The sequence below is a fragment of the Streptomyces sp. NBC_01216 genome (assembly GCF_035994945.1).
Lineage (GTDB): Bacteria > Actinomycetota > Actinomycetes > Streptomycetales > Streptomycetaceae > Streptomyces.
Genome location: NZ_CP108677.1, coordinates 2,633,243 through 2,744,376 on the forward strand (window position 1 = coordinate 2,633,243; position 111,134 = coordinate 2,744,376).

The 111,134-nt window shown below is 72.0% G+C and carries 111 protein-coding genes and 2 pseudogenes (2 of these 113 running past the window's edge); 50 read left to right on the forward strand and 63 right to left on the reverse strand.

Features of this window, described 5'->3' with window-relative positions; translation table 11 throughout:
- Together OG393_RS11190 and OG393_RS11195 are read right to left on the reverse strand one after the other, a co-directional pair.
- Positions 1 to 965, reverse strand: partial view of a L,D-transpeptidase gene (locus OG393_RS11190; RefSeq protein WP_327374511.1) — the 5' portion only. It extends 307 nt beyond the left edge of the window; 965 of the gene's 1,272 nt are visible here — the first part of the coding sequence; its start codon is at positions 963 to 965; its stop codon lies off the left edge, out of view.
- A gap of 238 nt (positions 966 to 1,203) precedes the next feature.
- The gene (locus OG393_RS11195; protein ID WP_327374513.1) at positions 1,204 to 1,545 is read right to left on the reverse strand and encodes a hypothetical protein; all 342 of its coding nucleotides are present in this window, start codon (positions 1,543 to 1,545) and stop codon (positions 1,204 to 1,206) included.
- Positions 1,546 to 1,652: 107 nt separating this feature from the next.
- Between OG393_RS11195 and OG393_RS11200 the strand changes: the two genes are divergently transcribed.
- A complete protein-coding gene (locus OG393_RS11200; protein ID WP_327374514.1) occupies positions 1,653 to 1,946 on the forward strand; it encodes a hypothetical protein in 294 nt (97 codons plus the stop codon).
- A 164-nt stretch (positions 1,947 to 2,110) separates the two neighbouring features.
- On the opposite strand, the gene hutH is transcribed toward OG393_RS11200, so the two are convergent.
- The 5 genes and pseudogenes from hutH to OG393_RS11225 form a co-directional block, all read right to left on the reverse strand.
- Positions 2,111 to 3,652 (reverse strand): histidine ammonia-lyase, encoded by a 1,542-nt coding sequence (gene hutH, locus OG393_RS11205; protein ID WP_327378389.1) that lies wholly within the window; start codon positions 3,650 to 3,652, stop codon positions 2,111 to 2,113.
- A gap of 85 nt (positions 3,653 to 3,737) precedes the next feature.
- Positions 3,738 to 3,875, reverse strand: a pseudogene (locus OG393_RS11210) (IS5/IS1182 family transposase); the annotation flags it as partial.
- A gap of 94 nt (positions 3,876 to 3,969) precedes the next feature.
- Positions 3,970 to 4,485 (reverse strand): DinB family protein, encoded by a 516-nt coding sequence (locus OG393_RS11215; protein WP_327374515.1) that lies wholly within the window; start codon positions 4,483 to 4,485, stop codon positions 3,970 to 3,972.
- 276 nt (positions 4,486 to 4,761) lie between these two features.
- Positions 4,762 to 4,953: a DUF397 domain-containing protein gene (locus OG393_RS11220; RefSeq protein ID WP_327374516.1), complete on the reverse strand. Its 192-nt coding sequence runs from the start codon at positions 4,951 to 4,953 to the stop codon at positions 4,762 to 4,764.
- Positions 4,946 to 5,767: a helix-turn-helix domain-containing protein gene (locus OG393_RS11225; RefSeq protein WP_327374517.1), complete on the reverse strand. Its 822-nt coding sequence runs from the start codon at positions 5,765 to 5,767 to the stop codon at positions 4,946 to 4,948. The genes OG393_RS11220 and OG393_RS11225 overlap by 8 nt, the downstream gene beginning before the upstream one ends.
- Positions 5,768 to 5,876: 109 nt before the next feature.
- Between OG393_RS11225 and OG393_RS11230 the strand changes: the two genes are divergently transcribed.
- Together OG393_RS11230 and OG393_RS11235 are read left to right on the forward strand one after the other, a co-directional pair.
- Positions 5,877 to 6,119 carry a hypothetical protein gene (locus OG393_RS11230; protein WP_327374518.1) on the forward strand — a complete coding sequence of 81 codons (243 nt, stop codon included), beginning with the start codon at positions 5,877 to 5,879 and terminating at the stop codon, positions 6,117 to 6,119.
- Positions 6,120 to 6,557: 438 nt separating this feature from the next.
- A complete protein-coding gene (locus tag OG393_RS11235) occupies positions 6,558 to 7,679 on the forward strand; it encodes a hypothetical protein (protein WP_327374519.1) in 1,122 nt (373 codons plus the stop codon).
- Positions 7,680 to 7,744: 65 nt separating this feature from the next.
- Here the strand turns inward: OG393_RS11235 and OG393_RS11240 are convergent, their stop codons facing one another.
- From OG393_RS11240 to OG393_RS11255, 4 genes are all read right to left on the reverse strand, one after another.
- Entirely contained in the window at positions 7,745 to 8,860 is a 1,116-nt protein-coding gene (locus tag OG393_RS11240; RefSeq protein WP_327374520.1) for a GGDEF domain-containing protein, read from the reverse strand.
- 174 nt (positions 8,861 to 9,034) lie between these two features.
- Positions 9,035 to 9,832, reverse strand: a complete 798-nt coding sequence (locus OG393_RS11245) for an enoyl-CoA hydratase/isomerase family protein (protein ID WP_327374521.1) — start codon at positions 9,830 to 9,832, stop codon at positions 9,035 to 9,037.
- Between the two features lie 135 nt (positions 9,833 to 9,967).
- Positions 9,968 to 11,107 (reverse strand): adenylate/guanylate cyclase domain-containing protein, encoded by a 1,140-nt coding sequence (locus tag OG393_RS11250; protein WP_327374522.1) that lies wholly within the window; start codon positions 11,105 to 11,107, stop codon positions 9,968 to 9,970.
- A 182-nt stretch (positions 11,108 to 11,289) separates the two neighbouring features.
- Entirely contained in the window at positions 11,290 to 12,141 is an 852-nt protein-coding gene (locus tag OG393_RS11255; protein WP_327374523.1) for a biotin--[acetyl-CoA-carboxylase] ligase, read from the reverse strand.
- A 134-nt stretch (positions 12,142 to 12,275) separates the two neighbouring features.
- On the opposite strand from OG393_RS11255, the gene OG393_RS11260 reads away from it, so the two are divergent.
- Together OG393_RS11260 and OG393_RS11265 are read left to right on the forward strand one after the other, a co-directional pair.
- The gene (locus OG393_RS11260) at positions 12,276 to 13,877 is read left to right on the forward strand and encodes an acyl-CoA carboxylase subunit beta (RefSeq protein ID WP_327374524.1); all 1,602 of its coding nucleotides are present in this window, start codon (positions 12,276 to 12,278) and stop codon (positions 13,875 to 13,877) included.
- 17 nt (positions 13,878 to 13,894) lie between these two features.
- Positions 13,895 to 14,107: an acyl-CoA carboxylase subunit epsilon gene (locus tag OG393_RS11265; protein WP_327374525.1), complete on the forward strand. Its 213-nt coding sequence runs from the start codon at positions 13,895 to 13,897 to the stop codon at positions 14,105 to 14,107.
- A gap of 379 nt (positions 14,108 to 14,486) precedes the next feature.
- On the opposite strand, the pseudogene OG393_RS11270 reads toward OG393_RS11265, so the two are convergent.
- A pseudogene (locus tag OG393_RS11270) lies at positions 14,487 to 14,764 on the reverse strand (MFS transporter); the annotation flags it as partial.
- Between the two features lie 14 nt (positions 14,765 to 14,778).
- Here OG393_RS11270 and OG393_RS11275 point away from each other — a divergent pair.
- From OG393_RS11275 to OG393_RS11285, 3 genes are all read left to right on the forward strand, one after another.
- On the forward strand, positions 14,779 to 15,414 hold the full coding sequence (locus OG393_RS11275) for a TetR/AcrR family transcriptional regulator (protein ID WP_327374526.1): 636 nt from the start codon (positions 14,779 to 14,781) through the stop codon (positions 15,412 to 15,414).
- A 127-nt stretch (positions 15,415 to 15,541) separates the two neighbouring features.
- Positions 15,542 to 15,670, forward strand: a complete 129-nt coding sequence (gene mmpB, locus OG393_RS11280; RefSeq protein WP_327374527.1) for a morphogenic membrane protein MmpB — start codon at positions 15,542 to 15,544, stop codon at positions 15,668 to 15,670.
- A gap of 45 nt (positions 15,671 to 15,715) precedes the next feature.
- Positions 15,716 to 16,321: a Maf family protein gene (locus OG393_RS11285; protein ID WP_327374528.1), complete on the forward strand. Its 606-nt coding sequence runs from the start codon at positions 15,716 to 15,718 to the stop codon at positions 16,319 to 16,321.
- Between the two features lie 57 nt (positions 16,322 to 16,378).
- Here OG393_RS11285 and OG393_RS11290 read toward each other — a convergent pair whose 3' ends face one another.
- On the reverse strand, positions 16,379 to 16,870 hold the full coding sequence (locus tag OG393_RS11290) for a hypothetical protein (RefSeq protein ID WP_327374529.1): 492 nt from the start codon (positions 16,868 to 16,870) through the stop codon (positions 16,379 to 16,381).
- A 361-nt stretch (positions 16,871 to 17,231) separates the two neighbouring features.
- Here OG393_RS11290 and OG393_RS11295 point away from each other — a divergent pair, with 361 nt between their 5' ends.
- Together OG393_RS11295 and OG393_RS11300 are read left to right on the forward strand one after the other, a co-directional pair.
- Positions 17,232 to 18,986, forward strand: coding sequence for an acetyl/propionyl/methylcrotonyl-CoA carboxylase subunit alpha (locus tag OG393_RS11295; protein ID WP_327374530.1), 1,755 nt, complete (start codon positions 17,232 to 17,234; stop codon positions 18,984 to 18,986).
- A 201-nt stretch (positions 18,987 to 19,187) separates the two neighbouring features.
- Positions 19,188 to 19,733, forward strand: coding sequence for a TetR/AcrR family transcriptional regulator (locus OG393_RS11300; protein ID WP_327374531.1), 546 nt, complete (start codon positions 19,188 to 19,190; stop codon positions 19,731 to 19,733).
- 159 nt (positions 19,734 to 19,892) lie between these two features.
- Here the strand turns inward: OG393_RS11300 and OG393_RS11305 are convergent, their stop codons facing one another.
- Complete coding sequence (locus OG393_RS11305; RefSeq protein WP_442817411.1) at positions 19,893 to 20,807, reverse strand: DeoR/GlpR family DNA-binding transcription regulator; 915 nt, start codon at positions 20,805 to 20,807, stop codon at positions 19,893 to 19,895.
- A 213-nt stretch (positions 20,808 to 21,020) separates the two neighbouring features.
- On the reverse strand, positions 21,021 to 22,487 hold the full coding sequence (locus tag OG393_RS11310; RefSeq protein WP_327374533.1) for an NAD(P)H-quinone dehydrogenase: 1,467 nt from the start codon (positions 22,485 to 22,487) through the stop codon (positions 21,021 to 21,023).
- A gap of 194 nt (positions 22,488 to 22,681) precedes the next feature.
- Between OG393_RS11310 and OG393_RS11315 the strand changes: the two genes are divergently transcribed.
- From OG393_RS11315 to OG393_RS11325, 3 genes are all read left to right on the forward strand, one after another.
- Entirely contained in the window at positions 22,682 to 23,119 is a 438-nt protein-coding gene (locus OG393_RS11315) for a gamma-glutamylcyclotransferase (protein WP_327374535.1), read from the forward strand.
- A gap of 221 nt (positions 23,120 to 23,340) precedes the next feature.
- Positions 23,341 to 24,144 (forward strand): purine-nucleoside phosphorylase, encoded by an 804-nt coding sequence (locus OG393_RS11320; RefSeq protein WP_327374536.1) that lies wholly within the window; start codon positions 23,341 to 23,343, stop codon positions 24,142 to 24,144.
- 179 nt (positions 24,145 to 24,323) lie between these two features.
- Positions 24,324 to 25,976, forward strand: a complete 1,653-nt coding sequence (locus OG393_RS11325) for a phospho-sugar mutase (RefSeq protein ID WP_327374537.1) — start codon at positions 24,324 to 24,326, stop codon at positions 25,974 to 25,976.
- Between the two features lie 171 nt (positions 25,977 to 26,147).
- Here the strand turns inward: OG393_RS11325 and OG393_RS11330 are convergent, their stop codons facing one another.
- Positions 26,148 to 26,783, reverse strand: a complete 636-nt coding sequence (locus OG393_RS11330) for a PH domain-containing protein (RefSeq protein WP_327374538.1) — start codon at positions 26,781 to 26,783, stop codon at positions 26,148 to 26,150.
- Positions 26,784 to 26,918: 135 nt separating this feature from the next.
- Between OG393_RS11330 and deoC the strand changes: the two genes are divergently transcribed.
- From deoC to OG393_RS11345, 3 genes are read left to right on the forward strand one after another with little or no spacing between them, the layout of a single operon-like run.
- Entirely contained in the window at positions 26,919 to 27,911 is a 993-nt protein-coding gene (deoC, locus tag OG393_RS11335; RefSeq protein ID WP_327374539.1) for a deoxyribose-phosphate aldolase, read from the forward strand.
- A gap of 5 nt (positions 27,912 to 27,916) precedes the next feature.
- Positions 27,917 to 29,353: an aldehyde dehydrogenase family protein gene (locus OG393_RS11340; protein WP_327374540.1), complete on the forward strand. Its 1,437-nt coding sequence runs from the start codon at positions 27,917 to 27,919 to the stop codon at positions 29,351 to 29,353.
- Positions 29,346 to 30,263 carry an aldehyde dehydrogenase family protein gene (locus OG393_RS11345; protein ID WP_327374541.1) on the forward strand — a complete coding sequence of 306 codons (918 nt, stop codon included), beginning with the start codon at positions 29,346 to 29,348 and terminating at the stop codon, positions 30,261 to 30,263. The genes OG393_RS11340 and OG393_RS11345 overlap by 8 nt, the downstream gene beginning before the upstream one ends.
- Before the next feature lie 155 nt (positions 30,264 to 30,418).
- Here OG393_RS11345 and OG393_RS11350 read toward each other — a convergent pair whose 3' ends face one another.
- Positions 30,419 to 30,817 (reverse strand): hypothetical protein, encoded by a 399-nt coding sequence (locus OG393_RS11350; RefSeq protein ID WP_327374542.1) that lies wholly within the window; start codon positions 30,815 to 30,817, stop codon positions 30,419 to 30,421.
- Between the two features lie 61 nt (positions 30,818 to 30,878).
- On the opposite strand from OG393_RS11350, the gene OG393_RS11355 reads away from it, so the two are divergent.
- Positions 30,879 to 31,574, forward strand: coding sequence for a uridine kinase (locus OG393_RS11355; RefSeq protein WP_327374543.1), 696 nt, complete (start codon positions 30,879 to 30,881; stop codon positions 31,572 to 31,574).
- Positions 31,575 to 31,774: 200 nt separating this feature from the next.
- On the opposite strand, the gene OG393_RS11360 is transcribed toward OG393_RS11355, so the two are convergent.
- Positions 31,775 to 32,509 carry a SigE family RNA polymerase sigma factor gene (locus OG393_RS11360; RefSeq protein ID WP_327374544.1) on the reverse strand — a complete coding sequence of 245 codons (735 nt, stop codon included), beginning with the start codon at positions 32,507 to 32,509 and terminating at the stop codon, positions 31,775 to 31,777.
- Positions 32,510 to 32,669: 160 nt separating this feature from the next.
- Here OG393_RS11360 and afsQ1 point away from each other — a divergent pair, with 160 nt between their 5' ends.
- The 5 genes from afsQ1 to OG393_RS11385 all read left to right on the forward strand — a co-directional run bounded on the left by afsQ1 (position 32,670) and on the right by OG393_RS11385 (position 36,569).
- The gene (afsQ1, locus tag OG393_RS11365; protein ID WP_327374545.1) at positions 32,670 to 33,347 is read left to right on the forward strand and encodes a two-component system response regulator AfsQ1; all 678 of its coding nucleotides are present in this window, start codon (positions 32,670 to 32,672) and stop codon (positions 33,345 to 33,347) included.
- Positions 33,344 to 34,828, forward strand: a complete 1,485-nt coding sequence (locus OG393_RS11370; protein ID WP_327374546.1) for a HAMP domain-containing sensor histidine kinase — start codon at positions 33,344 to 33,346, stop codon at positions 34,826 to 34,828. Before afsQ1 ends, OG393_RS11370 begins: the two co-directional genes overlap by 4 nt.
- 98 nt (positions 34,829 to 34,926) lie before the next feature.
- Entirely contained in the window at positions 34,927 to 35,562 is a 636-nt protein-coding gene (locus OG393_RS11375; RefSeq protein WP_327374547.1) for a hypothetical protein, read from the forward strand.
- Positions 35,563 to 35,727: 165 nt separating this feature from the next.
- The gene (locus OG393_RS11380; protein ID WP_327374548.1) at positions 35,728 to 36,276 is read left to right on the forward strand and encodes a VanZ family protein; all 549 of its coding nucleotides are present in this window, start codon (positions 35,728 to 35,730) and stop codon (positions 36,274 to 36,276) included.
- Between the two features lie 92 nt (positions 36,277 to 36,368).
- Positions 36,369 to 36,569, forward strand: coding sequence for a PspC domain-containing protein (locus OG393_RS11385; RefSeq protein WP_327374549.1), 201 nt, complete (start codon positions 36,369 to 36,371; stop codon positions 36,567 to 36,569).
- An 89-nt stretch (positions 36,570 to 36,658) separates the two neighbouring features.
- Here the strand turns inward: OG393_RS11385 and OG393_RS11390 are convergent, their stop codons facing one another.
- Positions 36,659 to 37,027 (reverse strand): hypothetical protein, encoded by a 369-nt coding sequence (locus tag OG393_RS11390; protein ID WP_327374550.1) that lies wholly within the window; start codon positions 37,025 to 37,027, stop codon positions 36,659 to 36,661.
- A gap of 164 nt (positions 37,028 to 37,191) precedes the next feature.
- Entirely contained in the window at positions 37,192 to 38,346 is a 1,155-nt protein-coding gene (locus OG393_RS11395; RefSeq protein WP_327374551.1) for an adenosine deaminase, read from the reverse strand.
- 128 nt (positions 38,347 to 38,474) lie between these two features.
- Between OG393_RS11395 and OG393_RS11400 the strand changes: the two genes are divergently transcribed.
- Entirely contained in the window at positions 38,475 to 39,260 is a 786-nt protein-coding gene (locus OG393_RS11400) for an alpha/beta hydrolase (RefSeq protein ID WP_327374552.1), read from the forward strand.
- A 54-nt stretch (positions 39,261 to 39,314) separates the two neighbouring features.
- Here OG393_RS11400 and OG393_RS11405 read toward each other — a convergent pair whose 3' ends face one another.
- Positions 39,315 to 40,268 (reverse strand): LysR family transcriptional regulator, encoded by a 954-nt coding sequence (locus OG393_RS11405; protein WP_327374553.1) that lies wholly within the window; start codon positions 40,266 to 40,268, stop codon positions 39,315 to 39,317.
- A 62-nt stretch (positions 40,269 to 40,330) separates the two neighbouring features.
- Here OG393_RS11405 and OG393_RS11410 point away from each other — a divergent pair, with 62 nt between their 5' ends.
- Both OG393_RS11410 and OG393_RS11415 read left to right on the forward strand, forming a co-directional pair.
- Positions 40,331 to 41,602: an MFS transporter gene (locus tag OG393_RS11410; RefSeq protein ID WP_327374554.1), complete on the forward strand. Its 1,272-nt coding sequence runs from the start codon at positions 40,331 to 40,333 to the stop codon at positions 41,600 to 41,602.
- Positions 41,603 to 41,795: 193 nt separating this feature from the next.
- The gene (locus OG393_RS11415) at positions 41,796 to 42,782 is read left to right on the forward strand and encodes a sigma-70 family RNA polymerase sigma factor (protein WP_327374555.1); all 987 of its coding nucleotides are present in this window, start codon (positions 41,796 to 41,798) and stop codon (positions 42,780 to 42,782) included.
- Here OG393_RS11415 and OG393_RS11420 read toward each other — a convergent pair whose 3' ends face one another.
- The 5 genes from OG393_RS11420 to OG393_RS11440 all read right to left on the reverse strand — a co-directional run bounded on the left by OG393_RS11420 (position 42,783) and on the right by OG393_RS11440 (position 46,098).
- Positions 42,783 to 43,067 (reverse strand): STAS domain-containing protein, encoded by a 285-nt coding sequence (locus OG393_RS11420; protein ID WP_327374556.1) that lies wholly within the window; start codon positions 43,065 to 43,067, stop codon positions 42,783 to 42,785.
- Between the two features lie 320 nt (positions 43,068 to 43,387).
- A complete protein-coding gene (locus OG393_RS11425; RefSeq protein WP_327374557.1) occupies positions 43,388 to 43,975 on the reverse strand; it encodes a class IV adenylate cyclase in 588 nt (195 codons plus the stop codon).
- A gap of 24 nt (positions 43,976 to 43,999) precedes the next feature.
- Positions 44,000 to 44,647, reverse strand: a complete 648-nt coding sequence (locus OG393_RS11430; RefSeq protein ID WP_327374558.1) for a class I SAM-dependent methyltransferase — start codon at positions 44,645 to 44,647, stop codon at positions 44,000 to 44,002.
- Positions 44,565 to 45,203, reverse strand: coding sequence for a hypothetical protein (locus OG393_RS11435; RefSeq protein WP_327374559.1), 639 nt, complete (start codon positions 45,201 to 45,203; stop codon positions 44,565 to 44,567). Before OG393_RS11435 ends, OG393_RS11430 begins: the two co-directional genes overlap by 83 nt.
- The gene (locus OG393_RS11440; RefSeq protein ID WP_327374560.1) at positions 45,196 to 46,098 is read right to left on the reverse strand and encodes a radical SAM protein; all 903 of its coding nucleotides are present in this window, start codon (positions 46,096 to 46,098) and stop codon (positions 45,196 to 45,198) included. The genes OG393_RS11435 and OG393_RS11440 overlap by 8 nt, the downstream gene beginning before the upstream one ends.
- A 425-nt stretch (positions 46,099 to 46,523) precedes the next feature.
- On the opposite strand from OG393_RS11440, the gene OG393_RS11450 reads away from it, so the two are divergent.
- Together OG393_RS11450 and OG393_RS11455 are read left to right on the forward strand one after the other, a co-directional pair.
- The gene (locus OG393_RS11450) at positions 46,524 to 47,300 is read left to right on the forward strand and encodes an XRE family transcriptional regulator (protein WP_327374561.1); all 777 of its coding nucleotides are present in this window, start codon (positions 46,524 to 46,526) and stop codon (positions 47,298 to 47,300) included.
- Positions 47,287 to 47,754, forward strand: a complete 468-nt coding sequence (locus OG393_RS11455; protein WP_327374562.1) for an NUDIX hydrolase — start codon at positions 47,287 to 47,289, stop codon at positions 47,752 to 47,754. The genes OG393_RS11450 and OG393_RS11455 overlap by 14 nt, the downstream gene beginning before the upstream one ends.
- Here the strand turns inward: OG393_RS11455 and OG393_RS11460 are convergent.
- The 12 genes from OG393_RS11460 to OG393_RS11515 form a co-directional block, all read right to left on the reverse strand.
- Complete coding sequence (locus OG393_RS11460; RefSeq protein WP_327374563.1) at positions 47,742 to 48,299, reverse strand: HD domain-containing protein; 558 nt, start codon at positions 48,297 to 48,299, stop codon at positions 47,742 to 47,744. The two genes, OG393_RS11455 and OG393_RS11460, sit on opposite strands and share 13 nt — an antisense overlap.
- 209 nt (positions 48,300 to 48,508) lie before the next feature.
- Positions 48,509 to 49,786 (reverse strand): thymidine phosphorylase, encoded by a 1,278-nt coding sequence (locus tag OG393_RS11465; protein WP_327374564.1) that lies wholly within the window; start codon positions 49,784 to 49,786, stop codon positions 48,509 to 48,511.
- Positions 49,787 to 49,868: 82 nt separating this feature from the next.
- The gene (locus OG393_RS11470; protein WP_327374565.1) at positions 49,869 to 50,285 is read right to left on the reverse strand and encodes a cytidine deaminase; all 417 of its coding nucleotides are present in this window, start codon (positions 50,283 to 50,285) and stop codon (positions 49,869 to 49,871) included.
- Positions 50,282 to 51,571, reverse strand: a complete 1,290-nt coding sequence (locus tag OG393_RS11475) for an ABC transporter permease (RefSeq protein ID WP_327374566.1) — start codon at positions 51,569 to 51,571, stop codon at positions 50,282 to 50,284. Before OG393_RS11475 ends, OG393_RS11470 begins: the two co-directional genes overlap by 4 nt.
- Complete coding sequence (locus OG393_RS11480; protein ID WP_327374567.1) at positions 51,568 to 52,680, reverse strand: ABC transporter permease; 1,113 nt, start codon at positions 52,678 to 52,680, stop codon at positions 51,568 to 51,570. The genes OG393_RS11475 and OG393_RS11480 overlap by 4 nt, the downstream gene beginning before the upstream one ends.
- Complete coding sequence (locus OG393_RS11485) at positions 52,677 to 54,269, reverse strand: ABC transporter ATP-binding protein (protein WP_327378390.1); 1,593 nt, start codon at positions 54,267 to 54,269, stop codon at positions 52,677 to 52,679. Before OG393_RS11485 ends, OG393_RS11480 begins: the two co-directional genes overlap by 4 nt.
- A 194-nt stretch (positions 54,270 to 54,463) precedes the next feature.
- Positions 54,464 to 55,504 (reverse strand): BMP family lipoprotein, encoded by a 1,041-nt coding sequence (locus tag OG393_RS11490; protein ID WP_327374568.1) that lies wholly within the window; start codon positions 55,502 to 55,504, stop codon positions 54,464 to 54,466.
- A 288-nt stretch (positions 55,505 to 55,792) separates the two neighbouring features.
- Positions 55,793 to 57,013 carry an amidohydrolase gene (locus OG393_RS11495; protein ID WP_327374569.1) on the reverse strand — a complete coding sequence of 407 codons (1,221 nt, stop codon included), beginning with the start codon at positions 57,011 to 57,013 and terminating at the stop codon, positions 55,793 to 55,795.
- 116 nt (positions 57,014 to 57,129) lie between these two features.
- Positions 57,130 to 58,356 carry a hypothetical protein gene (locus OG393_RS11500; RefSeq protein WP_327374570.1) on the reverse strand — a complete coding sequence of 409 codons (1,227 nt, stop codon included), beginning with the start codon at positions 58,354 to 58,356 and terminating at the stop codon, positions 57,130 to 57,132.
- Positions 58,353 to 59,246, reverse strand: coding sequence for an N-acetylneuraminate synthase family protein (locus tag OG393_RS11505; protein ID WP_327374571.1), 894 nt, complete (start codon positions 59,244 to 59,246; stop codon positions 58,353 to 58,355). The genes OG393_RS11500 and OG393_RS11505 overlap by 4 nt, the downstream gene beginning before the upstream one ends.
- Before the next feature lie 14 nt (positions 59,247 to 59,260).
- Positions 59,261 to 60,448 (reverse strand): acylneuraminate cytidylyltransferase, encoded by a 1,188-nt coding sequence (locus OG393_RS11510; protein ID WP_327374572.1) that lies wholly within the window; start codon positions 60,446 to 60,448, stop codon positions 59,261 to 59,263.
- Positions 60,448 to 61,749 carry a DUF6716 putative glycosyltransferase gene (locus OG393_RS11515; RefSeq protein ID WP_327374573.1) on the reverse strand — a complete coding sequence of 434 codons (1,302 nt, stop codon included), beginning with the start codon at positions 61,747 to 61,749 and terminating at the stop codon, positions 60,448 to 60,450. Before OG393_RS11515 ends, OG393_RS11510 begins: the two co-directional genes overlap by 1 nt.
- A 188-nt stretch (positions 61,750 to 61,937) precedes the next feature.
- On the opposite strand from OG393_RS11515, the gene OG393_RS11520 reads away from it, so the two are divergent.
- Together OG393_RS11520 and OG393_RS11525 are read left to right on the forward strand one after the other, a co-directional pair.
- Positions 61,938 to 62,954 (forward strand): glycosyltransferase family 2 protein, encoded by a 1,017-nt coding sequence (locus OG393_RS11520; protein ID WP_327374574.1) that lies wholly within the window; start codon positions 61,938 to 61,940, stop codon positions 62,952 to 62,954.
- Positions 62,951 to 64,402 carry a polysialyltransferase family glycosyltransferase gene (locus tag OG393_RS11525; RefSeq protein WP_327374575.1) on the forward strand — a complete coding sequence of 484 codons (1,452 nt, stop codon included), beginning with the start codon at positions 62,951 to 62,953 and terminating at the stop codon, positions 64,400 to 64,402. Before OG393_RS11520 ends, OG393_RS11525 begins: the two co-directional genes overlap by 4 nt.
- A 104-nt stretch (positions 64,403 to 64,506) precedes the next feature.
- Here the strand turns inward: OG393_RS11525 and OG393_RS11530 are convergent, their stop codons facing one another.
- The 3 genes from OG393_RS11530 to OG393_RS11540 all read right to left on the reverse strand — a co-directional run bounded on the left by OG393_RS11530 (position 64,507) and on the right by OG393_RS11540 (position 67,780).
- Positions 64,507 to 65,328: a MerR family transcriptional regulator gene (locus OG393_RS11530; RefSeq protein WP_327374576.1), complete on the reverse strand. Its 822-nt coding sequence runs from the start codon at positions 65,326 to 65,328 to the stop codon at positions 64,507 to 64,509.
- Between the two features lie 91 nt (positions 65,329 to 65,419).
- Positions 65,420 to 66,073 (reverse strand): leucine efflux protein LeuE, encoded by a 654-nt coding sequence (gene leuE / locus OG393_RS11535; RefSeq protein ID WP_327374577.1) that lies wholly within the window; start codon positions 66,071 to 66,073, stop codon positions 65,420 to 65,422.
- A 126-nt stretch (positions 66,074 to 66,199) separates the two neighbouring features.
- Positions 66,200 to 67,780 carry an acyl-CoA mutase large subunit family protein gene (locus OG393_RS11540; protein WP_327374578.1) on the reverse strand — a complete coding sequence of 527 codons (1,581 nt, stop codon included), beginning with the start codon at positions 67,778 to 67,780 and terminating at the stop codon, positions 66,200 to 66,202.
- 196 nt (positions 67,781 to 67,976) lie between these two features.
- On the opposite strand from OG393_RS11540, the gene OG393_RS11545 reads away from it, so the two are divergent.
- Positions 67,977 to 68,861, forward strand: coding sequence for a L,D-transpeptidase family protein (locus OG393_RS11545; RefSeq protein WP_327374579.1), 885 nt, complete (start codon positions 67,977 to 67,979; stop codon positions 68,859 to 68,861).
- Positions 68,862 to 69,185: 324 nt separating this feature from the next.
- On the opposite strand, the gene OG393_RS11550 is transcribed toward OG393_RS11545, so the two are convergent.
- Positions 69,186 to 70,157, reverse strand: coding sequence for a hypothetical protein (locus OG393_RS11550; protein ID WP_327374580.1), 972 nt, complete (start codon positions 70,155 to 70,157; stop codon positions 69,186 to 69,188).
- Positions 70,157 to 70,819 (reverse strand): RNA polymerase sigma factor, encoded by a 663-nt coding sequence (locus OG393_RS11555; protein WP_327378391.1) that lies wholly within the window; start codon positions 70,817 to 70,819, stop codon positions 70,157 to 70,159. The genes OG393_RS11550 and OG393_RS11555 overlap by 1 nt, the downstream gene beginning before the upstream one ends.
- 939 nt (positions 70,820 to 71,758) lie before the next feature.
- Between OG393_RS11555 and OG393_RS11560 the strand changes: the two genes are divergently transcribed.
- The gene (locus OG393_RS11560) at positions 71,759 to 72,502 is read left to right on the forward strand and encodes a Clp protease N-terminal domain-containing protein (RefSeq protein WP_327374581.1); all 744 of its coding nucleotides are present in this window, start codon (positions 71,759 to 71,761) and stop codon (positions 72,500 to 72,502) included.
- Positions 72,503 to 72,584: 82 nt separating this feature from the next.
- On the opposite strand, the gene OG393_RS11565 is transcribed toward OG393_RS11560, so the two are convergent.
- From OG393_RS11565 to OG393_RS11575, 3 genes are all read right to left on the reverse strand, one after another.
- Positions 72,585 to 73,160 carry a hypothetical protein gene (locus tag OG393_RS11565; protein ID WP_327374582.1) on the reverse strand — a complete coding sequence of 192 codons (576 nt, stop codon included), beginning with the start codon at positions 73,158 to 73,160 and terminating at the stop codon, positions 72,585 to 72,587.
- A 58-nt stretch (positions 73,161 to 73,218) separates the two neighbouring features.
- A complete protein-coding gene (locus tag OG393_RS11570) occupies positions 73,219 to 73,863 on the reverse strand; it encodes a DUF4328 domain-containing protein (RefSeq protein ID WP_327374583.1) in 645 nt (214 codons plus the stop codon).
- Positions 73,864 to 74,064: 201 nt separating this feature from the next.
- On the reverse strand, positions 74,065 to 75,696 hold the full coding sequence (locus OG393_RS11575; protein WP_327374584.1) for a beta-N-acetylhexosaminidase: 1,632 nt from the start codon (positions 75,694 to 75,696) through the stop codon (positions 74,065 to 74,067).
- Between the two features lie 223 nt (positions 75,697 to 75,919).
- Between OG393_RS11575 and OG393_RS11580 the strand changes: the two genes are divergently transcribed.
- The 6 genes from OG393_RS11580 (at position 75,920) to OG393_RS11605 (ending at position 80,720) form a co-directional block, all read left to right on the forward strand.
- A complete protein-coding gene (locus OG393_RS11580) occupies positions 75,920 to 76,447 on the forward strand; it encodes a 2-oxo-4-hydroxy-4-carboxy-5-ureidoimidazoline decarboxylase (RefSeq protein WP_327378392.1) in 528 nt (175 codons plus the stop codon).
- Positions 76,448 to 76,640: 193 nt separating this feature from the next.
- The gene (gene sdhC, locus OG393_RS11585; RefSeq protein ID WP_123954581.1) at positions 76,641 to 77,021 is read left to right on the forward strand and encodes a succinate dehydrogenase, cytochrome b556 subunit; all 381 of its coding nucleotides are present in this window, start codon (positions 76,641 to 76,643) and stop codon (positions 77,019 to 77,021) included.
- Between the two features lie 8 nt (positions 77,022 to 77,029).
- On the forward strand, positions 77,030 to 77,506 hold the full coding sequence (locus tag OG393_RS11590; RefSeq protein ID WP_327374585.1) for a succinate dehydrogenase hydrophobic membrane anchor subunit: 477 nt from the start codon (positions 77,030 to 77,032) through the stop codon (positions 77,504 to 77,506).
- A gap of 24 nt (positions 77,507 to 77,530) precedes the next feature.
- Positions 77,531 to 79,285, forward strand: a complete 1,755-nt coding sequence (sdhA, locus tag OG393_RS11595; RefSeq protein WP_327374586.1) for a succinate dehydrogenase flavoprotein subunit — start codon at positions 77,531 to 77,533, stop codon at positions 79,283 to 79,285.
- A complete protein-coding gene (locus OG393_RS11600) occupies positions 79,285 to 80,043 on the forward strand; it encodes a succinate dehydrogenase iron-sulfur subunit (RefSeq protein WP_327374587.1) in 759 nt (252 codons plus the stop codon). The genes sdhA and OG393_RS11600 overlap by 1 nt, the downstream gene beginning before the upstream one ends.
- 137 nt (positions 80,044 to 80,180) lie before the next feature.
- A complete protein-coding gene (locus OG393_RS11605) occupies positions 80,181 to 80,720 on the forward strand; it encodes a hypothetical protein (protein ID WP_327374588.1) in 540 nt (179 codons plus the stop codon).
- Between the two features lie 130 nt (positions 80,721 to 80,850).
- On the opposite strand, the gene OG393_RS11610 is transcribed toward OG393_RS11605, so the two are convergent.
- Both OG393_RS11610 and OG393_RS11615 read right to left on the reverse strand, forming a co-directional pair.
- Positions 80,851 to 81,390, reverse strand: coding sequence for a MarR family winged helix-turn-helix transcriptional regulator (locus tag OG393_RS11610; RefSeq protein WP_327374589.1), 540 nt, complete (start codon positions 81,388 to 81,390; stop codon positions 80,851 to 80,853).
- A gap of 127 nt (positions 81,391 to 81,517) precedes the next feature.
- Entirely contained in the window at positions 81,518 to 81,682 is a 165-nt protein-coding gene (locus OG393_RS11615) for a hypothetical protein (RefSeq protein ID WP_327374590.1), read from the reverse strand.
- 497 nt (positions 81,683 to 82,179) lie between these two features.
- Between OG393_RS11615 and OG393_RS11620 the strand changes: the two genes are divergently transcribed.
- The 3 genes from OG393_RS11620 to OG393_RS11630 all read left to right on the forward strand — a co-directional run bounded on the left by OG393_RS11620 (position 82,180) and on the right by OG393_RS11630 (position 84,015).
- Positions 82,180 to 82,629, forward strand: coding sequence for a hypothetical protein (locus OG393_RS11620; protein WP_327374591.1), 450 nt, complete (start codon positions 82,180 to 82,182; stop codon positions 82,627 to 82,629).
- Between the two features lie 7 nt (positions 82,630 to 82,636).
- A complete protein-coding gene (locus OG393_RS11625; RefSeq protein WP_327374592.1) occupies positions 82,637 to 83,086 on the forward strand; it encodes a thiol-disulfide oxidoreductase DCC family protein in 450 nt (149 codons plus the stop codon).
- Between the two features lie 122 nt (positions 83,087 to 83,208).
- Positions 83,209 to 84,015, forward strand: coding sequence for a TetR/AcrR family transcriptional regulator (locus tag OG393_RS11630; protein ID WP_327378393.1), 807 nt, complete (start codon positions 83,209 to 83,211; stop codon positions 84,013 to 84,015).
- 95 nt (positions 84,016 to 84,110) lie between these two features.
- Here the strand turns inward: OG393_RS11630 and OG393_RS11635 are convergent, their stop codons facing one another.
- Both OG393_RS11635 and OG393_RS11640 read right to left on the reverse strand, forming a co-directional pair.
- A complete protein-coding gene (locus tag OG393_RS11635) occupies positions 84,111 to 85,670 on the reverse strand; it encodes an ABC transporter substrate-binding protein (protein WP_327374593.1) in 1,560 nt (519 codons plus the stop codon).
- A gap of 193 nt (positions 85,671 to 85,863) precedes the next feature.
- Entirely contained in the window at positions 85,864 to 87,444 is a 1,581-nt protein-coding gene (locus OG393_RS11640) for a metallophosphoesterase (protein WP_327374594.1), read from the reverse strand.
- A gap of 284 nt (positions 87,445 to 87,728) precedes the next feature.
- On the opposite strand from OG393_RS11640, the gene OG393_RS11645 reads away from it, so the two are divergent.
- Together OG393_RS11645 and OG393_RS11650 are read left to right on the forward strand one after the other, a co-directional pair.
- A complete protein-coding gene (locus tag OG393_RS11645) occupies positions 87,729 to 87,974 on the forward strand; it encodes an SCO4848 family membrane protein (protein ID WP_327374595.1) in 246 nt (81 codons plus the stop codon).
- 541 nt (positions 87,975 to 88,515) lie between these two features.
- Positions 88,516 to 89,784 (forward strand): D-alanyl-D-alanine carboxypeptidase family protein, encoded by a 1,269-nt coding sequence (locus OG393_RS11650; protein ID WP_327374596.1) that lies wholly within the window; start codon positions 88,516 to 88,518, stop codon positions 89,782 to 89,784.
- On the opposite strand, the gene OG393_RS11655 is transcribed toward OG393_RS11650, so the two are convergent.
- Entirely contained in the window at positions 89,714 to 90,616 is a 903-nt protein-coding gene (locus tag OG393_RS11655; protein ID WP_327374597.1) for a YihY/virulence factor BrkB family protein, read from the reverse strand. The two genes, OG393_RS11650 and OG393_RS11655, sit on opposite strands and share 71 nt — an antisense overlap.
- A 280-nt stretch (positions 90,617 to 90,896) precedes the next feature.
- Positions 90,897 to 91,289: a PPOX class F420-dependent oxidoreductase gene (locus OG393_RS11660; RefSeq protein WP_327378394.1), complete on the reverse strand. Its 393-nt coding sequence runs from the start codon at positions 91,287 to 91,289 to the stop codon at positions 90,897 to 90,899.
- 304 nt (positions 91,290 to 91,593) lie between these two features.
- Here OG393_RS11660 and OG393_RS11665 point away from each other — a divergent pair, with 304 nt between their 5' ends.
- Positions 91,594 to 92,982: an FAD-binding oxidoreductase gene (locus OG393_RS11665; protein WP_327374598.1), complete on the forward strand. Its 1,389-nt coding sequence runs from the start codon at positions 91,594 to 91,596 to the stop codon at positions 92,980 to 92,982.
- Positions 92,983 to 93,004: 22 nt separating this feature from the next.
- Positions 93,005 to 93,760, forward strand: coding sequence for a decaprenylphospho-beta-D-erythro-pentofuranosid-2-ulose 2-reductase (locus tag OG393_RS11670; protein ID WP_327374599.1), 756 nt, complete (start codon positions 93,005 to 93,007; stop codon positions 93,758 to 93,760).
- A gap of 41 nt (positions 93,761 to 93,801) precedes the next feature.
- Here the strand turns inward: OG393_RS11670 and OG393_RS11675 are convergent, their stop codons facing one another.
- Both OG393_RS11675 and trpS read right to left on the reverse strand, forming a co-directional pair.
- The gene (locus tag OG393_RS11675; protein WP_327374600.1) at positions 93,802 to 94,392 is read right to left on the reverse strand and encodes a 2'-5' RNA ligase family protein; all 591 of its coding nucleotides are present in this window, start codon (positions 94,390 to 94,392) and stop codon (positions 93,802 to 93,804) included.
- A 115-nt stretch (positions 94,393 to 94,507) separates the two neighbouring features.
- Positions 94,508 to 95,521 carry a tryptophan--tRNA ligase gene (gene trpS / locus OG393_RS11680; RefSeq protein WP_327374601.1) on the reverse strand — a complete coding sequence of 338 codons (1,014 nt, stop codon included), beginning with the start codon at positions 95,519 to 95,521 and terminating at the stop codon, positions 94,508 to 94,510.
- 405 nt (positions 95,522 to 95,926) lie between these two features.
- Between trpS and rocD the strand changes: the two genes are divergently transcribed.
- On the forward strand, positions 95,927 to 97,132 hold the full coding sequence (rocD, locus tag OG393_RS11685) for an ornithine--oxo-acid transaminase (RefSeq protein WP_327374602.1): 1,206 nt from the start codon (positions 95,927 to 95,929) through the stop codon (positions 97,130 to 97,132).
- 209 nt (positions 97,133 to 97,341) lie between these two features.
- On the forward strand, positions 97,342 to 98,040 hold the full coding sequence (locus OG393_RS11690) for a polysaccharide deacetylase family protein (RefSeq protein WP_327374603.1): 699 nt from the start codon (positions 97,342 to 97,344) through the stop codon (positions 98,038 to 98,040).
- Positions 98,041 to 98,148: 108 nt separating this feature from the next.
- Here the strand turns inward: OG393_RS11690 and OG393_RS11695 are convergent, their stop codons facing one another.
- From OG393_RS11695 to pdxR, 3 genes are all read right to left on the reverse strand, one after another.
- Positions 98,149 to 99,333: a glutathionylspermidine synthase family protein gene (locus OG393_RS11695; RefSeq protein ID WP_327374604.1), complete on the reverse strand. Its 1,185-nt coding sequence runs from the start codon at positions 99,331 to 99,333 to the stop codon at positions 98,149 to 98,151.
- A gap of 9 nt (positions 99,334 to 99,342) precedes the next feature.
- Entirely contained in the window at positions 99,343 to 99,654 is a 312-nt protein-coding gene (locus OG393_RS11700) for a hypothetical protein (protein ID WP_327374605.1), read from the reverse strand.
- Positions 99,655 to 99,794: 140 nt separating this feature from the next.
- Entirely contained in the window at positions 99,795 to 101,201 is a 1,407-nt protein-coding gene (gene pdxR / locus OG393_RS11705) for a MocR-like pyridoxine biosynthesis transcription factor PdxR (RefSeq protein ID WP_327374606.1), read from the reverse strand.
- Between the two features lie 46 nt (positions 101,202 to 101,247).
- On the opposite strand from pdxR, the gene OG393_RS11710 reads away from it, so the two are divergent.
- Complete coding sequence (locus tag OG393_RS11710; protein WP_327374607.1) at positions 101,248 to 101,802, forward strand: carboxymuconolactone decarboxylase family protein; 555 nt, start codon at positions 101,248 to 101,250, stop codon at positions 101,800 to 101,802.
- Positions 101,799 to 102,521: an isocitrate lyase/PEP mutase family protein gene (locus OG393_RS11715; RefSeq protein ID WP_327374608.1), complete on the forward strand. Its 723-nt coding sequence runs from the start codon at positions 101,799 to 101,801 to the stop codon at positions 102,519 to 102,521. Before OG393_RS11710 ends, OG393_RS11715 begins: the two co-directional genes overlap by 4 nt.
- Positions 102,522 to 102,712: 191 nt before the next feature.
- On the opposite strand, the gene OG393_RS11720 is transcribed toward OG393_RS11715, so the two are convergent.
- From OG393_RS11720 to OG393_RS11730, 3 genes are all read right to left on the reverse strand, one after another.
- Positions 102,713 to 103,702, reverse strand: a complete 990-nt coding sequence (locus OG393_RS11720; protein ID WP_327374609.1) for a malate dehydrogenase — start codon at positions 103,700 to 103,702, stop codon at positions 102,713 to 102,715.
- 446 nt (positions 103,703 to 104,148) lie between these two features.
- A complete protein-coding gene (locus tag OG393_RS11725; protein WP_327374610.1) occupies positions 104,149 to 104,802 on the reverse strand; it encodes a DUF3017 domain-containing protein in 654 nt (217 codons plus the stop codon).
- Between the two features lie 2 nt (positions 104,803 to 104,804).
- The gene (locus tag OG393_RS11730) at positions 104,805 to 105,665 is read right to left on the reverse strand and encodes a bifunctional methylenetetrahydrofolate dehydrogenase/methenyltetrahydrofolate cyclohydrolase (protein WP_327374611.1); all 861 of its coding nucleotides are present in this window, start codon (positions 105,663 to 105,665) and stop codon (positions 104,805 to 104,807) included.
- A 247-nt stretch (positions 105,666 to 105,912) separates the two neighbouring features.
- Here OG393_RS11730 and OG393_RS11735 point away from each other — a divergent pair, with 247 nt between their 5' ends.
- Positions 105,913 to 106,500, forward strand: coding sequence for a proline-rich domain-containing protein (locus OG393_RS11735; protein WP_327374612.1), 588 nt, complete (start codon positions 105,913 to 105,915; stop codon positions 106,498 to 106,500).
- An 88-nt stretch (positions 106,501 to 106,588) separates the two neighbouring features.
- Here OG393_RS11735 and OG393_RS11740 read toward each other — a convergent pair whose 3' ends face one another.
- The 3 genes from OG393_RS11740 to purN all read right to left on the reverse strand — a co-directional run bounded on the left by OG393_RS11740 (position 106,589) and on the right by purN (position 110,395).
- Positions 106,589 to 108,055: a DUF2079 domain-containing protein gene (locus OG393_RS11740; protein WP_442817292.1), complete on the reverse strand. Its 1,467-nt coding sequence runs from the start codon at positions 108,053 to 108,055 to the stop codon at positions 106,589 to 106,591.
- Between the two features lie 169 nt (positions 108,056 to 108,224).
- Positions 108,225 to 109,787: a bifunctional phosphoribosylaminoimidazolecarboxamide formyltransferase/IMP cyclohydrolase gene (gene purH / locus OG393_RS11745; RefSeq protein ID WP_327374613.1), complete on the reverse strand. Its 1,563-nt coding sequence runs from the start codon at positions 109,785 to 109,787 to the stop codon at positions 108,225 to 108,227.
- A complete protein-coding gene (gene purN / locus OG393_RS11750) occupies positions 109,784 to 110,395 on the reverse strand; it encodes a phosphoribosylglycinamide formyltransferase (RefSeq protein ID WP_327374614.1) in 612 nt (203 codons plus the stop codon). The genes purH and purN overlap by 4 nt, the downstream gene beginning before the upstream one ends.
- Before the next feature lie 238 nt (positions 110,396 to 110,633).
- On the opposite strand from purN, the gene OG393_RS11755 reads away from it, so the two are divergent.
- On the forward strand, positions 110,634 to 111,134 hold the 5' portion of the coding sequence (locus OG393_RS11755) for a hypothetical protein (protein WP_327374615.1). 210 nt of this gene lie beyond the right edge of the window; only the first 501 of its 711 coding nucleotides appear in the window; its start codon is at positions 110,634 to 110,636; the stop codon falls past the right edge of the window.

A 111,134-nucleotide genomic window follows, 5' to 3' on the forward strand; every position in this document is an offset into this window, starting at 1 on the left:
CCCTTGCCGTCGTCGTCCGTGAAGCCGACGGTGGCGCCGTTCATCCGGGTCTCCTTGAACTTCTCGGAGATCACCATCTGACCGTTGTAGGTGGGGTTCTGCGGGGAGCCGGCCGAGATCGGGATGGTCTTGATCGTCTTGCCGTCCTGCTGGACCTTCATCGTCTTGGTGGCGACGTCGACGACGGAGACCTGGTTGCGGCCGATCTTGAAGCTGACGGTCTTCTGCTGCACTCCGAAGACGCCGTCGGCACCCTCGACGCCGTCGAGCTCCAGCTTCAGGGTGACGGTCGAGCCCTCGGTCCAGTACGACTCGGGACGGAAGTCGAGGCGCTGGGAGTTGAACCAGTGGCCCACGACCTCCTGGCCGCTGCTGGAGCTCACCTTGATGCCGCCCTGGACGGCCTTCCGGTCGGTGATCGGCTTGTTGAACTTGATCGAGACGGGCATGCCCACGCCGACGGTCGAGCCGTTCTCGGGGGTGAAGTTGCCGATGAAGCTGTTGGCCGCGGAGACGGTGGTGAAGGAGGAGTTCTCGTGCGCTTCGAGACCGCCGGCGTCCTGCGCCGTCGCGGCGATCTTGTAGACCGTGGCGCGGGCGAGGGGTGCGGTGGGGGCCCAGCTGAGCTTGTCGGCGGACAGTTCGCCCTCGACGCTCTTGCCGTCCTGGGAGGTCATGGTCACTTCGGTCAGGGTGCCGTCGGTGACGGAGACCTTGGTGTCCTTGTTGATGGACGCGTTGGTGGCGCCGTTCTCGGGCGAGATGGATATCTGGGCCTTGGAGGTCTTCTGCGCCGCGGCCTCGTCGACCTGAGCCTGTGACTGGGGCGACTGCGAGCTGTCGGCCGCGCCGTCCTTGTCGCCCCCACCGCAGGCCGAGAGCACCAATACGCCACCGAGCACCGCGGCCGCGGCGGCCAGGCTCTTGCGGCGGCGCTTGCTGTCCGTCATCACACGCTTCTCCATCGTCGCGGATCCCCTGCCAACTTCTCTACAAGAACATCTCGGCCTGTCCACCGGTTCCGTCACCGGCGGCTTTGTGGGCAACACCACTGATCCACACGCATACGCGGACCATCCGGTTCCCCCTCCTGCCCAGCGCCGCGGACGTCATGCCCGCGGCACCCCCCGGGCGTGGAAGAGCCCCGGGCAGGCGCACCTCGTACGACGTCTTCCGGGGCTCCCGGCGGGTGGTCTTCGCCCGCTAGGCCGGTGCCTCGTCGTCGGTGTCGGCCTCATCTTCCTCGTCGAGGTCCCACTCCCACGCATCGGGGTCGTAGTCGACCTCCTCGCTGCTCCAGGAAGCCTGGACGAGTTCGACCCCCGGCACGTCGTGGACGAGGTCGAAGGGCTCGACGAGGGCGGCGAGGGCCTCGGCGCTGTCCTCGTGGGCGACGGAACGGGCATGGACCCGTTCCTCCTCGGGCATGAACTCGTCGGCGTCGATCCGGGCGACGGCCGCCCTGGTCAGTTCCCGCGGGTCGTCGATCTCCAGCACGACCTCGACCCGAAGTCGCACAAAACGTGGTGTTCCGGTAGCGCTCATACGACGGAGCGTAGGCGTCGCGAGGTCTCGGCTTTCCTGCGACCCGCTGTGTTCACTAGCATCGCCCCCACACCCATTCCCGGTTGCCGCGAGGGGGATCGAATTCTGTGTCCGTCGCACGTCGCCCGCTGCTGACCGCCACCGCTGCCGGAACGCTGTTGTGCGCCCTGTGGTTCGTGCCGTCCGCGAAGGCCACCGATGAGCAGGCCCCGGCGGGCGGCCCGCGGACCTCGGTAGCGGAGGAAACCCGCCCCGTGGACGATCCCGCCCGCGGGGACCGGCTGGCGGAGACCGGCGCGGGCCTGGACACCACCCCGTATCTGCTCGGCGCGACGGGCTTCCTCGGTGTCGGTGCCGGATTCGTGGCACTGGCGATGAGACGGGGCGGCAGGGCTTCCTGAGGTCCGCGGCGCGTTCCGCGGCCGGCGGGGTTCCGCCGGACCGGAGCCGCGCCCGAGACGCGACGAACACGCCTGGTCCCACCGGATCGTTCCGTCCCACCCAGTCGTTCCATCCCGCCGCCCTGGGTCTCGGCCCAGGCCGGCGGGGCGGACGGACCGGCGGGTCAGGCGAGCGGGCCGGTGACCGGTTCGACGGCGGCGATCAGCCCGCCGGCGCGGACGAAGGCGTCGGCGGCCTCCAGGTCGGGGGCGAGGAAGCGGTCCGGACCAGGCCCCTCGACGCCGGCCTCGCGCAGGGCGGTGACGGCCGCCTGCGAGGCGGGGGCGGGGGTCAGACCGCGGCGCAGCTCGATGCCCCGGGTGGCGGCGTACAGCTCGACGGCGAGGATCCGGCTCAGGTTGCCGATCGCGGTGCGCAGTTTGCGGGCGGCGGACCAGCCCATCGAGACGTGGTCCTCCTGCATCGCGGAGGACGGGATCGAGTCGGCGGAGGCGGGCACCGCCAGCCGCTTCATCTCGCTGACCAGGGCGGCCTGGGTGTACTGGGCGATCATCAGGCCCGAGTCGACACCGGCGTCGTCGGCCAGGAACGGCGGCAGGCCGTGGGACCGGTTCTTGTCGAGGAGACGGTCGGTGCGGCGCTCGGCGATGGAGCCGAGGTCGGCGGCGGAGATCGCGAGGAAGTCCAGGACGTACGCGACGGGGGCGCCGTGGAAGTTGCCGTTGGAGCGGACCTGGCCGTCGGACAGCACTACCGGGTTGTCGACGGCGGCGGCCAGCTCCCGCTCGGCGACCAGGCGGGCGTGGGCCATGGTGTCGCGGCCGGCGCCGGCGACCTGCGGGGCGCAGCGGACCGAGTAGGCGTCCTGGACGCGCGGGGCCTCCTCCTCCTGGAAGTGGCCGGTGAGGCCGGAGCCCTTGAGTACGGCGAGCATGTTGGCGGCGGAGGCGCCCTGGCCCGGGTGGGGGCGGATGGCGTGCAGCTCCGGTTCCAGGACCTTCTCGGTGCCGAGGAGCGCTTCGAGGGAGAGGGCCGCGGTGATGTCGGCGGTCTTGTACAGGTTGTCGAGGTCGGCGAGGGCCATGATCAGCATGCCGAGCATGCCGTCGGTGCCGTTGAGGAGGGCCAGGCCCTCCTTCTCTCGCAGTTCGACGGGCTGGATACCGGCGGCGGCGAGCAGCTCGCCGGCGGGCTTCACCGTGCCGTCCGCGTCCTCCGCGTCGCCCTCGCCCATCAGGGCGAGAGCGCAGTGGGAGAGCGGGGCGAGGTCTCCGGAGCAGCCGAGGGAGCCGTACTCGTGCACCACGGGGGTGATGCCGGCGTTGAGGACGTCGGCCATCGTCTGGGCGACCTCGGGCCGGACGCCGGTGTGCCCGGAGGCGACGGTCTTCAGTCGCAGGAACATCAGGGCGCGGACGACCTCGCGCTCGACGCGCGGGCCCATGCCGGCGGCGTGCGAGCGGACGATGTTGCGCTGGAGCTGGGCGCGCAGCTCGGGGCTGATGTGGCGGGTGGCGAGGGCGCCGAACCCGGTCGAGACCCCGTAGACGGGCTCGGGCTTCGCGGCGAGGGCGTCGATGACGGCCCGCGCGTCGGCGAGCGCCTGCACGGCCTCGGGCGACAGCTCGACGCGGGCGCCGTGGCGGGCGACGTCGATGACGTCTTGGAAGGTGGTGCCGGACGTGCCCAGCACGACGGAGTGCATATCCATATTCAGCAGCCTACGGACTGAAGACCAACATGTCACTAGTCGTCTGCCGGGCGGGTCCTTACAGGGGTCGCACCCGAGCGCGACCGAGACTCCACGTCCGTCGGCGGACGACACGCGCCTGTTTCCCCTCGGGCAGGTCTCCTCCCTTTCGTCGGCGGTGGGGCATGACGAGTCCGGTGCCCGGGTAGCCGCCGTCGGCGCTCGCGAGTGTTCTCCCAGGCGGGTGTCGGCGTCGATGACGACCTGGCGCTTGGTCGTGAGGCGTGTCGGCCTGGCTCCTGAGACAAGGGGTGCGCTACGCGGGAGCCACGCTAGTAATAGCCCTTCGCGCCGTCGAGCAACTCCCGGACGATGTCCGCGTGCCCCGCGTGCCGCCCCGTCTCCTCGACGAGGTGGATCAGCATCCAGCGGAGGTTGGCGCTGCCGGAGTGGAAGTCGGGGTGCCGGCCGACGTCGTCGAGGGAGGCCGCGGCGACGATCTCGTTGCCGCGGGCGCACTGAGCCTCGTATTCCGCGAGGAGCTCGGTGAGGGGGCGGCCGTCGGTGTGCCAGTCGGCGTCCTCGCTCGACTCGTCGAACGCCGGGTTCTGCTTCTTGTCGCCGCCGAGGAACAGCACCTCCAGCCACATGTGCTCGGTCCAGCGCATATGGGAGATGAGGCCGGCCATCGTCATGGCCGGTGAGGTCGGAATGACCGAGCGGTGCGCGTCCTCGTCGCTCAGTCCCTCACATTTCCAGCGCAGGATCTGCCGCTGCAGTTCCAGCCAGCCGGTGAGCGCGGTGCGTTCGTCCGCTTGGAGCGGGGGGCGTACCAGTTTCGATGTCATGTCGGCGCACGCTACCCGGGGCGGCCTGGAGAGGGACACCTGGATTTGCGGGCTCCTCCGCGATTGACGATCTCCGTCACGGTCGGGGACATCGGGGGTCGTCATGCGAGTTGTCCGAATTGTAATGACTCATCAGGTCCGTGTGGTGATGGCGCATCTCCCGATGACCCGCTGAACCGCCCTCCAGGCGAATGGCGGTGCGGCTGTTGCCGAAGAGCACGGCGGGGGGCGGCTGCCAGGGCGTGACCGCCCGGCCCGAGGCCACCCGACAGGCGCTCAGACCGTGTGGGCGCTCGCGAACGCGGTGAACACGGTCCAGGCGGCGGGGGCGGCCGTCAGCTCGCCCCTGGCGTGGTCCTTGGTGTCGCGGACGTGGACGCGGGGGAGGTTGTCGGCGACTTCGACGCAGGCGTCGTTGTCGGCGCCGCTGTAGGTGCTCTTGTGCCAGTTCGGAGAGGTGTCAGTCATCGTGTTCCTTCGCGATAGCACGCATCAGCCGGAGGGACGCCCGGACGCCCAACGCACCCTGTTGCAGCAGATCATAGACACGCTGAAATCGCATCACCTCGGCCGGTTCCTCGGTGTAGTTGCCGGTGCTGAACCCCTCCGTGTACGCCCCACGAACACCCTGGGGAAGCGTGAGGAGAGCGACCGAACCAGGCACCGGCGTCCCTTTCATGGGGAGTAACTGGATGTTCACGTGCGGGCGTTCGCCCAGGTCCAGCAGGTGCTCGATCTGTGCGCGCATCACCTGACCGCCGCCGATGTCGCGGCGCAGGGCGGCCTCGTCGAGCACGACCACCATCCAGGGCGGGTCGGGCCGGGCGAGCACCGTCTGGCGCTCCATCCGCCTGCGTACGTAGTCGCCGATCTGCGCCGCGTCACCGGGGAGACCGGCCTCCATCACCGCGCGGGCGTAGTCGGCGGTCTGCAGCAGGCCGGGCACGACGAGCGAGAACTCGTGTATGGCGGTGGCCTCGAGCTGCCGGCGCAGGTACGTCTTCGCGTAGTCGCGCACGTTCTGCTCGGTCAGGATCCTCACCAGGCTCACCAGCGTGCCGGGCGGAAGCCGCAGGACGATCTCCAGCTTCTTCGCCAGGTCCCGGTCCGGGGGGTCCTCGCCCCGCTCGATCGCGGAGATCCGGCTTCCGCTGCTGAAGACCTGTGTCGCCAGGTGCGCCTGCGTCCACTCACGGCCGAGCGCCAGGCGTGCCTCGCGCACCACGTTTCCGAGGTACTGCTGGATGCCGTCCCCCGGGTCCAGTTCCTTCGCTCCTGGCATATGCCCCGTTCCTCACCTGCGCCTGGGAACCCAACTCCTGGTGAGCGTAGGGGCGTCCGCGTCATCGTTGAGTCGTCCCGGAGGAGAACCACCAGAAAGTGAGCCCTCCATGCGTACGCCCACGAACGCTCCCCCGTTCCGCCCGGTCTCCGAGTCCGAGGCCGCCCAGGTGTTCCGCGACCTCAAGGCCGCCATGGAGGTGGTCGGCCTCCCCTCCGACGGCCTCTACCGTGATGTCAGACGCGGCGCCGAGGGCGGTGCCGACATCCACGTGTACGGCCTCGGTGTCGTCACCCTGAGCGGTGCCAAGCGCCTCGCCGCCCTCCTCCACGCGGCCCGGCGGGAAGGGTGAGGTACCGGAAGGGCGATGTCGTGACGGACGCGACCCGGGCCCTCACGGGCGAAGTCCGCGAGGTGCGCGGAAACGTACTGACCCTGGTCCGTCCCCGTGGTCACGTATGGGAGGCGACGGCGGAGGAGTGCTGGACGGCGAGCCCTCAGGAGCGCGCGAGCATGACCCCGCGCGGGGCCGTGCGCCTCATCAGTACGTCGCCCATGCCTCCCCCTGCCTGAATCGCGGTCGCCGTGGCCGACCGCGTCTCCGAGGGTCGGACGGCTCGAAGTCCCGCCCGCGTGAGCCCGCCTGAGGGGGCATCACTCGTACGGGCGGTTCTTCACTCCGCGTATCGATACGGGCATATGCCATGCGGTACGTTCGCGCAAAACGGCCCCCGCGATGGTTCGCACCCATCAGCGAGGGCCTCGACCACCAGTGGAAAAGACGTCCACCGTGATCTACCGGCACTTTAGCGCGCCCGAGCGCGCCTTCAGTCAGCTCTCCCACGAGTTGATCCGGCATCCGCGCCTCGACTCCGACGCCGTACGCCTCCTGACCTGGCAGCTCTCCCTGCACCCGAACGCGAAGGAGCCCCTGTCCCGTACCGCCGAACGCGCCCGGATCGGGGCGACCGCCTTCACCCGCGCCAAGCGGCAGCTGAAGAGCGAGGGCTTCGTGCACGAGCGGCGGGTACAGGGGGCCGGTGGGCTCTGGGTGACCCAACAGCTCGTCTCCAGCGTGCCGTTGAGCTCCGGGGAAGCCGCCAAGATCCTCGGCGCGATGCCTCTGCGGACCAGCGCGGAAGGGGTGTCGTCGCAGGTGGCACCGAGTCACGGCCATCCGGCCGTCGGTGCGCCGAGTGCCCGGCGCGCCGACGGTCTTCCAAGGAAACACCGAGAGGAAGACACCTCCAACCCTCCGCCGGAGCCCGAGCCGGAGCCGACGCACGAACCGGAAGCCCAGGCGGAACCGGAACCGGAACCGGAACCCGGGCCCGCGAACGGGCCGGAGACGGAAACCGAAGCCGAAGCCGAGGCCGTGGAGGGGTCCGAGCCCGCCGACGACGTGCCCGACGAGGCCCGAGTGGTCGTCGCCGCCTTCCCGCTGCTCTCCCCCGCTCTGCGCCACATCCCCCCGGGCATGCGGGAGGAGCTGACCGAGCTCACCGCCGGCTGGCTGGCCGCGGGCCACAGCTCCGCCGACATCCACGCCCACGTCCGGCGCGGCCTCCCCGGCGCGGACACCCCCGTCCACCGGCCGGGCGGGCTGCTGCGCTATCTGCTCCGCGAGGTCCCAGCGGTACCGCCCGCACCACCCGCGCCACCCGCCGCGCCGACCCCGGCCCCCGCCGACGGGCCCCGCCTCTCCGCCCGCCTCGCCGGGACACGCGAGTGCGAGGGCGACCACGTCCAGCCGATGCTCTTCCGGCCACTCGGCGACGAGACGCGCTGCGCCGCCTGCGCCCCCACGCCCTCGACGGACATCCAGCCGGCCCTCGGACCAAGGGCGCCCTCCCCCTCCGGCCGCTCCGGCCGGCGGGCCTCGACTCGCCCCGACGCCCACCCCGGTGCGTGACGCCGGGGGCGCGGGCGGCGAAACGCGGGGCACGCGTGGCCGTCGGGCCACCCGTCACCCGCCGCCTACAGCGGCGGCGCGTCGCGGAAGCGGCGGCGGTCCCGGCCGCCGGGGGGCGCGTCCGCGAGGCGGAGGACCGAGCCGTCGCGTCCCGCCACCACCGGCTTCGCCGATTTCGCCGCCTTGGCCTGGTACTGCGCCGCGTCCGCGAGGCGGAAGAGGCGGCGCGCGGACTTCAGCGGGCCGATCGGGTCGCCCGTGGACGCCACCCCGCAGGCGACCCCCTCGCCGAGCTCCAGCTCCCCGGCCCGGACGCACAGCTCGTCGGCGGCGGCCACCACCTCGTCGGCCGTGGGGCCCACCGAGAGCAGGCAGAACTCGTCACCGCCGAGCCGCGCCGAGAGCGCTCCCGGCAGCATGGCGCCGCAGCGGGAGAGCACCGAGCCGAACCGTTCCAGCAACCGGTCGCCGACGGCGTGCCCATGGGTGTCGTTCACCCGCTTCAGACCGTTGAGGTCGCAGACGACCAGGCTCACCACGGAGCCGTCCGTCCGGTAGCGCTCGATGGCCTCGTCGAGCCGTGTGTCCACGGCGCGCCGGTTCGCGAGACCGGTGAGCGGGTCGGTGAAGGCCAGCTTGCGCACCTCTTCCAGGCGCTCCGCCTGGGCGATCCCGGCCGCCACGACGGCCGCGAGCACGGCCGCGAAGTCCGCGTCGTCACGGCCGAACACCCGGACGCCGGCCGGTCGGGCCACGTACAGCTCGCCCCAGGCACGCCCGTGCAGCACGATCGGCGCGACCACGCAACAGCCGCGGTCTCGTCTGCGCAGTCCGGTGACCCGTCCGGTGGAGACGCTGTCGCCCACCGTCTCCACCCAGGCGTCGGGCTCGCCGCCGCCGACCCAGCGTTCGTGCAGGAATTCCGTGATCTCGGGGAACTGGTGCACGGGGTAGGTCTCGGCGTCGGGGAACTCCTCCTCCCCCGCGGCCCGCTGTCCGGCGTTCACCAGTACCTTGAGCCGCCCGCGGTCACGTTCCCAGACCGACAGCGCGGCGAAGGTGCCGTCGAGCCCCCTGCAGGCGCCGAGCGCCGCCGCCCGCCAGAACTCGCGCGGGGTGTGCGCCGCCGCCATCGCCTGCGCCAGCGCCACCACGGCCCGAAGCCGCACGTCCTCTCCCATTCCTCCAGCTTAGGGAGGTTTGCTCCATTTTCACTGGCGGGGCATCACAGAATGTGACAATTAAGGACATATGGATGCATTTGGTAGCGGGCCTTCGCGTCGGAAGCGACCGGGAGTATCCTCCGCGCTCGTTTCGAGGCACGGACGGGGAGGCGCGGACGGGCCGGCGCGCCCTCACTCACCCGGCCACGCCGGCTTGCGCTTCTCGTTGAAGGCCGCCACGCCCTCCGCGCGGTCTCCCGAGAAGGCCACCGCCCGCCACGCCGCGTCCTCGACCTCCAGGCCGGCCCGCAGGTCGAGTCCGTGGCCGAGCCGCATCGCCCGCTTGGCCGCGCGCAGACCGACCGGCGAGTTAGCGGCGATACGCTCCGCGAGCTCCAGGGCCGCCGTGCGGGCGTCCTCCTCCAGCAGGTCCACCAGGCCCAGCGCGCGCGCCTCGGCCGCCTCGACCCGGCGTGCCGTGAAGACCAGCTCCGCCGCCCGCGCGGCGCCGACCCGACGCGGCAGCAGCTGGGTACCGCCGCCGCCGGGGATGACACCCACCGAGACCTCCGGCAGACCGACCACGGCCGTGGCGTCGGCGACGATCAGGTCACAGGCGAGCGCCAGCTCGAATCCGCCGCCCAGCGCGAAGCCGTGGACCGCGGCGATCGTGGGCATCGGCAGCTCCAGGACACCGGTGTAGCCGGCGCGCGAGGTGGGCCGCTGACGGAGCATGTCCGCGTCCGTGAAGGAGTTGCGCTCCTTGAGGTCGGCGCCGACACAGAAGGCCCGGTCGTTCGACGAGGTCAGCACGGTCACCCGGACCGAGGTGTCCTCCGCGAGCGCCGCGCAGGCGGCCGTGATGGAGCGGGCCATCTCCAGGGAGACCGCGTTCATCGCCTTGGGCCGGTCGAGGACGAACTCGGCGACGTGCCCCTGCCTGCGTACCGCGACGAACTCACCAAAGCGCTGTTCGGCCTGCTCGGTCATGACCGCTCCCTCCCGGTTAACGAGTGTTCACCGGGATCCTAGGCCCCCCGTCTGGATCTTGTCTGGCCCCCGCCCACCGGGCGGCACGGGCCGGGCCAGCACAGCACGGGCCAGGACAGCACGGGCCAGGACGGCTCAGGAGGGCCGACGGCCGAGCTGCCAGGGCTCCACGACGCCGAGGCCGCGCACCGGCCGCTGCCACATGGGCTGGAGCGCGAAACGGTAGGCGGGCGGCTCCTCGCCCTCCTTCTCGGCCCTGGCCGCCTCCTCGGCCGCGCGTGCCTCGGAGGCGGGCGCGTCGCCGGTCCGGACGAGTTCCTCGGCGAGCGCGCCGTCGACCAGCACGGCGTCCTTGGGCGCTATCGAGGTGAGCCTGCTCGCCAGGTTCACCGTCGTCCCGAAGACGTCGCCCATCCGGGTCGTCACAGTGCCGAAGGCGATGCCGACGCGCAGGGAGGGCATCGTCTCGTCGTGGCCGAGCGTCTCGATCAGCCGCAGGGCGATCTCGGCCGCCGTGCCCGCGTCGTCGGCGCAGTACAGCACCTCGTCGCCGAGGGTCTTGATCAGCCGTCCGCCGTGCGCGGCGACCAGGTCGGCGCAGGTGGTCTCGAATGCCTCGACGAGTTCGCCGAGCTCCTCCTCCTCCAGCCGGCGGGTCAGCCGGGTGAAGCCGACCAGGTCCGCGAACCCGACGGCGAGCCGCCGGTCGACCATCTCCTCGTCGTCGGCCGCCTGCACGACCCGGCCGGTGGCGGCGGCCAGCTGCCGGCGCCACACGTAGATCAGGAACTCCTCCAGTTCGGGCAGGAGCAACTCGACCAGGGGGTAGGTGACCTCGGTCCGGGTCATGCCGGGCTCGGGGGGCTCGGTCAGGCCCTCCAGGAAGGAGTCGATCTGCCATTCGGCCAGCCGGGCGGTGGTCTGACCGGTGGACCGGGCGACCTGCACGGCCATCGGCTCGCTCAGCAGCCCCGCCTCGACGAGACCGGCCAGCCGCCGCAGGGCGAGCACGTCGGCCTCGGTGAGGGCCTTGGCCTGACCGATGTCGGCGAATCCCATGGCCCGCCAGAAGCGGGAGGCGAGCTCCATCGAGACGCCGGCGGTGCGGGCCGCCTGGAAGGGGGTGTAGCGCCGGTCCGCGCCCAGAATCAGCTGTTCGAGGCGGATCGCCAGGGGGTCGTCGCTCGGCTCGGCCGTGTGGTCGACGACATGGTGAGGTGTGGGGTACGTGGCCGGCTCGGCCTCGCCGCCGTTGCCCGCGTCGTCGACGGTCACCGGCCGCCTCCTGCCCGTTCCCTGCCCACTGCCCTGCCGATCTGTCGCCTGGATCGCGCTCCACGATACGACAGGTGTGTGCTGGCTCACGCCCGAACCGTCCCGGGCCGTCGCGTCTTCGCGTCGGGGACACGTGTTCCCGGGATGGGAGCGCCCGTCCCCGACGGCCCTACGAACGCAGGCTACGACTCCGCGCGGACGTGCACGATGTCACCGGCGGAGACGGCTTCCGTGCCACCGCCCTCCGTGTCCACCACCAGACGGCCGTCGCCGTCGAGCGCGACAGCCACGCCCTCCAGCTTCCGTTCGCCGGGGAGCTCGGCCCGGACGCGGCGGCCCAGGGTCGCGCACCCCGCGGCGTAGGCGTCCTGAAGGCCGGAGGCGGCGGGGTCCCCGTCCGCCCGGACCCAGTCGCCGTACCACTTCTCCATGGACCGCAGGACGGCCCGCAGCAGCGGGTCGCGGTCCGTGGAGACCGCGTTCGCGAGCAGCAGGGAACCAGCCGCGGGCACCGGCAGCTCGTCCTCCCTCAGGGTGACGTTGATGCCGAGCCCGATGACGACACCGGTCTCGTCGGCCCGCTCGGCGAGAATCCCGCCGGCCTTGCGTTCCTCACCGCCGACGGAAACCAGCAGGTCGTTGGGCCATTTGAGGGACATGTCGACACCGGCGGCCTTCGCGAGCCCGGTCGCCGCGGCGACGCCGGCCAGCAGCGGCAGCCAGCCCCAGCGGTGCACCGGCACCGCCGGCCTGAGCAGGACGGAAACGAAGATCCCGGACCGGGCGGGCGCCACCCAGCTGCGGTCGAGCCGGCCACGCCCCGAGGTCTGTTCCTCGGCGACGAGCACCGCGCCCTCGGGCAGGTCACCGGCGCGGGAGGCGAGGTCCGAGTTGGTGGAGCCGGTCGTGGAGACCACCTCCAGCGAGGTCCACAGAGCGTCGGGAGTCACGAGCGCGCGGCGCAGCGCGCCGGCGTTGAGCGGGGGCCTGTCCAGGTCGGACCAGGGCCCTCCTGAGTCATGAGAGGACGTCATGCAAGTCAGCCTAGGTGTGGCAAAGACCGCAGTGCCGAACCGTATCGCCGTCGATACGCTACGGGTCAGTAGGCCAGCAGTAGCCCATTGGTAGTCAACGAACCCCCCGTGACCAGGCAGGGAGCCGCATCCCGATGTCCGAGTCGGTACAGCCACAGGAAATCGACATTCACACGACCGCGGGCAAGATCGCGGATCTTCAGCGCCGTATTGACGAGGCGACCCACGCCGGTTCCCAGCGCGCCGTGGAGAAGCAGCACGCGAAGGGCAAGCTGACCGCGCGCGAGCGGATCGCCCTGCTGCTCGACGAGGACTCGTTCGTCGAGCTGGACGAGCTGGCCCGGCACCGCTCCACCAGCTTCGGCCTGGAGCACAACCGTCCGTACGGCGACGGTGTCGTCACCGGCTACGGCACGGTCGACGGGCGGCCCGTCGCGGTCTTCTCGCAGGACTTCACGGTCTTCGGCGGCGCACTGGGCGAGACCTTCGGCCAGAAGATCATCAAGGTGATGGACTTCGCCCTGAAGACCGGATGCCCGGTCGTCGGCATCAACGACTCCGGCGGCGCCCGCATCCAGGAGGGTGTCAACGCGCTGGGCATGTACGGCGAGATCTTCCGCCGCAACACCCACGCCTCCGGCGTCATCCCGCAGATCTCGCTCGTCGTCGGTCCGTGCGCGGGCGGTGCGGTCTACTCCCCCGCGATCACCGACTTCACGGTGATGGTGGACCAGACCTCGCACATGTTCATCACCGGTCCTGACGTCATCAAGACGGTGACGGGCGAGGACGTCGGCTTCGAGGAGCTCGGCGGCGCGCGGACGCACAACACCACGTCGGGCGTCGCCCACCACATGTCGGGCGACGAGAAGGACGCGATCGAGTACGTCAAATCCCTCCTGTCCTACCTCCCTTCGAACAACCTGTCGGAGCCGCCGGCCTTCCCCGAGGTCGCCGGGACCGAGGTGACGGACGAGGACCGCGAGCTGGACATCCTGATCCCGGACTCCGCGAACCAGCCGTACGACATGCACCGGGTCATCGAGCACGTCGTCGACGACGGCGAGTTCCTGGAGACCCAGGCGCTGTTCGCGCCGAACATCCTGACCGGCTTCGGCCGGGTCGAGGGCTTCCCGGTCGGCGTCGTCGCCAACCAGCCGATGCAGTTCGCGGGGTGTCTGGACATCGACGCGAGCGAGAAGGCGGCCCGCTTCGTCCGTACCTGCGACGCCTTCAACATCCCCGTGCTGACCTTCGTGGACGTCCCCGGCTTCCTGCCGGGTGTCGACCAGGAGTACGGCGGCATCATCCGCCGCGGCGCGAAGCTGATCTACGCCTACGCCGAGGCGACCGTCCCGCTGATCACCGTCATCACGCGCAAGGCGTTCGGCGGCGCGTACGACGTCATGGGCTCCAAGCACCTCGGCGCGGACCTGAACCTGGCCTGGCCCACCGCGCAGATCGCGGTCATGGGCGCGCAGGGCGCGGTCAACATCCTGCACCGCAGGACGATCGAGGCGGTGAAGGACGCGGACGAGGCGGCGGCGGAGCGGGCGCGGCTGATCCAGGAGTACGAGGACACCCTGCTCAACCCGTACACGGCCGCCGAGCGCGGCTACATCGACGGCGTCGTCATGCCGTCGGACACCCGCCCGCAGATCGTGAAGGGACTGCGTCAGCTGCGTTCGAAGCGGGAAAACCTGCCTCCGAAGAAGCACGGCAACATTCCCCTCTAGACCTCAGGAGGGTCGTCATGATCAAGGTCGTACGAGGAAACCCGACACCCGAGGAGCTGGCCGCCGCCCTGGCGGTGGTCCAGGCCCGGGCCGCGGCGACGGCGGCGGCGTCCGCGGCCGGCAGCGGCCCGGAGGTGCCGGAAGGCTGGTCGGACCCGTCGCGGATCGCGCGCGGGGTGCGCCACCGGCCGGGACCGCGCTCATGGGTGCGGTCCTACTGGCCGGTGTAGCCGCGGGCCGGGACGGGCGGGCAGGGCGGGGCCCGGCCCCGAAGACGGACACGGACGACGCGAAGGCCGGGCCTCTTGTGCGGGAGGCCCGGCCTTCGCGTGTGCCGGCCCAGAGCCTGTCGGGTGGCCTTCGATCGACAGGCGGGCGCGGCCTGTTGCGTGCGACTCCCCGGCGCCGGGATGTCGCTGTAGCGGAGCTATCGGGGCATGCCGGCAAGGCCGGAAGCGTGCGTGCCCTGCCGTGACCGCCAGGCCGGAGGTCACTCGGCAGGCTCGGCGCGACGCAGGAGGACTCCGGCCGCCAGTGCGCCGACGAGCACGATCGCCGCGTTGACCCGCGCCGCGAGTGCGATGCCGTCGAGGACGCTCTCCCGCAGGACCGCGGGGGCGAGGCCCTGCGCGACCCGGGCGGCCATCAGCGTCCCGGGCCCGTGGGCGAGACCGCCCACCAGGCAGGAGGCCGAGCACGGCCGTCCCGCCGAGGAACATCCGGCGGCGGCCGACGAGGTCGGCGACGCTCCCGAGGAGGAGGGTGGATCCGGCGGCGGCGAGGGCGAAGGTGGCGATCCGCTGGAGGTCGGCGAGGGAGAAGCCGAGTCCTTCGCCGATGAAGGGCAGGGCGACGTTCAGGATCGAGAAGTCGACGGACCGTAGCAGACCCGGGAGCGCAAATGGAACAGGAGACCCGCTTGAGTGAGAGTCAGCCGGCCGTGCCCGGCACCGTGCGCCCCGGCGGCCGCACCGCGAAGGTACGGCGGGCCGTCCTCGAGGCCACCGAGGACGCCCTGGCCACCGCGGGCTTCCACGCGCTGAACATGGACCACATCGCCGCCGGCGCGGGGGTCGGCAAGACCACCGTCTACCGGCGCTGGGGGTCCCCCGTCGGGCTCGTCGCCGACCTGCTGCGCGACATGGCGGACCGGTCCCTGCCCGCCTCCGACACCGGCAGCCTGGCCGGGGACCTGCGGGCCAACGCCGCCCTGGTGCTCAGGATCCTGACCGACCGGAGGATGGGCGCCGTCCTCCGCGCGGTCATCGCCGCCGCCGCCTGCGACGAGGAGTGCGCCGAGGCGCTGAGCGGCTTCTACCGGGCACGGCTGGAGGAGTGGGCACCGGTCGTCCGGCGGGGCGCCGAGCGCGGTGAGATCGCCCCCGACACGGACGGCGCCGAACTGCTGCGAGCCGTCTCCGCACCGCTCTACTACCGTTTCATCATCACACGCGAGCCGCTGGGCCCGGCGGACGCGGAACGGGCGGTGGCGGCGGCGCTGACGGCGGCCGACGGCGGGGCGTTCACCGTCCGGTGACGGCCCGCGAGACCCGCCGGACGGACCGCGCGCGAGGAGGCCCGGCGACGAAATGGGCCCTTCGGCACGGCGCGCCTGAGTACGGGTACTCAGGCGCGCCCGCCCCCGCGCGCGCAGGATCGGGGGCATGCTCTGGTCCGACCCCGACGACGAGCCGCCGAAGGAACTGCGGGACATGCAGACGATGCTGCGCCGTGCCTCCGTCCTGCTGGCCCTGGCGATGCTGGTGGGCATGCTCGCGGCCGGCCTGCGCTGACGGCGTGCCCGCACCACGGGTCCGCACTGATCTACGCTGCCTCCCATGACTGCTGATCGCCGCCGTGTCGTGCTCGCCTCCGCCTCACCCGCCCGTCTCGGACTGCTGCGCCAGGCCGGACTCGCCCCCGAGGTCATCGTGAGCGGCGTCGACGAGGACAAGGTCCACGCCCCCACCCCGGCCGAGCTGGCCCTCTCCCTCGCCGAGGCGAAGGCCGCCCATGTGGCCGCCCGGCCCGAGGCGTTCGGCGCACTCGTCATCGGCTGCGACTCGGTCCTCGAACTCGACAAGCGGGCCCTCGGCAAGCCCGCGGACGCCGCGGAGGCCACCGCCCGCTGGCACGCGATGCGCGGCCGGGTGGGCATCCTCCAGACGGGTCACTGCGTGTACGACACGGCCGCCAAGCGCTACGAGTCCGCGACCGCCTCGACCGTCGTGCGCTTCGGCGAGCCCACCGACGCCGAGATCGCCGCCTACGTGGCCAGCGGCGAACCTCTGCACGTGGCGGGAGCCTTCACCCTGGACGGCCGCTCCGCGCCCTTCATCGAGGGCATCGACGGCGACCCCGGCAACGTCATCGGCCTGTCCCTGCCGCTGCTGCGCACCCTGCTCGGCAAACTGGGCGTCCCCATCACCGAACTCTGGGCGTGACGGCCCGCTCCGGGACCGCGGGCCCGCCCGGAAGCCCGCGGTCCTCGCCGCGGCCGCCTACGCCGGCGTGGGCGCCGCCCCGTGCTCCGGCCCCGGCTCAGGCGCGAGCTCCGGCCCCGGCTCAGGCGCGAGCTCCGGCCGGGCCCGCGGGGCCCCGGAGTCCTTCCCGTAGGCCACCAGCGTGAGCACGATCAGCCCCAGCACCAGCACCATGAACGCGAACGCGCCCCAGCCGACCAGACCCACCGTCACGGCCCCGAGCACGCCGTGCACGACCGCGCAGCCGACGAGCAGGATCCGGCCCGTGCGGCCGGGGCGCCGGTCCCGGACCCCGGCGAGCAGCGCGACCAGGCCGCACAGGCCGAGCAGGGCACCCGAGACGAGACCCAGCCCCCAGGTCCCGGCGACCATCGCGTCCGGGTCCATCCCGTCCAGCGACATCGACTGGACTTCCAGGAAGCGCGCCATGACCGCGTTGAGGGCGACGATGCCGGGTGCCTCCAGGAGGAGCACCACGCCCGTCACGAGTGCTATCGCTCTGCGGGCCACCTCGGCCACCCCCTGTTGACGGCTGTTACCTGCAGTACGGACGACAACGCGAAGGCTACTGACTGGTAAACGGTGCGACAAGAGTTCGGGCGGCCCTGCGGAGCGGCAAAGAATCATTGGGCCATTCGTAGGGACCCCACAAAGAAACCCGTTCGGCGACTGGCCGCAGGAACAGAGACCTGCGCCACACCTCGGAGCTACTGTGCCGTAAAGGAACCCTGCGTACCGTGGTGCGACAAGGGATTTCACGACCCGAGCAGGCTCGTATCACGCTCCGTGTGGGCAAGCTCACTACTGCGGACGGGTCGAAAGGCCGTGTCGGCAGTCCCTAAACTCAGCTTGTTTCAAGGAGGGAGCCATCGTGCGCAAGGTGCTCATCGCCAACCGTGGCGAAATCGCTGTCCGCGTAGCCCGGGCCTGCCGGGACGCCGGGATCGCCAGCGTAGCCGTCTACGCCGACCCGGACCGGGACGCTCTGCACGTCCGCGCGGCCGACGAGGCGTTCGCTCTGGGCGGTGACACCCCGGCCGCCAGCTATCTGGACATGGCCAAGGTGCTTCAGGCGGCGAAGGACGCCGGGGCGGACGCGATCCACCCCGGATACGGCTTCCTTTCCGAGAACGCCGAGTTCGCCCAGGCCGTGATCGACGCCGGACTGACCTGGATCGGCCCGCCGCCGCAGGCCATCCGTGACCTCGGCGACAAGGTGGCGGCCCGTCACATCGCCCAGCGCGCGGGCGCCCCGCTGGTCGCGGGCACGCCCGACCCGGTCTCCGGCGCGGACGAGGTCGTCGAGTTCGCCCGGGAGAACGGGCTGCCGATCGCGATCAAGGCCGCCTTCGGCGGTGGCGGTCGCGGACTGAAGGTCGCCCGCACCCTCGAAGAGGTGCCGGAGCTCTACGACTCCGCCGTCCGCGAGGCCGTCGCGGCCTTCGGCCGGGGCGAGTGCTTCGTCGAGCGCTACCTCGACAAGCCGCGTCACGTCGAGACACAGTGCCTCGCCGACTCGCACGGCAACGTGGTCGTCGTCTCCACCCGTGACTGCTCGCTCCAGCGCCGTCACCAGAAGCTCGTCGAGGAGGCCCCCGCGCCGTTCCTGACCGACGAGCAGAACGCCCAGCTGTACCGCGCCTCGAAGGCGATCCTGAAGGAGGCCGGCTACGTCGGCGCCGGCACGGTCGAGTTCCTGGTCGGCCTCGACGGCACGATCTCCTTCCTGGAGGTCAACACCCGTCTTCAGGTGGAGCACCCGGTCACCGAGGAAGTCACCGGCATCGACCTCGTCCGGGAGATGTTCCGGATCGCGGACGGCGAGGAGCTCGGCTACGACGACCCGGCCATCCGGGGCCACTCGTTCGAGTTCCGGATCAACGGCGAGGACCCGGGCCGTAACTTCCTGCCCGCCCCCGGCACCGTCACCACCTTCGCGGCACCGGCCGGCCCCGGCGTCCGGCTGGACGCGGGCGTCGAGTCCGGCTCGGTCATCGGCCCCGCCTGGGACTCCCTGCTGGCCAAGCTGATCGTCACCGGCGCCACCCGCGAGCAGGCGCTCCAGCGCGCCTCCCGCGCGCTGGCGGAGTTCACGGTGGAGGGCATGGCCACGGCCATCCCCTTCCACCGGGCCGTCGTCGTCGACCCCGACTTCACCGCGGACCCCTTCCGCGTCCACACCCGGTGGATCGAGACCGAGTTCGTCAACGAGATCAAGCCGTTCTCGCCCGGTGCCGCGGACGCGGAGGAGGACGAGGCGGGTCGCGAGACCATCGTCGTCGAGGTCGGCGGCAAGCGACTCGAGGTCTCGCTGCCGTCCTCGCTCGGCATGACCCTGGCCCGCACGGGTCTGGCCGCCGGTGCCAAGCCGAAGCGTCGGGCCGCGAAGAAGTCCGGCCCGACGGCCTCCGGCGACACTCTCGCCTCCCCGATGCAGGGCACCATCGTGAAGGTGGCCGTCGAGGAGGGCCAGGAGGTCAAGGAGGGCGACCTCATCGTGGTCCTGGAGGCCATGAAGATGGAGCAGCCCCTCAACGCGCACCGCGCCGGCACCGTCAAGGGCCTGACGGCCGAGGTCGGCGCGTCGGTCACCTCCGGCGCCCCGATCTGCGAGATCAAGGACTGATCCACACCCCGGCACCGCCCGGAGGGCCCGCAGGCGCATCCCGCGCCCGCGGGCCCTCCGCCGCTCGGGCCCCGGGAAGGGGTGACGGCCGCGCCGCCTCACGGGAGTCGCCCGTCTCACCCGCCCGGCCGCCACCGCACCGCCCGCCCGCACCGGACGTCCGGCCGGTAAAGGCCCTCCCGCGCCGAACCGAGGAGCCCCATGCGTGCCGACGCGCGCCGCAACCACGAGCGTCTGCTCACCGAGGCCCGCGCCGCCTTCGCGGAGCACGGCACCGACGCCTCCCTGGAGGACGTCGCCCGCCGCGCGGGGGTCGGGATCGGCACGCTCTACCGGCACTTCCCCACCCGGGAGGCGCTGCTCAGCGCCGTGTTCCAGGAGGCCCTCGCGGTCCTGCTCCAGCGCTCGCGGGATCTCGCCGAGGCCGTGGACCCCTGCCGGGCCCTGGCCGAGTGGCTGCGCGCCCTGATCTCCCACGCGGGCGCGTACCGGGGCCTCGCGCACGGCCTGATGTCGGCCTCGGGAAAGGGGAGTTCGGCGCTCTCTCAGTGCAGCGTGCCGTTGCGCGCGGCCGGCGAGAGGCTGCTCGCCCACGCCCAGGAAGCGGGCACCGTGCGGAAGGAGGTGTCGATCGGCGACCTGATGCAGCTGACCAACGCCATCGCGCTGGCCGCCGAACAGTGCCCGGAGGACGCGGAGCTGCCCGACCGACTGCTCGCCCTGACCCTGTGCGGGCTCACACCCTGAGAGCCTGTCGGGTGGCCTGTGACCGGGGCCCGCACCACCTTCGGAGGCGGCGTCCGGGTCCTCGGCGGGCAGCTCATCCCACCTCGACACGGGACCGGCACCTCGGCGGGTGCGGGGGAGCATCGGACCAGGCCCCGGCCCGGCACACGGACGCCGGGATCAGCGCCTGCGCATGTCGGCCACCCGGGCCGCGGCGCGCTCGGGTCCGAGCAGTTCGCTCGTCAGCGCCCCTGCCGTGCTGCGCAGTTGGGCGCCCGCGTGACGGGCCCGCTGGCCGGGCAGCGGAACATCACGTCGGGGCCGGCCGCCCGGGGGGATCGCGTCACCCGCCGCACCCGCGACCACGATCTGGACACCCTGGTCGGCCAGCGCCTGCAGCTCCGTGGCGGCCCGGTCGTCGTGCGCCAAGGGCTCGTCGGTGACCAGCCGCGTGATCACGTCCGTCGGCACCGTCTGGAACATGGTGTCGGTGCCGAGCTTGGTGTGGTCGGCCAGCACCACGACCTCGGCCGCCGCCTGGACCAGCGCACGGTCCACACTCGCCGAGAGCATGTTGGACGTGGAGAGCCCACGCTCGGCGGTCAGACCACTGCCGGAGAGGAAGGCACGGGAGACCCGGAGCCCCTGGAGGGACTGCTCGGCCCCGCTGCCGACGAGCGCGTAGTTCGAGCCACGCAGCGTGCCACCGGTCATGACGACCTCGACCCGGTTGGCATGGGCCAGGGCCTGGGCCACGAGCAGGGAGTTGGTGACGACGGTCAGACCGGGCACGCGGGCGAGCCGGCGGGCCAGCTCCTGCGTGGTCGTCCCGGCTCCCACGACGATGGCCTCGCCCTCCTCGACGAGACTCGCGGCGGTATCGGCGATGGCCGTCTTCTCCGCCGTGGCGAGGTGGGACTTCTGCGGGAAGCCGGAATCCCGGGTGAAACCGCCCGGCAGTACCGCACCGCCGTGCCGGCGGTCGAGGAGTCCTTCTGCCTCCAGCGCCCGCACGTCCCGCCGTACGGTCACTTCTGAGGTCTGGACGACGCGGGCGAGCTCGCGGAGCGACACGGCTCCGTTGGCGCGCACCATTTCAAGGATCAACTGACGACGTTCTGCAGCGAACACGAAACTGACAGTAACCTGAGCGGCCGATACTTTTCAGCACTATGCGCCGATTTACCGAAGATGCGCACCGACGGGACCTCCAACTGATATGAGAGGCCCCGTCGTCGGCCGGGCGGTGTGGTGGACTTGCCCGGGGGTGCCGGGGGTTGTCCCGATCGTTCGGGGAGAGCGGGCGGGCTAGCCCTCTCCGCCGGCCTTTCGGGTGTGCAACTGCCGTGCCACTTCCGCGATCGAGCCCGACAGGGAGGGGTACACGGTGAATGCCTTCGCGATCTGTTCCACTGTCAGATTGTTGTCGACCGCGATCGAGATCGGGTGGATCAGCTCGCTCGCCCGCGGCGCGACGACACAGCCGCCGACCACGATGCCGGTGCCCGGACGGCAGAAGATCTTGACGAAGCCGTCCCGGATGCCCTGCATCTTCGCGCGGGGGTTGCGCAGCAGCGGCAGCTTGACGACCCGGGCGTCGATCCGGCCGGCGTCGACGTCCGCCTGGGTGTAACCGACGGTCGCGATCTCCGGGTCGGTGAAGACGTTCGAGGAGACCGTCTTCAGGTTCAGCGGCGCCACCGCGTCGCCGAGGAAGTGGTACATCGCGATCCGCCCCTGCATGGCGGCGACCGAGGCGAGCGCGAAGACGCCGGTGACGTCGCCGGCCGCGTAGACGCCGGGGGCGGAGGTGCGGGAGACCTTGTCGGTCCAGATATGACCGGAATCCTTCAGCCGGACCCCGGCCTCCTCCAGGCCCATTCCGGCCGAATTCGGGATCGCGCCGACCGCCATCAGGCAGTGGGTGCCGGAGATGACCCGGCCGTCGGCCAACGTGACCTCGACCCGGTCCCCGACCCGTTTGGCGGACTCGGCACGGGAACGGGCCATGACGTTCATACCGCGCCGGCGGAAGACGTCCTCCAGCACGGCGGCGGCGTCCGGGTCCTCGCCGGGCAGCACGCGGTCGCGCGAGGAGACGAGGGTGACCCGGGAGCCCAGCGCCTGGTAGGCGCCGGCGAACTCGGCGCCCGTCACACCGGAACCGACCACGATCAGCTCCTGGGGGAGCTCCTTGAGGTCGTAGACCTGTGTCCAGTTCAGGATGCGCTCGCCGTCGGGCTGCGCGTCGGGCAGCTCGCGCGGGTGGCCGCCGGTGGCGATCAGCACGGCGTCGGCGGTGAGCGACTCCTCGGTGCCGTCCGCGGCGGTCACGACCACCTGGCGCGAGCCGTCCATCGCCTGCCGGCCGGAGAGCCGTCCCCGTCCCCGCAGCACCCGGGCGCCGGCCCGGGTGACGGAGGCGGTGATGTCGTGGGACTGGGCCAGCGCGAGGCGCTTCACCCGTCGGTTGACCTTGCCGAGGTCCACGCCGACCACGCGGGCGGCCTGCTCGACGTGCGGGGTGGGGGCGCCTCCGTCGAAGGCAGGGGGAGCGTCGCCGACGATGATGCCCAGCTCCTCGTACGAGGAGTCGAAGGTGGTCATCACCTCGGCCGTCGCGATGAGGGTCTTCGAGGGGACGCAGTCGGTCAGGACGGACGCGCCGCCGAGGCCGTCGCAGTCGACGACGGTCACCTCCGCGCCGAGTTGGGCGCCCACCAGGGCCGCCTCGTATCCGCCGGGTCCGCCGCCGATGATCACGATCCGGGTCACGTGGGTTACGCCTCGCGCTCTCGTTCTGCCGGGGGGTCCCCCGCTGGGCTGCAGTGCGTACGCCATTGTCCCGCACGCTTCAAGTGCGTACCCCATTGTCCCGCATGCCGCGGGCGTCCTCACGCGCGGGCCTCCATACCGCCCCCACCTCGGACTTCCGCGACCACCCCTCCCCCTCCCGTACCCTCGACCCCATGTCGCTCTACGCCGCGTACGCCGGCAACCTCGACGCGCGGCTCATGACCCGCCGCGCACCGCACTCCCCGCTGCGCGGTACCGGCTGGCTCAACGGCTGGCGGCTGACCTTCGGCGGCGAGCAGATGGGCTGGGAGGGGGCACTCGCCACGATCGTGGAGGCACCGCGTTCCCAGGTCTTCGTCGCGCTCTACGACATCGCCCCGATGGACGAGGACTCGATGGACCGCTGGGAGGGCGTCAGCCTCGACATCTACCGGCGGATGCGGGTGCGGGTACACACGCTGGACGGCGAGGAACCGGCCTGGGTGTACGTCCTCAACGCCTACGAGGGCGGGCTGCCCTCGGCCCGCTACCTGGGCGAGCTCGCGGACGCCGCGGAGTCGGCGGGCGCGCCGCACGACTACGTCATGGAACTGCGCAAACGCCCCTGCTGAGACGTCCGCCCGGGGCGCGGGTACCGGATGTGGCGGTACGTGATGTGGCGAAAGACATCGTGCCGCCCGCCACACTCTTCGTCGGAAACGACAAGACAACGATCGCATGTCCGTCAGCACCGTCATCTACGCGCGTAGGAATTCTCGGGCTACGCTTCTGCGCGTAGGAAATACGTCCGGGGCTCCCCCCTCGGACCCCCCTTCCCGAGGCGAGAGAGTCAGTGAACGCAACTGCCACCCCGTACGAGGCCGCCGAGGCCGCTGCCACGCGTCTTCGCGAGCTGACCGGCACCGAGAGCCACGACGTCGCACTGGTGATGGGCTCCGGCTGGGCCCCCGCCGTCGACGCCCTCGGTGCCCCGGAGGCCGAGTTCCCGGTCACCGAGCTCCCCGGATTCCCGCCGCCGGCCGTCGAGGGCCACGGCGGCAAGGTCCGCTCGTACAAGATCGGCGAGAAGCGGGTCCTGGTCTTCCTGGGCCGAACGCACTTCTACGAGGGCCGGGGCGTCGCCTCCGTCGCCCACGGCGTGCGCACCGCCGTCGCCGCCGGCTGCAAGACCGTCGTCCTGACCAACGGCTGCGGCGGCCTGCGCGAGGGCATGCGCCCCGGCCAGCCGGTGCTGATCAGCGACCACCTCAACCTGACGGGCGCCTCGCCGATCGTCGGCGCCAACTTCGTCGACCTCACGGACCTGTACTCGCCGCGTCTGCGCGCTCTGTGCAAGGAGGTCGACGAGACCCTCGAAGAGGGCGTCTACGTGCAGTTCCCCGGGCCGCACTACGAGACCCCGGCCGAGATCAACATGGTCCGCGTCATGGGTGGCGACCTGGTCGGCATGTCCACCGTCCTGGAGGCCATCGCGGCCCGTGAGGCGGGCGCGGAGGTCCTGGGCATCTCGCTGGTCACCAACCTCGCCGCGGGCCTGTCGGGCGAGCCGCTCAACCACGAGGAGGTCCTCCAGGCCGGCCGCGACTCCGCGGCCCGGATGGGCGAACTCCTCACCCGGGTGCTCGACCGCATCTGATTCTCCGGCGCCCGGCGCCGCGCGGGGCTCCTCCCTGCCCTCCCCTTCCCGTACCGGCCCGGCCGGCGCCCGAGACGCGGGGCACGGGCCGGAGCCCGGTTACGGGAAGGGGAGGGGCGGGAAGGACACTCTCCCGCCCCACCAGCCGCACCCGCCCGTATCCCCGAAAGGCATCCACCGTGACGCAGGACGACCTCATCGCCCGGGCCCAGGCCTGGCTCGCCGAGGACCCCGACAGCGAGACCCGCGACGAGCTCGCCAAGCTCATCGAGTCCGGCGACCGCGCCGGACTCGACGCCCGGTTCGCCGGGACCCTCCAGTTCGGCACGGCCGGTCTCCGCGGCGAGCTGGGCGCGGGCCCCCTGCGGATGAACCGCTCCGTGGTCATCCGGGCCGCCGCCGGGCTCGCCGCGTATCTCCGGGCGAAGGGCCAGGAGGGCGGGCTGGTCGTCATCGGCTACGACGCCCGCTACAAGTCGGCCGACTTCGCCCGCGACACCGCGGCCGTGATGACCGGTGCCGGACTGCGCGCGGCGCTGCTGCCGCGCCCGCTGCCCACGCCCGTCCTCGCCTTCGCCATAAGGCACCTGGGCGCCGTCGCCGGCGTCGAGGTGACCGCGAGCCACAACCCGCCGCGCGACAACGGCTACAAGGTCTACCTCGGCGACGGCTCGCAGATCGTGCCGCCGGCCGACGCGGAGATCGCCGCCGGGATCGCCGCCGTGCGCGCGCTGGCCGACGTGCCCCGTCCCGAGGAGGGCTGGGAGACGCTCGGCGACGAGGTCCTGGAGGCGTACCTGGCCCGGACCGACGCCGTACTGACCCCCGGCTCGCCCCGCACCGCCCGGACCGTCTACACGGCGATGCACGGCGTCGGCAGGGAGGTCCTGACGGCCGCCTTCGACCGGGCGGGTTTCCCTCCCCCGGCGCTCGTGGCCGAGCAGGCCGATCCCGACCCGGCCTTCCCGACGGTGGCGTTCCCCAATCCGGAGGAGCCGGGCGCCATGGACCTCGCCTTCGAGGCGGCCAGGGCCGTGGACCCGGACATCGTGATCGCCAACGACCCCGACGCCGACCGTTGCGCGGTCGCCGTACCCGACGCCTCCGTCGAGGGCGGCTGGCGGATGCTGCGCGGTGACGAGGTGGGCGCGCTGCTCGCCGCGCATCTGGTGCACAAGGGCGCGCGGGGCGTGTTCGCCGAGTCGATCGTCTCGTCCTCGCTGCTCGGCCGGATCGCCGAGGCCGCGGGCGTCGGCTACGAGGAGACCCTGACCGGCTTCAAGTGGATCGCCCGCGTGGAGGGGCTGCGGTACGGCTACGAGGAGGCGCTCGGCTACTGCGTCGACCCCGAGGGCGTCCGCGACAAGGACGGCATCACGGCGGCGCTGCTCATCGCCGAGCTGGCCTCGGTCCTCAAGGAGCAGGACCGTACGCTGACCGGCCTGCTCGACGACCTCGCGGTGGCCCACGGCCTGCACGCCACCGACCAGCTCTCCGTGCGGGTCGAGGACCTGGGCGTCATCCGGAACGCGATGAGCGCGCTGCGCGAGCGTCCGCCGGTCTCGCTGGCGGGGCTGACCGTCACGACGGCGGAGGACCTGGCGAAGGGCACGGAGACGCTGCCTCCGACCGACGGTCTGCGCTACTACCTGGAGGGCGAGTTCCGCGCCCGGGTCATCGTCCGGCCGAGCGGCACCGAGCCCAAGCTGAAGTGCTACCTGGAGGTCGTCGTCCCGGTGGCCGACGCGAGCGAGCTGACGCCGGCCCGTGCGACGGCCGCCGAGGTCCTCGCCGCGGTCAAGCGTGACCTGGCGGCGGCCGCGGGGCTCTGAGGGCCTGCAGGGTGGCCTCCGGCCGACAGGCGGGCGCGGCCCGGTCCACCGTTTCCCGGGAACGGTGAGGGGCCGTACGGGGACCCCGGCGTCCCCGTACGGCCCCTCACCCGTCCGGCGCGGCGGCGGGCCCGTGGGCGGTGCGGCGGGCTCCCGGCCCGGCCGCGGCCGTCAGCCCGTCGCCAGCAGGATCACCAGCAGCACCAGACCCGCCACCGCCGGAGCGATGACCTCGTAGGCCCAGCGGATCTGGGGTTCGCCCTGGGCGCCGGGGCGGGAGGCGCAGCGTTCGGCGAGTTCGCGGAGGTCGGCGATGGTCTGGTCGGCCGGTGCCCTGCGGGACTGATCGTCGCGGACGTCCGCCGTGACGGACGTGCGGCGGTGCGGGTCGTCCTGCGAGGCGCGCGCCTGGCGGCGGGCGGCCGCCTTCCGTCGGCGCAGCGAGACCGGGATCGACCACAGCTGGTACGTGACGCCCTCGCGGGTGACGACCTCGCTGGAGTAGCCGGCGCGGACGTCGGCGACCGCGGCCCAGGGCAGCGTGATGTTGCGGAAGGGGTTGCGGACGCGGAGCCGGTCCTCGTTCGCGTAGACCGCGGGCCGGACGGTGAAGGCCACGACGAGCGGCACGACGAGCAGCAGGCCCGCCAGGGCCACCCACGGGGTCCGGCCCTCGCCGCGGATCATCGCGTCGACGCAGAACCAGGTGGCGAGGCCGATCAGCAGGACACCTCCCGCGATCCCGAGAGGCGAACGGAAGACGCGGTCGGCGTAGGCCGGCTCGGCGGGCGGCTGGGGGCTCGTCATACGCCCGATTCTGCCTCACCGGCGCGGAGCCGCCCGGGGGCTCCGCGCCGGTGGTCCGGCGACGAGGGCGATCGGGTCGTAATCGAGCGGGGCTGTACAGGTCGCTACGCGCGTAGATATGCTCGACTGGTGACCATGCCCACCACTGCATCCGCAGCACCCTCCCCCGCGGCCTCCGGCGCGGGAGGTGCCCCCATTTTCGCCGACGTGACCACGTCCGAGAGTGCGCTGCGCCGCTTCCTCCACGGGCTGCCCGGCGTCGACGCCGTCGGCCTGGAGGCGCGCGCCGCGTCCCTCGGCACCCGCTCGATCAAGACCACGGCCAAGGCGTACGCCATCGACCTGGCCATCTCCATGATCGACCTGACGACGCTCGAAGGCGCGGACACCCCGGGCAAGGTCCGGGCGCTCGCCGCCAAGGCCGTCAACCCCGATCCGACCGACCGCACGACCCCGACGACCGCCGCCCTCTGTGTCTATCCCGACATGGTGGCGACCGCCAAGGCCGCCCTCGCGGGCTCCGGCGTCAAGGTCGCCTCCGTCGCCACCGCCTTCCCGGCGGGCCGCGCCGCGCTTCCCGTGAAGCTCGCGGACACGGCCGACGCCATCGCCGCCGGCGCGGACGAGATCGACATGGTCATCGACCGTGGCGCCTTCCTCGCCGGCCGCTACCTCGAGGTGTTCGACCAGATCACCGCGATCAAGGCGGAGTGCGGCGACCGTGCCCGGCTCAAGGTCATCTTCGAGACCGGCGAGCTGTCCACGTACGACAACATCCGCCGTGCCTCCTGGCTCGGCATGATGGCGGGCGCCGACTTCATCAAGACCTCGACCGGCAAGGTCGCGGTCAACGCCACCCCGGCCAACACGCTCCTGATGCTGGAGGCGGTCCGCGACTTCCGCGCGCAGACCGGCGTCCAGATCGGCGTGAAGCCGGCCGGCGGCATCCGCAACACCAAGGAAGCCATCAAGTTCCTGGTCCTGGTCAACGAGACCGTCGGCGAGGACTGGCTGGACAACCACTGGTTCCGCTTCGGTGCCTCCAGCCTGCTGAACGACCTGCTCATGCAGCGTCAGAAGCTGGCGACCGGCCGCTACTCCGGCCCCGATTACGTGACGGTGGACTGATCATCATGGCATCTGCATTCGAGTACGCGCCGGCTCCCGAGTCCCGGTCCGTCGTCGACATCGCTCCCTCCTACGGCCTGTTCATCGACGGCGAGTTCGTCGACGCGGCCGACGGCAAGGTCTTCAAGACCGTCTCCCCCTCCTCCGAGGAGGTCCTGGCCGAGGTCGCCCAGGCGGGCGCCGAGGACGTCGACCGCGCGGTGAAGGCGGCTCGCAGGGCCTTCGCCACGTGGTCGGCGCTGCCGGGTTCCGAGCGCGCCAAGTACCTCTTCCGCATCGCCCGGATCATCCAGGAGCGCAGCCGCGAACTGGCCGTCCTGGAGACCCTGGACAACGGCAAGCCGATCAAGGAGACCCGCGACGCGGACCTCCCGCTGGTCGCCGCGCACTTCTTCTACTACGCGGGCTGGGCCGACAAGCTCGGCCACGCGGGCTACGGCGCCGATCCCCGCCCGCTGGGCGTGGCCGGCCAGGTCATCCCATGGAACTTCCCCCTCCTCATGCTGGCGTGGAAGATCGCGCCGGCGCTGGCGACGGGCAACACGGTCGTGCTCAAGCCCGCCGAGACGACCCCGCTGTCCGCCCTGTTCTTCGCGGACATCTGCCGCCAGGCCGGACTTCCCCGGGGCGTCGTCAACATCCTTCCCGGATACGGGGAGGCCGGCGCCGCGCTGGTCGAGCACCCGGACGTGAACAAGGTCGCCTTCACCGGCTCGACCGCCGTCGGCAAGGCCATCGCCCGCTCGGTGGCCGGCACCGACAAGAAGGTGACCCTGGAGCTGGGCGGCAAGGGCGCCAACATCGTCTTCGACGACGCCCCCGTCGACCAGGCCGTCGAGGGCATCGTCAACGGCATCTTCTTCAACCAGGGCCAGGTCTGCTGCGCGGGCTCCCGTCTGCTGGTGCAGGAGTCGGTCCACGACGAGGTGCTCGACTCGCTCAAGAGGCGGCTGTCGACGCTGCGCCTGGGCGATCCGCTGGACAAGAACACCGACATCGGCGCCATCAACTCGGCCGAGCAGCTCGCCCGGATCACCGCGCTGGTGGAGAAGGGCGAGGCGGAGGGCGGCGAGCGCTGGTCCCCGTCCTGCGAGCTCCCCTCCGCCGGCTACTGGTTCGCGCCGACCCTCTTCACCCACGTCACCCAGGCGCACACCATCGCCCGTGACGAGATCTTCGGCCCGGTCCTGTCGGTGCTGACCTTCCGCACCCCGGACGAGGCCGTCGCCAAGGCCAACAACAGCCAGTACGGCCTGTCGGCCGGTATCTGGACGGAGAAGGGTTCCCGCATCCTCGCGGTCGCGTCCAGGCTCCGGGCCGGTGTCGTCTGGGCCAACACGTTCAACAAGTTCGACCCGACCTCGCCCTTCGGCGGCTACAAGGAGTCGGGCTTCGGCCGCGAAGGCGGCCGTCACGGTCTGGAGGCCTACCTCGATGTCTGACGGCAAGGGTTCGAACAGCGGTCCCACCGCGGCGCGTCTGAGCGTCTTCAAGACCTACAAGCTGTACGTCGGGGGCAAGTTCCCCCGTTCCGAGAGCGGCCGGGTGTACGAGGTGACCGACTCCAAGGGCGAGTGGCTGGCCAACGCGCCGCTCTCCTCCCGCAAGGACGCCCGTGACGCGGTCGTCGCCGCCCGCAAGGCATTCGGCGGCTGGTCCGGCGCGACCGCGTACAACCGCGGCCAGATCCTCTACCGCGTCGCCGAGATGCTGGAGGGCCGACGCGCCCAGTTCGTCGCCGAGGTGGCGGACGGGGAGGGCCTGTCGAAGTCCAAGGCGGGCGCCGTCGTCGACGCGGCGATCGACCGCTGGGTCTGGTACGCGGGCTGGACGGACAAGATCGGCCAGGTCGTCGGCGGGGCCAACCCGGTCGCCGGCCCCTACTTCAACCTCTCGGCGCCCGAACCGACCGGTGTGGTGACGGTCCTGGCCCCGCAGGACTCGTCCTTCCTCGGGCTCGTCTCGGTGATCGCCCCGGTGATCGCGACCGGCAACACCGCGGTCGTGATCGCCAGCGAGAAGGCACCACTGCCGGCGCTCTCCCTCGGCGAGGTGCTGGCCACCTCCGACCTGCCGGGCGGCGTCGTCAACATCCTGTCCGGCAGGGCGGCCGAGATGGGCCCGCACCTGGCGAGCCACCAGGACGTCAACGCGATCGACCTGACGGGCGCGGACGCCGAACTGGCGCGCGAGCTGGAGGTCGCCGCGGCCGACAACCTCAAGCGGGTCCTGCGCCCGCGTGCCGTCGACTTCGCCGCGGCGCCGGGAACGGACCGCATGACGGCCTTCCTGGAGACGAAGACGGTCTGGCACCCGACGGGATCGCTGGGCGCGAGCGGCTCCTCGTACTAGGGCTGGGCGTGTCGCGAAAGTAGCTCCGTCCGCCCGGAGATCCCCCCATGAGCGAGGGGCCCCGGGGTCACCCCGGGGCCCCTCGCTCATGGTGTGACGCGCGCGGCCCGGTTCCGGACCGCCACGCCTCTCGTCTCGTCCCGGCTCCGGATCGGTCAGCCCGGGAGAAGGCCCTGCGTCAGCGGGCCGGCGACGGGCAGGTCGGCCAGCGCGCCGCCCTGGGTGATCTGGTCCGTCACCAGGTTGGTGCCCACCGGCTTGAAGTCGGCGACCTGGGTGCCGAGGCCGTTCGCGAGCGGGTCGACGCCGGTGTTGGCCAGCGGGTCGAGCTGCAGCCGCGTCAGTGGGCCCAGGCCGTGTCCGGCCGCCCCGAGCAGCCCCTCGCCGGCCGCTGCGGCGTCGGTGCGGGTCAGCCCGTCCACCGGCAGCCGGGGGGCCGCCGCCTGGGCGCCCGCCGCCCCCGCGCCGAGCACGGCACCGGCCGCCGTGAGGGTCAGACCCGCCTTCAGCAGCGCGGTGCGGCGGGAAGTCCGGGATTCTGCGTGACGCGCCATGACGGTCCTTGTCGCTCGTACGTCGGGTGATCGGATGGGCACCGACAGTAGTGGAGGTGTGATGCTCGATACCAACGGCCTCCCTCGGGGGTCCCCTGCGCGGGGGAATGGTTCACACTGGTGTCCCGTGAGTTCCCAAGCGATCCCGACCCGTGTCGTCCTGCTCGCGGGCCCCTCCGGCTCCGGCAAGTCGTCCCTCGCCGCCACCACCGGCCTTCCGGTGCTGCGCCTCGACGACTTCTACAAGGAGGCCGACGACCCGACGCTGCCGCTGGTCCCGGGCAGTGCCGACATCGACTGGGACTCCCCCGGTTCCTGGGACGCGGACGTCGCCGTCGCGGCGATCGCGGAACTGTGCGCCACCGGACGGACCGACGTCCCCGTGTACGACATCGCCACCAGCGCGCGGGTGGGCCACGAGACGCTGGACATCGGGCAGCCGCCGCTGTTCCTCGCCGAGGGGATCTTCGCCGCCGAGATCGTGGCCCGCTGCCAGGCCCTCGGGCTGCTCGCCGACGCGCTGTGCCTGCGCGGCCGGGCTTCGACGACCTTCCGCCGCCGCCTGCTGCGCGACCTGCGGGAGGGCCGCAAGTCGGTTCCCTTCCTGCTCCGCCGCGGCTGGCGGCTGATGCGCGCCGAACGCGCGATCGTGTCCCGCCAGACCGCTCTGGGCGCCCACCCCTGCGCCCGTCAGGAGGCCCTGGGCCGTCTCGCCGCCGCGGCGGCCGACCGGCACCACGCCCCCGCGGGCCGGTAGCAGCCACCACCGGAGGGAACCCCGCCGGAAGGAGCCGCCCCCGCGGCGCGATACGTCACCGCCGACCGGCACGAGAGAACACGGAACGAGAGAACACGGAACGGCGGAACGCGGGCCGTACAAGCCCCCCCGGCTTGTCCGACCCGCGCCCTTTTCCCCGTACCCCCGTACGCCCCCCGTGTCCCCCGTGCCCCCTGCCCTCAGGCCACCAGCTCGCCGAAGGACTCCTCCTCGTCACGGCCGAAGCTCAGGACCTCGTCCTCGCGCAGCCGGCGCAGGGAGCGCCAGATGCTCGACTTCACCGTGCCGACACTGATGTCCAGGATCTCCGCGATCTCCGGGTCCGTACGGCCCTCGTAGTAACGCAGCACCAGCATCGTGCGCTGGAGCTCGGGCAGCCGGGCGAGGGCCTGCCACAGCACCGCGCGCAGTTCGGTGCCCCGCATCGCGTCCGTGTCGCCCGCCGTCTCCGGCAGCTCCTCCGTCGGGTACTCGTTGAGCTTCCGACGGCGCCAGGCGCTGATGTGCAGGTTCGTCATGGTGCGGCGCAGATAGCCGCCCACGGCCGCCTTGTCGCTGATCCTGTCCCAGGCGCGGTACGTCGAGAACAACGCGCTCTGGAGCAGGTCCTCCGCCTCGAAGCGGTCACCGGTGAGGTGGTAGGCGGTGGCGTACAGGGAGGCGCGACGTTCCTGCACGTAGGCGGTGAAGGCCGCTTCGGCGTTCCCCGTCTCCGGCGGTGTCCGCCGCTCCCCCGTGGCTTCCCCGTACCCCGTCCCCCCGTCGGCGACGGCCACCATGTACGGCGCCTTCCGCTGACGCCCGACGCCCCGGACGTGCCCCCGCACGTTCACCGCGCCGGACTTCTCGGTGCCTCGTACGTCGTGGAGACGCGTGACAACTGCGCTTGAGGTGGTGCTGTGCAGTGCGTTCATCTCGCGCCCCCCGTCGGTTGGAGTCTGCCTCGTTCGGTATGACCAGAAGCCTGCCCGGCCCACTTCATCGCGGTGTCCGTCGACTGTCACAGCCGTGTCACAGGGCGGGGTGCGACCGCACGGTCGAACTCCGGCGGTGGCATACGACAGAATGACGCCCGTGCCTTTCCTGCTGCTGATCGAGGACGACGACGCCATCCGCACGGCCCTCGAACTCTCCTTGTCACGCCAGGGCCACCGTGTGGCCACCGCGGCGACGGGCGAGGACGGCCTCACACTGCTCCGTGAGCAGCGGCCGGACCTGGTCGTGCTGGACGTGATGCTGCCCGGGATCGACGGCTTCGAGGTGTGCCGGCGCATCCGGCGCACCGACCAGCTGCCGATCATCCTGCTGACCGCGCGCAGCGACGACATCGACGTGGTCGTCGGCCTGGAGTCCGGCGCCGACGACTACGTGGTCAAGCCGGTCCAGGGGCGGGTGCTCGACGCCCGGATCCGGGCCGTACTGCGGCGCGGGGAGAGGGAGTCCACGGACTCGGCGACCTTCGGCTCGCTCGTCATCGACCGTTCGGCGATGACGGTGACGAAGAACGGCGAGGACCTCCAGCTCACCCCGACCGAGCTGCGGCTGCTCCTGGAGCTGAGCCGCCGGCCCGGACAGGCGCTGTCGCGCCAGCAGTTGCTGCGCCTGGTGTGGGAGCACGACTACCTGGGCGACTCGCGGTTGGTCGACGCCTGTGTGCAGCGGCTGCGCGCCAAGGTCGAGGACGTGCCGTCCTCGCCCACCCTCATCCGTACCGTGCGCGGTGTCGGCTACCGGCTGGACGTCCCTGCGTGAGGAAGGGGATCTTCGCGGGGCTGCGCTTCACCAGCCTGCGGCTGCGTCTGGTCGTGGTGTTCGCCCTGGTGGCGCTCACCGCGGCCGTGTCCGCCTCGGGCATCGCCTACTGGCTGAACCGTGAGGCGGTCCTGACCCGGACCCAGGACGGCGCGCTGAACGACTTCCGGCAGGAGATGCAGAACCGGGTGGCGACGCTGCCCCCGCATCCCACCCAGGACGATCTGCGGCGCGCCGCGGAGCAGATGGCGTCCGGCAGCGCCGGGTACAGCGTGCTGCTGCTCGGCGAGCGGGCGGCGGGCAAGCCGATCGTCGCGGCCTCCGACCCGGACACCTTCACGCTGGCCGACGTGCCGCGCGAGCTCCAGGTGGCCGTGGAGACCCGGCGGCCGGTGACGGACGCCAACGCGTACCCCTACCACCTGTTCTGGCAGCGCACGCAGCGGGGAAAGACGCCGTTCCTGGTCGGCGGGACGAAGATCGACGGCGGCGGTCCGACCGGCTACATGTTCAAGTCCCTGGACGCCGAGCGGCAGGACCTGAGCTCGCTCGCCTGGTCCCTGGGGATCGCGACCGCGCTCGCCCTGATCGGATCGGCGCTGCTCGCGCAGGCCGCCGCCACGACCGTGCTGCGGCCGGTGCACCGGCTGGGCGAGGCGGCGAAACGCCTCGGCGAGGGAAAGCTCGACACCCGGCTGAGGGTCTCGGGCACCGACGAACTGGCCGATCTGTCGCGGACGTTCAACAGCGCGGCGGAATCCCTGCAGAAGAGGGTCGCGGACATGAGCGCGCGGGAGGAGTCCAGCAGGCGGTTCGTCGCCGACATGTCGCACGAGCTGCGCACCCCGCTGACCGCGCTGACGGCCGTGACGGAGGTCCTGGAGGACGAGCAGGAGACGCTCGACCCGATGATCGCGCCCGCGGTGGCCCTGGTGGTCAGCGAGACCCGACGTCTCAACGACCTGGTGGAGAACCTGATGGAGGTGACCCGCTTCGACGCGGGCACCGCCCGGCTGGTCCTCGACGACGTCGACGTGGCCGACCAGGTCACGGCGTGCATCGACGCGCGGGCCTGGCTGGACGCGGTGGAGCTGGACGCGGAACGCGGGATCGTGGCCCGCCTCGACCCGCGCCGGCTCGACGTGATCCTGGCGAACCTGATCGGCAACGCGCTCAAGCACGGCGGTTCGCCGGTACGGGTGTCGATCCGCACCGAGGAGGACGAGTTGGTCATCGCGGTGCGGGATCACGGTCCGGGCATCCCGCAGGAGGTCCTGCCGCACGTCTTCGACCGCTTCTACAAGGCGAGCGCGTCCCGGCCGCGGTCGGAGGGCTCCGGTCTGGGTCTGTCGATCGCCGTGGAGAACGCGCTGATCCACGGCGGCTCGATCACCGCGGCCAACTCGCCGGACGGCGACGGCGCGGTGTTCGTGCTGCGGCTGCCGGACCAGAGCGAGCCGGGAGAGGGTGCGGAGAAGTGAGCCGGGTACGCCGGAAGGCGCTCCGGGGCGGATCGGGGCGCTCCGGGTTCGCGGGCGACTGGGGACGCGGCCGCCGGGCCGGGCGGTCGGGTGTGGCGGTGGCTGCCCTGGTGGGCGTCGCGCTCACCGCGGGCTGCGGGATCAGGACGACCTCGGTGCCCGTGGACGCGGGGGCGGCGCCGACCCGGGTGGCCTGCAGCGTCGAGGACGAGGCCGCGCGGCCGACGGGGGTGCCGCTCCGGGTCTTCCTGGTCTGCGGTTCACAGCTGGACGCGGTGGAGCGGCCGTCGACGCTGCCGGAGGAGAAGGCCGGCGGTGACCCGGTGCGGACGGCGTCGGCGCTGCTGGCGCAGTTGCAGAGCGAGCCCTCCGCGAGCGAGGCCGAGGCCGGTTTCTCCACCGCGGTGAAGGGGCCCCTGGTGGTCACCGGCGGGCACCGGGGCGACCCGGCGGGCACGCTGCGGCTCAGCAGGCAGCCGGAGGACCTGACGGCGACCGCGCTGTCGCAGATCGTCTGCACCTTCGCCGCGAGCGCGGTGGGCGGGGGCGGGACCGTCGTGCTGGGCGGTCCGGGCGCGTACCCGCCGCGTCGCTATCAGTGCACGGAGGAGTTGCGGGAGCGCCCGGACGGGGCGCCGCCGACGGTGTCCCCGTCCGCGGCGGCTTCCGGGACTCCCTCGCCGGCGGCTCCCGGGGAACCGTCCGGTGCGGCGGCCTCACAGCCTGTCGGGTGACCTTCGGCCGACAGGCTCTCAGGGGGCCGTCCGCTGCTGCGACAGCGTCCTCGGGCACGTCGTCGGGCTCGTGACGCGACCGTTCGGGTAAGCGGCGGAACCGATCCCCGCGCGGAGTGCGTCTTGGGGGTCGTGCAGCGTCAAGGTTCGGGCGGGAACTCCGCCGTGGTCGTCCGAGGGGCGGGGTTCGTCCTCCTCCTCGCACATCTGCTGCTCGTCGCCTGGGTCGCGCTGCGCCCGCTCGACGTGGCCTGGGTGACGGCGCCGAACGTCACCCCGCTGGCCGGCATCAAGGCGGATCTGGAGCTCGGTCCGGGCGAGGCGGCCCGGCGGATCGGCGAGGGACTGCTGCTGCTGGCTCCGCTGGGGGTGCTGCTGCCGATGGCCGACGGGCGGCTGCGGGTGTCGCCGTGGGCGTCGCTGGCCCGGACCGTCGCCGCCGGCGCGCTGGTGTCCCTGGGCGTCGAGCTGTTGCAGACCGCGGTGCCGGGGCAGGTCGTCGACGTGGACTCGCTGCTCCTGAACACGGCCGGCGTGGCACTGGCCCATCTGTGCGTGGTGCCCGCGGGGCGGGCGCGGCTGCGCCGCCGGGGGGACGCGAGGACCGGCCGGTCCTCCGCGGGGACCGGCCGGAGCCGGGGGTCTGGCCTCCTGCGGGACGACGGTTCTCAGGGTGCTACCCCGACGATTCCCAGGGTCGGGATCGCCCCGTAGACCGACGTTTTGTCCTCTGGTCTGCTGCGAGTATGGAGTCATCGGGAGCCCGACGGAGAGGCTGCCGAGGACACGCTTCGAAGGAGCCCATCATGGCCGCACTTGCCCGCCCTCGTGACGGACGCATGATCGGCGGGGTGTGCGCGGCGCTGGCCCGGCGCTTCGGCACCTCCGCCACCACCATGCGGGTCGTCTTCCTCGTCTCCTGCCTGCTGCCCGGCCCGCAGTTCCTGCTGTACCTGGCGCTGTGGCTGCTGCTGCCGGCGGAGAAGCCGGCACACCAGGCCTGGTAGGCCGCCCCCGCGCCCGGACGAGCGGCGCGGAGGAACGGCGAGGGGGCGCCCACCGGGTGGGCGCCCCCTCGGCCGTGGCGCGGGTACCGTCAGCCGCCCAGCGGAAGGCCGTTCAGCGGGAGGCCGCCGAGCAGGCCGCCGACCGGGGTGGAGCCCAGCGGGCCGGAGGCGGCGTCCAGAGGGAGGCTGCGGGTGGCCTGCCCGGCGGCGGCCGGGAGGGTCTTGACGCCCTGGTCGACGCTGCTGCCGACGGCCCCCTGGCCGGCGAGGAGGGACTCGGACGCGCCGTCGGGGAGCTCGGTGAGGCCGTCGCCCAGGGGAACGGTCTGGGTGACCAGGCCGAGCGCGTCGGGGGCGGCGGGCAGCGCCGGGGCGGCGGAGGCCGTACCGGCGGCGGTGGCGGCGAAAGCGGCACCGAGAGCGGCGACACCGAGCTTCTTGGCGGCAGACTGCTTCATCAGAAAAACATCCTTGGGGATCTCGGGGATTCAGCAGGGCGGGGACGCGGAGGAATGCGGAGCAGCTCCGCAGTCCGGCCGACGATTGACACTTCCGCAAACACCACGAAGCGGCCGGGGGTTACGCTCCCCGACCGCTTCGATTTCCCGCCAGTTCGCCGAGATCAGCCCGTGTGGCGCGAAGAGTCGCTGGTCACGGCAGCCTGCTGGAACAGCCATTCGGACTTCAGCTCGGCATAGCCGGGCTTGATCACATCGTTGATCATGGCCAGCCGTTCATCGAAAGGAATGAATGCCGATTTCATCGCATTGACGGTGAACCACGCCATGTCGTCGAGCGTGTAGTCGAACGCCTCGACCAGCAGCTCGAATTCCCGGCTCATACTGGTGCCGCTCATCAGGCGGTTGTCGGTGTTCACCGTGGCCCGGAAGTGCAGCTTGCGCAGCAGCCCGATCGGGTGCTCGGCGTAGGAGGTGGCGGCGCCGGTCTGGAGGTTGGAGGTGGGGCACATCTCCAACGGGACGCGCTTGTCCCTGACGTACGCGGCCAGCCGGCCCAGCTTCACCGTGCCGTCGTCCGCCACCTCGATGTCGTCGATGATGCGCACGCCGTGGCCGAGCCGGTCGGCACCGCACCACTGGAGCGCCTGCCAGATCGACGGAAGCCCGAACGCCTCGCCGGCGTGGATGGTGAAGTGGTTGTTCTCCCGCTTGAGGTACTCGAAGGCGTCGAGGTGACGGGTGGGCGGGAAACCGGCTTCGGCGCCCGCGATGTCGAAGCCGACGACTCCGGCGTCGCGGTAGGAGTTGGCGAGTTCGGCGATCTCCAGGGCACGGGCGGCGTGCCGCATGGCGGTCAGCAGGGCGCCCACCCGGATGCGGTGACCGTTGGCCCTGGCCTGACGCTCGCCTTCCCGGAAGCCCTCGTTGACGGCCTCGACGACCTCCTCCAGGGTGAGACCGCCCTCCAGGTGCTGCTCGGGGGCGTAGCGGATCTCGGCGTACACGACACCGTCCTCGGCGAGGTCCACCGCGCACTCGGCGGCGACCCGGACCAGCGCCTCGCGGGTCTGCATGACGGCGCAGGTGTGCGCGAAGGTCTCCAGATAGCGCTCCAGCGAGCCGGAGTCGGCGGCTTCGCGGAACCAGATGCCGAGCTTGTCGGGCTCGGTCTCGGGAAGGTTGCCGTAGCCCTGGGCGGCGGCGAGTTCGACGATCGTGCCGGGGCGCAGTCCGCCGTCGAGGTGGTCGTGCAGGAGCACCTTCGGAGCGCGGCGGATCTGGTCCGGGGTGGGGATGTTCGGGATCTGGCTCGTCATTTCGGCACTCTAGCCCCTACGCGCGTAGATCGCTCCCCCCGCGCCGACTCGTCGACGGACGATGTCGATATGTAACAGTGACCGCGCGTACGGATGGCGTACACCTCGCCTTCTGAGAATGTTCCGTCATGGCGCACTTCGCACTCGTGGGGACGGCCGGCCTCCGGAGAACCCGGACACCCCGGCTCGGACGGCCCGTCGGAGCCTCCCCGTCGGACTCCGCGGTGGGCGGGGTGGTCCTGCTCCTGCCGGACGGTGAGGTGGTGTCGGGGCGGGGCCCCTCGGCCCGCGCGCACGCGGCGGTGCTGCCGTTGGGACGCCGGCTGGTCCGGGCCGGGGCGGCGGACGGGCTGGTCGCCCACGTGGTGCACTACCGCGGGCGGGGCTGGAACGGCGCGGACGCGCAGCAGGCCGCGGACGCCTCGTGGGCGGTGGCGGAGGCGGTACGGCGCTACGGTGACGTGCCGGTCTGCCTGGCCGGACACGGGATGGGCGCCCGCGCGGCGCTGCGGGCGGCGGAAGAGCCGGCGGTCGACTCGGTCCTGGCGCTGGCGCCCTGGCTGCCGGAGGAGGACGTGGCGGCCGAACCGGAACCTGTACGTCAACTCGTCGGCCGCCGGGTGCTGTTCGTGCACGGCACCAACGACGCCCGCACCGATCCGGAGCTGTCCTACCGGCTGGCGGAACGGGCCAAGAAGTCCAACCGCGACGTGTGCCGCTTCGAGGTCCACTCGGACGGGCACGCGCTGCGCCAGTACCGCGACGAAGTCCAAGCCCTGGCAGCCGACTTCGTCCTCGGCTCGCTCTTCTCCCGCCCCTACGCCCGGCCGGTCGCCGATGCCCTGGCGGCGCCGCCTCCGCTCGGACTGCGGATGCCGCTGGCGGCGGGTTTCGGCGGCTCGCCACGCCGGTGACGGGCTTGCGGGGCCGGGAGTTCCGGCGCCTGTCGGGCGGGCACCGACCGGGGCTCAGTCGGGCAGCAGGCTGCCCCGCTTGCTCAGCAGGAACCGTTTGAAGGCGGCAACCGGGGCGGTGTCCGGGTGGCCGTCGAGCCAGGCGACGCCGATCTCGCGGACGGCACGCGGGGCCGTGACGGCGAGTTCCACGACGCCGGGGCGCGGGACGGCCGGCGGGGGCAGGAGGGCGACGCCGAGACCGGCCGCGACCAGCCCGCGCAAGGTCTCGGCCTCCTCGCCCTCGAAGGCGACGCGCGGGGTGAATCCGGCGTCGGCACAGAGGTCGTCGGCGATGCGGCGCAGCCCGTAGCCGGGTTCGAGCGTCACGAAGGTCTCCTCGGCGGCCTCCGCCAGCCGGACCCGCTTGCGTGTCGCGAGACGGTGGTCGTCCGGGACGACCAGGCGCAGCCGCTGCTCGTCGAGGCGCCGGGCGACCAGGTCGGGGGCGTCCGGGACGGGCGAGGTCAGGCAGAGGTCGAGGTCCCCGGCGCGCAGTCGTTCGATCATCGCCTCGCCGTAGTTCTGCACGAGTGTGAACCGGACCCGCGGGTGGTCGACGCGGAACGCCCGGATGAGCCCGGGGACCGTCTCCGAGCCCATGGTGTGGAGAAAACCGAAGGCGATCCGCCCGGCTGTCGGGTCCGCGTCGGTCCGCACCGAGTCCGCGGCCCGCTCCACCTCCGCGAGCGCCCGTTCCGCCGAGCGCAGGAAGGTCCGCCCGGCGGGGGTGAGCGACACGGTGCGTCCCCGGCGGGCGAAGAGGGCGACCCCCAGGTCGTGTTCGAGCCGGACCATCGCCCGCGAGAGCGTCGACTGCGGCACACCCATCTCGGCCGCGGCCCTGGTCACATGCTCGTGCCGGGCCACCGCCGCGAAGTACGCGAGCCGGGGCGCGAGCAGCAGTCCCATGTCTTCTTCGTTACTGTTCGGTGACAGACGACCCTGTGACCTGTACTCATGCACCATGGGAACGATTACAGCAGTTCCGTGCATTGGACGCATGAAAGAGGCCGCCTTAGGTTCGAGACATGCCTTCCGCCAGTACCAAGGCGGCCGTCACCCACTCGGCCGCCGACACCCGCCTCGCCCCCGGAGCCCCCGGTCACCGCCGCATGAGCTTCGCGCTCTTCGCCGCCGGCCTCGCCGCCTTCGCCCTCCTCTACTCCACCCAGGCCCTTCTCCCCTCGATCTCGGCGGAGTTCGGCGCCTCCGCCTCCGCGGCCTCGTGGACGGTCTCCGCGGCCACCGGTGCGCTCGCCCTGTTCGTCCTGCCGCTGAGCGCCTTCTCCGAGCGCTTCGGCCGGCGCGCGATGATGACCGTCTCGCTCACCGTCGCCGTCGCGGTCGGGCTGCTGGTTCCCTTCGCCCCGAACCTGGAGTGGCTGGTCGCCCTGCGCGCCGTCCAAGGCGCGGCACTGGCCGGACTGCCCGCCTCGGCGATGGCCTTCCTCGCCGAGGAGGTCCGGCCGAAGGCGCTGATCGCGGCGGTCGGCCTGTTCGTCGCGGGCAACTCCATCGGGGGCATGAGCGGCCGGATCGTGACCGGCTGGGCCGCCCAGGCGTGGGGCTGGCGCGCGGGGCTGCTCGCGGTCGGCGTCATGGCGGCCGTCTGCGCGGTGGCCTTCCGCCTCCTGATCCCCGCGGCCCGTCACTTCACACCCGGTTCGCTCGACCCCCGGGCCCTCGTCACGGCCGTCCGCACGCATCTCGCCGACCCGCTGCTGGTGCGCCTTTACGTGATCGGCGCGCTGTTCATGACGGTGTTCGGCGCGGTCTACACCGTCATCGGCTACCGGCTGGCGCAGGCCCCTTTCTCCTTGCCGCAGGGCGTGATCGGCTCGATCTTCCTGGTCTACCTCGTCGGCACCGTCTCCTCGGCCGCGGCGGGCCGGCTGGTCGGCCGGCTGGGCCGGCGCGGGGCCCTCTACCTGGCGGTCGGCACGACCGCGGCCGGGCTGTGCCTCTCCCTCGGGAACACCCTCGCGGCCGTGCTGTCCGGCCTGGTCCTGATCACGGCCGGCTTCTTCGCGGGGCACGCCGTCGCCTCCTCCTCGGTGAGCCGGACCGCCAGGACCGGCCGCGCGCAGGCTTCGGCGCTCTACCAGTCCGCGTACTACCTGGGCAGCAGCGCGGGCGGCACCCTCGGGGCGGTCGCCTTCCACGCGGGCGGCTGGGCCGGCACCGTCCTGATCGGCCTGGTCGCCGTCCTCGGCGTCGTCTCGGTCACGCTGTACGGCAGCCACAGCGCGCGGGTGGCCGCGCGGGCCGAGTCCGGCCGCCTGCGGGTCGGCGCCTGCTGACCGCCGCGAGGGACCCGTCCCTCGCCGCTCCGAAGGACGAGGCATCCCGGCAGAAGTCGGTGAGCATGCCGTACGCACCGTTCCTCGACGGCGGGCGTGCGCGAGCCGGGAACCTCGACCGGATTGTCGGTCCCCTGCGATAGCTTCCCCTCACCGGCGCCGAACGGGCGCCGGACGGCGAGTGGGTGGACGGATGAGTGACGTCGTGACGACCAGCGGCATCGAGGCGCCGGACTCCCGGCTGGAGCAGTACCGCACGGAGCTGACCGGGTACTGCTACCGCATGCTCGGCTCCTCCTTCGAGGCCGAGGACGCGGTGCAGGACACCATGGTGCGGGCCTGGCGTTCGATCGGCTCCTTCGAGGGACGCTCCTCGCTGCGCTCCTGGCTGTACCGCATCGCGACCAACGTCTGCCTGGACGCGCTGAACGCGGGCAACCGCCGGGCCCGTCCGATGGACCTGACGGCCGCGACCCCGGTAGCCCAGGCGCGGTTGAACACCCGGCCGGAGGTCACCTGGCTGGAGCCGGTACCGGACGGTCGGGTCCTGCCGTCCACAGCCGATCCGGCGGAGACTGCGGTGTCCCGCGAGACCGTACGGCTGGCGTTCGTCGCGGCGCTCCAGCACCTGCCGCCCAGGCAGCGTGCCGTGCTGATCCTGCGCGAGGTGCTGGCCTGGAAGGCGAGCGAGGTGGCCGAACTGCTCGGCTCCACCGTCGCCTCCGTCAACAGCGCGCTCCAGCGGGCGCGCGCGACCCTCGCCGAACACGAACCGACGGCCTCGGACACCGTGGACCCGCTCGACGCGAAGCAGAAGGAACTCCTCGAGCGCTATGTCGCCGCCTTCGAGGGCTACGACATGAAGGCGCTGACCGCGCTCCTGCACGAGGACGCGACGATGTCCATGCCGCCGTACGACCTGTGGCTGCGCGGTCACGACGACATCGTCGGCTGGATGCTCGGCGTCGGCGAGGTCTGCTCCGGCTCGAAGCTGCTTCCGACGGTGGCCAACGGCTCGCCGGCGTTCGCCCAGTACCACCCGGACCCCGACGGCGGGTACACGCCGTGGGCGCTGATCGTCCTGGAACTCTCGGACCGGAAGATCGGCGAGATGACCTTCTTCCTCGACACCGCCCGCTGGTTCCCGCTGTTCGGCATGCCCGAGCGACTGGAGGCGTGATCAGCGCAGCTTCTCCTCCAGACCGGCCAGGCCGAGGAGCAGCCGCAGCTCCGGTCCGACGCCCCGGAGGCGCAGCCGGTGCCCGAGGCGCCCCGCCGTGAGGGCCAGCCGGGCGAGCGCGTCGACGGCGGCCAGGTCCGCGCGGCGTAGACCGCCGACGTCGCAGACCACGTCGACGGGCCCGGCTCCGCCGCACCGGGCCCGCAGCTGGGCGCAGAGCCGGGCGGCGTCGTCCGGGGTGACGCGTCCGGGGAGGGTGAGAACGATCGGTCGGGAAGTGTCCACGACAGGGAGACCGGCACCACCCCCGGAACTCATCGGCGCCCGTCGGGGGGGGGCGGGCTCCGGCGGTCACGGCTGAAGCTGCTGGTGGAGCCACTGCTCTCGCAGTTCGCGGGGCTCGAGTCACCTGCTGCTGGGAACCACGCAAGGGTGCCGGCCTCGCGTGCCGTCGCCGGATCCGCCACGCGAGCCGCCACTCACCGCCCCGGAGGACGCGCGTCCTCCACTGTCCGCGGCGGGCCACGAGAGTCCGTCGCGGTCCTTCGGTCGCCGCCGGGGGGGCACCGTTCGGGGGTGAGCTCTGCGAGCACGCTTGTCCTGAGTCACCGGCCTCGGACCGGTTCGGAGGGAACCTCCTGCTTGTCGGAATCGGCGAAAAGGAGCGTGGGCTCGGCGAGGATGTCGCGGCCGGCCTCGCTCCTGTAGATCTCGTCGACGCTGCCGAAGCGGGCCTCGGTGTAGTCGAGGTCGAGCAGGGCGGCGGCCTGGCGGACGGATGCCTCGTCCGGGCCCTCGACCTCCACGAACGTGGGGAGGTCCGGCCAGGTGTCGAAGTCGAAGGCGACCTGGCCCAGGCGCCACTCCTCGCGGTAGTTCTCCTGGTAGCGGACCTCGGTGAGGCCGAGGCGGCGGAGGATGTCGGCCATGGCGTGGAGGTCGGTGACCTCGGTCTCGATCTCGGTGGTGCCGTCGATGGTCGTCGCGTCGGTGACCTGCTTGAGGGTGAGGGTGGAGCGGGTCCCCTCGTCCCGCAGCCGGAGCCACGCGCCACCGTCGAGGGCGTCGTTCTCGAAGATCTTGCGGGTGAGGAGGGTGCGGGGGAACGCCCGCGTGGCGCCCAGGGCGGTGAGCCTGTCCTGCAGGGCGGTGACGTCGACGTTCAGGAACGTGGCCTCGTACTCGTGCTTCATGGTCGTCTTCCTCGTCGGGGTCGATTACCTGGGAGTGTGGGCGGCGATGAGCAGGCCCATGCGGTGCGTGTGGTCGTGGGGTTGGCCGAGGTGCGGGCGCTCGACGAACTGGTTCGTGCGCAGCGTGAGCAGGACGTCCCAGCCGGGGGTGAAGTGGCGGGCGAGTCTCTCGGGCGAGGTGTAGTGCTCGATGAACTGGTGGCGTTCTTCGACGGGCATCATGAACTCGGCGCCGAACAAGCCCCCTTCACGAACGAGGGCCTGCATGCGGCGGAGGAAGTCGCCGAGGGGGCTGTGGTGGTTGGCACTGTAGTGCCAGGAGCAGCTCGTCCAGATGGCGTCGCAGTGGCCCTCGGGGATCTCGGCTGTGAGGAAGTCCTCGCCGATGACCTGGACCCGGTCGTGGAGTTCCTCGGCCTTGAGGCGGTCGATGAGGCCGGGGGCCTGGGCCTGGGTGTCACCCGGAAGGCTGACCTCGCCTCCGTGGAGAGCGAAGGGGTCGCGCTCGATGGCGATGACACGGTAACCGGCGGCGGCGAGGGGCAGGACGAACTTGCCGTCGCTCGCGCCGACGACCGCGACCGTGGCGTCAGGAGACGTGCGTTCCTTCAGGGCGGCGAGGAACTGGGGGAAGAACGTGAGGGTGTGCTCCCACAAGCTCCGCGTGCGCATGGTGACGTCCTTCCTGGGCGGTGGTGAGGATCGTCCGGACGATCTGCTCCGGGGCACGGCCGGTGGTGTCGATCCGACGCATCGGGAACCGGGCGTAGGCGGTCGAGATCCGGCCCGAGGCTTCCTCGCTCAGGGCATCCCATCGGGAGATGGGCTTGGTCCGTTGGGCGAGGCGCCGCTGCCGTTCGTCTTCCGTGCACAGCAGGTGGTACGTCGTGGGCTGAGGCAGGTCCGTCGGGAGGGTGACGCCGAGGCGGGTCCCGAAGGCGTGGTGGTTGGCGAGACACCGGGCGAAGTAGCTCTCTACGACGACCGGGGTGCCGGCGGCGAGGTGCTCTCGGATCTCCTCGGCGGCCGTGAACAGGGCCGCGAGGTAGAAGCACAGGCGGGCCTCGACGCTCTCCCCCAGATCCACCTGGCGCCGCAGCGGCTGGTAGGAGAGCGGCACTGTCGGGACCAGGGCGGCGCCCCTGGCCGCGGCGAGCAGTGGCGCGACGGTGGACTTCCCGCTTCCCCGTAAGCCTTCGAGTGCCTCGAAGAGCGGCCGGTCAGGCACGGGCGTACACCACGTCCGGGACGGCGAGGGTGAGTTCGTCGGTGGCGGAGGGCCGGTGGGCGATGTGGTTGGCGGTCTTCTCGTACCAGAAGGCGTGCGCGTCCTTGCCCACAGCCTTGCAGGACATAGTGAGCGCGCCGCGCGGGTCGGCCTCGATCCGTTCGATCTCGCGAAGGCCGCCGGCCGGCGCGCAGATCTCCGGAGCCCCGCCCTCGGCGAGGTCTTCGTCGAGGATGACCTCGATGGAGAGCCCGGCTGTCCGGAGGTCCTCGCGGAGACGGGTGTACGCGGTCGGGTCGCCGACCAGGAGCTCGGGGTGTCGGGCGGCGTTGCCGACCGGGCGGAGGCAGTGCAGCTTGAGCTGCCCGGCGCCGAACCGCTGCATGACCCGCGCCAGCGGCAGCACCTCGTCGATGTTCCGGGAGGTCACGGTCATCGTCGCGGCCGTCATGACGCCGAGCTCCCGAGCGAGGTTCAGCGTGCTGAGTGCGGCGTGGTAGCTGCCCTGCCTGCGGATGTCGTCGTTGGTGTCGGCGACACCCTCCAATGAAACCCGCAACATGTCCACGTAGGGAGCGATCTCGGTGAGGCGAGGCTCGATCCGGTAGCCGTTGGTGCAGATCTCCACCCGCATCCCTAGCTCCTGGCGGGTGTAGCGGACGACTTGTACGAGCTCTTTGTAGAGGAAGGGTTCGCCGCCGAGCAGGGTCACCGCCTCGGTCCCGTACTCCTCGCGTACGAGCCGGATGAGCCCTACCGCCTCCTCTGCGGTGAAGGTGTCGGCGTGCTTGAGGCGGTCGCCATGGAAGCAGTGCAGGCAGGAGAAGTTGCAGCGGAACAGCAGTTGCAAGTACAGCATCCGGATGCTGCGGATTCCGGTGACGTCGTGGATCACGCGGGCCTCCTGGGTCAGTCGACTGGCGGGGAGGATCCGATCGTGGCTGTGTGGGTGTGGACGGCGTCACCGCGTAGGCGGACGGTCAGAGGACGTCCTGGGACGTTTTCAGCGCGCGGCGATGCCCCGAAGCGGCCCGGCATGGGCCAGAACATCCCGGATCCGCCCTCACCCTGGCTCGGGAACATAGGGCCTCGCGAGCGTCTCCCGCATGATCAGGCGGTCCGTACATCCCTCCGTGCATGCGGGATCGGTCGGCGCCAAGCCGGCCGGCGCGGCGAACGAACGCCGCTGCGAAGTAAACCCCCTTGCTCACGTCTGCGTTGCCGATGAGCGCGTGGTCGATGTCCCACAGGACGCCGAGCTGCGCACCGCCGACGTGGCGTCCTTGCACTCCCCCTCGCGACTCGGCTTGTATTGCGTCCGTGAACGAGCGACTTCACTCCGTACTCGCCCAGCGCGGCATATCTCCCGAATCGCTCGCCGAAGCCTGCGAAGTGGACCCCAAGACCGTCGGTCGGTGGCTCGGCGGACGCGTGCCACACCCGCGGCACCGCTTCAGCGTTGCCCAGCACCTGCGTGTCGAGGAGACCTTCCTCTGGCCCCTACCGCTGTCACACAGCGGTCGGTCTGTCACCGGCTTGGGCAGCGGCGAGATCATCGGCACCCACCAGAACCGGGCCAGCGTCCCCCGAGACACATGGCTCGCCCTCCTCCACGGCGCCCAGCGGCAGATCGACGTCCTGATCCTCTCCGGCACCTTCTTCGCCCAGACCAACCCGCACGTCGCCGAGATGCTCGCCGAGCGCGCGGCCACCGGGGTACGCGTACGCCTCTGCTTCGGCGACCCGAGCGGCCGTGCAGCCGCCACCCGAGGCCACGAGGAGGGCATCGGCGACACCCTCGCCGCCAAGATCCGCGCCTCTCTCACCTACTACCGCCCGCTGCTGTCCGAAGCCGGATGCGAGGTGCGGCTCCACGACACCACGCTCTACAACTCCCTCTTCCGGTACGACGACGATCTGCTGGTCAACCCGCACGTCTGGGGCCGGCCGGCGAGCGCCAACCCCCTGTTCCACCTGCGGCGAGTGGATGCCACCGGTTGGTTCGACAACTACGCTCGGAGCTTCGACGCCGTCTGGGCCGGCGCACGACCCTGGACGCCCGATCACGAGGGGACCGCCGCACATGGGCAGGACTGAGTACTACAACGACCCCGACGCTCCCAAGGCCAACACCCTCATCCCGGCCAGCAACCTCCTGGTCGTCGACAACAGCGGCGCCATCCTGCTCCAGCGCCGCCGTGACACCGGTCAGTGGGCACTGCCGGGTGGCGCCCAGGACATCGGCGAGACGGCGGCCGAGTGCGCGGTGCGCGAATGCCTGGAGGAGACGGGGATCGTCGCCGAGATCACCGGCTTCCTCGGCGTCTACACCAACCCCCGGCACATCGTCGCCTACACCGACGGCGAGATCCGCCAGCAGTACGAGAACACCTACATCGGCCGCCCCGTCGGCGGCGAGCCCACGATCAACGACGAGGCCGACGGCGTGCGTTTCGTCCAGCCCGCCGATCTCGACCGGTACGACATCCACGCCAGTATGCGCCAGCAGATCGGCGACTACCTCGCCGGCACCTACCCCTACCTCGGCTGAGCGGACAGAGCCGCCTCCACCCGCCCCACGGCGGCGAAGATCTCCGGCGCCGCACGGTGGATGAACCGCCCGACCACGCCGCCGTCCCCGTAGCGGCCCAGGATCTCCGCGACCCGTTCCTCCGCGGTGGTCCGGCCGCCGTCGGGCGTGGTCGTCATGTCGCAATAGACCAGCGCATCGACCAGCAGCGGCTCCTCCAACAGCGGGAACTCCGCCGCCAGCTCCGCCCGCAGCCCGCGCTCCTCTGCCTCCAGAAGCGCGAACGAGTGGTTCGCAACGAGCCGCACCAGGCGCTCGTCCGCCCCATGCTCGTCCCGCAGGAACCGCGCCCCGTCCAACGGATGGAAGCCCGTCACGGCCAGCCTGGTCGCGTACCCGACATCGTGCAGAGTGGCGGCAGCAACGAGCAGGGAACTTTCGCCGAGGATCCGACCTGTCTCGGCCGCACGTTCGGCCACTCCCTGTGTATGCGCCCACCGCCGTGGAACAGCGCTGAGTTCCGCTTCCGCTACCTGCGTCGCCCATCCCACGCCCAGTTCGCCCATGCCGGGTACCTGCCCACAGGGACGGTTCCGACAACGCGCCCCGGACTCCCTACGGCGTCCTCGCCGATTCGAAGCCCCGCGAGGGCCATGAGCCCGCTCATCGATCCTCGTCACGGCCCGCGTTCCCGTCCCGGTCGGCGGAGTCCAGCGCTGGAAAGCGTGCGGGCGACGCCCGCCGGGCAGGCCGGCGTCACCCGCTGCGGTACCGGCTAGGCGATGCGGTCGAGCACGATCGGGTTCGCCGTGAACGCCGTGCCCGCGGGGGCCACGTCCCACGCGCCTTCCAGGGACTTCAGCGCGTAGTCGAACTTCTCCGGTGTGTCGGTGTGCAGGGTCAGCAGCGGCTGGCCCGCGGTCACCGTGTCGCCGGGCTTGGCGTGCAGCTCGACGCCCGCCCCCGCCTGCACCGGGTCCTCCTTGCGGGCGCGGCCCGCGCCGAGACGCCAGGCGGCGACGCCGACGCCGTAGGCGTCGAGGCGGGTGAGGACGCCGGAGGAGGAGGCCGTGACGACGTGCTGCTCGCGGGCGACCGGGAGGGTCGCGTCCGGGTCGCCGCCCTGGGCCGCGATCATGCGGCGCCACACGTCCATCGCCGAGCCGTCGGCCAGCGCCTTGGCCGGGTCGGCGTCCTTGATCCCGGCCGCGTCGAGCATCTCGCGCGCCAGCGCGACGGTCAGCTCGACGACGTCCGCCGGGCCGCCGCCGGCCAGGACCTCGACGGACTCGCGCACTTCGAGGGCGTTGCCGGCGGTGAGGCCGAGCGGGGTCGACATGTCGGTGAGGAGGGCGACGGTCCTGACACCGCTGTCGGTGCCGAGGCCGACCATCGTGGCAGCGAGCTCGCGCGCGTCCTCGATGCTCTTCATGAACGCGCCGGTGCCGACCTTGACGTCCAGGACCAGCGAACCGGTGCCCTCGGCGATCTTCTTCGACATGATCGAGGAGGCGATCAGCGGGATCGCCTCGACCGTGCCGGTGACGTCGCGCAGCGCGTAGAGCTTCTTGTCCGCCGGGGCGAGCCCGTCGCCCGCCGCGCAGATCACCGCTCCGGTGGTGTCCAGGACGTGCAGCATCTCCTCGTTGGAGAGCAGTGCCCGCCAGCCGGGGATCGACTCCAGCTTGTCGAGCGTGCCGCCGGTGTGGCCCAGGCCCCGGCCCGACAGCTGCGGCACGGCCGCGCCGCAGGCCGCGACCAGCGGGGCCAGCGGGAGGGTGATCTTGTCGCCGACGCCGCCGGTGGAGTGCTTGTCCGCGGTCGGCCGGGACAGCGAAGAGAAGTCCATCCGCTCTCCGGACGCGATCATCGCGGCGGTCCAGCGGGCGATCTCCCCACGGTTCATGCCGTTCAGCAGGATCGCCATGGCCAGGGCCGACATCTGCTCGTCGGCGACCTCTCCGCGGGTGTAGGCGTCGATGACCCAGTCGATCTGCTCGGGGCTCAGCTCACCCTTGTCCCGCTTGGTACGGATGACGGAGATGACGTCCATGTGTGGTGCCTCTTTCTACGCGCATAGAGGGGGAAAGGAGAAGCGGCCCTTCCCATCGTGCCGGAAGGGCCGCTCTCGGGTACTACCCGGCGAGGTGGTCCGGGCCGAATGCCTGCGGAAGCATCTCGGCCAGGGTCAGCCGGCCGGCCGGGGTCTCCAGGACGAGCGTGGGGCCGCCGAACTCGTACAGCAGCTGCCGGCAGCGCCCGCAGGGCACCAGCGGCTCGCCCTTGCCGTCCACGCACACGAAGTGCGTCAGCCGGCCGCCACCGGTCGCCTGGAGCTGCGAGACGAGCCCACACTCGGCGCACAGGCTGAGGCCGTAGGAGGCGTTCTCGACGTTGCAGCCGGTGACGGTCCGCCCGTCGTCGACCAGGGCGGCCACGCCGACCGGGAAGCCCGAGTACGGGGCGTACGCGCGGGACATCGCGTCCCGCGCCGCCTCGCGCAGGATGTCCCAGTCAGCCTCGGTGACCGGCTTGGCCTCGGGCTCGGTCACTTGCCCTCGCCCTTGCGGTAGCGCATGCCGTTCGCCTTGGGCATCCTCAGGCGCTGCGCGGAGAGCGACAGCACCAGCAGCGTGACCACGTACGGGGTGGCGCTGACGAACTCGACCGGGACCGTCTCCGTGCCCAGGTACCAGATCAGCACGCCGACGCCGATGACGGTGGCGATCTGCGAGGTGATCCAGCGCCGCTTGTACGCCTTCCAGGCCGCGATGACCACGAGGGCGACGAAGAGCAGCAGGAGCAGGGCGTGCACGGACTTGCCGCCGCTGCGCAGCTGGAGCGCGTCGGCGAAGCCGAAGAGGCCCGCGCCCATGGCGAGGCCGCCCGGCCGCCAGTTACCGAAGATCATCGCCGCGAGGCCGATGTAACCGCGGCCGCCCGTCTGGCCCTCGTTGTAGATGTGCGAGGTGACCAGGGACAGGAAGGCGCCGCCGAGACCGGCCAGACCGCCGGAGACGACCACCGCGATGTACTTGTACTTGTAGACGTTGACACCGAGCGACTCGGCGGCGACCGGGTTCTCGCCGCAGGAACGCAGCCGCAGGCCGAAGGCCGTCTTCCACAGGATGAAGAAGGTCCCGACGATGAGCAGCACCGCGATGATCGTCAGCACCGAGACGTTGGTGACCAGGCCGCCGAGGATGCCCGCCAGGTCCGAGACCAGGAACCAGTGGTGCTTTTCGATGTCGGAGAGCCAGTCGGACAGGCCCGGCACGGTGACCGTGGTGATGCTCTCGGCCGGCGGGGACTGCTTGGGGCTGCCGCCCTTGGCCGCCGCCTCGCCGCTGTTGAACCACAGCTTGGCGAAGTAGGTGGTGACACCGGCGGCCAGGATGTTGATCGCGATACCGGAGATGATGTGGTCGACGCCGAAGGTGACGGTGGCGACGGCGTGCAGCAGGCCGCCGAGCATGCCGCCCAGGATGCCGGCGAGGATGCCGAGCCAGGGGCTGGTCTGCCAGCCGGCCCAGGCACCGAAGAAGGTGCCGAGGATCATCATGCCCTCGAGGCCGATGTTGACCACACCCGCGCGCTCGGACCACAGGCCGCCGAGACCGGCGAGGCCGATGGGCACGGCGAGCGAGAGGGCGGCGCTGATCTGGCCGGCCGAGGTGAGGTCCTGGGCCCCGGTGATGGCCCGGGCCGCGGAGAGGGCCAGCAACCCGCCCGCGATGATCAGCAGGATCACGGGGAGGGAGAGCCGGGAGCGGCCCCCCTTGCCGCGGGACGCCTTGCGGGAGGCGGGCGGCGGGGTGGAAGTCGCCGTGGCGGTCACGCCGACACCTCCGTCTTGTCGTTGGAACGGGCCTGGGCCGCGAGCCTCTCGCCGACCTGTCGCTGCTGACGCTTGACGCCGTAGCGCCGGACGACCTCGTAGGCGATGACGACGCAGAGCACGATGACGCCCTGCATGACGCCGACGATCTCCCGGTCGTAGTCGTCGAACTCCAGCTGCTGCCCGCCGCGCTCCAGGAAGGCCCAGAGGATCGCGGCGAGTGCGATGCCGACCGGGTGGTTGCGGCCCAGCAGGGCGATGGCGATGCCGGTGAAGCCGATGCCGACCGGGAAGCCGCCGGAGAACTCGTAGGAGTCGTTGAGCAGCGTCGGCATGCCGATGAGGCCGGCCAGGGCGCCGGAGATCAGCATGGAGGTGACGACCATCTTCTTCACGTTCACGCCGCTGGCCGCGGCGGCCGTGTCGGACTGGCCGACGGTGCGCAGGTCGAAGCCGAAGCGGCTGCGCGACAGCGTGAACCAGTAGCCGACACCCACCAGGGCGGCGACGACGACGAAGCCGACGACCGGGGTCGGGGTGGTCGGGAACTCGAAGAAGTGGGAGGACTCCGGGATCGGGGTCGTCGACACCTTCGTGCCGGCCGCGTCCAGGTGGCCGAGACGGCCGGGCTGGAGCAGGTAGCCGATGATCGCGGTGGCGATGAAGTTCAGCATGATCGTGGAGACGACCTCGCTGACGCCCCGGGTGACCTTGAGGACACCGGCGATACCGGCCCACATCGCGCCGACGATCATCGCGGTGAGGATGATCAGCGGGATCTGGACGACACCGGGAAGCGTCAGCGCGCCACCGACGGCGGCGGCGAAGAAGGCCGCGAGCCGGTACTGGCCGTCCACACCGATGTTGAACAGGTTCATGCGGAAGCCGACGGCCACCGCGATACCCGCGAGGTAGTACGTCGTTCCCTTGTTGATGATGTAGACCTGGCTGTCCGACTTCAGACCGTAGTCGAACATGATGCCGAACGCGCTGAACGGCTCCTTGCCGGTGGCCGCCAGCACCAGGGCGGTGACCAGGAAGGCGGCGACGATCGCGAGCAGCGGCGCCGCGATGCCGAGGAGCAGTCGCTCCTTGTCGAACTTCTTCATCGGGCCTCGTCCTCCGGGCCGTGGGTGCCCTCAGGGCTCTGTTCGTGCTGAAGGTGGCCGGCGGCGGCGCCGGTCATGGCCGAGCCCAGCTCCTCCGGGGTGATGGCGGCCGGGTCGGCGTCGGCGACGAGCCTGCCGCGGTACATCACCCGCAGGGTGTCGGAGAGGCCGATCAGCTCGTCGAGGTCCGCGGAGATCAGCAGCACCGCGAGGCCCTCCCTGCGCGCCTCGCGGATCTGGTCCCAGATCTGCGCCTGCGCGCCGACGTCCACGCCGCGGGTGGGGTGCGCGGCGATCAGCAGCTTGGGGTCGTGGCTCATCTCGCGGCCGACGATCAGCTTCTGCTGGTTTCCGCCGGAGAGGGAGGCCGCGGTGACCTCGATGCCCGGGGTGCGGACGTCGTAGTCGCGGACGATCCGCTCGGTGTCCTTGCGCGCGGCCTTGATGTCGAGGAAGGGGCCCTTGGAGTTGGGCTTCTCGGTGACGTGACCGAGGATGCGGTTCTCCCAGAGGGGGGCGTTCAGCAGCAGGCCGTGCCGGTGGCGGTCCTCGGGGATGCAGCCGATGCCGTCCTCGCGGCGCTTACGGGTCGGCGCGGCGGAGATGTCGGCGCCGTCCAGGGTGAGGGCGCCGTGGTCGGGGTGGCGCATGCCCATGATCGTGTCGACGAGCTCGGACTGACCGTTGCCCTCGACGCCCGCGATGCCGAGCACCTCGCCCTTGCGGATGGTGAAGCCGATCCCGTCGAGGACCGTGCGGACGATGCCGTCGGGGTCGACCGCGCTCAGCGAGAGGTCCCGGACCTCCAGCATCGGGATGTCGGTGACGGTCGACTCGCGGGTCTCCGGGGAGGGCAGCTCGCTGCCGACCATCAGCTCGGCGAGCTGCTTGGTCGTCGTGTGCCGCGGGTCTGCGGTGCCGACCGTCGTGCCGCGCCGGATGACGGTGATCTCGTCGGCGACCGACAGGACCTCGCCCAGCTTGTGGGAGATGAAGATGACGGTCAGGCCCTCGGCCTTGAGCTCGCGCAGGTTGTCGAAGAGCGCGTCGACCTCCTGCGGGACGAGGACCGCGGTCGGCTCGTCGAGGATCAGGGTGCGGGCACCTCGGTAGAGGACCTTCAGGATCTCGACGCGCTGGCGGTCGGCCACGCCGAGGTCCTCCATGAGGACGTTCGGGCGGACGCCGAGATGGTAGGCGTCGGAGATCTCCTTGATCTTCGCGCGGGCCCTGTCCCCGATGCCGTAGAGCTTCTCGGAGCCGAGGACGACGTTCTCGAGGACGGTGAGGTTGTCCGCGAGCATGAAGTGCTGGTGCACCATGCCGACACCGCGGGCGATGGCGTCGCCCGGGTTGTGGAACACCACCCGCTCGCCGTCGACCGCGATGGTGCCCTCGTCCGGCTTCTGCATGCCGTAGAGGATCTTCATCAGGGTCGACTTGCCCGCGCCGTTCTCGCCCACGAGGGCGTGCACGGTGCCGCGGCGCACGGTGATGTCGATGTCGTGGTTGGCCACGACTCCCGGGAAACGCTTGGTGATGCCGCGGAGTTCTACGGCGTTGGGACTGCTGGAGCTGGAGGCTTTGATGACGCACTCTCCTAGGCAGGGAGCGTGAGGAGGCTGAGGCGGATCGCAGGCGTTGTCGGTGGCGAAAAATACCCTGTGGGCCCTTAGCTACGCGCGTAGCATTGGGAAAATCGTTCAACTGCCTGCGGATATACGTGTGAAAGGGGGCCCGGAGTGTCGGCCGAAGCCGCTCCCCGGGCCCCCTCCGACGTGCGTCAGAGGGTCGTGGCGACCTTGATCTGACCGTCGATGATCTTCTGCTTGGCCTCGTCGATCTTGGCCTGGATGTCGTCGAGGTGACCACCCGTGGCGGTCAGCGACACACCGTCCTCGGCGAGCGAGTAGGAGTGCGTGCCGGTCATCGGCTTGCCGTCCTGCACGGACTTGATCAGCTCGAAGACGCCGGTGTCGACGTTCTTGACGACCGAGGTCAGGATCGAGTCGGCGTACTTGGACAGGGCCGGGTCCTTGGCCTGGTCCGAGTCGACACCGATCGCCCAGGTGCCCGGCTTGGCGGCGACGGCCTCGATGGCGCCGGCGCCCGAACCGCCCGCGGCGGCGTAGATCACGTCGATGCCCTTGTCGAGCATGCCCTTGGCGGCGGCCTTGCCCTTGTCGGGCGCGCCGAAGCCGGACATGTCCGTACCGGTGGACAGGTACTGGATCTGCACCGAGGCGTTCGGGTTGGTGTCCTTGACGCCCTGCTGGAAGCCCGCGGCGAACTTCTTGATCAGCGGGAGGTCGACGCCACCGATGAAGCCGATCTTGCCGTCCTTGGACTTCAGGGCGGCGGCCACACCGGCGAGGTACGAGCCCTGCTCCTCGGTGAAGACGATCGAGTCGACGTTCTTCAGGTCGGAGACGGAGTCGACCAGGCCGAAGGTGGTCTTCGGGTACTTCGCCGCGACCTTGTCGATCGAGTCCTTGTAGGCGAAGCCGACACCGATGACCGGGTTGTAGCCACCCTCGGCGAGCGAGGCGAGACGCTGCTCGCGGTCGGCGGGGGTCTCACCGTTCTTGGCGGTGAGCTCCTTGGTCTGGACGTCGAGGTCGGCCTTGGCCTTGTCGAGGCCACGGGCCGCGGAGTCGTTGAAGGAGTTGTCGCCACGGCCGCCGACGTCGTAGGCCATACCGACCTTCAGCGTGCCTGAGTCGGAGCCAGTGTCCTCGGTGGACGACTCGCCACACGCGGTGGCGGTGAGAGCGAGGGCCGCGGTCGCGATGGACGCGGAAACGATCTTGGATACCCGGCGCAAGAGGAGGGTCCCTTCGAGACTGACCGAAAGCGCCTCTTCCGGCGCTGGTTTCGCGTGGATCGTAACGCGCGTAGATGTCAGTTAAAGACCCGTTCATGAGTCGTTATCGGATCGTCGCGAACGAGCCAGAGTCCAGCGCGGCACGATGTAGCGGAGCGTACACGCGCCACGCCTGTCCGGCCCGGAAACCGGGCCGGACAGTGTGGCCACCGCGCACGGGGTGAGGAGCGGCCGGACGTCTCGGCCTGGGAGACACGTCGCGGAGACCGCCCTCCCGGCCACCCCGCGTCAGCGTGTCGGCGCGGCGTCCAGCAGGGCCGCGGCGGTGAAGAACTCCACCCCGACCTCGATGGCGTGTTCGTCCACGTCGAAGTCGCCGCAGTGCAGGTCCCGGCGTGTCGTGTCGCCCGGCGCCCGGACGCCCAGACGGGCCATGGCGCCCGGCACGTGCTCCAGGTACCAGGAGAAGTCCTCCCCACCGAGGCTCTGCTCGGTGTCCTCGATCGCATACGGTCCGCGGCGCGCCGTCATCGCGTCCCGGAGCAGTTCGGTGACGACCGGGTCGTTGACGACCGGCGGGACGCCCCGGATGTAGTTCACCGTCGACTTGGCGTGGTGCAGGGCGGCGACCTCGTCGATGGCCGCGTGGACCAGGTCGGGCGCGTCACGCCAGGCCGGCAGCTCGAGGCAGCGGACGGTGCCGGACAGCTCGGCGCGCTGCGGGATCACGTTGCAGGCGTGGCCGGCCTCGATCCGGCCCCAGGTGACGGCCAGACCGGAACGGGCGTCCACCCGGCGGGCGAGCAGGGCGGGGACGTCGACGGCGACCCGCGCGGCGGCGGTGACCAGGTCCGTGGTCAGGTGAGGGCGGGCGGTGTGACCGCCGGGGCCGTCGAGCGTCACCTCGAGGCGGTCGCAGGCGGAGGTGATGGGGCCGGGGCGCAGCCCGATCCGGCCCGCGTCCACCTTCGGGTCGCAGTGCACGGCGATGATCCGGCCGACCCCGTCCAGAACACCGGAGCCGATGGCGTCGGCGGCGCCGCCGGGGAGCACCTCCTCCGCGGGCTGGAAGATCAGCCGCACGGCGTGGGGCAGGAGCCCCTGGCGGTCGAGCTCGGCCAGGACCAGACCGGCGCCGAGGACGGTGGTGGTGTGGACGTCGTGACCGCACGCGTGCGCGCGGTTGGGCACGGTGGACCGGTACGCGACGGTCTTGACGTCGGGAATGGGCAGTGCGTCGATGTCGGCGCGGATCGCCAGCATCGGGCGCAGGTCGTCCCAGGTGCCGATGTCACAGAGAAGTCCGGTGCCCGTCGCCAGTACCCTCGGCGCCAGCCCGGCCGCCTCCAGGCGGGCCTTGAGCGCTGCGGTGGTACGGAACTCCTGGTTGCCGAGCTCGGGGTGCATGTGCAAGTCCCTGCGGAACGTGACAAGTTCGGCACGCAGGGTTTCGGACAGCTTTCCGGGCAGGACGACGGAGCCGGGCTCGCGGGACTTCAACTGGTTCACCTTTTGAAGGGTAGGCCCCAAGAGAGATCAACTGCCCGTCGATCACGAAAACTTCAACCCGATAGGGGAAAGAAAGTCGACTCACGAGGCATGACGACCACTCCTTGTGGGTAACCTCACCCGAATTCGAACCGCTCCATCGCCGGGGCGGCACGGGCCGTGAGCCGGTCGACCTCGTGGGCCGCCGTGCCGGCGACGCCCGACAGGAAGCCCTGGGCGCGCTCCGAGACGTTTTCCAGCAGCCACTCCGGCGCGACCTCGCAGACCGCCACCTTCACCCCCGTCCCCGCGAGGGCGAGCGGCAGGGTGTGCACGACGGTGGACGGGAAGCTCACGACGGTACGGCCGATCGGCCCGCGCCGCGCGATGAGCTCCAGCGGCAGATCGGGCCGCACGATCTCCAGCCCGGTCTCGACCGCGATCCGGTGGAGTTTCGCCGGCCTCTCCCGGCGGTGCGCGAAGTAGCGGGTCGCACCGTGCGTGCGGGCCAGGTCGGCGACCGCCTGGATGTAACGGTCCGCGTCGACCACGCCCGTCTCGACCAGCGAGGTCCCCACCAGGTCGGCGCCTCGGGTGAGGCGGGGCGGACCGAAGCGGGCACGGGTCCAGGCGAAGGCGTGCGGGGTGACGGTGGTGCCGGGGGGCGCCTCGACGGGCAGCGAGGTGAAGATCTCGACCGTGCGGCCGCGGGTGGGAGCGAGCCTGCGCCGGGCGAGGGAGGAGACCGGGGCGAGGAGCAGGTCGCGGGGGCGGAGACTGCCGCGCCGGTGCCAGCGGACCAGTCGCTCGCCGCGCGTCAGCTGGGCGGCGAACTCCATCGTGGCCGTGCCGTCGTCGACGACCGTGAGGTGCCGGGGACCGAACAGTGTCAGCAGCAGCTGGACGTAGCGGGAGAACGGGTCACCGACGATGATCCGTTCCGCCGCCCGCAGCAGCGGGGCGAGGTCGCGCAGTGTCCGGGCGAGCGAACCGCGCCCCTCCCGTGCCTCCTGCCAGCGGACGCTGAAGCCGTCCTCCCGGGCCAGCTGCGCCATCCGCCGCAGCTGGCCGCGCGACATGGGGTCGGTCGGCGAGAGGACGACGACCGTGAGGTCGTGGGCGGCCGGCGCGGGGCCCGGTCCGGACTCCGGCGGCCGGTCCGCGGCCCCACCGGCCGGGGGACGGCCCCCCGGGACCGCCGCGCGCCCGCGCGGGGCGGCGCCGGACGGTCCCTGGGCGGTGGGGGCGGCACCGGTGCGGCCGGGATCGTCTCCGCCGGGCGCGCCGGTGACCTGGGCGTGCGCCCACTCCAGGACGTTCAGGAGCTGGACCGGGCTCTCGACGAACGCCAGCCGGCCGTTCATGCGGCGACGAGGCCCTGGACCCGGCGGAGCTTCTTCATCGGGCCGAGCTCGGAGTCGTAGACCTTCTTGACGCCGTCGCCGAGAGCGGCCTCGATGGTGCGGATGTCGCGGACCAGCCGCTGGAGGCCCTGCGGCTCGACCGAGGCGGCCTGGTCGGAACCCCACATCGCGCGGTCGAGGGTGATGTGACGCTCGACGAAGGTGGCGCCCAGCGCGACGGCGGCCAGCGTGGTCTGCAGGCCGGTCTCGTGGCCGGAGTAGCCGATCGGGACGTTCGGGTACTCCTCCATGAGGGTGCCGATCACCCGCAGGTTGAGCTCCTCGGCCTTCGCCGGGTAGGTCGAGGTGGCGTGGCAGAGCAGGATGTTGTCGCTGCCCAGCACCTCGACGGCGTGGCGGATCTGCTTCGGGGTGGACATGCCGGTCGACAGGATGACGGTGCGGCCGGTGGAACGCAGCGCGCGCAGCAGCTCGTCGTCGGTCAGCGAGGCCGAGGCGACCTTGTGCGCCGGCACGTCGAACTTCTCCAGGAAGGCCACGGCCTCGGTGTCCCACGGGGAGGCGAACCAGTCGATGCCGCGCTTGCGGCAGTGCTCGTCGATGGCGCGGTACTCGTCCTCGCCGAACTCCACGCGGTGGCGGTAGTCGATGTAGGTCATGCGGCCCCAGGGGGTGTCACGCTCGATGTCCCACTGGTCGCGGGGAGTGCAGATCTCCGGCGTGCGCTTCTGGAACTTCACGGCGTCGCAGCCGGCGTCGGCGGCCACGTCGATGAGCTCGAAGGCGTTGTTCAGGTCGCCGTTGTGGTTGATGCCGATCTCGCCGGTGACGTAGACGGCGTGGCCGGGGCCCGCGGTCTTGCTGCCGAGGGTCCGGAGGCGGGTGTTCATGTGCGTGCCGTTCCTTAGGTGTTGGGGGTGTGGAGCTCGGGTCCGAGGAGCCAGGCGGCGATCTCCCGGATGGCTCCGGAGCCGCCGGGAGTGACAGTGACCGCACGGGCGGCGGCCCGTACGGAGTCATGGGCGCTGCCCACCGCGACGGGCCAGCCGACGAGGTGGAAGCAGGGCAGGTCGTTGACGTCGTTGCCGGCGTAGAGCACCCGCTGGGGGTCGATCCCCTGCTCCTCGCACCACTGCTTGAGGGCGAGGTCCTTGCGGTCGACGCCGTGCAGGACGGGGATGCGGAGCTTGCGGGCGCGGGCGGCGACGACGGGGTTCTGCTCGGTGGAGAGGATCAGGAGGGGGATGCCGGCACGACGCAGGGCGGCGATGCCGAGGCCGTCGCCCCGGTGCACCGAGACGAACTCGCGCCCGTCGGCGTCGATGTGGACCCGGTCGTCGGTCTGGGTGCCGTCGAAGTCCAGGACGACCGCGTCGACGTCCTCGGCCCGGGGCGTGAGCGGGGTGTCCAGCAGCGGGGCGAGCGCGCGGGCGCGGGCGAGGTCGTGCGGGTCGTCGATCTCCAGCACTCGGGCGGGATCGGACACGACGAGCGCGGTGCGGCCGAAGAAGCGGTGCCGGTGGCCGCGGAAGCCCTCGGCGTCCATCGCGTAGACGGCGCCGGTCTCCAGGTACTCGGGTTCCCGGTCCTGCCGGCGCGGGCGGTGCGCCTTGTCGTGGTTGACGCCGGTGCCGCCGCTTTCGGTCCGGCGCCAGAGGAAGCCGTGGCTCGGGGCGACGGTGAGGGCGGTCTCCGCCGCGCCCGCGACGATCGGCTCGACGGCGCCGTTCACGTCGTCGGCGGTGAGGAAGGGGCTGGTGCACTGGACCAGGAGGACCACGTCGACCCGGCGGCCGTGGGTGGCCTCGAAGGCGTCCATGGCGTGCAGCACGGCGGACTCGCTGCTCGCCGTGTCCCCGGCGATCGCCGCCGGGCGGTGGACCGCCTCGGAGCCGACCGCCCGGCCGGCCGCCGCGATCTCCGCGTCGTCCGTGGAGACGACGACGTCGGTGACCAGCCGGGCGTCCCGGCAGGCGCGGACGGCGCGGGCCACGAGCGGCAGCCCCGCCACCGGGGCCAGGTTCTTGGCGGGGACGCCCTTGGAACCGCCCCTCGCGGGGATCACGGCGAGCACGGTGGTGGTGGACGTCATCAGAGTTCTCCCAGGCGGCGGATGACGGGCGCCACGCGCTGGACGCCGTGGCGGTACGCGCCTCGGGCCGCCTCGCGGACGATCCGGCGCAGTCCGCTGTCGCGGGGCTCGGGAGCGTCTGCGTCCAGGCGGTGGCGGGCGAGGATCCCGGGCAGGTAGCCGGGGGCCGTCTCCGCGGTGTAGTAGGGGGTGACCGGGGGCAGTTCCGGCCGGGCGAGCAGTTCGGCCACCCGCTTCCGGGCCGCGTCGAACGCGGTCTCGTACGAGGCTTCCGGGGAGGACGCGCCCCCGGCGGCGACGCCCTGACGGGCGAGCCAGTCCTCGTCCGGCCGCGGGAACTCGCCGGCGTCGAGCCGCTCGAAGGAGGTCAGCAGCCCCGAGCCGATGAAGTGGTGGTTGCCGAGCACCTCGCGCACGCCGAGGTCGGTGAGGACCGCGGTCGGGACGCGCCGGTGCAGGGCTTCGAGCGCAGCCGTCGACGAGACGGTGACCAGGAGGTCGGTACGGTCCAGGATCTCGCCCATATGCCCGTACACCAGGCGGAAGTTGGGCGGGGTGGCGAGATCGCGGACGAGCCGCTGGTAGGGCAGTTCCTCCAGGTGGGTGGTGTGCTCGCCGGGCCTGGAGCGGAGCTTGAGGAGGACCTCGCGGTCCGGGTGCAGCCGAGCGTGGCCGATGAGCCGGTGCAGCAGGTGGAGGCGTTCCGGGCGGGTCGCCGGCACCGAGGGCTGGGCGGCGAAGACCAGGGTGTCCCGGCCCGCCTCCCGGGCGTAGGGGGCGCCGCCGAGGAAGGGCAGGGCGGCTTCCACCACGCAGGAGGCGTCGGCGCCGACCCCCTCGTACACCGCGCGGAACCGTTCCGCGTCGTGGCGGGAGTTGGCGAGCACGACGTCCGCGCCGTGGCGCAGCAGCAGTCCGTCGGCGAGCTTCTCGTAGACCACGCCGACGTAGCCGGTGACGATCACCGGACGGCGTCCCGGGGAGAGTTCGGCCAGTCCCTGGAGGACGGCGCGCACGGTGCCGCCGACGAGGGCGAGGACGACGACGTCGTACCCCTCCCCGCGGGCCGCTCCGTCCCGCACCTCGCGGAGGAACTCGGCGCCCGTCACCTCGCGCGGCGGTGTGCTGGAGACCCCGGTCTCGGCGAGCTGACGCGCGGTGGGGGTGGCTCGGCCCCTCAGGACGAATCCGGTGGGTTCGGAGGCCACGATGCGGCGCGCGGTGAGCGCGCCCCATTTCCACCGGGTGTCGGAATCGGCGAGTACGGCGACGCGCACGGCCTGTTCGGTACTTGCTGGCACGTCCAGGACGCTAGAGAGGCATTCCGGTTCCCGGCCCAACTACTCCTCAACAAAGGGTGAACAGCGCTGTGCCACGTCCTGAAAAGGGCCGGGAACGGGGGGTGATTCAGCGGCCCGCCGCTTCGTGTTCACCGGGCATTCCCCGGCCGGCCAGAACGAATGCCGGGGCGGCGCATAACGTCGGCCGGGTGGTCAAGCTCTCCGTCGTCGTGCCGTTCTTCAACGTGCAGACATACGCCCCGGACACCCTCGCAAGCCTGCGTGCCAACGCCCGCGAGGACTTCGAGTTCCTACTCGTCGACGACTGCTCGACGGACGGGACCGCGGAGCTCCTCGACCGGGCGGCCCGTGAGATCCCGGGAGCCGTCCTGATCAGACACGCCCGCAACGAGGGCCTGGCCACCGCCCGCAACACCGGTCTGGACGCGGCACGTGGCCGTTACCTCGCCTTTCTCGACGGCGACGACTGGCTGGCACCCGGCTTCTACGGGCGACTCGTGTCCTCCATGGAGGAGCTGGGCTGCGACTTCCTGCGCACCGACCACGTCCGGTGCACGGGCCGGACGCGCACCATCCGCCGGTCCCCGGTCGGGCGGCGCGGTGAGGTGCTGCGGCCCCGGGACGCGATCCTGCCGGCCGACCGGACCACGTCGGTGGACTATCCGTACGCCTGGGCGGGGCTCTACCACCGGCGGCTGCTCGACCGCGGGCTGCTGCACTTCACGCCCGGCCTGCGGACGGCGGAGGACCGACCGTGGATCTGGCGACTGCACCGTGAGGCCGAGTCGTTCGCGGCGGTGAGCACACTGGGCCTCTTCTACCGTCGCGGGGTGTCCACCTCACTCACGCAGATCGGCGACGTGCGGCAGCTTGATTTCATCCGAGCATTCGACCAGGTGATCGAGGAAACCACGAACGATCCGGATTCCGAACGGCTTCTGCCCAAAGCCGTCCGCACCTATTGCGCGCTGATTTCTCATCACGTGGGAAATCCCGGTAGATTCGAACCGGAGGTGGCGGGACAATTGAGGGTGATGAGCGCGGCGGCACTGCGGCGCATGCCTCAGGACGTGCTCGGCGATGCGCTGGACTCGATGGACGCGGAGCGGGCGGTCGTCCTGCGCAGACTGCGGCGACGGCGCGGCCTGCCGGGCTCCGGGGCGCCGCGTCCTCTCGGCACCTCGGGTGCGGGGGCCGCCGCGTGAGGACCACCCAGATCTTCTACGCCTCCACGCTGTACGGCGTGACGACCCTGGCCGCCGCCCTGGACAGCGGCTGCTTCGCGCCGGCCGACCGACGGCTGCTGCTGGTCGCGAACAACGCGGCCGTCCCCGAGACGACTCCCTCGGCGGCCGAGATGCCGGGGTTCGCGGCGCTGCGCGACCGCTTCGACGCCGTCCTGTCCTGGAACGAGGTGATCTCGCCGCTGCACCCCGCCGGCTGGACGCCCCGGCCGGACGACCTGCCACTGCTTCAGCGGCACCTGCGGCGCCTGTGGGGGCTGGGCGACGACCGGATCGAACTGGCCGTGGAATCCGTGCACGTGACGCCCGCGCTGACGGTGGCCCGGCTGTTCCCCGACGCCGCCCTGGACGTGTACGCGGACGGGCTGATGAGCTACGGCCCCACCCGCGACAAGCTCGATCCGCTGGTGGGCGAGCGGGTCCGGCGTCTACTCCATCCGGACCTGGTGCCGGGACTGGCACCACTGCTGCTCGCCGAGTTCGGGGCGGAGCCGGTGGTGGTGCCGACGGAGGCGCTCACGAAGGTGCTCGCGGAGTCCGCGGCCGGTACCACGACGGACGACCGGGAGGACGGCGAGGGCCGAAAGGACCGGGACGACCGGGAGGACGGCGAGGCGGGGCGCGGGGCGGAGGGGGGACCGGTGCTGCTGCTCGGCCAGTACCTCGCGGCACTGTCGCTGCTCACCCCGGCCGAGGAGGAGGAGTTGCACCTGCGGATGGTCCGGGGCGCGGTCGCGCGCGGACACCGCAGGCTCGTCTTCAAGCCCCATCCGACCGCCCCGGACGCCTGGACCCGTTCGCTGGCAGGGGAGGCCGAGCGGCTCGGTGCCGCCCTGACCGTCGTCGAGCGGCCCGTGCTCGCCGAAGTGCTGTACCGGGAGCTGCGGCCGGCGCTGGTGGTGGGCTGCTTCTCGACGGCGCTGCTGACCGCCCGCTCCTTCTACGGGCTCCCGGTGGCCCGGGTCGGCACCCGCACGCTGCTGGAACGGCTGACGCCGTTCCGGAACAGCAACCGCGTACCGCTCGTCCTGGTCGACGCGCTCGTCCCCGACCTGGAGGAACCGGCGGTCCCGGACGGGAGAGGCCCGGGGCCGATGAGCCACGCGGAGACGGCGGACCTGGTCGCGGCGGTGGGCTTCGCGATGCAGCCCCGGATACGACCGGACCTGCGGGAGACGGCGGTGCGCCACCTCTCGGGTCCTTCGGCCGCGCGGACCCGCCCCTACCTCACGCTCCGCCGTCTCACCGTCCTGGGCCTGCCGGGCGGCCTGCCGGTCCCCCGGCACCCCCGGGTCCGCCGCATGGCCCGGCGGGCCCTGCGGCTGAAGCCGGTCCTGCGCCGGGTCGGCCGCGGAGTACGCAGTCCGCGGGCGGCGGTACGCCGGCTGAAGCGCGCGCTGCGCCGCTGAGCGTCGGCCCGGTGTCCCGCCCCCCTGTTCCGGGACACCGGGCCGGGCGCCCTCAGAACCTGCGGGGTGGCCTCTGGCCGGGCCGAAGGCCACCCGGCGGGCTCTCAGACGCGGGCGACGGGCTCCTGCAGCTCGGTCACCCACCGCGCGCGGTCCTCCGGACACTCCAGGTACAGCTCGCGGGGGTGACCCGTCGACCGGTAGCCGTTGGCGTCGATCCAGGTGGCCAGGGTCTGGACCGTCGGCAGCAGCGCGTCCATCGAGCCGTGGTGGACGACGGTCGCCGCCCGCTCCAGGCCGGGCAGCACGACGAAGTCGACGCCCTCCGCCTCGGCGCAGGCCGGGACGGTCATCCCGGCGTGCACCACGATCGAGCCGTCGCCCGCGCCCGCGTCCTCGTAGTACGCGATCCCCGGCCCGAAACCGGAGACCCCGGCGCGCCGCAGGAGGCCGCACAGCTCCTCGTACAGCGGCTGGATGACCGGGCTGATGTCCTTGGGTTCGAAACTCCCCGCCACGGCGCTCAGTTCGGCCAGGCGGACCGACGGAACCTTCTTGATCACGACGTCCTGAGTGGGCATGCGGCCCTCGCTCTCGATGGCTCGGAGCCGCGCGCCGACCTGGGCCAGCCGTCCCGCCGCCTCCGCCAGGGCCGATTCCAGTTCGGCCCGGCGCAGGCGCAGCATGCCGCGCAGTTCGGCCGCGTCCACCTGGTCGTCGAGGATCGACCCCACCTGTTCCAGGGTGAAGCCGAGCTCCTTGAGCGCGATGACGCGGTTGAGGCGGGCGAGCTGTCCCGCCTCGTAGAAGCGGTATCCGCTGTGCGGGTCGACCCGGGCCGGGCGCAGCAGTCCGATGGCGTCGTAGTGGCGCAGCATGCGGACCGACACCCGCCCGTGCCGGGCGAAGTCTCCGATGGTGAACATGACGACTCCTACGGAACGGCCTCACACGGTGTCAGGGTCAAGCCGGGCGGGCCCGTGCGTGTCCGGACCGCACCGGGCGTCCGGCACCGGGTCAGGCGCTGCTCAGGGAGAGCTTCGCGGCGAAGCCGAGGAAGAGGGCACCGGCCGCGGAGGTCGCCCCCGCCGACAGTCTCCGGCGTCGGCGGAAGGTGGTGGCGAGCCGGGTCCCGCCGAAGATCAGCGTCGTGAGGTAGAGGAAGCTGCCGAGCTGGAGCAGGGTGCCCAGGACCAGGAACGACAGCGCCGGATAGGCGTAGCCGGGGTCCACGAACTGCACGAAGAAGGAGATCAGGAAGAGGATGGCCTTCGGGTTGAGGAGGCTGATGACCAGCGCCCGGCGGTAGGGGCGCTCCCCCGCCTCCGCTGGTGCGTCCGACGGCTCGCTCGTCGGCGCCTCGCCCCGGCTGCGCCACACGCCCCACGCGGCCCGCAGCATGCCGATGGCCATCCAGGTCAGGTAGCCGGCTCCCGCGTACTTCACGATCATGAAGAGAAGCGGAGTGGTCTGAAGCAGCGAGGCCGCGCCGAGGGCGGCCAGCGTCATCAGGACCGCGTCACCGGTGAAGACACCGGCCGCCGCCCGGTAGCCGGTGCGGGTGCCCTTGCGGGCCGCGACGGACAGCACGTACAGCGAGTTCGGCCCCGGCAGGAGGATGATGAGGACGAGGCCCGCGAGATAGGTCGGAAGATCGGTGACACCCAGCATGGAGCGGAGTGTCGCACACCGGTGCGAGACTCCGCCCGGGGGATTCCACGGACCGGACGCCGGGCGGGCCGGACGGTCCCACGGCCCGTGGAAAGCGGGCCGCGGAACGCCGGCGCGGTGCTCGGATCAGAAGGCGTCGGTGGGGACGTAGGTGCCCCAGACCTCGCGGAGCGCGTCGCAGACCTCGCCGACGGTGGCGCGGGCCCGGAGCGCGGACTTCATCGGGTAGAGCACGTTGTCGGTGCCCTCGGCCGCCTTCTTCAGCTCCGCGAGGGCCGCGTCGACGGCCCGCTGGTCGCGGTCGGCCCGCAGCCTGGCGAGACGCTCGGCCTGCTGGGCCTCGATGGCCGGGTCGACACGCAGGGGTTCGTAGGGTTCTTCGACGTCGACGGTGTAGCGGTTGACGCCGACGACGACCCGCTCGCCGCTGTCGGTCTCCTGCGCGATCCGGTAGGCGGAACGCTCGATCTCGTTCTTCTGGAAGCCGCGCTCGATGGCGTGGACCGCGCCGCCCATGTCCTCGACCCTGGCCATCAGTTCCAGGGCCGCGGCCTCGACGTCGTCGGTCATCTTCTCGACGACGTAGGAACCGGCGAACGGGTCGACGGTGGCCGTCACGTCCGTCTCGTACGCGAGGACCTGCTGGGTCCGCAGGGCCAGCCGCGCGGACTTGTCCGTCGGAAGGGCGATGGCCTCGTCGAAGGAGTTGGTGTGCAGCGACTGCGTCCCGCCGAGGACGGCCGCCAGGCCCTGCACGGCGACCCGGACCAGGTTGACCTCGGGCTGCTGGGCGGTGAGCTGCACGCCGGCGGTCTGCGTGTGGAAACGGAGCATCAGCGACTTGGGGTTCTTCGCGCCGAACTCCTCCTTCATCACCCGCGCCCAGATCCGGCGGGCCGCCCGGAACTTGGCGACCTCCTCGAGGAGGGTGGTGCGGGCCACGAAGAAGAAGGACAGGCGCGGCGCGAAGTCGTCGACGTCCATTCCTGCGGCGACGGCGGTCCGCACGTACTCGATGCCGTCGGCGAGGGTGAACGCGATCTCCTGCGCGGGTGAGGCGCCGGCCTCCGCCATGTGGTAGCCGGAGATCGAGATGGTGTTCCACTTCGGGATCTCGGCCTTGCAGTACTTGAAGATGTCCGCGATCAGCCGCAGCGACGGCTGGGGCGGGAAGATGTACGTCCCGCGTGCGATGTACTCCTTGAGCACGTCGTTCTGGATGGTCCCGGTCAGCTTGTCCGCGGGGACGCCCTGCTCCTCGCCGACGAGCTGGTACAGCAGCAGGAGGAGCGAGGCGGGCGCGTTGATCGTCATCGACGTCGAGACCTTGTCCAGCGGGATCCCGTCGAACAGGACCCGCATGTCGTCGATCGAGTCGATGGCGACGCCGACCTTGCCGACCTCGCCCGAGGCGATCGGCGCGTCCGAGTCGTGGCCCATCTGCGTCGGCAGGTCGAAGGCGACCGACAGGCCCATCGTGCCGTTGGCGATGAGCTGCTTGTACCGGGCGTTGGACTCCACCGCGGTACCGAAGCCGGCGTACTGCCGCATCGTCCAGGGGCGTCCGGTGTACATCGACGGGTACACGCCGCGGGTGAAGGGGTACGCGCCCGGCTCGCCCAGCTTCCCGGCCGGCTCCCACCCGTCGAGCGCGTCCGGTCCGTAGACCGGCTCGATCGGCAGACCCGACTCCGACTCGCGCGCCATCTGCTGTGCCTCCCGATAGAACCTACTCAGCGGTACCGACCCTCGCGACGGACTGTAGCGGCGGCCGTGCGGCCGGTGGAGGGCCGCACGCTGGGACCTTCCTCACAGCATGCGCCGGACTTCGCGAGGGTGCGCAACCAAGTGCCCGCGGGAAGCATCCAACAGGTACACACGCACTTGTCCCGGGGGGAATCCGATGCAGCGTTCGTCCGTCATCCGCAGAGCACTCGTGGCCGTGGCCGCCCTGGCGGCCGTCACCGGGTGCACGGCGCAGGCCGCCGGTCCCCAGGGCGCGGCCGGCTCCTCGGCGCCGTCCACTCCGGTGTCCGCCGCGCCGGTCTCGTCGTCGGAGGCGCCCTCGCCGTCCGCGTCGTCGACGACCCCGGCGGCGGACGACAAGCCGTCCGCCGCGCCGACCACGGCCGCCCCCGCGTCCACGGCTCCCGCCGCCCGGGTCCTGATGAAGGACGGCGACGAGAGCGAGCGGGTACGCGAGCTGCAGGCGCGGCTGCGCCAGGTCGGGTACTTCGACCGGGCCCCCACCGGCTTCTACGGCTCGATCACGGGGGGCGCGGTGAAGGGCTTCCAGAAGAAGCGGGAGCTTCCGCAGACCGGTTCGGTGGACGAGACGACCTGGCGGCGGCTGCTCGCCATGACGCACCGGCCCACGGCGGACGAGCTGAAGCCGGCCACCACCAACAAGCTGGACAAGCCCGACGCGCGCTGCCTGACCGGGCGGGTGCTGTGCATCAGCAAGGAGAGCAGGACGCTCGCCTGGATGATCGACGGCAAGGTCGTGTCCTCGATGGACGTCCGCTTCGGCTCGGAGAACACCCCCACCCGCGAGGGCGTCTTCAAGGTCGACTTCAAGAGCCGGGACCACGTCTCGACGCTCTACCACACGTCGATGCCGTTCGCGATGTTCTTCAGCGGGGGCCAGGCCGTGCACTACTCGGCCGACTTCGCGGCCCGCGGCTACAACGGTGCCTCGCACGGCTGCGTCAACGTCCGGGACCGGGGCAGGATCGCCTCGCTCTTCGACCAGGTGAAGGTCGGCGACAAGGTCGTCGTCCACTGGTGAGACGCGCGGCGCGGCGCCGGAGAAGTGAGGGCGCGGGTGGGACCGGGGGAACGTGTCCCACCCGCGCCGTGCGCGGAGCCGTAGGTACGGGGGGAACCCCGGCTCACTCGCGCGGCCGATGACCAGTCGGCTCACTCAGTACTGCGCCAAGCGGCCGAAAAGTGTCACACCCGGTGGGACACGAGGCCGCCGGAAGGGGGAGCGCGGGACCGTGGCGGGGACATGCGGGGCGTGTCCCCGCGGGATCAGGTGCCGCGGGAGCCGGAACTGGGCGCCGGAACGGTCGGCCATGTCGCGGTATCGCGACCGGGGGCGAGGCGGTTGTCAGCCCTCGTCGCCGCGGCCGGAGCCACCCGAGGCCCGGTCGCCCGCGCCACCGGAGACGTCATCGCTCACGTCGTCCCCCGCGCCGCCCGAGCTACGCCCGGAGCCGCCCGCCGAGGCGCCCCGGGAGGCTCCGGGTCCGGTCGTGGCGCCCGCGAGGACACGGTCGCAGTAGCGCCGGACGGTCTCGCCGGTCCGCGCGGAGTCCGTCAGCCGACGTCGGTCTCTCTCGGAGAGGTGTCCGGCCTGGTAGTCCTGACACGCCTCGACGATCTTGGTGCGCAGTGCGACGGCGTCCCGGTCCGGGCCCTCGGCACTCGGCCCGGGTTCGGGAGTGCCGGCGGTGGGACCGCCGGTCACCTCGGGGGTCTGCGTGACGCCGGGGCTGACCGGCGGCACGGACGGGCCGGATGCGGGACTCTCCCCCTCGGAAGGCGCCGACGGAGTGACCGTGCCGGCACCCTCCCGCGGCGTAACGGAGACGGGCAGCCGGGGGCTCTCGGCGACCGTGACGGAGCCGGCGGGCGCGGGGGTCTCGTCGAAGGGCGTCGACAGCACGCCCGTACCCGCGGCGACCGCGACACCGCCGACCGCGACGGCGGCGACCGCGGCGGCCAGGCCGAAACGCAGCGAACGGCCCCAGCGCCGTGCGGCGGCCGGCGGCGCGATCCGTACTCCGGCCAGTTCGCCGTCGGCGGGCACCGGGAGCGGTGGCGTCGCGGTGGCTGCCTCGGGCCGGGACGCGGCGGCGCGCTCGGCCGCCGCCGCGCGGAAGGCGGCCAGGGCGGCCGACTCGCCGGGAAGTTCGCCTTCGGCGGCGGAGGCGAGGGCCGCGGGCCGGGCCGCGTCCAGGGCACGGGCGAGCCGTTCGACCCGGTCACGGGTGTGATCGTCGACGTCCTCGACCGGCAGGCCGCGGAGCAGCCGCTCCGCGGCCTCCTGGTCGAGCCACTGGTTGCGCTCGTCGGCCATCACATGTCCTTCTGCGTCCGCGCACGGGATTGCGTCACACCGCCGGAGGCCGGGGCCCCCGGCCTGCGACCGCGCTGCGGAGGCACACCGCCGAGCTGTCCGGCGGCGGTGTCGTCGTCACCCAGGAGTTCGGCGAGCCGCTTGAGTCCGCGGTGGGCCGCGGTCCGTATCGCGCCGGGACGTTTCCCGAGCGTGTCCGCCGCGCTCCTGGCGTCCAGGCCGACGACGACCCGGAGCACCACGGCCTCGGCCTGGTCCTGCGGAAGTTGCGCGATGAGATTCATGGTGTGGCCGGTGGCCAGGGCTTCCAGGGCCTCGTCCGCGGTGTCGGAGTCGGCGGGTTTGTCGGTGAGCTCGGTCTCGTCACCCGCCGCCGCGGGGCGTCTGCCCCGCATGCGGAGGTGGTCGAGCGCCCGGTTGCGGGCGATGCGCGCCGCCCAGCCGCGGAAGCGGTCCGCGTCCCCGCTGAAGCGGTCCAGGTCGCGGGCGATCTGCAGCCATGCCTCGGAGGCGACGTCCTCGACGTCCGCGTCACCGACGAGCGTCCGTATGTAGCCGAGCAACCGAGGATGCACGGCGCGGTACACAGTACGGAACGCGTCCTCGTCCCCGTTCTGCGCAGCGAGCACCGCGGCCGTCAGCTCCGCGTCGTCCCCGAGCACTCCCCACAACCTGTTCGTCATCGCGGCTGGTCACCACCGCCACGCCGCCCGGCGCGCAGCAGCACGCTACGTCCTTCCCCGTCGTTCCGTCCATGTGCGTCCGGTCCGTGTTCGTCCGGTCCATGTTCGTCCGGTCTTAGTACAACCTGCAACCTTCCCCGGTCTCGGGCGGTGTGACAGAAAACGCACGCGCGGCGCTGAGAGGAATACGGGACCGTGCTGCGGCCCCGGCGGACGGCGACCGGGGCCTCTCCTGTGGGGGGTGGCGGCCTCGGTCGTCTCCGCGGCGCCCGCTCGGGCTCGGGACGACGCGCGGGATCGCCGGCCGATGCGCCGCACGCGGCCGACCAGCCGTCCGCCATCCCGGGAAGCACCCCTCGAAGCACCCTCGGAAGCGACGGCCGCCTCCCCGTCCGGTCGGTACGGTCGGTCCGACCGGCTCCCGACCTCGCCGGACCAGCGCCGAGACGTCAGACGGTCCCGACCCGGCAGCCCCCCGTCCGGTCGCCCACGGCAGGGTCGCCCAGCGTGCGGTGCCGGTGGGGGCGTCGGAGTGCGGGGGCAGCGCCCGGTCGCACAGTCCGGCGGACGGGGGTCCAGGCGACACCGAGCCCGCCGTGACGTCGTGGGTGCGCACCAGGATCTCGACGATGCCCACGGCCGCGAAGCCCTCCGGGCCCGAGGCGCCGAAGCCGTGGTGGCGCGCCGGTCGGCCGGGGCCGTGCGGACCGGGGCGACGAACATGGCACCGCGCACCTCCCGCACCCGGAGCGGTCCGGCGGGGACCGGTGGAGCGGGTCGGCGTAGGTCACGTTCGCGGGGCCGCCCTCGCGTCGGCGCTCCCAGGAGAAGGCGTCGCCATGGTGATCATCACGACGAACCCACCCCGCTGTCAACCAATGATTGACACCCTCAGGGCGTCAACCTAGGGTTGCACCTATGACCCACCCCGTCGGCATGACCCAGCCCGTCCGCCTCGACGACCTGATCGAGGCGATCAAGAAGGTCCGCCCGGACGCGCTCGACCAGCTGTCGGACGCCGTCCTCGCGGCGGACCACCTCGGAGACGTGGCCGATCATCTGATCGGTCACTTCGTCGACCAGGCACGGCGCTCCGGCGCGTCCTGGACCGACATCGGCCGCAGCATGGGCGTCACCCGGCAGGCGGCGCAGAAGCGGTTCGTCCCGAAGGACACGGACGCCGCCAGGATGGACCCGAACGCGGGCTTCAGCCGGTTCACCCCCCGCGCCAGGAGCGTGGTCGTGGCCGCGCAGAACGAGGCACACGCGGCCCGCAACGCCGAGACCGTCCCCGGCCACCTGGTGCTCGGCCTGCTGGCCGAACCCGAAGGGCTCGGCGCGCACTGGATCGAGGGCAGGGGCGTGTCCCCGGAGCGGCTGCGGGAGGCCGTGACGCCCACCCTGCCGCCGGCCGTGGCGGAGCTGCCCGCGCTCACGCCCTACGACGCGGGCGCGAAGAAGGTCCTGGAGCTGACCTTCCGTGAGGCGCTGCGTCTGGGCCACCAGTACGTCGGCACCGAGCACATCCTGCTGGCGCTGCTGGAGTTCGAGGACGGCAAGGGCGTCCTGGCGGGCCTGGGCCTGGACAAGGCGCGGGCCGAGCGGGACATCGCGGAGGCCGTCGCCGCGATCGCGGCCGAGGAACCGGCACAGGAGTCCTGAGCGCCACGGCGGGCCGAGGGGACGGAGCCTGGCAAAGGCGTGCGGTCGCCGTCCGCCCCGTGCGGGCGGGGCCGGCTCTCCGTCAGGCCGTGCGCGCGCGGCGGGAGACCACCGCCCGGAGCACCCGACCGCCCTCGGTGGACAGTTCACGGGCCCGGCGCAGACCGGTCGGGCCGTGGGAGACCGATTCGAGGACGGTGTGCTGACGGCGCAGCTCGCCGGCCAGCAGCGGACCCGCGCCCGCCACGTCCCCGGCCCGGCAGCGGTCGACCAGCTCGGCCGCACCGCCCGCCCCGTCGTAGCGCCCGTGCAGGGCGAGCGCGGCCTGGGAGCAGGAGGAGGCCCACTGTCGCAGCGGCTCGGCGGCCCACTGCGCGGGCGCCTCGGCCAGCATCTCGCGCACGCCCTCCGCCGCCGTGCCGACGGCGGGGGCCTCCGCCAGCTCCGTCCGGGCCTTGGCGAGCGACTCGCACCAGGCGCCGTCGTCGCCGCGGGCCACCGCGGCCCACACGGGCCGCAGCGCCTCGGCACCCTCGGGTGCCAGCAGGGGCAGACACCTGTCCAGGCAGGCGAGTCCGGCCGCGGCCAGACTCCGTTCATCGGCCCGGTCGATCAGTTCCAGCACGCTTCGGCTCGTTGCCGAGGTTGCCGACGTCATGGACGCCTCCCGTTGCGGACGCAGTTCGTCTCTTACTGCGCCGCCTGGCGCGATTACGTCACTGCGAGGCCGAAATCATGCCAGTCGCCTTGGCGTGCTGCATAGAGGTGAGGCGGCGGACGAAGAGAATCGCCAGGACGGCGGCGGCGATATCGAGCAGATCGCTCGCGATGAGCCAGGAGAACCCGCTCAGGATCTCGTCGCGCGTCTCGGCGCCGGCGTAGATCCGCGAGGCGACCTGGCTCACCATGGTGGCGAGAACCCAGACCCCCCACCAGGCGTTCAGCGGCCGGAGCTCCCCCGCGCCGTCGGGGGCGAAGGGGTCCGGGCGGCTGGCACGCCAGATGTCGGCGGCGATCCCGCGCGGAATCCAGAGGTTGCCGACCGGGATGAACCATCCGCCGATGGCCCAGCCCGGACTCTTGGTCTGCAGGCCGCTCGCCCAGACCTCGGCGTTCTTGCGCAGCCGGTGGAACCAGACGATGAAGACGATCCCGGTCGCCACGAGCAGCACGGTCTGAAGCAAACCCGCCATCGCGATGCCCAGGACGCCCGGGGAACCGGGGTCCGAAAGACCCCCGTCCGGCCCGAGGAACCGGGTGCGCTCGGCGAAGGTCACCGCCACCGAGAAGACGTCGACCGCCATCACGAGGCCGAGCAGGGACACGACGGCGTACGACAGACCGTTCGGATTACGGAGCATGAAGAAAGGAACCCCCACGGGCGAACAGCACCCGTTTCCCGAGGTGCCGGGGCGGCGGCATGGCCACCCGAAGCGTGGAAGGTGCGCCATCGGAACTATGCACGTCCACCACAAAAACAGCAGGTGCGGGCGGTGCGCCCGCCCGAACCCCCGCGGGCCCCGGGGCGGGTGGCCCACGGCCGGAGGCCACCCGGCAGGCCCTCAGCGCACCCGATCCGCCAGCGCCCGGAACTGCTCCCACGTCAGCGCGGGCTTCCGCGAGTCCCAGAGCTTCTGCGCCGTCGCCGTCAGCGGCATCCGGATCCCGTCGGCCACCTGCGCCTGCGTCTGCGCCCCGGACAGGTCGCACCAGACGGCGAACCGGCCGCCCAGGATCTGCGCGTCGTACGCCTGCGACACCGCGGTGGTGCCGCGCAGCACCCGCGGCGTCCACTGCTCGTATATGCGGCGGCCGGTCGGGTACACGAAGTCGTTGGGCTGCCCGAGGACGTAGTAGAGGTATTCGTCGTTGAGGTTGACGACGTCACGGCCCTCGCGCAGGTACTCGACCGGTGGCCGGGCCCCGATCTCCTTGCCGGTCCAGTACTCGACCTCGATGTCCTTGTCGGCGGTGACGATCCCGCCCCGGAAGAAGCCGTCGTTCCACGCCTTCGCGGTCTTGCCCGCGCCACGGACCACCTCCGCCCGGTCGTCGAGCCAGCCCTCGGCCAGGTCCTGGACGCGTGCCTGCGGGCCGTACCGCTGCCGTGCCGCGGTGGCCAGCTGCGGATAGGAGGTCTCCGGGGAGCTGACGGTCAGCGCCTGGTACTCGTCCGCGCCGACGTGGAACCAGCCGCCGGGAAACAGGCCCGCGTACTCACGCAGGAGTTCGTCCACGAGCCGCGCAGAGGCGGGCTTGGAGATGTCGATCGCCCCCTGGCGCGGGACTCCCCGCGCGTTGAGCAACCGCAGCTCCGGGTGGGCGCGCAGGACGGCGCCGAGGTGCCCGGGCGAGTCGATCTCGGGCACGACGGTGATGTGCAGGGTCCTCGCGAGGGCGAGGATCCGGCGCACCTCCGCCTTGCTCAGGTGCTGCGCGGAGACGATCTCGGGGTGGGTGTCGGAGGCGATCCGGAAGCCCTGGTCGTCGGAGAAGTGCAGGCCGAACTGGTTGAGCTTGAGATCGGCCATCTCCCGGAGCCGTGCCTCGATCCAGTCGGCGGTGAAGAACTTGCGGGCGATGTCGAGGTTCAGTCCCCGCTGGGGCTTGGCGGGCGCGTCGGTGACGACACCCTCGGGCATCGCGCCGGAACCCCGCACGGACTGCTTGAGGGTGCGGGTGCCGTAGAAGACCCCGGCCTCGTCCGGCCCTGTGATCCGGACCCGGTCGTCGCGGGTGGTGAGGGTGTACGACTCGGCGGCGCCCGTGCCGCCGAGGGCGAGCTCGACGTCGCCGGGACCGGCGGCGACGGTTCCCCGGTAGCGGATCTTCAGCTCCTGCGCGAGCAGCCTGCCCTCGTCGGCGAGGGCTTCGCTGCCCCGGGCGACGACCACGCCCGCCGCGGGCACCGGGCGCCAGCCGGGGCCACGGGCCGGCTCGTGGGAGCGGACGGAGGGAACGGTGCGCGGGGCGGAGGAGAGCGGGTAGGTCCGGGTGGGGGTCGGCGTCGGGGAGGGCGGCGCCGAGGTGGCCGGAGCGGCGTCCCCGGAGGAGGCGGAGGGCGAGGCGGGTGCGGCGGAGGGGGCACCCGGACCGGACGACGAACCGTGGGAACAGGCCGCCACGCCGGCCAGTGCCGCCGCGACCACCATCAGGGCGGGGCCCCGGTGGGGCCCACGTATGGAGTACCGCATCACCCGAAATACTCCCTCATAGGCACGAACAGGTCCATTCGGATCACAGACAACCACGTCCATCAGATGTTCCGAAACTCTCCCTTCCGGGTGAAATTCGCGCATCCGTCGGACACTTCCGTCCGCTCATCGATAGCGTGGTGCCACACCCGCCCCACCCTTCACGGAGCCCACGCTGTCCCGCGACCTCCCCGCCCCGCCCCTGCCCACGGGCTCCCCCGCCATACCCGCCCAGAACGCCGGCCCCTCCCCTCTCACCGGTCTCACCGGTCTCACCCGTTTCAACGCGGCGGCGGCCGGTACGGCCGAGGCGATCCTGCTGGGCTGCTGCGGCAGCCGACGCTGGGCCGAACGGGTGGCGGCGCACCGCCCGTACCCGACGCTCGACGCCCTGCTCGCCGCGGCCGACGAGGCGAGCTACGACCTGCCCGTCGCCGACCTCGAAGAGGCACTGTCCAGCGAGTCCTCCACCGCCCCGCACCCCGACGCCCCGCAGGCCGCGCACACCGCGCTGCGGGCCGCCCACGCCGCGTACGAGAGCAGCTTCGGGCACGCGTTCGTGATCAGCCTGGACGGCGTGCGGCCTGACGAGCGGCTCGACCGGGTCCTCGCGGGCATCCGGTCACGACTCGGCAACGAGCCCGACGAGGAGCGCGCGACGTCCGCCGACGAACTGCGCCGACTGGTCCGCTCCCGACTGAGGGCGCGACTCACCCTCGCCACACCCGCACAAGCGTCCGGAATGCGGTGATTAAGTCGCACGCGATAGCCCGTCCGTGCCTCTTTGATCACACCTGAGGACCCCGCGCGAGCGAACCGACGAGTCGTCGCTACGATGACCAGGGCCGGTGGACCGTACCCGGCCGGGTCAGACCGACACTACTGTTCTTGACTGGGTAGAAGATGGCGGCCGACCCTCATCCCCGCTCCCGGAGGGTATTTCCGTGCCGGCTGGAACGCTGTACCGCGGCCGGGAAGGAATGTGGTCCTGGGTGGCTCATCGAGTCACCGGCGTCCTCATCTTCTTCTTCCTGTTCGTACACGTGCTGGACACCGCTCTCGTCCGCGTCTCCCCCGAGGCGTACGACGATGTCGTGGCGACGTACAAGACGCCGATCGTCGCACTCCTCGAGTACGGCCTCGTCGCAGCCATCCTCTTCCACGCGCTGAACGGCCTCCGGGTCATCGCCGTGGACTTCTGGTCCAAGGGCCCGCGCTACCAGAAGCAGATGCTCTGGACCGTCGTGGGCATCTGGGTCGTGCTGATGGCGGGTTCGCTGTACCCCGTCCTCGGCCACGCCGCACGTGAACTGTTCGGGAGCTGAGGCCAGACATGTCTGCTGACACCACTTCCGCGATCGGTCCCGTCGAGGGCGCGCCCCACTACGACGTGGACAACCCGGCCCCGTACATCGAGGCCCCTCGCAAGCGCACCGGCAAGACGCCGCGGGCGACCCGGGGCAACTTCGAGATGGCCGCGTGGCTCTTCATGCGCCTCTCGGGTGTCGTCCTGGTCGTCCTGGTCCTCGGCCACCTGCTGATCCAGCTCTTCCTCGACGGCGGCGTCTCCAAGATCGGCTTCGCCTTCGTGGCCGGCCGCTGGGCCTCCCCGTTCTGGCAGGTCTGGGACCTGCTGATGCTCTGGCTGGCCATGCTGCACGGCGCCAACGGCCTCCGCACGGTCATCAACGACTACGCGGAGCGTGCCAACACGCGCCTGTGGCTCAAGGGCCTGCTGTACACCGCCACGGTGTTCACCATCCTTCTGGGCACGCTGGTGATCTTCACCTTCGACCCGAACATCCGCTAGGCACGGGGCTGAGGTAACCACGCCATGAAGATCCACAAGTACGACACCGTCATCGTCGGCGCCGGCGGCGCCGGCATGCGCGCCGCCATCGAGGCGACGAAGCGCAGCCGCACCGCCGTGCTGACGAAGCTCTACCCCACCCGCTCCCACACGGGCGCCGCGCAGGGCGGCATGGCCGCCGCGCTGGCCAACGTGGAGGAGGACAACTGGGAATGGCACACCTTCGACACGGTCAAGGGCGGCGACTACCTGGTCGACCAGGACGCCGCCGAGATCCTGGCGAAGGAGGCCATCGACGCCGTCCTCGACCTGGAGAAGATGGGCCTGCCGTTCAACCGGACCCCGGACGGCACCATCGACCAGCGCCGCTTCGGCGGACACTCGCGCAACCACGGCGAGGCCCCGGTCCGCCGGTCCTGCTACGCCGCGGACCGCACCGGCCACATGATCCTCCAGACGCTGTACCAGAACTGCGTCAAGGAGGGCGTGGAGTTCTTCAACGAGTTCTACGTCCTGGACCAGCTGATCACCGAGGTCGACGGTGTGAAGCACTCCGCCGGTGTGGTGGCCTACGAGCTCGCCACCGGCGAGATCCACATCTTCCAGGCCAAGGCCGTGATCTACGCGTCCGGCGGCACCGGCAAGTTCTTCAAGGTGACCTCCAACGCGCACACCCTGACCGGTGACGGCCAGGCGGCCTGCTACCGCCGCGGTCTGCCGCTGGAGGACATGGAGTTCTTCCAGTTCCACCCGACGGGCATCTGGCGCATGGGCATCCTGCTGACGGAGGGCGCCCGTGGTGAGGGCGGCATCCTCCGCAACAAGGACGGCGAGCGCTTCATGGAGAAGTACGCGCCGGTCATGAAGGACCTCGCGTCCCGTGACGTCGTCTCCCGCTCCATCTACACGGAGATCCGCGAGGGCCGCGGCTGCGGCCCCGAGGGCGACCACGTCTACCTGGACCTGACGCACCTTCCGCCGGAGCAGCTCGACGCCAAGCTCCCGGACATCACCGAGTTCGCGCGCACCTACCTCGGCATCGAGCCCTACACGGACCCGATCCCGATCCAGCCCACCGCGCACTACGCCATGGGCGGCATCCCGACCAACGTCGAGGGTGAGGTCCTGTTGGACAACACCACCGTCGTGCCGGGCCTGTACGCGGCCGGCGAGGTCGCCTGTGTCTCCGTGCACGGCGCGAACCGCCTGGGCACGAATTCGCTGCTCGACATCAACGTCTTCGGACGCCGTTCGGGCATCGCGGCCGCCGAGTACTCCGTCAAGGCCGACTACGTCGAGCTGCCGGAGAACCCGGAGTCCCTCGTCATCTCCATGCTCGAGAAGCTCCGTGACTCCACGGGCAGCGAGCGGGTCGCCGACCTGCGCCGCGAGCTCCAGGAGACGATGGACGCCAACGTGATGGTGTTCCGCACCGAGCAGACGATCAAGACGGCCGTCGAGAAGATCGCCGAACTGCGCGAGCGCTACGAGAACGTGTCCATCCAGGACAAGGGCAAGCGCTTCAACACCGACCTCCTGGAGGCCATCGAGCTGGGCAACCTGCTCGAACTGGCCGAGGTCATGGCCGTCTCGGCCCTGGCGCGCAAGGAGTCCCGCGGCGGTCACTACCGCGAGGACTACCCGAACCGCGACGACGTCAACTTCATGCGTCACACCATGGCGTACCGCGAGGTCGGCGAGGACGGCTCCGAGACCGTCCGTCTCGACTACAAGCCGGTCGTCCAGACCCGCTACCAGCCGATGGAGCGTAAGTACTGATGGCTACCCCCGTACTGGACAAGGTGGAGGCGGAGTCCGCCGCCTCCCCGTACATCACGGTCACGATGCGGATCCGCCGCTTCAACCCCGAGGTGTCGGACGCTTCGGTCTGGGAGGACTTCCAGATCGAGATCGACCCGAAGGAGCGTGTGCTCGACGCCCTCCACAAGATCAAGTGGGACGTCGACGGCACGCTGACCTTCCGTCGCTCGTGCGCGCACGGCATCTGCGGCTCGGACGCGATGCGGATCAACGGCAAGAACAGGCTCGCCTGCAAGACGCTGATCAAGGACATCAACCCCGAGAAGCCGATCACGGTCGAGGCCATCAAGGGCCTGACGGTGCTCAAGGACCTCGTGGTCGACATGGAGCCCTTCTTCCAGGCGTACCGGGACGTCATGCCGTTCCTGGTCACCAACGGCAACGAGCCGACGCGCGAGCGCCACCAGACCGCCGAGGACCGCGAGCGGTTCGACGACACCACCAAGTGCATCCTGTGCGCCGCGTGCACGTCGTCCTGCCCGGTGTTCTGGAACGACGGCCAGTACTTCGGCCCGGCGGCGATCGTCAACGCCCACCGCTTCATCTTCGACTCGCGTGACGAGGCGGGCGAGCAGCGTCTGGAGATCCTGAACGACAAGGACGGCGTGTGGCGCTGCCGCACCACGTTCAACTGCACGGACGCCTGCCCGCGTGGCATCGAGGTCACGAAGGCGATCCAGGAGGTCAAGCGCGCCCTGATCACGCGTCGCTTCTGACCCGTCGACGCGGACCCGATCCGCGTCCGGTGCGCGCGAAGGCCCCGTATCCCCGAGGGATGCGGGGCCTTCCGCATGCGCCCGGCACATGTGCCAGGATCTGAGGCAGCGTTGGCGGCCCAGGAGAGCGGGGATTGATGAGCGAGCCGAACCCTTACGCGGGCGGGGAGTACCAGTGGGGGCCCGACCGGCCGTCTGGGACGCCCCCGTACGGCTACCCGCAGGCGGGTACGCCCGGCTACGGCTACCCGCAGGCGGGGTCGCAGCCCGGCTACCAGCCGACCCTGCCGGGTGTCCCGGTACCGCCGCAGCACTCTCCGGCGGGGCCGGCCGGAGCGCCGCGGCTGAGCCTCGGCGACATCACGGTCGTCGGGGACCAGATCCACACCCCGGCCGGCACGATGCCGCTCAAGGGCGCGGTGTGGAACGCCATGGACATGTCGCGGACCGAGGAGAAGATCCCGACGGTCGCGATCGTGCTGGCCATCGTGTTCGCCCTGCTGTGCCTGGTCGGCCTGCTGTTCCTCCTCATGAAGGAGAAGAAGACGACCGGCTTCATCCAGGTCACGGTGACCAGCGGTGGGCGGCACCACGCCACGATGATCCCCGCGACCGGACCGGAGACCATCCACTGGGTGATGGGGCAGCTCAACTTCGCCCGCTCGATGAGCGTCTGACGGGTTCACCCGCTCCGCGGCGGGCGCACCCGTCCCGCTCCCGGTCCCCGGCCGGGGGGCCGGCGCCGGAGCGGCTCACCCGACCCGCCGCGCGCGAACCCGCAGCCGCAGGTACGGCCGTGCGCCGGGGTCAGCCGTGCCAGGACCGGGGCCCGCCCGGGGCCTCCGCGACCAGCATGATCCTGCGGAGCATCTCGTTGAGCTCGGTCCGCTCGTCCTGGTCGAGGACGCCGAGCAGCCGGTACTCCTCGTGACCGAGGACGTCCATCGCTCCGAGCCAGGTCTCACGGCCGGCGGCGGTGAGTTCGACCAGGACGCGCCGACGGTCCGCCGGTGACCGGAGACGGCGGACGAAGCCGCGCTCCTCCAGGGCGTCGAGCCGGCCGGCGAGCGAGGCGGGCGCCAGGTCGAGATCCTCCGCGAGCACGGAAGGGGCGGCCCGGCCGCCCCGCCCGGCGAGCCGGTGGAGCGTGTCGAACTCGTGGCGCTCCAGGTCGAAGTCGACGAGCGACTGCTCGCGCACCCGGCGCAGATGGACCGAGAGCTTCTTCATCCGGGTGACCGCGCCCTCGACGACCGGGTCGAGTCCGGGCAGGACGGGCTGCCAGCGCGCCACGTGCTCGTCGGTCCAGTCGCGCCGCGCCGGCTCCGTCGGCTCGATCGGCTCCATGGCTCGATCGTACGTCCCCGACCCCCATCCCTCGCCTCCGAGACCGCCGCCCGCGGCGTCCGCGGCCGGGCCTCCTCCGCCGCCGAGTACGGCGGAGGCCCTGCCCCCGAACGGGTCCAGTGCCGCGTCAGGCAACCGCGTACGGCCAGCGTCCATCCGCTTGGCGGCGGGCGACCTCAGTCGTCGTGGTGGTCACCACGGACCCGTCCGACATGAGTCCGGTGACGGTGGCCTCGCAGGTCGTCACGGCGAGGTCGCCGAGCTGTCGGATGTCGCGCAGGTCCGGTGCCACGTGTGCGCCGGCTTCGACGTAGCCACGCGGACTCGCGGACTCGCGGACTCGCGGACTCGCGGACTCGCACGGAGTGTCTCCGGGTCGCAGACCACGGTGCCGGGTTGCGGAACGAGGATCGCACCGGGCTCACAGAACCCGACCAGAGCGTCCAGGTCGCCCGCCGCGAGGTGCTGGACGAACAGCTCTCCGAGGTGCTCCGGCGTGGCGGCCGCGGGAGTCCTGCCGGAGGTGACCGGCTGGTCGCCCCAGCCGTTGTTCGCGATGAGGTCGTGCCACTCGGGGACGGTTCCGGCCGGCAGACGGCGGCGCACCCGTGCCCCGGGGAAGCTGCGGGATCGTATCCGTGGTGGGCAGAGCGATGGCGTCCCAGACCACCCCCGAAGGCCGTCCACCGCCCCTTCCGCCTGCCCTCGGACACCAGACTTGAACATGTTCAATCCAAGGTCTACAGTCATACCCATCAGCTTTTGAACACGTTCAAGGGAGGGTGGGGCATGGACCTCACTGTCGTCGCGTACATCACCTATCTGCTGATCGCCGTGGCCCTGACCGTCTGGGTCGCGCGTACCCTCAGCCGCAACGGGAAGGTCTTCCTCGCGGACGTCCTGCAGGGGAACGAGAAGCTCGCCGACGCCGTGAACCACCTCCTGGTGGTCGGCTTCTACCTGGTCAACTTCGGCTTCGTGGCCCTCTATCTCAGCCAGGACGACGCCGTCGTGGACGCCCGCGCGCTCTTCGAGGCCCTCTCGGTGAAACTGGGCGTGGTCCTCCTCGTCCTCGGCGTGATGCACCTCGGCAACGTCTACGTCCTCAACAAGATCCGCCGCCGGGGCGTCATGGAGCGCGAGCAGACCCCGCCGGTGCCGCCGCAGGGCTGGACCACCCCCGGCAAGGGTCCCTGGACCCCGCCGGCGCCGGGCGCGGGCGCGCACGCCGGGGCGTGAGACGGTCGTGACGACACCGACCGGCGGCCCGAGGGTCCCCGTACGGAGCCTGACGGTGCTGTACGACGCCCAGTGCCCGCTCTGCGTCCACCTGCGGCACTGGCTGCTGCGCCAGCGCCCGCTCGTGCCGCTCCACCTCGTACCGGCCTGCTCCCAGGAGGCACGGCGCCGCTTCCCCGGCCTCGATCACGCCGCCACCCTGCGGGAGATCACCGTGATCGGGGACCGGGGACAGGTCTACCGCTCCACCTCCGCCTGGATCGTCTGCCTGTGGGCCCTGGCCGAACACCGGCCCCGCGCGCACTGGCTGGCCACCCCGGCGGGGCAGCCCTTCGCCCGGACCACGGTCCTGGCCGCCGCGCGGTGGCGGCAGGCGCTCCGGACGGACGGGCCGGACTGCGCGGACGGACGGTGCGAGGTGCCCGTCCCGCCCGGACGGCACAGGGAGGGGCATTAGGCTCGGGCACTGTGAAGGAAGAGCAACCCGCCGAGCCCGCCGTCGGCCACGACGCCCCCGCCGCGACCGGCTCGGCCAGGACCCCGGCCAAACAGCCCAAGAGCGAGCAGACCCGCACCCTCATCCTCGAGACCGCGCTCCGGCTCTTCAAGGAACGCGGCTACGACAAGACGACGATGCGTGCGATCGCCCAGGAGGCCGGGGTCTCGGTCGGGAACGCGTACTACTACTTCTCGTCCAAGGAACACCTCGTGCAGGGCTTCTACGACCGGATCGCCGAGGAACACCAGGCGGCCGTCGAAGGCATCCTGGGTAGCGGCGAGAAGGACCTCGCGGCCCGCATCCGCGGCGTGCTCCTCGGCTGGCTGGACATCGCCGAGCCGTACCACGAGTTCGCCTCCCAGTTCTTCAAGAACGCCGCCGATCCTGACAGTCCGCTCAGCCCCTTCTCACCCGAGTCCGAGGGTCCGCGCGAGGCGGCCATCGACGTGCACCGCCGGGTCATCGCCGGCGCCTCGGTGAAGATCGACCCCGAACTGGCCGAGCCACTGCCGCAGTTGCTGTGGCTCCAGCAGATGGGCCTGGTGTTGTTCTGGGTGTACGACCGCTCGGAGGGCTGTGCCAACAGCCGGCGGCTGGTCGAGCGGCTCTCCCCGGTCACCGCCCGAGCGATCCAGCTCTCCCGCTTCCGGCTGCTGCGCCCGCTGGTACGGGAGACCCACGACCTGCTCGCCGACTTCATGCCGACGGCGGCGGGGATGGCGGCCTCGGGCATGCCGACGCCGAAGACGGCGAAGACAGCCGAGGCGGGCGAAGCGACCCAAGCGGGCGAGGCGGGCGAGGCGCCCGAAGCCGCCGGGACGGCCGAGCCGTTGAAGCCCGCGAAGAAGGCACGGCCGACGAAGAGGACACGGCCGGCCGGAACGTAGGAGGGCACCCGGCCCGGTGCGGTACGGACGAGGGCCCCGGGTCCGTGCGGTGCACGGACCCGGGGCCCTCGAAGTGTCTCGCGGCCGGGAGACACTCAGATCCAGCCGAGTTCCCACAGGCGCCAGATACCGGTGCCGTCGGTGAGGTACTGCGATCCGGCGACGTCGTCCGTGGCCAGCACGTAGTCCTTCTTCTGCCAGAGCGGTACCAGCGGGACGTCGGTGGCGACCTCCGTCTGGATGGCCTCGAAGTCGCTGGAGGCGGCACTCCGGTCGCTGTACTGCTGCGTGGCGGAGATCAGCGAGTCGATCTTCTTGCTGGTGAACCCGTTGTGCATGGCGTTGCCGCTGCCGACGAGCGGCGCGGTGAAGCTGTCGGAGTCGGGGAAGTCGGGGAGCCAGCCGACGGGGTAGGCGTCGTAGTCGCCCTTCGCGTACGCCTTCTGGAAGTCCTTCCAATCCGCCGCCACGAGCTTCACCTTGAACAGCCCGGTCTTCTCCAGCTGCCGCTTCAGCTCGGCCGCCTCGGCGCCGTAGGTGGCGTCCTTGCGGTAGCCGAGGGTGAACGACACCGGCGTCTCGACGTCGGCGGCCACCAGCAGCCTGGTGGCCTTCGCCTTGGACGGCTCCGGGTAGACGTCGTAGAAGGACGTGCTGTGCCCGTTGAAGCCCTGCGGGATGAGGGAGTAGAGCGGCTCGACCGTGCCGCGGTAGGGGCCGGTGACGATCGCCGGGCGGTCGATGACGGCGGCGACCGCCTGGCGGACCGCCTTGTCCGACATCGGGGAGCCGGGCTTCACGTTGAAGTACAGGTTGCGGATCTCGGCGGTCTGCGCCTCGGTGACGCGCGCGTTGCCGTCGCCGCTCCCGCCCAGCGAGGCGAGGAACTCCGGCGGCATCTGCCGGTGCGTCACGTCGACCTGTCCGGTCTTCCACGCGGACGCCAGGTCCTCGGACTCCGTGAAGTACCGGACGACGACCGCGCCGCCCTTCTTGGAGACCGCGCCCCGGTAGTTCGGGTTCGGCTCCAGGCGCGCGCTCTCGCCGGGCTTGTAGTCCTTGAGGACGTACGGCCCCGAGCCCTCGACCGTGGTGCCCTCGCGGAGCTGCTTCGCCGGGTACTGGGTGTGGTCGACGATCGATCCGGCGCCCGTGGCGAGCTTCAGCGGGAAGGTCGCGTCCCGGTCGCTGAGGTTGAAGGTGACCGTCTGGCCGTCGGAGACGATGCTCTTCAACGTCGGGAACAGCGGGGCGGGTCCGACGTCCGCCTTGATGCTCATCATTCGCTCGAAGGAGAACTTGACGTCCTCGCCGGTGACCTTGCGGCCACTCGCGAAGGTCAGGTCGCCACGGAGCTTGCACTGGTACGTGGTGAGCTTGGCCCCCACGAACTTGCAACTCTCGGCCGCGTCCGGAACCGGGGTCGTGAAGCCCGGCTTGAAGGTCAGGAGCGACTGGTAGACGTTGCTGTACATCGCCCACGAACCGGCGTCGTACGCACCGGCCGGATCGAGAGAGGTCACCTCGTCGGTCGTGCCGACGGTGATCGGATCGGTCCGGACGTCGTCGGACGGCAGGAGTTGCCAACCTCCCACCCCGGCGGTCACGAGAACTCCACAAGTGATGAGGATCCGCAGACGGACCTTCGACCGCATTGCCGTGCTTCCTTTTTTCGAGCCCACCCCTGCCGCGACGGCACCCTGGCCCTGTCGCGATGGCGTCAGCCAATCACACGCAATTCACAAGTGGAAGAGTAAACCTTCACACCGCAGGTATATGTCCGGGATATGGGACTTCAGGTGACTGAGCAGCATGTATCGGCCTCCGCGCTTGGAGTGACACCTTCCGCTACGCCCGCTTCGACGCCAGCTGGACGAGGGTGATGTCGGAGGGCGCGCCGACCCGCACCGGGGGCCCCCAGGCGCCCGCGCCCCGGGACACGTAGAGCTGGGTGTCGCCGTACCGTTCGAGTCCGGCGACGGTCGGATTGGCGAGATCCGCGAGGTAGTTCCCGGGCCACAGCTGACCGCCGTGGGTGTGGCCGGACAGCTGGAGGTCGACGCCGTGCCGGACGGCGTCGTGGATGACCACCGGCTGGTGCGCGAGCAGCACGGCGGCCCTGGCCCGGTCGCGGTCGCCCAGCGCACGGCCGAAGTCGGGTCCCTGCCCCTCGCTCTCGCCGGCGACGTCGTCGACACCGGAGAGGTCGAAGCCGGCGGCGATCTCGACTCGTTCGTTGCGCAGCGGACGCAGGCCGAGTTCGCGGACGTGGTCGACCCAGGCGTCGGCGCCGGAGAAGTACTCGTGGTTGCCCGTCACGAAGAAGGAGCCGTGCCGTGCCGTGAGCCGGGAGAGCGGCTCGGCGGCCCGCCCCAGGTTCTCCACCGTGCCGTCGACGAGATCGCCGACGACGGCGACGAGATCGGGCTGGGCTGCGTTGATGGAGTCGACGATGCGCTCGGTGTGGGCGCGGCCGAGGATGGGCCCGAGGTGGATGTCGGACACGACGGCGATCCGGTAGCCGTGCGCGGCGCGGGGCAGCCGGGCGAGCGGGACGACGACCCGCTTGACGCGCGGCCCGCGGAACACACCGTAGGTCCCGTATCCGACGGTCCCGGCGGCGACCGCCGCCGCCGTCCCGCCGACGACCCGCGAGACGAAGAGCCGCCGGGAGACGGCACCCGGCCCCGCCGGGCCGGCCGCCGCGGAGGCTCCGGCGGCGGACCCGTCGTCCGCCCCCGCCACCGTGGGGCCGCCGGACCGGCCCGCGTCGCCGGGGTTCTCCGGCGCGCCGTCAGGGGCGCTGTCCGGGGCGTCGCTTCCGGAGCCGGCCGCGCGGACGGTCTCCTCCGCCGTTCCGGCGTCCGTGGACCGGTCGGCGCCGAGGACGCGTGGGTCGGCCGACGGGGCGTCGGAAAGGCCGGTGAGCAGGGTGCCGCCCGCCTCGGCGGGGGCGGCGGCGCCGGAAGCCGCCCCCCGGGACGGCGCCGGGCGCGGCGTCCCGGCCGGGCCGGTGGGCCGTCCGCGCTCCGGGGCGGCGGGGCGCGCTCCGTCGGCGGAAGCCGGCGGGGAGTCCGCACCGGCCGGCCGCACCGCCCCGGCGGAGGCCGCCCGGCGGTCCAGCTGACGACGCAGCAGCGGCCGGACCGCCTCACCGGCGACGAGGGCCAGCGTGAGGTACAGGAGCAGGGCGAGCCAGAGGAAGCCCGGCCAGGCCACCGCCTGCTGAAGCCGGAAGGGCGCTCCGGCGCGTGCGGAGACCAGGGCGGCCACCGAGAGCAGCGGCAGCAGGAAGGCCGCCGCCGTGCCCAGGCGGCGCGCCAGGCTCCCCCGCACCGTCACGTCGCGCACCAGGCGCCGCCACACATACCAGTGGACCCCGCCCAGCAGGGCGAGGACCGCGATGAGGACCAGCAGGATGACCAGCACGCGCCGTGACTCCTTATCCGCGTGCGCCGCACCGTGCGCGCACGTCACACCAACCGATCTCGCCGGTCACGGTCCCCGGAAGGAGGGACGTGAGGGCGAGTGGCCGACGGACCCGTCGTCGGGCCGTCGGGAGGCCCGCGCCGTCGGGGGCCCGGCCGTCGCCGTCCCGCGGGCCGTCGGCGTGGCCCCGGAACGGCCGGCCCGCACCCCCCGGCGGCGGGCCGGGAGCCCGCCGGTAGGACACTTGGGGGGCACGCCCCTTCCGCAGCAGAGGACGCCGCTCGATGAAGCTCAGCCGCCCCGTCTCCTGGTTCCTGCTCGCCTTCGGCGGGTGGTCCTGGATGATCTGGACGACCTTCGTGAAGAACCTGGCCCAGGACGCGAGCGGGCTCGCCTTCGAGGACGGCGCCCCCACCGCGTACTTCTGGGTGCATCTCGCCTTGGCCGTCACGTCGTTCATCCTAGGCACGGCGATCGGCGTGATCGGCTTCCGGGGTCTGCGCGCCCACGCGGGGCAGCCCCGGCAGTGAGAGCCCGTCGGATGGCCTTCGACCGGTCGAAGGCCATCCGACGGGCTCTGAGCCGCGGGGCCCCGGGCCCCGCGGCTGGGGCACGCGCGGCCCCATCGCCCCGGACGGTAGGCACCCGGAGCCACGGTCCGCACCGGCCGGCCCCTGTCCGCCCGCTGGTGGAGTACGCGCCGCCCCGGTGGCCGGCGCCGGGGGACCACCGCTCGCGCCGGACGCGGGAGCGTCCCCGCGACGGGACTCCCCCGGAGCGCCGGACGGGGAACGCAACCCCGCGGCCGTCCGGGCGCTCTTCAGAGGGAAGGCGGAACACGGACGGCCCGAACCGTCGTCCGCTCCCACTCCTGGTTGCCCGATTCCCCAGGCCAGTCGGCCGTGAAAGGTTGTCCGGATGATCGAGCCCCGCACCCCGAAGGCGAGCCGGAAGCGGGAGGCCGGCCGGCCGGGCTGCCCGCCCCCGGCGGCCCCGCGTACGGGTGGACGGCCCGGGGTGAACCGCCCGGCGGGGTTCGGTTCCCTGATCGATACCTGTACGTTCTCGATCGTGTCTGCTTCGAGAAAGACCGCTTCGGCGGTCACCGCCGTCGCGCTGCTCCCGCTGCTCACCGCAGGCCCGGCACACGCGGACGACAAAGAGGACAAGCAACCCAAGCCGCCCGCCGCCATGTCCACGGTCGGCGGGGCGCTGCTGGGCAAGCCCGGCACCCAGGTCCGGCTCGCCCCCGGCGTCCCGGTGCTGCCCAAGGACCTGAGCGGCCGTTCCTGGGTCGTCGCGGACGCGGAGACCGGGGACATCCTGGCCGCGCACAACCCCCACTGGCGCCTGGCCCCGGCCTCGACCCTCAAGATGCTCTTCGCGGACACGGTCCTGCCGAAGTTCCCCCGGACGGCGACCCACACCGTCACCCCCGAGGACCTCGCGGGCATCGGCGCCGGCTCCAGCCTGGTCGGCATCAAGGAGAAGCAGACCTACACCGTGCACGACCTCTGGCTCGGTGTCTTCCTCCGCTCGGGCAACGACGCCGTGCGCGTGCTGTCCGCCATGAACAACGGCATCGCGCAGACCGTGGCGGACATGAACGACCACGCCCAGGAGCTCCAGGCACTGGACACCACCGTCGTCTCCCCGGACGGATACGACGCCCCCGGCCAGATGTCCTCCGCGTACGACCTCACCCTGATCGCCCGCAGCGGCATGCAGAAGGCGGACTTCCGGGAGTACTGCTCCACCTCCCGGGCGGCGTTCCCCGGCGAGGAGAAGCAGGGCAAGAAGCGCGAGACCTTCGAGATCCAGAACACCAACCGGCTGCTCACCGGTGACCTCGGCGTGGCGCCCTACCAGGGCATCGCCGGTGTCAAGAACGGGAACACCACGCACGCCGGCGCGACCTTCACCGGCGTCGCCGAACGCGACGGCAAGGTGCTGCTGGTGACGGTGATGAACCCGTCCTCCAAGGAACAGCACGCGGTCTACAAGGAAGCCGCCCGGCTGCTCGACTGGGGGTTCGCGGCCTCCGGCAAGGTGACGCCGGTCGGCGAGCTGGTACCGCCGAAGTCCGCCCGGACCGGCACGGACACGGACTCCGACCGGGGCTCGGACGGCACGGCGCCCGCCCCGGGCAAGAACGCGCCCGGTACGGACACCGCCCAGGCCGTCGCCGAGGGGAAGTCCGGCGGCGCCGGAATCGCCCTCGGCGTGGCCGGCGGGGTCCTGCTGCTGCTCGCCGGCGCGGCCTTCCTGGTCAATCGCCGCTGGCCACAGCCGGAGCCGGCGCGTCCCCCTCAGCCACAGGACGAGGACGTGACCCCGTAGCCGTCCAGGCGGCGCAGAACAACAGCAGCTTCGCGTTGAAGTTGATCCACAGGAGCAGGGCGACCGGAACGCCGAACGCGCCGTACATCGACTTCGCCGCGACGCCGCGCATGTAGCCGCCGAGCAGCAGTTTCAGCAGCTCGAAGCCGACCGCCCCGATCACCGCCGCCACCACCAGGCGCCGGCGGGGCGGCCGGACGTCCGGCAGCAGTGTCAGCAGGTACAGCAGAATGAGGAAGTCCGCGACCGCGCCGACGGCGACGGCCGCGGACTGGAGCAGGAACCCGCCCGCCCCGCCGTGGGAGACGCCCAGCTGGTCGGCGCTCCAGTCGACGGCGGTGGAGCCGAGCCAGGAAGCGGCGAGGGAGCAGAGCCCGACGGCGCCGAGCCCGAGCAGCACGCCGGCGTCCTTGCCCTTGCGCAAAACCGGGTTGCCCGCCAGGTCGTCGAGCCCCCACACGGCGCGCAGGCACTCCCGCATCGACCCGATCCAGCCGATGCCGGTCAGCAGCAGCAGCGCGCCGGCCACCAGCCCGATGGTGGCCGCGTTGGCCACCAGGCCCCCGATATCGAGCTGGTCGGAGATACCCGGCACCTGCTCGGAGATGCCGTCCTGGATCCGGTCGAGCTGCTCGCCGCTGAGCAGGGCGGCGCCGATCGCCGCGGCGACGGTGATCAGCGGGAACAGCGCGAGGAAGCTGATGAAGGTGATCGCGGCGGCGAGCCGGCTCCAGTGGGCCTCGTCGAGCGTCTCGTACGAGCGCCAGGCGTGCGTCCGCGTGAGCCGGGCGACCCAGGGGCCGATGACGGGGAGCTTGGTCAGCCAGTCCATGTCGTACGTGTACCCCTTGAACCACTGGTCGAGAGCCTGTCGGACGGCCGCCGACCGCCCGGCCAGAGGCCACCCGACAGGCTCTGAGCGGACGCCGGGCGTCCGGCCTCCCCAGAATCGCAGACGGGAGGCGAGGAGCCCGCCGATCCCCCGCCCTGACGGGGTGTCGTGACAGGGGCGAAGCCCGCCCGACGCGGCACCAGTAGGGCGTGTTGCGGAAGTAGCCGCGTCCGCCCGGAGGGCGGGGAGGGACTTCCGCAACACGCCCTGACTCAGAACACTAGAGGTTGCCGACGATCTTCCTCGGGCTGAGCCGCACCACGACGCGCGTGCTGTCCTTGTCCGCGTCCGGGTTGAACTGGCCGTAGTCCTTCCCGGTGTACTTCCGGGACAGCTCGTCGATCAGCTCCTGCCCTCCGTCGGTGGTCAACGTGACCTCGCCGCGCAGCTCGGCGTAGGTGTACGGGTTGTCAGCGGGGTTGACGAGTACGGTCACCCGGGGGTCCCGGGCCATGTTCAGGGCCTTCCGCCGGTCCTGGGTGGTGGAGAACAGCAGGTCGTCGCCGTCCCGCGTGACCCACACGACGGACTGCTGCGGACTGCCGTCGGGCTGGACGGTACTCACGACCGCGAACACCCGCGAGTCCAGCAGGCCCTTCACGCGCTCCGGCATCTCGACCACGACCACTCCCGATGTCACCCAAAGATCCGACAGGAGCACCCAGGGTAACGGCGATCCGGGTGCGGCGTGCGCCGCCCACCCTCGCGCGGGCCACGGGAAGGGCGACCGCGCCCACGGATCAGGACTCCCGGACCTCCGGCCGTCGCGAGCCTCTCGCCGGTCCCGCCCGGACGACGGACGGTCCGCCCGCGACGGCAGGGGGCGCCCTTCTTCCGACAGTCCTCTCATCGCCCGTTTCGACGAGCCGCGGGGCAATCCCGCCATAAGCGACAAGAGGGGCGATACGGTCGCCTCCATGGCCGCCGAGACCGACCTCGCCCCCCGCTACTCCGCCATCGAGGACGACGACGAACCCCTCACCGGCTGGGGCCGCACCGCGCCGACCCTGGCCCGTGTGCACCGTCCCCGCACCCACGAGGAGGCCGCCCGCGCCGTCCTGGCCTGCGGGGCCCGTGGCGCGATCGCGCGCGGCCTCGGCCGTGCCTACGGCGACGCCGCCCAGAACGCGGGCGGCTGCGTCCTGGACATGACCGGCCTGGACCGCGTCCGCGGCATCGACGCCACCACCGGCCTCGTCGTCTGCGACGCGGGCGTGAGCCTGCACCGCCTGATGGAAGTCCTGCTGCCGCTCGGCTGGTTCGTGCCGGTCACGCCCGGGACCCGGTACGTCACCGTCGGCGGAGCGATCGGCGCGGACGCGCACGGCAGGAACCAGCACGTCTCCGGCTCCTTCTCCCGCCATGTGGCCGGGCTCGAACTCCTCACCGCCGACGGGCGGATCCGGACCGTCCTCCCCGGCACCGACCTGTTCGACGCCACCACCGGCGGCATGGGACTGACCGGAGTGATCCTCTCCGCCACCCTGCGGCTGCTCCCCGTCGAGACCTCCCTCGTCCGCGTCGACACCGAACGCGCCCGCGACCTCGACGACCTGATGGAGCGGCTCACCGCCACCGACCACCGGTACCGCTACTCCGTCGCCTGGATCGACCTGCTCGCCCGGGGAGCGGCCACCGGCCGGTCCGTCCTCACCCGCGGCGAGCACGCCCCCTACGACGCCCTGCCCCGCCGCGCCCGGCGGGCGCCCCTCGCCTTCCGTCCCGTACAGCTGCCCGCCGCACCGGCGCCGCTGCCCGGGGGACTGCTCGGACGCACCACCGCCCGCGCCTTCAACGAGTTCTGGTACCGGAGGGCCCCGCACCACCGCACCGGCCGGCTCCAGCGGATCTCCACCTTCTTCCACCCCCTGGACGGCGTTCCGCACTGGAACCGGATCTACGGGCGGGACGGCTTCGTCCCGTACCAGTTCGTCGTCGGTCACGGGCAGGAGGAGGCCCTGCGCCGCGTCGTGCGGCGGATCGCGCGGCGCGGCTGCCCCTCCTTCCTCGCCGTCCTGAAGCGCTTCGGCGAGGGCGACCCGGGCTGGCTGTCCTTCCCGATGGCCGGCTGGACCCTCGCCCTGGACATCCCGGCGGGCATCTCCGGTCTCGGCACCTTCCTCGACGAGCTGGACGAGGAGGTGGCGCGGGCGGGCGGCCGGGTCTACCTCGCGAAGGACTCCCGGCTGCGGCCGGACGTACTGCACGCGATGTACCCGCGGCTCGCCGACTTCCGGGCGCTGCGGGCCACCCTCGACCCGCGCGCCGTCTTCACCTCGGACCTCGCGCGCCGCCTGGCGCTGTGATCCCGTAGCAAGGAGACCTCCCATGAAGGACGCCTTCGGCATCCCGCAGTCCCTGCTCCTCCTCGGCGGCACCTCCGAGATCGGACTCGCCACCGCCCGCCGGCTGATCACGCGCCGGACCCGCACGGTCCGGCTGGCCGGGCGCCCCTCCCCCGCACTGGAGGCCGCCGCCGAGTCGCTGCGCGCGCTCGGCGCGGACGTACGGACCGTGCCCTTCGACGCGCTCGACACCGCCTCGCACGCCGAGCGGCTCGGCGGGATCTTCGCCGAGGGAGACGTCGACCTCGTCCTGCTCGCGTTCGGCGTCCTCGGCGACCAGGCCCACGACGAGGCCGACCCGGCCGCGGCCGTGCGGGTCGCCCAGACCAACTACACGGGCGCCGTCTCCGCCGGCCTGGTGTGCGCGCAGGCCCTGCAGGCACAGGGGCACGGATCGCTGGTGGTGCTGTCCTCGGTGGCCGGCGAACGCGCCCGGCGCGCCGACTTCATCTACGGATCGTCCAAGGCCGGACTCGACGCGTTCGCCCAGGGACTGGGGGACGCGATGCATGGGACCGGCGTGCACGTCATGGTCGTACGGCCGGGGCCCGTGCGCTCCCGGACCACCCCGGGGACCGGGGGGACGACACCGGCGACCACTCCGGAGGCGGTCGCGACGGCGATCGAGCTGGGTCTGCGGCGCCGGACGGAGACCGTATGGGTCCCCGGGACGCTGCGCGTGGTGATGTCGGCGCTGCGGCACGTGCCGCGGTCGGTGTTCCGGCGCCTGCCGGTGTGACCGCCTCCGGGAGACGCGGCCGGCCGCCACGGGGCGGCCGGTCAGCCCGCCGCGGGAGTGGGGGTGTCGACCGGGGAACCCTGCACGGGGACGCCGGAGACGGGCCGGCCACGGCCGAACTCGTACGCGCGGAGCTTGCGCCACACCGCGTCCGCGCCCTGCTCGTAGAGCGCGAAGGAGCGACAGGTCCAGGCGGCCTCGTAGCCGGAGAGCTCCCGGAACGCCCGGTCCATCGCCTCCTCGGAGATGCCGTGCGCCACGGTGACGTGCGGGTGGTACGGGAACTGGAGCTCGCGCACCAGCGGACCGTCCTCGTCCCTGATCCGCCGCTGGAGCCCGTTGCAGCCGGGAACACCCTGGGCGAGCTTGACGAAGACCACCGGGGACAGCGGGCGGAACGTTCCGGTGCCGCGCAGCCGCATGGCGAAGGGGGTGCACTCCGAGGCGACGCCGGCGAGGTGCGCCTCGATCTCCGGAAGGCGTCGCGCGTCCACCTCGGTCGGCGGGAGGAGCGTCACGTGCGTGGGGATGCCGTGGGCGGCCGGGTCCCCGAAGCCGGCGCGCCGCTCCTGGAGCAGGCTGCCGTAGGGCTCCGGGACCGCGATCGAAACGCCGAGCGTTACGGTCCCCACGTCGTTCTCCTCCGTCGTCGAGCTGCGGGTGCGGATGGTGGTGCAGCCGCCAGTGTGCGGCCTGCACCACCCCTGTGGCCAGAGTCCTCGGACCCGGCCTTCGGTCGGTCGCCGGTCAGTGCTTCGCGGGCAGGAAGCCCACCCGCTCGTAGGTCCGCGCCAGGGTCTCCGCGGCCACCGCTCGGGCCTTCTCGGCTCCCTTGGCCAGGAGGGAGTCCAGCGTCTCCGGGTCGTCCAGATATTCCTGGGTGCGAGCCCTGAAGGGTGTGACGAAGTCCACCATGACCTCGGCCAGGTCGGTCTTCAGCGCGCCGTACATCTTGCCCTCGTAGGACCGCTCCAGCGCGGCGACCGACGTCCCGGTGAGGGTGGACATGATGGTCAGCAGGTTGGAGACGCCCGGCTTGTGCTCCGGGTCGAAGCGGATGACCGTGTCGGTGTCGGTGACCGCGCTCTTGACCTTCTTGCCCGTCGTCTTCGGCTCGTCGAGCAGGTTGATCAGACCCTTCGGCGTCGACGCCGACTTGCTCATCTTGACCGTCGGGTCCTGCAGGTCGTAGATCTTCGCCGTCTCCTTGAGGATGTACGGCGACGGAACGGTGAAGGTCTCGCCGAAGCGCCCGTTGAACCGCTCCGCGAGGTCGCGGGTCAGTTCGATGTGCTGGCGCTGGTCCTCGCCGACGGGAACCTCGTTGGCCTGGTAGAGCAGGATGTCGGCGACCTGGAGGATCGGGTACGTGAAGAGACCGACGGTGGCGCGGTCGGCACCCTGCTTGGCGGACTTGTCCTTGAACTGGGTCATGCGGGCTGCCTCGCCGAAGCCGGTGAGGCAGTTCATGACCCAGCCGAGCTGCGCGTGCTCGGGCACGTGGCTCTGGACGAAGAGGGTGCAGCGCTCGGGGTCGAGACCGGCGGCGAGCAGCTGGGCGGCGGCGAGCCGGGTGTTCGCCCGCAGCTCGGCGGGGTCCTGCGGAACCGTGATCGCGTGCAGGTCGACGACCATGTAGAAGGCGTCGTGGGTCTCCTGGAGGGCGACCCACTGGCGGACGGCGCCGAGGTAGTTGCCGAGGTGGAACGAGCCTGCGGTGGGCTGGATTCCGGAGAGCACACGGGGACTGTCAGAGGCCATGCTCGTCATTCTCTCAGGTGTGGGAACCGATCCCGGACTGCCGGTGCGCCCCCGGCCGTGAGGGCGCCGAGGGAACCTTCCGGCCGTCGCCGCGCGGACGGGGCGGGCGGGGACGGCCGAGGCCACGGTCCGCGCTCCCGGGCGGACCGTGGCCGGTGAGACGAGGAACACAGCGCGAGGCCGGCCGGCGGCGGGGGCGGGACGGGGCGGCGGGCGGCCTCACCTTCGACGCGGGGTGACCCAGGTCACTTCCGGTGCGCGGCCGGACTCGCCCGGGTACGCCGGTCGCCGGGCGTCCTCGCCGGCTTCGGGGTGTCGTCACCGATGTTTCCGCGTCCGGCATCCGAGCGACGATAGGAAAGGGGCGCCACACCCGCCCCAGGCCGCAGGATGAACGGAGACCCCGTGTCGAGAACGCAGGACGCGATCGCTTCCGCGGAGGCGCACAGCGCACACAACTACCACCCCCTGCCCCTCGTGATCGCCTCGGCGGACGGGGCGTGGATGACGGACGTCGAGGGCCGCCGCTACCTCGACCTGCTCGCCGGCTACTCGGCACTGAACTTCGGCCACGGCAACCGGCGGCTGATCGACGCCGCGCGGGCGCAGCTGGAGCGGGTGACGCTCACCTCGCGGGCGTTCCACCACGACCGGTTCGCGGAGTTCTGCGCCCGGCTCGCCGAACTGTGCGGCAAGGAGATGGTCCTGCCGATGAACACGGGGGCGGAGGCGGTCGAGACGGCCGTGAAGACCGCCCGGAAGTGGGGGTACGAGGTCAAGGGCGTGCCCGACGGGCACGCGAAGATCGTCGTGGCGGCGAACAACTTCCACGGTCGGACGACGACGATCGTCAGCTTCTCGACGGATCACGAGGCGCGCGACCACTTCGGGCCGTACACCCCGGGGTTCGAGATCGTGCCGTACGGCGATCCGACGGCCCTGGAGGCGGCGGTCACGGAGAACACGGTGGCGGTGCTCCTGGAGCCGATCCAGGGCGAGGCCGGGGTCCTGGTGCCGCCCGCCGGGTATCTACGCGGGGTGCGGGAGCTGACCCGCGCCCGGAACGTCCTCTTCATCGCGGACGAGATCCAGTCGGGCCTCGGCCGGACCGGCAAGACCTTCGCGTGCGAGCACGAGGACGTCGTGCCCGACATGTACGTCCTGGGCAAGGCGCTGGGCGGTGGCGTCGTACCGGTCTCGGCGGTGGTCGCCGACCGTGAGGTGCTGGGCGTGTTCCGGCCGGGTGAGCACGGGTCGACGTTCGGCGGGAACCCGCTGGCGTGCGCGGTGGCCCTGGAGGTCATCGCGATGTTGAGGACCGGCGAGTACCAGCAGCGCGCCACGGAGCTGGGCGAGCACCTGCACGCCGAACTGGGCCTGCTGGCGGGCGGTGGAGCCGTGGAGGCGGTGCGCGGTCGCGGACTGTGGGCGGGCGTGGACATCGCGCCTTCCCGGGGCACGGGCCGGGAGATCTCGGAGAAGCTGATGGACCGCGGTGTGCTGGTCAAGGACACCCACGGTTCGACGATCCGGATCGCTCCCCCGCTGGTGATCGGCAAGGAGGACCTGGACTGGGGGCTGGAGCAGCTGCGCGCGGTGCTGTCGGCCTGACACCGGACCGGTCCGGCCCCGTTCCGGACCGGTGCCACCGCCGGCCCGCGATCCGGGGCCCCGGGCCGGCGTTGCGGACGGGAACGGACCGGCGGTCGGGCCGGGGGCGAACACGGGCCGTCCGCGGGGGACGGGAACGGACCGGCACGGCGGACCGAGGCAACTCGACCTCTTGACAGCCCAGTTGGTCTGGACCAATCATTTCCGCCATGCCGAGACCCCCTCTGCGCCACGCCCTGCGCGGCGCGCTCGCCGCCCTCGTCCCCCTCGCGCTGCTCGGCGCGTTCAGCGGCCCCGCCACCGGGGCCCCCCGCGCGGCCTGGCCGGAGCCCGTACCGGTCGTCTCGCACGTCGACACGGAGGACCCGGTCGTCTTCATCACCATCGACGACGGCTGGTACCACGACCCGGCGGCGGCGGCGATCCTGCTCGAACGGCACGTGCCCGCCTCGCTTTTCGTGCTGCCCGGCGCCTACTCGTACGACTCCGGCTACTTCCGCGCCCTGCTCGACCACGGGCCCTCGCGGGTCGAGAACCACACGGTGAACCATCCCGACCTGACCACTCTCGACGCCGCCGGCCAGAAGGCCGAGATCTGCGGAGCCCGCGACCGGCACCTCGCACGGTTCGGAGACGGGCCCCGGCTGCTGCGCCCGCCCTACGGGACATACGACGCGGCCACCCGGACCGCCGCCCGCGCCTGCGGGGCCAAGGCCCTGGTGACCTGGACCCACGACCTGACCACCTGGGGGGAGCAGCCGCCGCCGACCCCCCGCCTGGAGGCCGGAGACATCGTCCTGCTGCACTTCACCGAGTCGCTGGCGGCGGACCTCACCCGCACCCTGGCCGCCGCCGACGCGGCGGGGCTGAAGCCCGCGCCGCTGCGGGACCACCTTCCGGACTGGTGACCGACGCGGGCGGGCCGCACGGAGCACGCGGGCCACTCAAGGGGCGCGGACCTCTCAGAGCCTGCCGGGTGGCCTCTGACCGGCGGCCGAAGTCCACCCGACAGGCCCTCAGAGGATCACATGCGGCAGGAAGCGCGCGTACTCGTCCGTGACGAGGCCCGCCGACTCGCGGATGCCGACCCCCGCCGCCTCGTCCTCGACGACCCAGGCACCGAGCACCACCCGGTTGCCGTCGAAGTCGGGCAGCGCAGCCAACTCCTGGTAGCAGCAGTCCTCGTCACGCGGAACCACCGGGGCGCCGGGCTCGTGCACCGTCACGCCGGCGCCCTCGCGGCCGAGGAGCGGCTTGGCCACGTACCCGGTCGTCGAGGCCAGCTCGCGAGGACCGTCGAGGTAGGCGGGCAGCAGGTTCGGATGGCCCGGGTAGAGCTCCCACAGCACGGCGAGCAGCGCCTTGTTGGAGAGCAGCATCTTCCAGGCGGGCTCGATCCAGCAGGTGGTGCCGGTCCCGCCGCCGTTGTCCAGGGTGTCCAGGACGTGCGGACCGAAACGGTCGGTGGCCAGCCACTCCCACGGGTACAGCTTGAAGCAGCTGCGGATGTAGCGGAGCCGGTCGTCCACGAAGCGTCCGGACAGCCGGTCCCAGCCGATCCCCTCCACGGACAGCGCCTCCGTGTCGAGCCCGGCCTGCTGCGCGGTCTCGCGCAGGTAGGCGACCGTCATCAGGTCCTCGCCGAGCTCGTCCCCGTCGGAGTGGACGAAGTGGACGGGGCTGCCGGGCGGCAGCAGCGGGGCCTGGCGGCGCCAGGCGTCGACGAGTCGCTCGTGGAGCGAGTTCCACTGGTCGGCGCCGGGAAAGCGCTCCTCCATCCAGAACCACTGCGGGCTCGCGGCCTCGACCAGCGACGTGGGGGTGTCGGCGTTGTACTCCAGCATCTTCGCCGGGCCGGTGCCGTCGTAGCGGAGGTCGAACCGGCCGTAGAGAGAAGGGAGTTCGGCACGGCGCCGCCAGGACTCGGCGACCAGCGAGGCGAGCCGGGGATCAGTCATCCCGAGATCCGCGAAACGTTCCTGCCGGACGATGTGCGCGGCGGCGGCCAGACACATGGCGTGGAGCTCCTCGACCACCTCCTCCAGCTCCTCGACCTCGGCCAGCGTGAAGGAGTAGTACGCGCTCTCGTCCCAGTACGGGCGCAGGGAGCCGTCGGGGTAGCGGGTCAGGGGGTAGACGAGCCCCTGTTCCTCGACGGTCCGCTGCCAGTCGGGCCGGGGTTCGATCGTGTGCCGTCTCATGGTGTGCGATCAGCCGCCGCCCGAGCCGGAGCAGCCGAAACCGCCGGTGTCGACGGCGGCCTTGTCGAAGCTGCCGCCGCTGAACCGGCCGTCGCGCTCCGATCCGCCGTAGTAGTACGAACCGCGGGTGGAGCCGCCTGCCCCGCTACCACTGCCACCGCCACCGCTGCCGCTGCCGCTCGCGCACTCGTAGCTGGGCAGCTTCTCGCGGGTCAGCGGGTCCACACACCGTTTGTCCGGCTCGGCTCCGCAGGCGGTCACCGTCGCCGCGAGCACGCCCATTCCCCCGAGCACCACCGTGCTCGACCTCAGTCTGCGCATCTGCGCCGCCTTCCCCATCTCCCCGTAGCGTGGCCGCGACCGCACAGTGTAGGCCGGTCGTTTCCAGCCGCCGCACGAGGCCGTGTCCGCAGAAGTATGGAGACGGCGGTGCCCACCTCGGCGCTCCGTCGGGGCTTCGGTCAGGGCAGCACCCGGCACAGGGCCCGCAGCGCCCCGTTCCACCCGCTGTCCGGAGGGGTCGCGTAGCCGACGACGAGACCGTCGAACGCCGGGGGCACGCCGGAACGGCGGAAGCGGTCGAGGCCCAGCACGGCGAGACCCTGCCAGGCCGCCGAGCGCAGCACCGCGGGCTCCGTACCCGGCGGCAGTCGCAGCACCGCGTGGAGCCCGGCCGCGATCCCGCTCACCCGGGTCTCCGGGGAGTGCGCGGCGACCGCCTCCACCAGCTGGTCCCGGCGCCGGCGGTAGCGCAGCCGCATGGCCCGCACATGCCGGTCGTACGCCCCCGAGGAGAGGAACTCCGCGAAGGTCAGCTGCTCCAGCGAGCTGGACACCCAGTCGACCCTCCCCTTGGCCGCCGCCACCTCGTCCACCAGCCCCTCCGGCAGCACCATCCACGCCAGCCGCAGCCCCGGGGCCAGGGACTTGCTCGACGTACCCAGGTACACCACCCGCTCCGGGTCGAGGCCCTGGAGCGCGCCGACCGGCTGCCGGTCGTACCGGAACTCGCCGTCGTAGTCGTCCTCCAGGACCAGGCCCCCGGACACCCGCGCCCAGTCGACCACGGCCGCCCGCCGGTCGGAGGGGAGCGCACCGCCGAGCGGGAACTGGTGGGCGGCGGTCAGCAGCACCGCGCCCACCCCCTTCATGTCCGCCAGGGTCTCGGTGCGGGTGCCGCGTTCGTCCAGGGGCAGTGCCGGCAGCCGCAGTGCCGCCCGGGTCAGCAGGTCCGCGTGCACGTCGAGCCCGTAGGACTCCACCGCCACCTCCCTCACCCGGCGGGCCCGCAGCACCTGGCCCATCAGCATCAGCCCGTGCACGAAGCCGGAGCAGATCACGATCCGTTCCGGCCGCGCGAACACCCCCCGCGCGCGGGCCAGATACTCGGCGAGCGCGGTCCGCAGTTCGATCCGGCCGCGTGGATCGCCGTAGCCGAACGCCTCGTGCGGAGCCGCCGTCAGCGCCCGCCGGGACGCCTTGAGCCACTCGGCGCGCGGGAAGGACGCGAGGTCGGGCACGCCCGCCTTCAGGTCGTACGCCGGCCGTCCCGGCGCCGGACGGGACGCCGTCGGGGCGCGGGGCGCCGACGTGGGCCGGGGGGCGGCCCGCCGGGCGACCCGGGTGCCGGAGCCCTGGCGCGCCGTCAGCCAGCCCTCGGCGACGAGTTCGGCGTACGCGTCGGCGACGGTGTTGCGGGCCACGCCCAGGTCCGCGGCGAGCGAACGCGAGGACGGCAGCCGGGTGTCCGCCTCGAGGCGCCCGCTGCGCACCGCCTCCCGCAGGGCGTCCATCAGCCCCGCGCGGAGCTTCGCCCCCGACAGTTCGAGGTGCAGGTCCGCACCGAAAGTGGCCCAGTCATTCGCCATGGAAATGGACCATACTCCCCAGCCAACCGGTCCGTACGGTGGACCCATGACGACCACGGCAGACGACCCGGCCACCGCGGCGACGACGGCTCCGCACCCGGAGGACGGGAACGGGGAGACGCCCCGCGCCCACGAGCACGCGCCCCGCCTCCGCCTCGCCGAGCTGCTTCCCGACTTCTACCGGGCCATGGTCCGGCTGGAGGCCGCCGCCGCTCAGGGTGTCGACCCGACACTCCACCACCTGATCAAGATCCGCGCCTCGCAGATCAACCACTGCGCCTTCTGCATCGACATGCACACCAAGGACGCCCTGGCGGAAGGCGAATCCGTCGAGCGGATCGTCCAGTTGTCCGCCTGGGAGGAGTCCCGGCACTTCTACACCGAACGGGAGCTCGCGGCGCTCGCGCTGACCGAGGCCGTCACCGTCCTCACCGACGGCTTCGTGCCGGACGCGGTGTACGCCGGGGCGGCGGCCGTGTTCGACGAGACCGAACTCGCCCGGATCATCGCCGCGATCACGACGATCAACGCCTGGAACAGGATCGGCGTCTCCACCCGCATGACCCCCGGTCACTACACCCCGGGGATGTTCCGGAAGTGAGCGCCGCGGCGCTCCGCGCACTACACCGGGGACGGGCCACGGACGATCCGCTGGTCGTGCCGGGCCCGTGGGACGCCGCCTCCGCCCGGGTCTTCGAGGGGGCCGGGTTCCCCACGCTCGCGACGCCGAGCGCGGGAGTCGCCGCCTCACTCGGGTACCAGGACGGGCGGACGCCGCCCGGGGAGATGTTCGCCGCCGTGGCGCGGATCGTGCGGGCCGTGTCCGTGCCGGTCACCGCCGATCTGGAGGACGGCTACGGGCTGTCCCCGCGGGAGCTGGTGGAACGGGCTCTGGAGACCGGTGCCGTGGGCGTCAACCTGGAGGACTCCGACCGGTCCGGCGTGCTCGGGGACCCGCGGGCGCAGGCGGACCGGCTGGCGGAGGTGCGGGCGGCGGCCGGCGGCGCGCTCTTCCTCAACGCCCGTGTCGACGCCTACCTCACGGCGGGCGACGATCCGGCAGCCGCCGCGATCGGGCGCGGTCGGCTCTACGCGGCGGCCGGGGCCGACTGCGTCTACCCGATCGCCGCCCCGGCCGGGGATCTGCCCCGGCTGCGCGCGGGAATCGGGGCGCCGCTCAACTTCCTCGCCCGGGACGGCGATCCGCCGTCCGCCGAGCTCGGCGCGCGCGGCGCGACCCGGATCACCTTCGGCCACGGGCTGCTGCTGCGTTCCCTGCGCGGCCTCACCGAGCTGGCCCGGGACCTGAGGATGGCCTGAACTCCCGCCAGTACGGGGTACGGAGGCCGCGGAACGGACGGCGCGCGACGGGGGGACGCGCCGCCCGCCCCGCACAGCACGGCACCCCCGGCCGGGAAGGGCCGGGGGTGCCGTCTTGTACGGGGCGGGCGTGGGCGCGGACGGAAGGGTCCGCGCCACGGCCCGGTGCTCGGGCGAGGCCCGACAGGCTCTCAGATGAGGCCCAGCTCGCGGACCGCGTCGCGCTCCTCGGCCAGCTCCTGGACCGAGGCGTCGATGCGGGTGCGGGAGAACTCGTTGACGTCCAGGCCCTGGACGATCTCGTACGCGCCGTCCTTGCAGGTGACGGGGAACGAGGAGATCAGGCCCTGCGGGACGCCGTACGAACCGTCCGACGGGATGCCCATGGAGGTCCAGTCGCCCTCGGCGGTGCCGTTGACCCAGGTGTGGACGTGGTCGATGGCGGCGTTCGCGGCGGAGGCGGCGGACGAGGCGCCACGGGCCTCGATGATCGCGGCACCCCGCTTGGCGACGGTCGGGATGAAGGTGTCGGCCAGCCATGCCTCGTCGGCGACGACCTCGGCGGCGTTCTTGCCGGCGATCTCCGCGTGGAAGACGTCCGGGTACTGGGTCGCCGAGTGGTTGCCCCAGATGGTGAGGCGCTTGATGTCCTCGACCGAGGCGCCCGTCTTGGCGGCCAGCTGCGACAGCGCGCGGTTGTGGTCCAGGCGGGTCATCGCGGTGAAGCGCTCGGCCGGGACGTCCGGCGCGGCGGCCTGGGCGATGAGGGCGTTGGTGTTGGCCGGGTTGCCGACGACGAGGACCTTGACGTCGTCCGCGGCGTGGTCGTTGATGGCCTTGCCCTGCGGCTTGAAGATGCCGCCGTTGGCGGCGAGCAGGTCGCCGCGCTCCATGCCCTTGGTGCGGGGGCGGGCGCCGACGAGCAGCGCGACGTTCGCGCCCTCGAAGCCCTGGTTCGGGTCGTCGAAGATGTCGATGCCCTTGAGCAGCGGGAACGCGCAGTCGTCGAGCTCCATGGCGGTGCCCTCGGCGGCCTTCACGCCCTGCGGGATCTCGAGGAGGCGCAGTTTGACCGGCACGTCCGCGCCGAGCAGGTGGCCGGAGGCGATGCGGAAGAGCAGCGCGTAGCCGATCTGGCCGGCCGCGCCGGTCACGGTGACATTCACGGGAGTGCGGGTCATGGCGATCTCCGTAAGACAGCTGGCGGTGGGGGTCCCTGCCCCTGGTGCGGGATACCCCTCTTGATCGATCGGTGTCTCGACATGAAGAGATATCCAGCGGTCAGGCTATCCGACCCGGGGCCGCTCCAATCCCCACCCCCTTGTGGTCCGGCTCACTGCCACCCGACCGCGCCCGGCCCGCGAACGGCAACGGGCCCAGGACCGTTCGCCCCCTCCCGGGCGGCGCGCCCGCCCGCAGTCCCCGGGGACGCGCGGCGCCGGAGGCACCGGAATGGTCACTTCCGTGCTACGGGGAACCGAGGGACCTTGAAGCCCCCTCGACAGGCGGACGACCCTGGAACGCGGTCGGCGCCCGCCCTCCCACGGGGGAGAGGGCGGGCGCCGGCGCCCGGCCCGGGGCCGCGACGACCGGCCGGCGTGTCGCGGGCCGGCGGCACGACGCGGCCTCAGGTCACCGTCAGGTGGAGGACGTCCTCCAGGAACGGGATCTGCAGCCAGGGGTCGGGCTGCACCATCAGGGCCAGCAGGACGATGAGCGTGCCCATCAGGCCGTAGGTGACCAGATCGGTGAAGCGCGACCGCACGGCGAGCATCCCCACCGAGGGCAGCGCCCGCCGTAGCGCGGCGCCGGTCAGCAGCGCGACCCCGACGAGGATCGTGCCGACCCTGAACGACTGCGGGAACAGGTCCGTGCCGACGATGAGCAGGCCGAGGCCGGCCAGTCCCAGCACGGTGAGCAGCGGCCACTGCCGGGCGGGGGCCGGCGCGTCGCCGGGTGCGGCGCGACCGCCGCCCTCCGGGCGCGCCGTGCCGGTGGTCACGGTCGGCGGGCGCCGGGACCTGCCGCGGGCGCCGGACCCCGTCGGGTCGTCGCCCCGCGGGGTGGAACCGGGGTCGTCCGCCGTGGTGCCGGGGGCCCCGGTCGGCACCGTCGCCCGCTCGGCGGCGGGGCGCGTGGCGTCGGCGGGAGGCGGCGCGTCGTCGGCCGCCCTCCCGTTCGCGGCGACGGCCGGGCGGCCGGCGGCGACCTCGGGCCCTCCGGCGCCCGCGGCGCGCCCCGTTTCCGGCTCGTCGGCGCCGGAGGCGCCCGGTGCGGGCATGGTCAGCGGGCCTCGGCCGCGCGCTCCGCGGCCTCGACGACGTTGACGAGGAGCTGTGCACGGGTCATGGGGCCCACACCGCCGGGGTTCGGCGAGATCCAGCCGGCGACCTCGGCGACACCGGGGTCGACGTCACCCAGGATCTTGCCCTCGCCGTTGCGCGAGACGCCGACGTCGAGCACGGCCGCTCCCGGCTTCACGTCCTGCGCCTTGATCAGATGAGGGACACCGGCGGCGGCCACGATGATGTCGGCCCGTCGCAGGTGGGCGGAGAGGTCACGGGTCCCGGTATGGCACTGCGTGACCGTCGCGTTCTCGGAGCGCCGGGTGAGGAGCAGCGGCATCGGACGGCCGATCGTCACCCCGCGTCCGACGACGACGACCTCCGCGCCGTTGATCTCCACGCCGTGCTCGCGGAGCAGCCGGACGATGCCGAAGGGGGTGCAGGGCAGCGGCGCCGGCTCGTTCAGGACGAGGCGTCCGAGGTTCGTCGGGTGCAGGCCGTCCGCGTCCTTGGCCGGGTCCATCAGCTCGAGCACGCGGTTCTCGTCGATGCCCTTGGGGAGCGGCAGCTGCACGATGTAGCCCGTGCACGCGGGGTCCTCGTTGAGCTCCCGTACGACCGCCTCGATCTCCTCCTGGGTGGCGCTGGCGGGCAGTTCGCGCTGGATCGAGGCGAGACCGACCTGCGCGCAGTCGCGGTGCTTGCCCGCGACGTACTTCTGGCTGCCCGGGTCGTCGCCGACCAGGATCGTGCCGAGACCGGGGGCCAGGCCCTTCTCCTTCAGGGCCGCCACACGGACGGTCAGATCGGACTTGATCGCGGCTGCGGTGGCCTTGCCATCGAGAATCTGGGCGCTCATGGCCCCCATCCTCCCGGATGACCCCCGCGTTGTTCCAATTCGTCGTCCCGGGGACCGCCGCACCGGGGAGCAGGACATCGCGTCCGCACAACGTCCGCGCATTCCGACTGGACAAGAAGTCGACGCGGCGACGACGATGGCCGCGCAGAGCCGCGGGCAGTGCCGGGGGGCAGAACCGCACACAAGCTGTGATCACTCCTCCGCACGGGCCGCGTCGTCCCGGCACAACCCACGGAGGAATCCCGCGATGAGCTTCGGCGAACCGAACAACCCTTACGGCCAGCAGCCCAAGGACGGCGGGCAGCCCGGCTACGGCTACCCGCAGCAGACCCCCCAGGGTGTTCCGTCGCAGTACGGCTACCCCCAGGCGCCTCCGGTCCAGCAGCCCTACGGCGGCGGGTACCCGGGCGCGGCCATGGAGATGCCGGGCGGGGTGAAGGCGGCCCGCGTGATGCTGTGGGTGATCGGTGGCCTGAATCTGCTCGGTGCCTTCGCCGTCATCGCGATGGGTGTCGCCTTCGACGAACTCGACACCTCGAGCGCCTCCAGCGCCGACGCGCAGGCGTTCCAGGACTTCGGCCAGGGCCTCCTCATCGGCCTCGGCGTGTTCGTGCTGATCTTCGCCGTGCTCGCCATGGTGCTGGCCGCCAAGTTCAAGTCCGGCGGCAACGGCGTGCGTATCTGCTCCATCGTCTACGCGGCCTTCGTGGCGCTGTTCGCCCTCTTCTCGCTGCCCCTGGGCATCATCAGCCTCGCCCTGGGCGTCCTGATCATCGTCTTCGTGGCGAAGGCGGACGGAACGGCCTGGTTCAACCGCCACAAGCAGCAGTACTGAGCGACCCGCGGCGAAGGGGGGCCGGTTCCGCGCGGAACCGGCCCCCCTTCGCCGCGGACGGGCACAGGCCGGGCGGGCGCCCGCGGACTCAGGCCCGTCGCAGCACCACGAACTGCCCGGCCCGAGCGGCCACCTCGTAGCGCGCCTCCGGGTGGAGCTGCGAGGCCAGCAGCACCGGGTCCGTGACCGGCTGGGACCAGCCCGAGGCGAGGTCCAGCGCGAGGTACTCGGGGCTGACCCCCTTCGCACCGCCCACCCAGTAGACCGTGTGATCGGCGGTGAGGTGGGCCATGAGCGTCACGTTCGTCTCCACGCTCGACCCGTCGGGAACCGCCTCCACCGCCCGCCGGGCGTCCTGTGTGCGGACGTCCGTGCGGTAGGTCTCCGCACTCAGCAGCCCCCGCAGCGGCAGGTCCAGGGCGAGCACGATCGCGACGGCCGTCACCACCGGCACGACGACCTTGCCGTAGGAGACGAGCCAGGGCCGCGGCGAGGTACGGACGGCACGTACGCCGTCCACCAGGGCCAGGAAGACCACCGGCATCAGGATGGCGCTGTAGTGCCAGAGCATCCCCCAGTGGTTGGGGTCCTGGGAGACGAAGCGCCAGCCGAGCGTCGGCAGGACGAGCAGCATCAGCGGGGAGCGCAGGGCGAGGAAGCCGGTGATCCCGACGAGGAAGAGGACCATCTCCCACTTCACGTCGGAGCCGAGCGAGCCGAGCAGGGCGTCCGCGAGGGAGACGTCGGTGCCCGCGCTCGACTTCTCGATCTTGGCCCAGTAGTCGTACTGGCCGACCCGGCTCGCGGCCGGGATCAGGACCAGGACCGTCAGGGCGAAGGCCCCGACCCCGAAACCGGCCAGGGCGGCGCCGAGCCGTCTCCGGCCGCGCAGGAAGAGGACGGCGCCGACCATCGCGACCGTCAGGCCCATGTCCTCCTTGACCAGGACCAGCGGGGCCGCCCAGGCCGCCGCAGCGGTCCAGCGCGACAGCAGCAGGGCCCGGCAGGTCAGGGCGAGCAGCGGAACGGCGAAGGCGATCTCGTGGAAGTCGGACTTGACCGCCTCCTGGAGCCCCCAGGACAGCCCGTAGGCGACGGCGATCCCGAGACCGGCCGCGCAGCTGCCCAGCACCTGATGGGCGGTACGCCCGACGACGGCGGCGGAGGCGGCGAACAGCGCGGCCTGGGCGAAAAGCAGTGCGAGGGGCGAGGACCAGATCCAGTACAGCGGCGCCAGGAGCGCGGTCACCGGACTGAAGTGGTCCCCGAGTATGAGGAAGCCGGGCCCCTTGATGTCGACGACCGGCGCACGGAGCTCCGCGTAGGCCCGGACGGACTGCTCGAAGATCCCCAGGTCCCAGGAGGGCGTGCGGAAGCGCTCGTACTGCACCCAGGAGTAGAGGAAGTAGAGGCCGCAGAGCGCGACGGCCACGAGCGCGTACGGGAGCCACGGCACCCGGGCACCGGTGTCCGGCGGACCGGCGTCGTCGCGTACGTCGGTGTCGGCCGCGGCGCCGGTGGTTCCCGCCGCCGCACCGCTCTGCACATCCAGCACCGCGCCCCCACTGACCAGCCGCCGACGAAAGAGCAACCCATTAGACCAGAGACCACCCGAACGGCGGGACGGGTCGCGGGCCGGTGACGTTCCGCGGCCGGCGGTACGGGCACGGCCCGCCGGCCGGGAGTGACCGGCGGGCCCTGCCCGTGCGTCGTGTCCGCGTCCGTCAGTGGAAGAAGTGGCGGGTGCCCGTGAAGTACATGGTCACGCCGGCCTTCTTCGCGGCCTCGACGACCTGCTCGTCACGGACCGAGCCACCGGGCTGCACGACCGCCCGGACGCCGGCCTCCAGCAGGATCTCCAGGCCGTCGGGGAAGGGGAAGAAGGCGTCGGAGGCGGCGAAGGAACCGCGCGCCCGCTCCTCGCCGGCACGCTCGACGGCGAGCTTGGCGGAGTCCACGCGGTTGACCTGTCCCATGCCGACGCCGACCGAGGCGCCGCCCCTGGCCAGCAGGATCGCGTTGGACTTGACGGCGCGGCACGCGTTCCACGCGAAGGCGAGCTCGGCCAGTTCCTCGGCGGACAGCGCCTCACCCGTGGCCAGGGTCCAGTTCTCGGGCTTGTCGCCGTCGGCCTGGAGCCGGTCGGTGACCTGGAGCAGCGCGCCGCCGTCGATGGGCTTGACCTCGACCGGGTCGGCCGGGGCGCCCTCGGCGCGCAGGACCCGGATGTTCTTCTTCCTGGCGAGGACCTCCACCGCGCCGTCCTCGTAGCCGGGGGCGACGATGACCTCGGTGAAGATCTCGGCCACCTGCTCGGCCATCGCGACGGAGACCGGACGGTTGACGGCGATCACGCCGCCGAACGCGGAGAGCGGGTCGCAGGCGTGCGCCTTGCGATGGGCCTCGGCGACGTCCGCGCCGACGGCGATGCCGCACGGGTTCGCGTGCTTGATGATCGCGACGCAGGGCTCGGCGTGGTCGTACGCGGCCCGGCGCGCCGCGTCGGTGTCCGTGTAGTTGTTGTACGACATCTCCTTGCCGTGCAGCTGCTCCGCCTCGGCCAGGCCGCCGGTGCCGTCGACGTAGAGCGCGGCGCCCTGGTGCGGGTTCTCGCCGTAGCGGAGTACCGCGGAACGCTCGTAGGTGGCGCCCAGGAAGTCGGGGAAGCCGGAGTCGTCGGCGGCGGCGTAGTCGTCGGCGAACCAGGCGGCCACGGCGACGTCGTAGGCGGCGGTGTGCTGGAACGCCTCGGCCGCAAGCCGCTTGCGGGCCGCGAGTTCGAAGCCGCCCTCGCGGGCCGCGGTGAGCACGTCGGCGTAGCGGGCCGGGCTGGTGACGACGGCGACCGAGGGGTGGTTCTTGGCGGCGGCACGGACCATCGAGGGGCCGCCGATGTCGATCTGCTCGACGCACTCGTCGGGGGTGGCGCCGGAGGCGACGGTCTCCTTGAACGGGTACAGGTTCACGACCACCAGGTCGAAGGGCTCGACACCCAGCTCGGCGAGCTGGGCGCGGTGGTCCTCCAAGCGCAGGTCGGCGAGGATGCCGGCGTGCACGCGCGGGTGGAGCGTCTTGACCCGGCCGTCCAGGCACTCGGGGAAGCCGGTCAGCTCCTCGACCTTGGTGACCGGGACGCCGGCCGCGGCGATCTTCGCGGCGGTGGAGCCGGTGGAGACGAGGGAGACACCCGCCTCGTGCAGGCCGCGGGCCAGCTCCTCCAGGCCGGTCTTGTCGTAGACACTGACGAGCGCGCGGCGGATGGGGCGCTTCGTACCTTCGGCGGTCACGGGATTGTTACCTTTCGTCCCTCAATGCGGTAGCCGTGCCGGGCCAGACGCCCCACGACCTCGACGAGCAGCGAACGCTCGACTTCCTTGATGCGCTCATGGAGAGCGGCTTCGTCGTCCTCGTCCCGGACCTCGACCACGCCCTGGGCGATGATGGGGCCGGTGTCGACACCGTCGTCGACGAAGTGGACGGTGCATCCGGTGACCTTCGCGCCGTACGCGAGCGCGTCCCGCACTCCGTGGGCACCGGGAAAGCTGGGCAGCAGCGCCGGGTGGGTGTTGACGACCCGCCCCCCGAAGCGACCCAGGAACTCCTTTCCCACGATCTTCATGAAGCCGGCCGAGACGACGAGGTCGGGTTCATGCGCGGCGGTGGCCTCGGTCAACGCCCGGTCCCACTCCTCGCGGGTGGCGAAGTCCTTCACCCGACACACGAAGGTGGGCAGCCCGGCGCGCTCGGCGCGCTCCAGCCCGGCGATGCCCTCGCGGTCGGCCCCGACCGCGACGATCTCAGCGCCGTAGGCGTCGGGACCGGCGGCGATGGCGTCGAGCAGGGCCTGGAGATTGGTGCCGGACCCTGAGACCAGGACGACGAGGCGGGCGGCCACGGAGGGACTCTTTTCGCTGTGCGGCGGAGCGGCTTGGTCGACGGACTGCGTCTTTGTGTGGTCATACGAATGAATCGTGTCCCGGGATACGGGGAACCCTACGAAGGGCTCGACCGTCAGCAACGATACCGGCACACCGGACGGCCCCCACGGGACGGGGGCGTGGCCGGGGGGTAGCGTCGGGGTTCGACGAAAGCAGACACCGCAGTCGCGACGACAGAGGGAAGACGTTCAGCAGATGCCGGAACGCCAGTCCACGGACGACAACAACCCGTTCGCGCCGCCGCCCGAAGGGCAGCCGGACCAGCCGTGGCAGCCACGGCGTCCGGAGGGCTCGGACGACGACCCGTCGTCCGGCCCGTCCGGGGATTCCGGGTCCTCGGGCTCCGGGGGACGCTGGAGCAGCCATCAGCCGGGCCGCTCCTCCGACGGCTTCGGCCGCCGCCCCGAGCGGCCGACGGGTCCGGGCGGCGGCCCGGAGGGAAACCGGAAGCCGGGCCTGAAGTGGGACCCGACGGACCCGGCCCAGCGCCGTGCGCGGTACGCGCTCCTCTCCGGCATGTGGGCGTTCTTCTTCGCGATCTTCGAGATCCGGGAACTCGCGCTGCTGCTGGGCGCCCTCGCCCTGTACTGGGCGGTCAGTGCCCTGCGCGCCAAGCCGAAGCCCGCGACCGGTGACCCGGCCGCCCCGTCGGCACCCGCCCCCCGCTCCGCGGCGCCGGCCGCTCCCGGCGCTCCC

Coding starts and splice junctions, on each gene's coding strand:
- OG393_RS11285 (WP_327374528.1), top strand. CDS start 15,716: ATGACTGCTGATCGCCGCCGTGTCGTGCTCGCCTCCGCCTCACCCGCC.
- OG393_RS11340 (WP_327374540.1), top strand. CDS start 27,917: ATGGCATCTGCATTCGAGTACGCGCCGGCTCCCGAGTCCCGGTCCGTC.
- OG393_RS11655 (WP_327374597.1), bottom strand. CDS start 90,616: ATGGACTGGCTGACCAAGCTCCCCGTCATCGGCCCCTGGGTCGCCCGG.
- OG393_RS11260 (WP_327374524.1), top strand. CDS start 12,276: ATGTCCGAGTCGGTACAGCCACAGGAAATCGACATTCACACGACCGCG.
- hutH (WP_327378389.1), bottom strand. CDS start 3,652: ATGCACTCCGTCGTGCTGGGCACGTCCGGCACCACCTTCCAAGACGTC.
- OG393_RS11360 (WP_327374544.1), bottom strand. CDS start 32,509: ATGAACGCACTGCACAGCACCACCTCAAGCGCAGTTGTCACGCGTCTC.
- pdxR (WP_327374606.1), bottom strand. CDS start 101,201: ATGGCGAATGACTGGGCCACTTTCGGTGCGGACCTGCACCTCGAACTG.
- mmpB (WP_327374527.1), top strand. CDS start 15,542: ATGCTCTGGTCCGACCCCGACGACGAGCCGCCGAAGGAACTGCGGGAC.
- OG393_RS11645 (WP_327374595.1), top strand. CDS start 87,729: ATGAAGCTCAGCCGCCCCGTCTCCTGGTTCCTGCTCGCCTTCGGCGGG.
- OG393_RS11530 (WP_327374576.1), bottom strand. CDS start 65,328: ATGTTCACCATCGGAGACTTCGCCCGGCACGGGCGGGTGTCGGTCCGC.
- OG393_RS11305 (WP_442817411.1), bottom strand. CDS start 20,807: ATGGTGCGCGCCAACGGAGCCGTGTCGCTCCGCGAGCTCGCCCGCGTC.
- OG393_RS11220 (WP_327374516.1), bottom strand. CDS start 4,953: ATGACTGACACCTCTCCGAACTGGCACAAGAGCACCTACAGCGGCGCC.
- leuE (WP_327374577.1), bottom strand. CDS start 66,073: ATGCTGGGTGTCACCGATCTTCCGACCTATCTCGCGGGCCTCGTCCTC.
- OG393_RS11480 (WP_327374567.1), bottom strand. CDS start 52,680: ATGAAGAAGTTCGACAAGGAGCGACTGCTCCTCGGCATCGCGGCGCCG.
- trpS (WP_327374601.1), bottom strand. CDS start 95,521: ATGGCCTCTGACAGTCCCCGTGTGCTCTCCGGAATCCAGCCCACCGCA.
- OG393_RS11395 (WP_327374551.1), bottom strand. CDS start 38,346: ATGACGAGCCAGATCCCGAACATCCCCACCCCGGACCAGATCCGCCGC.
- OG393_RS11735 (WP_327374612.1), top strand. CDS start 105,913: ATGAGCTTCGGCGAACCGAACAACCCTTACGGCCAGCAGCCCAAGGAC.
- OG393_RS11690 (WP_327374603.1), top strand. CDS start 97,342: ATGCCGAGACCCCCTCTGCGCCACGCCCTGCGCGGCGCGCTCGCCGCC.
- OG393_RS11215 (WP_327374515.1), bottom strand. CDS start 4,485: ATGACATCGAAACTGGTACGCCCCCCGCTCCAAGCGGACGAACGCACC.
- OG393_RS11245 (WP_327374521.1), bottom strand. CDS start 9,832: ATGACCGAGCAGGCCGAACAGCGCTTTGGTGAGTTCGTCGCGGTACGC.
- OG393_RS11620 (WP_327374591.1), top strand. CDS start 82,180: ATGGACCTCACTGTCGTCGCGTACATCACCTATCTGCTGATCGCCGTG.
- OG393_RS11545 (WP_327374579.1), top strand. CDS start 67,977: ATGCAGCGTTCGTCCGTCATCCGCAGAGCACTCGTGGCCGTGGCCGCC.
- OG393_RS11540 (WP_327374578.1), bottom strand. CDS start 67,780: ATGGCGCGCGAGTCGGAGTCGGGTCTGCCGATCGAGCCGGTCTACGGA.
- OG393_RS11600 (WP_327374587.1), top strand. CDS start 79,285: ATGGCTACCCCCGTACTGGACAAGGTGGAGGCGGAGTCCGCCGCCTCC.
- OG393_RS11265 (WP_327374525.1), top strand. CDS start 13,895: ATGATCAAGGTCGTACGAGGAAACCCGACACCCGAGGAGCTGGCCGCC.
- OG393_RS11635 (WP_327374593.1), bottom strand. CDS start 85,670: ATGCGGTCGAAGGTCCGTCTGCGGATCCTCATCACTTGTGGAGTTCTC.
- OG393_RS11355 (WP_327374543.1), top strand. CDS start 30,879: ATGCTCGATACCAACGGCCTCCCTCGGGGGTCCCCTGCGCGGGGGAAT.
- OG393_RS11410 (WP_327374554.1), top strand. CDS start 40,331: ATGCCTTCCGCCAGTACCAAGGCGGCCGTCACCCACTCGGCCGCCGAC.
- OG393_RS11255 (WP_327374523.1), bottom strand. CDS start 12,141: ATGACGTCCTCTCATGACTCAGGAGGGCCCTGGTCCGACCTGGACAGG.
- OG393_RS11345 (WP_327374541.1), top strand. CDS start 29,346: ATGTCTGACGGCAAGGGTTCGAACAGCGGTCCCACCGCGGCGCGTCTG.
- OG393_RS11425 (WP_327374557.1), bottom strand. CDS start 43,975: ATGAAGCACGAGTACGAGGCCACGTTCCTGAACGTCGACGTCACCGCC.
- OG393_RS11670 (WP_327374599.1), top strand. CDS start 93,005: ATGAAGGACGCCTTCGGCATCCCGCAGTCCCTGCTCCTCCTCGGCGGC.
- deoC (WP_327374539.1), top strand. CDS start 26,919: ATGCCCACCACTGCATCCGCAGCACCCTCCCCCGCGGCCTCCGGCGCG.
- OG393_RS11455 (WP_327374562.1), top strand. CDS start 47,287: ATGGGCAGGACTGAGTACTACAACGACCCCGACGCTCCCAAGGCCAAC.
- OG393_RS11330 (WP_327374538.1), bottom strand. CDS start 26,783: ATGACGAGCCCCCAGCCGCCCGCCGAGCCGGCCTACGCCGACCGCGTC.
- OG393_RS11230 (WP_327374518.1), top strand. CDS start 5,877: ATGCGTACGCCCACGAACGCTCCCCCGTTCCGCCCGGTCTCCGAGTCC.
- OG393_RS11300 (WP_327374531.1), top strand. CDS start 19,188: ATGCGTGCCGACGCGCGCCGCAACCACGAGCGTCTGCTCACCGAGGCC.
- OG393_RS11565 (WP_327374582.1), bottom strand. CDS start 73,160: ATGACGTCGGCAACCTCGGCAACGAGCCGAAGCGTGCTGGAACTGATC.
- OG393_RS11730 (WP_327374611.1), bottom strand. CDS start 105,665: ATGAGCGCCCAGATTCTCGATGGCAAGGCCACCGCAGCCGCGATCAAG.
- OG393_RS11500 (WP_327374570.1), bottom strand. CDS start 58,356: ATGAACGGCCGGCTGGCGTTCGTCGAGAGCCCGGTCCAGCTCCTGAAC.
- OG393_RS11610 (WP_327374589.1), bottom strand. CDS start 81,390: ATGGAGCCGATCGAGCCGACGGAGCCGGCGCGGCGCGACTGGACCGAC.
- OG393_RS11240 (WP_327374520.1), bottom strand. CDS start 8,860: ATGGGAGAGGACGTGCGGCTTCGGGCCGTGGTGGCGCTGGCGCAGGCG.
- OG393_RS11460 (WP_327374563.1), bottom strand. CDS start 48,299: ATGGGCGAACTGGGCGTGGGATGGGCGACGCAGGTAGCGGAAGCGGAA.
- OG393_RS11430 (WP_327374558.1), bottom strand. CDS start 44,647: ATGCGCACGCGGAGCTTGTGGGAGCACACCCTCACGTTCTTCCCCCAG.
- OG393_RS11505 (WP_327374571.1), bottom strand. CDS start 59,246: ATGAACACCCGCCTCCGGACCCTCGGCAGCAAGACCGCGGGCCCCGGC.
- OG393_RS11570 (WP_327374583.1), bottom strand. CDS start 73,863: ATGCTCCGTAATCCGAACGGTCTGTCGTACGCCGTCGTGTCCCTGCTC.
- OG393_RS11695 (WP_327374604.1), bottom strand. CDS start 99,333: ATGAGACGGCACACGATCGAACCCCGGCCCGACTGGCAGCGGACCGTC.
- OG393_RS11590 (WP_327374585.1), top strand. CDS start 77,030: ATGTCTGCTGACACCACTTCCGCGATCGGTCCCGTCGAGGGCGCGCCC.
- OG393_RS11660 (WP_327378394.1), bottom strand. CDS start 91,289: ATGCCGGAGCGCGTGAAGGGCCTGCTGGACTCGCGGGTGTTCGCGGTC.
- OG393_RS11510 (WP_327374572.1), bottom strand. CDS start 60,448: ATGACGTCCACCACCACCGTGCTCGCCGTGATCCCCGCGAGGGGCGGT.
- OG393_RS11315 (WP_327374535.1), top strand. CDS start 22,682: ATGTCGCTCTACGCCGCGTACGCCGGCAACCTCGACGCGCGGCTCATG.
- OG393_RS11710 (WP_327374607.1), top strand. CDS start 101,248: ATGACGACCACGGCAGACGACCCGGCCACCGCGGCGACGACGGCTCCG.
- OG393_RS11415 (WP_327374555.1), top strand. CDS start 41,796: ATGAGTGACGTCGTGACGACCAGCGGCATCGAGGCGCCGGACTCCCGG.
- OG393_RS11720 (WP_327374609.1), bottom strand. CDS start 103,702: ATGACCCGCACTCCCGTGAATGTCACCGTGACCGGCGCGGCCGGCCAG.
- OG393_RS11465 (WP_327374564.1), bottom strand. CDS start 49,786: ATGGACGTCATCTCCGTCATCCGTACCAAGCGGGACAAGGGTGAGCTG.
- OG393_RS11400 (WP_327374552.1), top strand. CDS start 38,475: ATGGCGCACTTCGCACTCGTGGGGACGGCCGGCCTCCGGAGAACCCGG.
- OG393_RS11560 (WP_327374581.1), top strand. CDS start 71,759: ATGACCCACCCCGTCGGCATGACCCAGCCCGTCCGCCTCGACGACCTG.
- OG393_RS11725 (WP_327374610.1), bottom strand. CDS start 104,802: ATGCCCGCACCGGGCGCCTCCGGCGCCGACGAGCCGGAAACGGGGCGC.
- OG393_RS11665 (WP_327374598.1), top strand. CDS start 91,594: ATGGCCGCCGAGACCGACCTCGCCCCCCGCTACTCCGCCATCGAGGAC.
- OG393_RS11550 (WP_327374580.1), bottom strand. CDS start 70,157: ATGGCCGACGAGCGCAACCAGTGGCTCGACCAGGAGGCCGCGGAGCGG.
- OG393_RS11605 (WP_327374588.1), top strand. CDS start 80,181: ATGAGCGAGCCGAACCCTTACGCGGGCGGGGAGTACCAGTGGGGGCCC.
- OG393_RS11700 (WP_327374605.1), bottom strand. CDS start 99,654: ATGCGCAGACTGAGGTCGAGCACGGTGGTGCTCGGGGGAATGGGCGTG.
- OG393_RS11350 (WP_327374542.1), bottom strand. CDS start 30,817: ATGGCGCGTCACGCAGAATCCCGGACTTCCCGCCGCACCGCGCTGCTG.
- OG393_RS11385 (WP_327374549.1), top strand. CDS start 36,369: ATGGCCGCACTTGCCCGCCCTCGTGACGGACGCATGATCGGCGGGGTG.
- OG393_RS11390 (WP_327374550.1), bottom strand. CDS start 37,027: ATGAAGCAGTCTGCCGCCAAGAAGCTCGGTGTCGCCGCTCTCGGTGCC.
- OG393_RS11405 (WP_327374553.1), bottom strand. CDS start 40,268: ATGGTGCATGAGTACAGGTCACAGGGTCGTCTGTCACCGAACAGTAAC.
- OG393_RS11575 (WP_327374584.1), bottom strand. CDS start 75,696: ATGCGGTACTCCATACGTGGGCCCCACCGGGGCCCCGCCCTGATGGTG.
- sdhA (WP_327374586.1), top strand. CDS start 77,531: ATGAAGATCCACAAGTACGACACCGTCATCGTCGGCGCCGGCGGCGCC.
- OG393_RS11225 (WP_327374517.1), bottom strand. CDS start 5,767: ATGCCAGGAGCGAAGGAACTGGACCCGGGGGACGGCATCCAGCAGTAC.
- OG393_RS11275 (WP_327374526.1), top strand. CDS start 14,779: ATGGAACAGGAGACCCGCTTGAGTGAGAGTCAGCCGGCCGTGCCCGGC.
- OG393_RS11195 (WP_327374513.1), bottom strand. CDS start 1,545: ATGAGCGCTACCGGAACACCACGTTTTGTGCGACTTCGGGTCGAGGTC.